The organism is Pseudovibrio exalbescens, assembly GCF_028737195.1.
In the GTDB taxonomy this organism is placed as follows: domain Bacteria; phylum Pseudomonadota; class Alphaproteobacteria; order Rhizobiales; family Stappiaceae; genus Pseudovibrio; species Pseudovibrio zosterae.
In genome coordinates, this window is sequence record NZ_JAQZAJ010000005.1 from 1 (window position 1) to 115,343 (window position 115,343).

A 115,343-nucleotide genomic window follows, 5' to 3' on the forward strand; every position below is an offset into this window, starting at 1 on the left:
CACCCAAAACCCAATGTGGAAACACAAAATCAAAACCAAAACACAACGAGCGCACACACTCCCACAACCGTCATGCCGGACAAGGCGAGCACAGACAGCGCACACATAACCCCTCCCACAAAACCGCTCTCCCCAGCCCAACCGCAACCGCCCTCACCTGGAGAGCCGCACATCTGGATCCCGGGTCAAGCCCGGGATGACAACCGAAAAAGGTGGCGGAGACTGAAGCAGAATGACAGGAGCCCTCAACGTGTCGCAGAGGGCGGGACAATCCCACAGACTGAACAAAGGATCATTTAAAACAGCCGTGCACGGCATCCGGAGCGCTATCAGAGATGGCGTGCGGCAGGTTCGACGGCGGCTGGGCAGCCGGCAGCAGGCGGGAGGCCGCTAGGCAGCGGGCCCGCGTTGAAGCAGTCGGCGCACGATGTAACAAGGCGGATTGCTAGCGAGAGCAAAGTAGGGCGAATGTCTGCAAGACAGCCGTGTAGAAAGCCGAACCGATCGGCCAAACCACCACCGTCATGCCGGACAAGGCGAGCGCAGCGAGACGCTGATCCGGTATCCAGCACAGAGCAACTGCGGAGCGGAGAAACCAAAGCCGCTGCCGGCAGCAACGAGGCCCAAACGGTATTGCTGCCCAAAAAATGGCTGGTAAGCGGACGTGCAGCACGCAATCCGCGGGCGGAAGATCGGCACGCAAACCGCCACCGCGAGACCGGGCAAATGCTCAGGCCCCAGCGCTAAGCCTCCAACCAACCACCGCCCTCTCTCGCCGAACCGCCCATCTGGATCCCGGGTCAAGCCCGGGATGACAGGCAAGCGCGTGGGGCGGAGGACCAATGGGAGGGTGAGGCGAAGGGAGCAGAGTAAGGCCCCCGACGTGCTAACGAAGAATGCCCCCAGCACTCGAACAAAGCGTCATTTAAAACAACCGCGCATGGCATTCGGCGGCCGATCATGGATGACGTGCAGCAGGTGGGAGGGAGCGGGGCAGCGGGCCGCATTCAAGCAGTCGCCGCACGATGTAACACGGCGGGCCGCAAGCGATAGCAAAGTGGGGCAGAGGACAGCAACACAGCCGTGTAGAAAGCCGAACCGCTCCCCCCCACCACCGTCATGCCGGACAAGGCGAGCGCAGCGAGACGCAGATCCGGTATCCAGCGCAAAACAAAAAGCAACTGCGGAGCGGAGAAACGAAGGCCGCCGGCTATGGCGACGTGGCCCAAACGGTATTGCTGCCCAGTCGGTCCGCGAACAGCGGACGCGCAGCACGCAATCCGCGGGCGGAAGATCAGCACGCAAACCGCCTCCGCGAGGCCGGGCAAATGACAAACCAGCAAGCGTAATGCCTCTAACCAACAACCGCCCCCTCCTGCCGAACCGCCCATCTGGATCCCGGGTCAAGCCCGGGATGACAGCCGAGGGAACAAGGCCGGGATGATCGCCGCGAGCGGGAGGCGGAGGGAGACGGGGCGGACGCAGAAGACGCAGAATAGTAAGAGGCAAAGCTGACCAAGAGGAGCGGCTCCCAAGGCTGGACAGAGCGTCATTTTAAACAGTCGCGCATGGCATTCGGCGGCCGATCACGGATGGCAGGCTGCAGGTTTGACGGCGGCTGGGCAGCCGGCCTGCGTTCAAGCAATAGGCGCTCGGGCGAACACCGCAGGTTGCCATTGAGGGGACAGAGCTGCTGAATGGAAAGCCTAACCGCTCAACCCACCCACAACCGTCATGCCGGACAAGGTGAGCGCAGCGAGACGCCGATCCGGTATCCAGCGCAAAATAAAAAGAAACTACGGACCAGAGAAGTGTGGCCGCTGGCGGGCGCATCACTGCCCAAAATATGCGGGACCAGCGGACACGCGGCACGCGACCCTGTCTGCGTGGGTCCGGAAAAGAGTAAAGTCAGCAAACGCTCAGCCAGCCAGCGATCCGCCTCCAAATAACAACCGCCCTCTCCTGCCGAGCCGCACAGCTGGATCCCGGGTCAAGCCCGGGATGAGAACCCAGAGCATGAGGCGGAGGACGTCGAATAAGAGGAGGCCTCGACGTGTCGCAGAGAGCGGGACAATCCCACAGACTGAACAAAGCGTCATTTTAAACAGCCGCGCATGGCATCCAGAGCGCTATCAGAGATGGCGAGCAGCAGGTGGGAGGGAGCGGGGCAGCGGGCCGCATTCAAGCAGTCGCCGCACGATGTAACACGGCGGATTGCTATTGAGGGGACAGAGGGGCAGAGCGGCGGAATGAAAAGCCGGGCCTGCAAGCCACCCCAACACCGTCATGCCGGACAAGGTGAGCGCAGCGAGACGCAGATCCGGTATCCAGCGCAAAACAAAAACATCTCTGCCAATCACGCCTCAAATTGGATTAGGAACGCGGAAAACAACTCGCACTCGTGAGATTAAGGGGGACAGCAAACTCTGGACTGCACCTAACGCCACCCTCACCGTGCGCAGGACGACAAGCATTCTGCAATTACAACGCAGCCGCGGGACGCGTCTACTTGTCCCCCTTTCAAGCCAAACCCATGGAAGGCTCGCCTTAGCCAAGCGCGAAAAACTTATCCCCCTCTCCTCCTCTCGCGGCAGGACAATGCAATAATGCAGAGGAGAGGAAAAGAGCCGCTGCCCGAACAAAAGATATCCCCTTGCCACGACCGCAACTGACCGCGAGTGTGCCGCACGCAAAACAGCATAACCTGCGGGAATAACCCATGCGTTCAATTTGCGTTGCTTTGCACGAAACGCGGATTTTAAGCATCAACGCACGCAAACACAGAAGCGCTCCTGCAAACCCCGACCACCAAACGCCCTCACCTGCCGAACCACACAACTGCATCCCGGGTCAAGTCCGGGATGACAACCGAGAGCATGTGGCGCAGGTGGAAGGACCAACGGGAGAGTAATGCGGAAGGAGCAGAGTAAGGCCCAATGTGCTAACGAAGAATGCCCCAGCACTTGAACAAAGCGTCATTTTATACAGCCGCACATGACATCCAACAGGCCACTCCGTGGGGTGTGCGGGCACTAAGCCTGCAGTCAACCAGACAGGCAGCGCGCGTTCAAGCAGTCGCCGCACGATGTAACACGGCGGGCCACAAGCGAGAGCAAAGTGGGGCAGAGCGCAGCAACGCAGCTGAATGGAAAGCCAAGCCGGCAACCACCGCCCCCACTCGCCGAACGCAGAACTGGATCCCGGGTCAAGCCCGGGATGACAGCCAATAGATGAAGCAGACGAAGAGCTAAACAGATATCCGATAAACCAAACCACAACCGTCATGCCGGACAAGGCGAGCGCAGCGAGACGCAGATCCGGTATCCCGCGCAAAACAAAAAGCATCTGCGGTGCCGGGATGACCGACGAGAGACGGGGCGGAGGCGGACGCAGAAGACGCAGAATAGTAAGAGGCAAAGCTGACCAAGAGCCGTGACTCAAAAGAGCTTAACAGAGCATCATTTAAAACAATCGCACATGACATCCGACAGGCCACTCAGTAGGGCGGGCAGGCAACACACCCTCAAACGGCGCGGGTCGGAACAAGAGTAAAGTCAGCAAACGCTCAGCCAGCAAAAGCTCTGCCTTCACCCAACCACCGCCCTCACCTGCCGAACCACACACAACTGGATCCCGGGTCAAGCCCGGGATGACAGCGCTGAGATAGGGCAGTGAGAGCAGAGGTTGGGATGACCAATGGGAGAGTAAGGCGAAAGGAGCAGAGTAAGGCCCCCGACGTGCTAACGCAGAATGCCCCCAGCACTTGAACAAAGCGTCATTTAAAACATACACACATGACATCCAACAGGCCACTCCGTGGGGTGTGCAGGCACTAAGCCTGCAGTCAGCCAGACAGGCAGCACGCGTTCAAGCAATCGGCGCACGATCTAACACGGCGGGCCGAAAGCGTGAGGACAGTGGGACAGAGGGCAGCAAGACAGCTGTGTGAGAAGCCGAGCCGGCAACCACCGCCCTCTCCTGTCGAACCACCTATCTGGATCCCGGGTCAAGGCCGGGATGATCGCCGAAAGATGGGGCGGTGAGAGCAGAGGTTGGGATGAACAATGGGAGAGTAAGACGGAAGGAACAGTGCTGAGCGTCTACTGCCCAAACGCTCAACCAGCCAGCGCTAAGACTCCAAACAACCACCGCCCTCTCCCGCCGAGCCAAACAGCTGGATCCCGAGTCAAGCCCAGAATGACAGGCAACAGGGAGGGGTGAGATGACCAACGTTGGAGAGTGAGGCGGAAACAGAGATTGGGATCACGGCCATAGGGCAGCACTTTCCAACCGCTCGCCAAAACACCTGCCCAATTCATAGCCCCACCGCTTACCAAACCGCTTACCAAACCGCTCGCCCAGCCGCCTCCCCAACTGTTCGTCCGACCACTTGCCCAACTACTCGCACAACTCCACGCCAACCGCTTGCCCAACTCCACGCCCAACTGCTCGCTCCCCCGCTCAGCCAACTGCACGCCAAACTACTCGCCCAACCGATTGCGCTGCTGTTTACCCAGCAAATGAACAGGCATGCTTCCTGCATTAGCGCCAGAAAGTTCATAGGGCAGTGATCAGAGGGACCCAAAAGACCCCAGAAGCCCAAGAAAAAACATCGGCGCTACGGAAAAAAAGCAGGGCGCGCCCCGCACAGCCAGCAGAGAGCGGCTTGGCCTTTGCAAAAGGCAAATGGCGCCCAACAGCCCGCAGAGGCTTTGATAAAAGAGAACAATTTGCCCTGAACGGCGGCAACGGCAACAGGCGCTGTGTGCGCCACAGGTGAACCCAGGTACTTCCGGGCACCGGCTCCATGGCAGGCACTTGGGATGTTTCGCGCGCATTGTTGCATCTTGCAAACATCCCCACGAGGCGTGCCTGACAAGGGAGCGTGACAGGAAACACGGTGAATAGAGATGGGCGAAGGCTTTCTCCCGACAAACAAGTAAACCCAAACAAAACCTTAGAGTACAGTTTCGAGAGTAACAGAATGGCTGATAACAACGAACAACTTAACGCCACTGAACAGGACCGAGACAACAAGAGCACGCAGGGATCGGTAGACAATGCCGGATCTGCTTACACCAATAGTGCTGTGACCGGCATTTTGGAAAGTGAGCAAGGCGTAAAGACTATCGGTATTGGTCCCCTAGTTGATTTTGACTATTACCGCAGCATCACAGAGCAAGGCGGAGAGGCGCACGAAAGCAGCCTTGGCGACAGGCCCAGCGCAGGCCAGATCATCATTGAGTTTGGCTATTTGCCGCCCTACTCCGCTGTCAACCTGGGCAGCTTGAACGAGAACGGCATCTGGATGGGCACCCTGGAAGAAGCGGCGGCGCTGGAATTGCAACTGCCCTCTGATTTTACAGGGTTTGTGGTTGGCTCAGTGCCACTGACCCATGAGGGGGACGTTTCCCGAGGCGTCTTTCACATGGAAGTTGGCAACCCCAGTACAGGAACGCTTGCTGCTTCGGCGGGTCAAGGAGCGGGTGCCGACGGTGCCGCAACCGTTTCCATGGCAGAGGCCCTCGGTCTTGTTGGAGAACAACTGACAGACCTTGAAAATGCAGAGAGCGTCTCCATTCGCCTGCAAGGCCTACCAGGTGAAACCAGCTCCAGCGATGGCGAGCAATATGCAGACGGAAGCTGGGTGTTTTCCGGCACAGGCGCGCAAGTTGCAGGCATGTCGCTCACATTCGGCGCGGGTTCACAGTTTGGGGCGTTCACATTTCAGATTACCAAGGCCTACGCCCATGGCTATGAGGCTTTCATTCCGCTTGAGGCGTTTGATCCTGTAGAGGGTGATGTGGTGGTGGGCGTGACCGCAGCCATGGACCTTTCCGGTTCCAAGCCGACCATAGCCTTGCAGGAGACCGATGCGGGCAACGCGCCGTTGCAGGTGCGGCTTTCGGACTATCTTGGCATGCGGGTGGAGGATGACGACGGGTCGGAATCCCTGATCACGGTGGAAGTGCGCCTGAGCGGTCTGCCCGATGGTGCCCGGTTTTCAACGGATGGGGGGACGAGTTTTTCAAGCGCGGCCATCTCCGGCGGGTCACTAAGCTACAAAGGCCCGGCGGAAGTCTTTGGCAAACTGGTTCTGGAAATTCCAGCGGACTATGCCAGCGCAGGTGCCATCAAGGGACTGTTCTCGGCCTATTCTGATGAATATGGCCGGGCAACGCAGGGCTTTGACATTCGTGTCAAGCCAGAGGCGGACATTGAGCTTTCCGCTGAGAACGTGACGGCAGCAGAAGCGGCCAGCGGTGGCACGACGGTGCAACTGGCGATCTCCGCAAACATTACCGATGCAGACGGCTCCGAAGGCCATGGCGACACCCCGAACACCGTGACCATTCTGTTTGACCGCCTGCCGGACGGGACCTCCGCCAACACCGGCACGCTGGACATGGGGGCACTGAAATGGACAGGATCGATCAACGAAGCCAAAGCGTTGGCGCTGACCTTCCCTGAAAACTATTCCACCACCGCCAAGCAGGTAACATTTGGCGACAACCTGATTATCAACGGCTCCTTTGAAGACACCTATGTGGAGGCTACCGGTTGGGGCTCTTTCGTGGGCGGAGACGGTGTGCCCGGCTGGACGGGCGAGCGGGTCGAGATTCAAAACACGCACTGGGGGCACGCGGCCTCCAACGGCCAGCAATGGATGGAGCTGGACGCGGAACGAGGGGTGGACTCCGTCCACCAAGACGTGAAAACCGAGGCAGGCACGCAATACCAGCTTTCGTTCGATGTATCGACGCGGTTTTACAACACCAGCACCTTTGATGTGAGCTGGAATGGCGAGGTGATCTCCACCGTTGTGCCGGAAGGGCGGCAATGGGAAACCATTACGCTGACCGTGGAAGGCACGGGCGGAATGGACCGGCTGACCTTTACAGAGCTTGCCTCACAAAACAGCGCGTTCGGAGCGTTCATCGACAATGTGAAGCTTTTTGAAGCGGTGGTGATGGAAGATGCGCCCATCGTGATGCGCACCACGGTGATGACGCCGGAAGGGGCAGAGCGCACCATTTCAACGCTGGAAGTCACCCCCACGCAGGACATCAAGATAGAGGCCAAAGACGCAGCCTACACCGAAGGAGATGCACCGCTGACGGTGATGGTTGGCGACCTTGTCTCGGTGAAGGTGACCGATGCGGATGGCTCGGAAGTACTGGAGAGCATTTCCGTCACGCTCAACGGCCTTCCAGAGGGCACTCAGGTGAGCGCAGGTACTTTGGCCCCAGATGGCAGCTTCAGCTGGACCGGCACACAGGTAGAATTTGCGGACCTGAGCCTGACATTGCCCAAGGATTTTTCAACGGCAAATCCCGCCGCAACACTCAGCGGCACGGCCTCTGCAATCTCCAACGAAGGCACAAGCAGTGTGACGCCGTTCAGCCTGACAGTGGCTGCAGAAGGAGACATTTCGGTTGGGCTGACAGATGCGGTGGATACCTCTGGCGGCTCCCCTGTTATTGCGCTTAGCGAAACGGACAGTGGCGCAGATGCCCTTCTGGTGCATCTGGGTGACTATTTCACCGCGCAAGCGACAGACACTGATGGCTCCGAAAGCCTTGCCACCATCGCCTTTGAGATCTTCGATCTGCCGGAAGGCACGCTGCTTTCCAAGGATGGCGGCGAGACGTTTTCCAGCGCAAACATGCTGGGCAACTCACTGAGCTACCATGGTGCGGCAAGCACACTGGCCAATCTGGTGTTGGCGCTGCCAGCGGATTATTCCAGCACAAACCCGTTGAGCGACATTCAGGGTGTTTTCACCGCGACCACAGATGAAGGCGGCGAGGAAAGCATCAGCTTTGGGGTGACTGTGGCCCATGAGGCGGACATTGAGCTGACTTCTGATGATGTGAGCGGGACGGAAGATGCCTCTGGCGCAGGCACCGCGGTAAAGCTGGGTATCTCAGCAGCGATTACGGACCGCGACGCATCTGAAGGTACGGCGGACACGCCGGATACGGTGACCATAACCTTTGATCGCTTGCCGGAAGGCACCACCGCAAACGGCGGCGCGCTGGATGTGGCTGGTCTGACGTGGACCGGCTCCGTGAACGAAGCCAACGCGCTGACCCTGACGTTTCCGGAACACTTTGCAAGCACACACCACTGGGAGGCGACCGGCGAGAACCTGATCGTCAACGGTTCTTTTGAGGCAGACAGTCTGGATGGACAAGTTTGGAAGGCGTTCAGCGCTGAGCAGAACCTGACGGGCTGGTCGGGTGGCGATATGGAGCTACAAAAGACCAGCTGGATCGGTACGGCCAGCGACGGCGAGCAATGGCTGGAGCTGGATGCAGAACGGGGTCTGGACAGCATCTCGCAGGAAGTGCAGACCGAAGAAGGCCAAGTCTACCTTCTGAGCTTTGACGTTTCCGCCAAGTTCCTCTGGACCAGCACTTTCGATGTGAGCTGGAACGATACGGTGATTTCAACGGTGGTGCCGGAAGGGCGCGACTGGGTGACAATCACCTTGCAAGTGGAAGGCACCGGCGGCCTGGATCGGCTGACGTTCTCGGAACTGGACACCCAGAACGATGCCCTCGGGGCGCTGTTGGACAACGTGCGGCTTACCAAGGCAGAGTTGATTGAAGATGGGCCGATCCGCTACACCACCACGGTAACGACCCCGGAAGGGCAAATGACAGCGGACGCAACGCTGACGGTGGAAGCGACCCAGGACATTTCCGTGGTGACAGAGGACGTGCGGCTTTCGGAGAGCGATGAGGCAATCCGCTTCACGCTTTCGGACCACGCGCGGGTTGCGGTGCTGGACAGCGACCTTTCCGAGAACATTACGCGGGTAGATGTGGAGCTTCACGGCCTGCCCGCAGGTTCGGTGCCCAGCGCCGGAGAGATTTCTGCTGAGGGTGTCTTCACATTCTCAGGGAGCCTTCACGACTATTTGGCCCTTGAGTTCACCCTACCCAAGGACTTTTCGACGGAAAATCCGGCAACACAAATTACGGGTAGCATCTGGGCCCAGTCCAATGAAGGGTCAAGCGCAACCCAGCCCATCAGCATTTTTGTGAGTGCGGAGGCAGACCTTGCCTTCGACTATACGCAGGCCATGGACACCTCTGGCGAGGATGCGCAAGTGATGCTTGCGGAAACAGACAGTGGCGGCGACGCGGTTTTGGTGACGCTTGCCGATTACTTTTCTGCCGCAGCAACAGATGCGGATGGCTCTGAAGCGCTCACCACGCTGACGCTGAATCTCACCGGTTTGCCTCACGGAACGCAGTTCTCCACCGACGGCGGGGCCACGTTTATGGAAGGTGTGGTTTCGGACGGCGCGGTGAATTACACAGGACCAGCAGCGACCCTTGCGGGTCTGGTATTGGCTCTGCCGCCGATTTCACCGCAAAGCGATGAGCTATCCGTCTTTGGTGATTTGACCATGCGCACGGATGAGGGCGGCGAGAAAACGCTGGCCTTCAAGATCGGCAATGATCGGATCATGGAGGACGCAACCGGAACAGAAGACGGAGATGGTCAGGGCGTTACCATTGACGTTGGCTTTTCGGCAAGTGCAGTACACCTTGGCCAATTGGGCGCGGACTGGAACGCGGAGGATGCGGTCACCATTACCTTTGACCGCTTGCCCGATGGCACCACCGCCAATGGCGGAACACTGGACCTTGGCGCGCTCACATGGACCGGCACCGTGAACGAGGCCAACGCCCTCGCCCTCACCTTCCCTGAAGACTATTCCACCACCAACCGGGGCGATATCTCCGGTGAGAACCTGATATTCAACGGCTCGTTCGAAACTGTTGATCTGGGCGGCAAGGTGTGGGGCTCCTTCGTGGATGGTGTTGGCGTAGCCGGCTGGAGCGGTGGCCGAATTGAGATCCAGAACACCGGGGTTGGCATCAACGCGACCGACGGCAACCAGTTCATGGAGCTGGATGCGGAACGGGAGGTGGACACGGTCTATCAGGACATTCAAACCGAGGCCGGTGGCACTTATCAGCTTACCTTTGATGTGGCAACGCGGGTGTGGGAATCCAGCGCCTTCGATGTGACGTGGAACGGCGAGACCATTGCCTCTGTGAACCCGCAATGGGGCAAGGGCTGGTCAACAATCAGCTTGCAGGTGGAAGGCACCGGCGGGCTGGACCGGTTGGCGTTTACAGAACATGCAGCGCTGAACAACGCCTTTGGCGCACTGATCGACAACGTGGAGCTTTATCGAACCGGGTTGGTCGAGAGCAAGCCCATCGCCCTTTCGACGGTGATTGAAGGGGCAGAAGGCCAGCTGGCCTTCGAAACATCGCTCTCGATTGAGCCGACCGTTGACATCAACATCGAGACCCGTGATTTCCACCTGACGGAAACGGACAGCGCGATCACCGTGAACCTTGCCGACAACATCGCCGTGATTGCAACGGACGCGGACGGCTCGGAACTGATCGAGAGCATCACCCTTGTGATGGAAGGCCTGCCGTCTGGTGCCGCGGTAAACATTGGCGAGATCGATGGCAGCGGCACTTTCCGCTTTACAGGTTCGCCAAGCGCGTTCGACACCATCGTGCTGACGCTCCCGGCTGACTATGCCACACAGTCGGACAAGGGGCCGCTGGTGGGTGAAGTCACCGCAACTTCCAACGAGGGCATCAGCACCGCAACGCCGTTCAAGCTGCGTGTTGACGTGGAAGGCGATGTTTCTCTTGGGTATGCGCAAGCGATGGAGACCTCAGGCGAGGTGGCGACCATTGCCCTTACAGAGACGGATCGCACCGGCGCGGGCCTTGAAATCAAGCTCGACGATTACTTCGACGGAGCGGCGACGGATCTTGATGGCTCGGAGAGCATTGAAACGATTGCGCTGGAGATGTCAGGGCTGCCGCAGAGCACCCAGATCTCCACCAATGGAGGCCAGTCTTTCGAGGCTGCGCCACTGACGGATGGCAAGCTCACTTACCTTGGCAACCACGCGTCCTTGAGCGAAGTGATCGTGAAGCTGCCTGCAGACTATTCCACCACCAACCCGGGTAGCGTGATCGACGGCCAGCTGACCATAACCACTGACGAAAACGGCATCGCCTCACTGCCGTTTGCTGTTACCGTGGCGCATGAGGTGGATATTGACCTTTCAGCACGAAACGTGACGGCATACGAGGACGCAAGTAGTGAAGGTGTTCTGGTTGACCTGAAGCTTTCGGCCAACATTACTGACCGTGACGGCTCGGAAGGGACGAACACCACTCCGGACACGGTAACCATCGCTTTTAATGGCCTGCCGGAAGGCACCACCGCCGACAGAGGTACACTGGACATCGAGACGGGCATCTGGACCGGCAGCGCGAAGCAGGCAAGTGACTTGCGCTTGAGGTTCCCGAAGGACCACAGCACGACAAGTGCGCCTGAGGGCCAGCCAGAGACACCCGTCACCTATGACGTGACGGTGGTGACCAGCGAGGGCACCAAAACCGCCAGTGGCCGTGTGACCATCCGCGCGCGCGAGGACATATCCTTGACGGCGCAGGATGAAACAGTGAGCGAAGACACCTTTAGCGCCATCCCTTTGAACCTCTCCGTCTCCGTTTCGGACAGCGATGGGTCTGAGGTACTGAACGAACCCGTCAGCATCCAGTTTTCCGGCTTGCCGCAAGGGGCCACGTTCAATGGCGGCCGCTACGATGCTCAGACTGGCCTGTGGCAAGGGACGGAAGCTGAACTGGAAGCTCTGGTGCTCGCTGGTGTACCGCAGCATTTTTCCGGAAAGGTCACCGGCACCTTGTCCGCCAACACCAACGAGGGCAGCGACACCACTGCCTTTACCGTGCGCGTGTTGCCGGTTGCCGAGCCAGAAATCGCGCTATCGGTTGTGGCGCACAGCTCCAGCGGCGATACCCAGATCGTCAAGGAAGGTGCTCCGTTTACGGTGCACATTGAAGCAAAGACCGCCGATACGGATGGCTCAGAAAGCCTCACAACCATCGTGCTGCAAAATGTGCCCGATGGCTGGCCAACCCTTTCCGGCGCAAATGCTGTAGACCTTTCGACCTTCACCACAGGCGCCGACGACATTCAGTCCGCAAGCTACAATGGGTCGACAGGTGCCCTGACCATTGCCCTGAAGGCGGGCGTTACCAACTGGGTCGGTGATCTGATCCTGACGCCAGACAGTGGACAGAGCCTCGACATCGCCTCGCTTACAGGCGGCGAACTGACCGCCACCGTAACCGCGGTGGATGTGGCCAGCGGCCTGCCCTCCTCTACCGCAACTGTCAGTGATGCCGTTGATGTTGACGTGGATGCGGTGGCGGGTGATCCGACGCTTACTGCGCAGGATGAGGTTCATAGTGAAGCATTGGAGGGCGCAGGAAGCTCAAAGTTGCGGATCACCAGCCTCAGCCTGTCGGACACGGATGGCTCTGAGCGCTATGGTCCGCTGATCCTGACCATTGCCACGGGTGAGAGTGGCAGCGATGAGTTGTCGGTTGCAAACGATGTGACCCTGTTCTCCTCCAAGTCTGCTGAGCACGGCACCATTACCCGTGGCCTCGCGGAACAGGGCAAGGCCGTTTATGTGGTAAGCCAGCCGGAGGGCGTGAGCAACGCAGACTATGAAGCGTTCGTGAAGAACCTCGGCATCACCTACCCTGAGCATCATAGCGGTGTGTTTGAGGTGACCGGTGTGCTTGAAGTCTTTGAGACGGTTCAAGCTAGCGACAACGAATATGACACCTCAGACAACACGGTGACCATCACCTTTGAAACCGAGATCACCGTGAACCCGGTTGCTCAGGCGAACCTGACCGTCACTCTGACCCCATCCGATGATGGCTTTGACACAACACCCCATAACGACCCGAACACGCCGGTTTCTGTGAGCGTTGGCGAAGACGTGCCAACCGTTGAAATTTACGAGGACCGCTCGATCAGCTTGGGTCTTGAAGCCTCAACGCCGGACCTTGATGGCTCCGAAGAGCTGACGAGCCTTGTGGTGAACAATCTGCCGAACCTTTGGTTTGCCTATGATGCAGAAGGGACTGTCGACCCAAGCTTGTTTGGTGCAGAAGCCAGCAAGATTTCCAGCGCGGTTTATGATGCGCAGACGGGCCAGCTAACCGTGACGTTCACCCCGGAAACAAAGAGTTTCGAGGGAAGCTTGCTTCTGACCCCGATTGCCCACGATGACCGGGATGTGGATGCAAGCGACAGCTTGCCAGGCCAAGACTCCTCCGGCTTCTTTGGCGACATAACCGTCGATCTGAATGTGACCGATGCGCGGGACATGCAGAATGCAACGGAAGCCACCACAACCGTTTCAGTTGGCGTTGATATTGACGTTGAAGCGGTTAATGACCTTTCCACCCTGCCTGATGCGTTTGTGGTGAGCGAAGCCACAGTGGATGCCGCAGGCGGTTGGGTGGACGTGCCGCTGTTCCCGACCAACCCGGATAGTGAGGGCAGTGAAACCATAGAAACCCTTGGGATCTATGGCATACCCAAGGGCGTGGTGGTGTTTTATCGCACCGAAGACGGTGAGTTGACGCCCGCAAAATTGATGGGTGTGGAGCCGAAGACCGGCATGACCAACTGGGCGCTTGAAAACGGCCAGTGGGAGAGCGCCGTGCTGCGCGGAATTCCGCAGCACTTCTCCGGCGTTTTGACGGCCAATGCCGAAACAGGAGAAGTGGAGCGCAGTGTTGATGGCACGACCACGATTACGGCCCGCGTTTTAACGCGCGAACTCAACGATAGGGAAACCGGGCAAACTGATACCGGTGAGCTGGTCATTCGCATTTCGCCCTCCATTGACGGCGGCAACCCGAATGAGACCCATCACCTCTTGGAGGATGTGGCGTATAACCCGTCGATTGACGGGAACCTGATCGACATACGGGATGGCTCGCCGGAAGAGTTGACAGGCGATGTGATCCTGACACTCGGCGAGGGTCTTCCCAACACAGTTGGACAGCAGGCACGGTTCTTCCTTGGCGACCCGGAAGCGGGTGGTATCGAGATTTTCGCTGATGGCAACGGGCAGTTGACTGTGGACTCTGCCGTGGTTGGCACCCTTCACATCCTGTCTCCCCGTGACAGCAACGAGGACTACACACTGGGCATTCAATATCAGGTGCGCGAAGCGACCGATCCCGACGGCCCGGTGAAGACGGAAACCGGCACCTTGACCATGAAGGTGAGCGGTGTTGCGGATACACCAACGGTGATTGTGCCGGATGCGGCCTATATCGGTACGGACGCGCAAGCCTTCACCCTGGACACCGTTGTGAATGGTGAAGATGGCGCGGCAGTGCGCCTTGGCGGCCTGATGACCGAAATGATGCCCGATGGCATCAACTACGATGGGTCGGAGAACCTTTACTTCATCATTTCCGGTGATGCGCTTTCTACCATGGCAACACGCACGGGAAGCATAACGGCCGCGCCATCCGTTTCCTTTGCGAACGGTGTGGACACGGGCGCTGGTGCCGTGATCGTGTCCGCCGCCGACATTGGCAACCTGAAGTTCATTCCGGTGAACGTGTCTGAGACAACGGATTACCAGTTCACCCTTTCTGCCATTGTGGTGGAGAACGATGAGCGCATTCCAACGGGCACCAATGTGGCAGACGCAGCGGCCCTGCAAGGCGTTGCCATTGCTCAGGCGGACTTTTATGTGCGCGTGGAAGAGAAAACCCCGCAAGGTGAAGGCGGCTCACCGCCGGAAATCACCCTTCCCGAGCCGCCGGACGTAACCATCTCTCCCCTTGTTGGCGTGGAAGATCAGGAAGCCTCCTTTACCATTACGCTGAACAACTATGACGGGGAGTTTGCCAAGATCCCGCAGCAGGGTTCCATTGAGATCACGGGAGTGCCGACGGGATCGGTGCTGCGCGCAGAGCCAGCGGATGCGCTTTCCTATAACCCGGTGACAGGTTCCTATTTCCTGAACCATGCGGTGGCGGATGCGCAGACCACCTACTTCATCACCTTCCCGAAGCACATGTCGAGCGCTGACACACCGGTTGATGGGCTGGACCAGCTCACAGTGACCTCCATGTCCATGGATGTGCGCTACGGGCTGGCAGAAGTGGTGGAACAGGTGACAACCGTTTACGTGGACCCGGTTGCCGATGCGCCGCGTGTGCGGGTTACCAGCCCCGGCGGCGGCGAAGACACCGCCATTCCGGTGTTCATCAATGTGGGCTTGGTGGACCCGGGCGAAACGCTGGCAGACACCATGCTGCTGTCTCTTTCTGCAAGCCAAGGTGTGTTGGCGGATGCGAGCGGCGAAGTGCTTGCGCCCATCTCTCAAGCTGGCGGAACTCTCACCTACGAGATCTCAAGTTCCGTTACCAGCCTGAAGCTGATCCCAACCCAGCATCTTCACGGGGACATCCCGATCAAGGTGACCGTCAGCTCAACGGAGCCCAATGGCTCCAGCGCGAGCACCACAAGCACCGTGACGGTGCCCGTGGAAGCCATTGCGGATGTGGGCCAGATTTCATTTGACCCCGGCCTGGAACAAGGCTCCGACAGCGGCGAAGAGCTGCCCGTGGTAACCGCGCTTGAAGACATGACGGCGCTCCTTGAAAGCGTGATTGAAACGGCAACGCCAGACACGGATGGATCGGAGATTTACACCATCACGCTCTCTGGCCTCCCCGATTTCATGAGCGTGAATGTGGGGGCGGACAATGGGCTTGATAGTGAAGGCTTGCGCAGCTTCACAATGTCGCCTGCCGAATATTCCCGACTGGAGATTGGGCTGAAGGACGCCAACGCCCGTCTGGATGGCGTTGTGTTGCCCGAACAGGTGCGGTTGACGCTGGAGGTAAACACGCTGGAGCTTTCCAACGGCGACACCAATGCAGGGACTGCGGACTTCCTGTTCAAGGTGACCCCGGATGCGGATGCGCCGACCCTTACTGTTGAAGATGCCGCCGGCCTTGAAGACACGGCGGTGGCACTGAACATTCTAGCCGAGGTGACCGACCCCGCCGAGGTGATCTCGCACTACACCATCTCTGGTGTGCCAGATGGCGCGCAGATCCTTGTTGATGGCACTGCGGTGGCCACAGGACCGGACACCGCAGAGATTGCGGCTGATGACATTGGTGCGGTGAGCTTCTTGCCGGCCAAAGACAGCGCGGCACCTGTCACGCTGACTGTCGTTGCGGTCTCTTCCGAGCCGACCGTTGCCGATCAGAGCGCGGACAATGCAACGGAAAGTTCTGAGGCCCAAAAACTGGCCATCACCATCACACCGCAAGCGGATGTGAGCGTTCATGTTGAAACTCAGGATACCGCCCAAACCGGCGAAGTGCTTCCGGTGACGCTGAACCTCAGCGCAACCATTACAGACATGGTGGGGCCATCCACCGAGACACTGGAGGAGGTGAGCCTCACCTTTGCCAACCTGCCCAAGGGGACGACCTTTAACGCGGGAACGCTCTCACCGGATGGTCGCAGTGTCACCATCGCACGCAGTGCCTATGGCAGCGAGGCCGCGTTTGTAGCAACGCTTGCGGGCCTTGTGGCCATGTTGCCTGCCGACTTCGACGGTGTACTTTCGGGCACGGCCACGGCCAAGACAACCGAGGGCACGGGTGATGGCACTGCGTTCTCCGTCAATGTGAATGCCCAGCCCGAGGCAACGGCACCTCTGACCCTGAACAAGGAAGGCGCAGCTCAGTTTACTTTGACTGAGGCTGAGCTGCTTACCAACATTGCGGACGCGGATTCCACGCAGCTCTCCGTTCTGGAGGTGGGGACGGAAGATGCGCAGGCGCAAGTGACAACCGGTGCCACACCCGGAACTTGGCTTGTAACCGTGGCCGATGGTTATGAGGGTTCCCTCACCCTCTCCTACACTGTGAGCGATGGGGAAGCGCAGCCTGCGACCTTGCAGACCACAGCCTTGGTAAGCGTTGACAATGAGAACGAGCTGACCCTGACCCAAACCGGAGAAACGGTTGAACTCGCAAGCGGCGAGACGGCCCAACTCATGGGTGATGTGACCGGCACCTCAGACACCCACGATGTGGCGTTGGGCAGCGATGCAAATGAGGCTGTGGTGTTCACAGATGCCCGCTCCTACGCCGACGTTGAGGGCTTTTTCATGATGGGCGGCCATGACATCGTGGATCTGACCCTTTCCTACAAGGGATACACTGTGGACCTGGGCACAGGCAATGACTTTGCCATTGGCTCGGAAGGCGCTGATGTTTTGATGGGAGGAAGCGGCAATGATCGACTAGACGGTGGGCTTGGCGCGGATACCCTGTTCGGCGGTGAAGGCGCGGACACCTTCGTGATTTCAAGCTTGAGCGCGGCCGACATGATTGCCGACTATTCAGGCGCAGAAGGCGATGTGGTGGACCTGACCGGCTTGTTTGAAGTGGCAACGGACGTGCAGGACTATGTCAACTACAACAGCCTGACCGGCGAGCTGAAGGTGGATGCGGACGGAGCGGAGAACGGCCAGAACTTCCAGCTTGCGGCAACGCTTGACGCCATCCCCACCAACCTGACTGTTCAGGTGGACGATGGCACAGACAGCGGGACGGTGACGATCTAACGCCCCTTGATGAAAGTGGTGGCTGCCCCTTCCCACTACCGCTTGGGATGGGGCAGCCACCTTCACACGCACCACGGGGCGTTGGGTGCGTTAGCTGTTGGCGTCCTTTTCCAGAGCGGCAACCACATCCGGATGCTCGGCGAGCCAACTGTCATGGAGCCACTTTTCCGTGCGACGACGACCCGGGATCGTGATCCAGTAAATGTCGCGCTCAAACACCATCACCTGCTCGTTGGGGCCGACAATCACCCAGAACCAAAGCTTGTCTGAAGTTGTGGCGCGCATCTTGACCTTCATGCCTGTCAGGGTGAGGGTTTTGCGTTCACCGTTTTCCATGACCGTGATGGTTTCATCATGTGGCGCGATCCAGTGCACCTTGTGAGCCTCCAGCAGCTCTGGGGCATGCTCGCGCAGAACTTCCATCGCAACGGCGTGGGCGGTTTCTTGATCCGGCAATTTGGCAGGCTGAGCCATTTCCTTGGTCATGCGCACATAGCCAAGCAGCTTGCCGTTTTCCGAAACCACTTGAGAGATGTGTTCTCCGCCGATGCCTGAGTTTTGGCCGTCAGTCCGCTCGGCGCGGGTGATGGTGGCTGGCACGCCATCTGCGGTGATGGCGGCTTCGCCAACAGTGCGGAAGTTTTCCGGCAGTTCGCCGTTGAGGAACAAGAGGGCAAGCAGAGTTGCGGTCTTCATATCAACGTTCTCCTGTAGCAGGTTGCAGGGAATGGGCTTTTGCGCGTCTTGAGACGGCTAGCGTCAGGATGAGGGCGGCAATCAAGAGCACGGCGGCGGGAAGCCCGAACAGAGCCGCAGTGCCGATGCCGGACAGGCTGAGTGCCAAGGGAGGGGCGACACTCGCCCCGACGAACAGGCAGAAGGTGTAAACCGACATGGCCAGACCGCGGTTGTGATCTGCTGCTGCACCGGCGATGGTGGCAATCAAGCCGGGGACGGCCAGTGCGACACCTGCGGAAATGATGGCGGATGCGGCAATCATTGCCCCAGGAATGACGGCAACGGCCAAACCGAGCGCGGCCACAACCATGCCAACCCGGCCGGTAACGGATGGTGTCCAGCGCTTGGACAGATAGGCAGCAAACAAGCTGAGCGCCAAGGGAGGCAAGCCCGCCAGGCGCACTGTCTGCGCGCTGATCCCACCGTCTTGCGCCAACAATACAGTCCCGACCTGGAAGGACACGAACCCGAGCAGAACGGTGAGCGCTGCCAGCCAGCTGGTTGAAACCATGGCATTTGCAAACATTTCCGAGAGGTGGCTGTGCGGCTTGCCTGCAGCGTTTGGCTTTGCGCGCTGATCACGTGGGACGACCATGAGGAGCGCTGCGGCCATGATCACATAGAGCGGCGATAGCATGAACATGATTGAGGTGGCGGTCTCAGAGATCCCTGCACCGAAAAACTGCGAGAGCGGCGCTGCAATCAAGAACGCAAAACTCATCAAGGAGATACCAAATGCACGCTTTTCCAACGGCAAGGCCTCGGCGATCACCGTGAGTGCTACCGGAGGAAAGCTGGCTGCAAGAAATCCTTGCACCACGCGCCCGGTGAGGAACTGGGAGATATCTGCGGACAGGCTGAGCAGGAAGGTGGCCAGCCCCACTGCCACGAGCCCTGCAACCAGAACAACACGCCGACCTAAACGGTCTGACAGAGGGCCAAACACCAGAAAGCCGCAGGCATAGGCAAAACCAAAAGCTGTACCCGCCCAACTTGCAGTTTGCGTTTCGGCCGAAAACTCGGCGGCAATGGCACTGATCATGGGAATGGTGAGATATAGTTGGCCCACCACGATGATGCCGGTCAGCATCAAAAGGGCCATCAGTAAGTTGGAACGGGTCATTTCTATACCTTACGTGAAGTGTAGATTTTAGGTAAAAATGAACACGCGCATTTCCGCGCGTGCCCAGAAGAAATCAGCTTTTTGTAGGCTTGGCCTCTTCGTAGAGGCGCTCCATGTGGCGGATGTTCCGGATCAGATCACTGCGAAAATTGGAGAGCTCGTCAATCTGATCGTCAACCTTCTTCAACTGCGCCTGCAGCATTTCAATGACGCGCTTCTTGCCGTCCAGCATGCCGTCTTCAGACTGGAAATACAGATCAATAACATCCGCGATTTCCTCAAGAGAGAGCCCGAGACGCTTCAAGGCTGCGATCTTTTCCAAGCGGAGCAGAGCCTCTTCCTCATACATCCGGTGGCTGCCGCCTTCGCGGGTCACCGGAAAGATGAGACCACGGTTCTCGTAGTAGTGAACCGTTCTGTGGCTTACACCTGCCCGCTTGGCGAGTTCGCCGATTTTCATGAGCTGAGTCGACATGCCTTCCCTTTCTAACGTAAGATGAAGATATGACTCCTCAGCTCGCTGTCAATAGGACCAATCAGATTTAGTGGTCAAAGGTCCGTATCGCTGCCCTGAAGCGGTTGGTTCAGATAGGTCAAACTCATCAAGGAAACGATGACCAACGTCAGATGAACGCCTTGAATAGCCCCCTGCTTCATCCAGTAGCCAAACCAGAGCCCACCGCACAAGAACACAAGCCACAGACCGAGGAACATCGAGAGCGCCAGGTTGACAGCGCGCAGGCAAGCTTCATCCCGCCCACCCTTCATGAACGCCCCGATCATGTTGACAGCGGCCCACCACAACGCGGCGGCTGTGAGGACCTGCCAACAGATCACAATCCAGAGAACCGCCTGAGCAGGAACGCCGTTCCATGCTCGCCATTCCAGCCCATTCCCGAAAATGGGATCCTCAATGAGCAAGCGCATGGACAGCATGTTATCAAGGTGAATGAGGTTGGTCCCTGTGTCCGTTATGTTATTCAAGACAGCGACGGTCATCCACGCGGCAAGGCCCGTAAGAAGAACGGCACGTGGCAGCAGTTGAGAACGCGTCCCAAACATTAAGCAACCTCCTTTGCAGGCCAATCGTTATCGATGAGTGTCCAATTGTGCTGACGGGCCAAGCGCTCGGACTCGGCGTTGCCGGTCAGCATCGCCCCGCTCCCAAGTAGTGAGATGAAGTCAGCATCCGATGGGTGGTCGCCAATGCCGAAGCACAACGCAGGATCCATGGCCCGCGCCGCCAGAAACTCGGTCACCGCTTCTTTTTTGCCATGACCGATCATGCAACGCCCTGCGATTTCACCGGTGTAATGCCCCGATTCAGACAAAAAGAGCTTCGTCGCCAAAACATGCTTCACCTCAAGGTGCTCAGCAAGCGCCTCCAGGAAGTCACAGGCCGAGCCGGACACGAACACGGGTTCAACCCCCTTGTGCCGCAAGGCCTCCAATTGCGCGATCGTGTTTCGAATGAAGAAACGCCGGTATCCGTCTTCTGCAATGCGGTCGCAAATATAGGAGCGCGCTGCAGCTGCAACTTCATTTCTGGGCAGCCCGGCAAGTCCCTTGTAAAAATGACGATTTACTTCCGCCCGCTCACGACCCAGCGACCGAAGTTGATGCAGCTGCTCGATCAAACCGCTTGCATCAAGGTCTTTAAACCTTTCTCCAAGAACATGGAGAATGGTGAACATGGTCTTTTCAACGACAATGGTTTCGTCAACATCGAAGAAAGCATAGCCCGCAGGCTGAGCTTCAGAATTCACTGGTGCTGCCGAAGTCATCCTGCTTTCCTCTGAGTCAAGCCTTCTTCAACAATGGTGAGCTCAGCGTCTTCAGCCCGGCGCATGACAGATTCAACCGCCTTGCAGGCCAACTTTTCTTCCTTCGGCTTCAAGGATGCGGCTTCGAAAATAGTGTACTCAACATAGGTGCTCGCAACGCGGCCCTGCTCTTGAAACAGCTCGATGTGCGCGGAGAAGCTGGTCCGATCGCTGCGCGGCTGCTCGATGTTCGTCACCGACTGGCGGATGACGGTTGGGATCGGGAAGGCGAACTGTTCAAAGCGCGTATCCAGACGATTGAAGACCACATAGCCCCCTTTTGGAACGCCCAGATGAGAATACTGAGTTTCGCCAACGGCGATGAACATCTGACGTGTAGCTTCAATCAGCAGCATGCCTTGCAGATGCAAGCCTGTCAGGTGGTCAGACATGATCTCGTTGCGATCATCCATGAGCATGTCTGCTTCAAAGACGTTTTCCTCTACCTTACGCGGCATGGAGATCAACTCGTTGACCGGGTCATGTTTGTGGCAGACAGAGCGCCCAGCCCGCAGGCCATCCTCTTCAAACACATGAACGTCTACACCGGTCGCTTGGCCCAACACCCGAATTACACGGGCATCTTCGTCGCGAACACCCTGACCAATAACAAATCCACCCTCAACACTCTTCTGAGCGAGACGCTCAATGGCGGCCTGTGCAGTGATGGCACCAGTCGCTTCCGCGAAATCTGTCAAACGATTCCCTACAATTAACTGCATGTCATTCTCCTTAGGTTGGGAGGTGAAAAATACAACCATACGTTAGGTGTAGATTATGACAGTTCATTATAGGTGTTTTTGCTACTTTAGATATACGTGGACGATGACATCGGCAGACTGTCCGGACTTGGCGCCACCAACAGGATACCAAATACCTTCAAATTTGAGGGCTTGTGCGGGCTTATGGCAACAAGGCCAACGTGACGGGGCAGAGGCCTCACAGCGCGCATCTGCAGCGCTCATTACCCAAAAGAATGAGTGGCTTAAGGACAAAACCATCCAGAATGTGGAAATCACACACACGAGAAGGATGACAAACAGACAATCCCGCAATGCCTCATGTCATGAGACGCGGGAAACATGTAACTTTTCAAGGGAGAAAAATGGTGCCCGGAGGCGGATTCGAACCACCGACACGCGGATTTTCAATCCGCTGCTCTACCAACTGAGCTATCCGGGCTTTTGCTGGCCGGCTAATGTCCGTGCCGCGAAAGTGAGCGTGTTATAGAAAGGGATTTCGGTTCTGTCCAGCACCTCTTGTCAGTTTTTCAACATTAAAGCTGAAGACGCGCTTTTTCCACACGTCTTGATGGCGACAAACAACCGGTTGCCGCTGCGTTTTTCGATTTACATCGATTTCACAGGAGGTTAGTTTGCGCCTTGTGCAGTCGTTAGAGTGCACCGGCAGCGGCACATCCCTCCCCTTTTTAGCTGATTTGATCAGCAACCCTTCCCCATACCCAATTTTTGAAAGGCGACCTTATGCAGGTTTCCAACGTGTTCCGTCGTGACGGATTTGAGTTCTCCGTTAAATCTGAAGGCACAGGCCCAAACCTTCTCGTGATTGGCAGCAGTGCTTATTATGACCGTGTGTTCTCAAGGTGTTTGCGCTCGACCTTCCGCCTGCACCTTGTCGACCACCGAGGCTTCGCGCCCTCCAGCCGCCCGGTGACACTGGAAGACGCCGCGCTTGAGGTGATCAGCGCGGACATTGACTGGCTGCGGGCAGAACTTGGGCTGGAACACACCTTTGTTCTTGGCCACTCCGGTCACGGCTATATGGCACTTGACTACGCCCGCCGCTATCCCGGCCCTGTGCAAGGGCTCGTTCTGGCTGGTCTTTCTCCAGACCTTGGCACGGCTCATCAGGCAGAAGCCGAAGCCAGGTTTGCCGCAGAAGCAAGTGAAGAGCGCAAAGCCCAGTTCGGCAAGGAAATTGCGCAGCTTGGTGCCATGATCGAGAACGACCCGGCGCGCAAGTTTGCTCACATTTGCTGCGCTTTGCAGGCGCGCCGATGGGCTGACCCCACTTATGATGAGAGCTGGCTGTGGGAGGGCTTGACCATGCACACCCCGCTTTTTGATGCGCTCTGGGGCGATGTCTTCGCCAATTTCGACATGGCTGACGCTGCGGGGCAGATCACATGCCCGGTTCTGCTGGTGATGGGCAAGAAGGACTTCAGCGTGGCACCCACGCGGTGCTGGGAACCCGTGTCAGACCACTTTGCCAACTTGACCATCAAGGAACTGGCTGAAAGTGGCCACACGCCCATGCTGGAACAGCCAGCGGAGTTTGATCAGCTACTTGCAGACTGGGCCCGTTCCACCAGCAGTTGAAGCTACTTGAGATAGTCGTGCAAGACACGGCCATAGGGCAAGGTGAGGTCTGTAATGAAGTGCAGACCTCCCACCACCTTTTTCACCGGCAAGCTGGCGAGCGGCGCATTGGCATGGTGAAAGAGCTGCAAACCGGCAGGGCCAGACCATGCGCCCTTCACCGTGATGTCGGCAACCTCATAGGCCACGAGCTGAGCAATGGCGAGCGAGCCATCAACATCCGGGATGATCTTCAGGTTTACCTGGGTTTTCTGCAGCTTCTTCAAGATCGCATCCGGGTGGCATTTGGTGCCATGCTCCACATCATAAAGCAGATGCTGATACTTGTAGCCCATGGTGCCAATGGCGATGGTGGTGCCATCAAACTCCAAATGACCGGTCAGCGTTGCCCCTTCGACGAACAATCTGGGATAGCCAAGTTTTTTCGGAAAACCCCAAATCTCGCGCCCGCCGTAAATGGGCGGTGAGCAGTCCAAGAACATCTGCTGAGTGAAGTTGACGGGATGATCGCCAAACCTGGCCGGGATAACCAACCCCGCCTCGGTGTAGTCACCAAACCCGGCGGAATCCGGCATACGGATGGTTTCGAACATCACCGTATTGGAGCCATCCGGCTCCAGCGGCTCTGGCAACGCCTCGCGAATGGCATCCGGATCGCTCTCGTAGATGATGGTCAGAAACTCGCGATTGATAAAGCGGTACGGCCCCTTGGGATAGGCGGGAGCCGCGATGGGCATGGAGGCTTGTTTCAGAATGTCTTCAGCGTTCATGAGCGCGCCCTCTTGCAATGTGGCCGGGGTTATGGCGCGCACACCTTACACGGCGGCCAGAAGAACCGGCTCCCTGCAATTTGGGAGCATCTTGAGGTTAGGTTGCTCAATCCTGAATGAGGCGGGAGAACCGGCAAGCGCGATGACGCCTCGCGCTCCGCTGGTCTGCCTACAAAAAAGGCGAGCCTGAGCCCGCCTTTTCTGGTTCATTTGAACATGCTTACTTCACCTGGGTGATGCGGCCGTCAGTGAAAGGCTTGTAGTCGCCGTTTGCTGCCAGATAGTCAGCAACAACGATTTCAAGACCTGGACCGTAGTCGTAGGCGTTCAGGCCATGCTCCGCGAAGACCTTGTAGCCATCACCGCCACCACGCATGTAGTTGTTGGTTGCAACGCCGTAGACCTTGTCCATGTCGAGCGCAGAACCGTCCGCCATCTCGATGGAGACAATGCGCTCACCAGCTGGCTTGGATGGATCGAAGCTGTACTTGATGCCAGCAACCTGCGGGAAGCGACCTGCGCCCTCTTCCAGTTTAGAGACGCCGTTTTCCAGCGCATCCTTGATGTAGGATCCTTTGAGCTGGAAGGTTGCCAGCGTGTTCTGGAACGGCAGAACGGTGAGAACTTCGCCCATGGTGACTTCGCCAGCGTCGATGGAGGCGCGCAGACCGCCACCGTTCTGAATGACGATTTCAACGCCCTGATCCTTCACACGGTCAAGGATCGCGTCGGCCACAAGGTTGCCCATTGAACATTCGCCGGCGCGGCAGGAGCCACGGTCGCCGTCGATGAGTTCGGAAGTAGAACCGATGACCTTGGACTTCAGCTCTTCAATAGGCGCTGCCAGCTCTTCAACGCGGGCCTGGAAGGTTTCATCCGGAGCAACAGAAGCATCGAGAAGGATTGGCTCACCTTCTGCCTTGATGACATTGCCTTCATCATCCCAAGTTACTTCGATTTCGCCAAGGAACTTGCCGTAGGCATATGCCTGAACGATTGGCACTTCAACGCCTTCCGGGTTCTTTACGAGAACCGGATAAGGGCCTTCTGCACGTTCCTGCGTGTTGGACAGAAGCGTGTGAGAGTGGCCACCCACGATGATGTCGATGCCCGGAACAGCCGCCGCAATCTGCTTGTCGCGGGTCAGGCCTTCGTGGGTGAGCGCGATGATCTTGTTGACGCCAGCGGCTTCAAGCGCTTCAACGGCACCCTTCAGGTAGTCTTCCGCCATGATGAAGCGTACGCCTTCACCCGGAGAAGAGGTCTCGCTGGTGTCTTCAGCCAGAGCAGAAACAATGCCGATTTTCTCACCGCCCTTTTCAAGGATCAGGATGCCTGGCACCTTGCCCTTGAGAAGCGGCTCGTTATTGACGTCAATGTTGCCCGACAGGACCGGGAAGTTTGCCGCATCGATGAACTTGGCCAGTGCTGCAGGACCATCGTCAAACTCGTGGTTACCCACTGCCATGGCATCAATGCTGAGGCCGTTCATGAACTCAACGGCTGCCTCACCCTTGTAGGTGGTGTAGAACAGTGAGCCTTGGAACTGGTCACCAGCGTCGAGCGTAACGAAGTTCTTGCCTTCGCCCTCAAGCGCGGTGCGGCGCTGATCAAGCATTGTCTTGATGCGCGCGATGCCACCGAAGCACTTGCCTTCGGCTTCGTCTTCAGCGCCGCAGGTTGAATCGTACTTATTGATCGATTCAATGCGCGAATGAAGATCGTTGAGGTGCAGGATGGACAGAGAATAATCTGCCAGCGCTGTGCCGGTCAGCCCAACCGTCAGTGCAAGAGCAGGTACGCCGCCCAAAAGAACTTTCTTAAGATTACGCATAAAAAACCCCCATCTACTTTACGGCCACGCAGGGTTTTGCGCCGAGGCAGTGCGTGGCTCTTAAAGATGCGGGGGTATCTTGTTGAAAGTTGATGAAGGGAACAAGACACGGTTACGTTGCAAAGCGCCTTGTCACCGCTTAAATCCGGTTAACCGACACACCAAAACGCATCCAGTGCGCATAGTGAGCGCGACTAGTGACGCAACTGAGGTGGTATATCCGATTCCAACTCATCAAGATCTGGCTCCTGCTCCACCGCGGGAATCGAATAACGATCCGACAACCATCGATTGAGATCCACCTTTTGGCATCGGGCCGAACAAAACGGCGCGAACTCTTCTTGAGCAGCCTTCTCACAGATGGGGCATTCTTTGGAAGTGTGTTTCGTTGCCATAACCCTCTCCTCAGATTGGCTCATTTGCTTCCGGTAGACAGGTTGTTTAACCTCTCAGCGAGTAAAGAGATAGGTCAAGCCGTCACGGTGCCCACAGAACGAAAGCTTAAGTGGGACAAACATGAAGACAAGTGCGGGACGACGCGGTTTTGAGGGGCCAGTACCGCGTAGGAGTTGGGAGTTGCCTATGACCTCTGAGATTTCCTGGATACTGACCAGTCGCGTAACCACGACCGACCCTTCAGCCTTTGAAGGGCTGATGCAAGAAATGTGTGGTGCCTACAAGGAGAACCTGCCCGGCACACTCGCCATGATCTGGTATCTGTCGGAAGATAGCCAAACATGCCAACTGTTTGTTACCGTCGATCGCAATGAGACCGCCCTGATTTACCACGAGCGCTTTCTGACCCACTTCAAAGCACGGTTCGAGGCTTTGATGATCCCTGAAGCCATGGTGGTTTATGGGGACGCGTCAACAGACTTGAAAGCCATGCTTTCAAGCTACGACGCAACCTATGTCAAAACGGTGGGTGGTTTTGTGCGTTAAGCGGGAACGCCTGCCTGCGCCCACGTGGCCTGCGTATCATAACCGTTGCCTTGCAGCAGGCTTGCCGTCTCATAAAGAGGCAAGCCAACGACGGATGAATAGGACCCGATGATGCGGGCCACAAAACCACCTGCATAGCCCTGAATGGCATAGCCACCTGCCTTGCCCCGCCACTCGCCGGAGGCCAGATAGTTTGCCATGTCCTGCTTGGACAGCCGCCGAAAACGCACGCGCGTTTCAACAAGCTTGGTGCGGTTCTTGCCCGCCGGGGTGTTGACGCACAACCCAGTGTAGACCCGGTGCACGCGGCCGGACAAAAGCGCCAGACAGGCAGATGCCTGTTCGGTGCTTTCCGGTTTTGGAAGAATGCGGCGCCCCACTGCCACGACAGTGTCTGAGCCGAGGATCAGAGAGTTTTTCTTTGCCTCGTCCCGCTCCACCATGATGCGGGCCGCAGTTGCCTTTTCACGGGCCAGACGCAACGCCAGAGCTCGGGGGCTCTCGCCCCGCTCCGGTGTCTCGTCAATATCGGCTGGAAGCAGGAAGTCCGGTTCAATGCCGATCTGTTGCAACAGCGCCAGACGACGGGGAGACCCGGATGCCAGAACGAGCGTTGGTTTGTCGCTCATGAATGCTCCTCAAAACCGATGGGTATGGGTATGGGTATGACCAAGGGCCATACGCAAACTACTACTTGTAACGATATGTGATTCGACCCTTGGTCAGGTCGTATGGTGTCATTTCTACGAGCACCTTGTCGCCCGCCAGAACACGGATGCGGTTCTTGCGCATACGGCCAGCAGTGTGAGCAATGATCTCGTGATCGTTTTCAAGCTTTACGCGGAAAGTCGCATTTGGAAGGAGTTCGGTCACAACGCCCGGAAACTCCAAGACTTCTTCTTTCGCCATTAGGATTCCTGATAGTTCTCTCGTAGTTGCGCGGAACCTAACGGATTAGTCACCGAAAGGGAACCGCAAACTCTGAATTGTTAGAGGTGGATTGCCGCAGTTTTACCCGGATTTCGCGGCGTTGTCACAGGTTGTTTTTACCAATATCCGCCGGAAGGCCTATTAATCCGCCTCAGCTTTCAAACTGCCGTAGGGCTAGCCTGACGGAGCAGGTTGCCAACCCAGCCTTTTCTTCAGCCTTAGTTGCAACGCATCGCGCACTTCGCGATAGGCGTTCATGATCTGCTCGCGGCTGCCGGTGACGATTGTCGGGTCAATCGTTGGCCAGTATTCGACCTCGACCGCCTGTGTGCGATGGGTATCGAGCGCCATATGGTGAGCTTCTGGTGCGAGCGTGATGATGAGATCGAACCCCTCCTCCGCCAAGTCTTCGAAGGTCTTGGGTTCGTGAAAGCTCATATCAATGCCCGCTTCGTCCATGACCGCATCCACGAACGGGTCTCGCTCGCCGGCAAAGACACCACAGGAGCGGACATAGACCTGTTTGGGAAACAGCATTTTGGTGAGCGCCTCAGCCATGGGCGAACGCACCGCATTCATACGGCATATGAAAAGGACCGCACTGGGCCGGATCTGCAATTCATGCTCCATGTGCTACCCCTTTGGATGCAGGGAGCACAACAGAGTGAAGAGGCGCCGGGAGGTCTGATGGTCAACATCAATTTTCCCGTCCAGCCGTTCCTTCAAAATGCCCGCACCTTCGTTATGGACACCACGACGGCCCATATCTATGGCTTCAATTTGGCTTGGTGACGCCGATCTGATCGCCTCATAATAGCTTTCGCAAATCATGAAGTAGTCGCGAACGATCTTCTTGAACGGCGTCAACGACAAGATGTGCGTCGTCAGCTCCTGCCCGTCCTCTGTTCGCACAATGAGGACGAGGCGGCGCTTTATCATGGCCAAATCCAAGCGATATGGCCCTTCTGGAGCCCCAATTGGCGAAAAGAAGTTCTCCTCGACAAGGTCGAAGATGGCTATTTTCCGCTCCCGCTCCACGTCTTTGCTGGCGCGCTGGATGGAATCGGGGTCCAGCACGACCTCGATGAGGCGCTGTGTCATCTGTTGACCGCCTCCATCGACCGTTGGCACCTGCTCTTCCATCAGTGTCTTACTCCAGTCAGGCAGGGCGAACTCTGCCTATCGATTCAATCTAATTGCCACTGAGCGAGCGTGAGCGCCCAGTCCTTCAGCTTCAGCAAGCTTGACAGCCGCCGGACCAATCTGAGCCAGATTATCCGGATTGCAACGAAGAATGGAACTCCGCTTGACAAATTCTAGCACGGATAGGCCCGATGAAAACTTGGCCGAACGTGCGGTTGGCAGCACGTGGTTTGAGCCCCCCACATAGTCGCCAATGGCTTCAGGTGTATACCGGCCCAAGAATACAGCGCCAGCGTTACGCATCAATGGCAGCAGTGCGTCTGGATCTTCAACCGAAAGCTCGAGGTGCTCCGGTGCGAACCGGTTTGAAAGTTCCATTGCCTTTTCAAGGTTTTCAACGCAGATGATTGCGCCAAAGTTCTTCCAGCTCTGACCGGCAACTTCTGCGCGCGGCAATGTCTCAAGCTGCTTTTCAACGGCAATCGCCACCTCATCAGCCAAGGTTTCACTGTCGGTGATGAGGATTGATTGAGCAACCGGATCATGCTCTGCCTGAGACAAGAGGTCCACTGCCACCCAATCCGGGTTGCAGTCCTTGTCAGCCACCACGAGGATTTCAGAGGGTCCGGCAATCATGTCGATACCGACGCGGCCGAACACCCGGCGCTTTGCAGCGGAAACAAAGGCATTCCCCGGACCAACAATCTTGTTCACCGGAGCAATTGTTTCGGTGCCATAGGCCAGCGCGCCCACGGCCTGCGCGCCGCCGATCCTGTAGATCTCCGTGACCCCAGCGAGCTTTGCGGCGGCCAGAACCAGCGGGTTCAGAACGCCATCAGGGCTTGGCACCACCATGACGATGCGCTCAACGCCTGCAACCTTTGCCGGCACCACATTCATGAGAACGGAAGAAGGATAGCTGGCAAGTCCGCCCGGCACATATACACCCACGGCCTCCACCGGCGTCCAGATGCTGCCCAGTTCTACGCCAATCGGGTCGATGTAGCTTGAGCTTTCCGGAAGCTGTTTTTCGTGATGCGAGCGGATGCGGTCGCAAGCAAGTTTCAGTGCATCAAAGGTTTCCTCGGGAACCTTGGCCACTGCTGCTTCAATTTCATCCGCTGTCACAACCAGCTCAGACATGCCTTTTGCAGGCAAGCGATCAAACTTGGCCGTGTACTCGAGCACGGCAGCATCACCACGCTCTTCAACATCCCGCAGGATATCGCGGACGATATGGTCAACATCCTCAGAAATTTCGCGCTTGCTCATGAGCAGGCGGTTGATCTCTTCTTCGAAATTCAGCGATGCTGAGGAGAGTTTAACGGCCACGATCTTATTCCCTAACTTCAGTTCCTGGCAGTGGCGCGGCTCAGTCCAGCTCGTGATGAGGGCGATTTTCAGTGCCCCAAGCTGCACCCAAGTCGGTCAACTGCGCTTCAATGCATTCCACCTTCGCTGCCATGACCGCACCGCCGGAGAACTCGAGAGTGAGACGCCCGGCCGGATCTTCATCCGGGTCAAATGTGATGGCAAGCAACGACAGAATGCCGTCCTTATTCTCTTGCTTTATATTGCGAACCTGCAGAGCTTCAACACGTGATAGTGCAAGAACGGATCTGCGGCGCTCATTTTTCTGTTGTTTTGCCGTGTCAGCATCCCAAGCGAAGCGGTTCATGGCAACGATAAGCCGCTTTTCTTTTGGCAGGTACTGAATGTCACCAACCTTCAGGACACTATCCTGGCACATCGCGGAAATTACAGTCAGGTCTTCACTGTCAAGCGCGAGAAGCTTCATTATCATACCCCGAGTCATGTGAAAGACGGCGATTCCGGAACTCCGATATCGCCGCCTCGCGTTCTACATGTACAGGTAACGTCAGAGCCCGCTGAAAACAATCGGGTGACTCTGTATTTTATGAATTAGCCGGAAACACGCTCGATCTGAGCACCACAGCGGGACAGTTTGTCCTCAAGACGCTCAAAACCGCGATCAAGGTGATAGACGCGGTTCACGGTTGTTTCGCCTTCAGCTGCAAGGCCCGCGATAACCAAAGAAACGGAAGCACGAAGGTCCGTTGCCATAACTTGAGCGCCGTGAAGCTGTTCCACGCCTTCAACAGTTGCCACCTGCCCGTCCAAATGAATATTGGCACCAAGGCGGGCCAGTTCCTGAACGTGCATGAAGCGGTTTTCGAAGATAGTTTCCGTGATGCGGCTGGTGCCCTTGGCGCGGGTCATGAGAGCCATGAACTGCGCCTGAAGGTCGGTCGGGAAGCCCGGGAACGGATCGGTGCGCATGTCGACAGGCTCAATGCCATCACCGTTTCGGTAAATGCGCAGGCCGTTTTCGACACTGGTGATTTCGGCCCCTGTCTGAACCAGCGTATCCAGAGCGCTTTGCAGAAGCTCCGCACGCGCACCTTCCAGAACCACATCACCGCCGGTCATGGCCACTGCCATGGCGTAGGTACCGGTTTCGATGCGGTCCGCCACGACCGGGTGTCGGTAAGCACCGAGCTTTTCGACGCCCTGAATGTGAATGGTGCCTGTACCAGCGCCTTCAATCTTCGCGCCCATGCCGATGAGGCAGTTCGCAAGATCTGCAACTTCTGGCTCGCGCGCGGCGTTTTCAATGACGGTCTCGCCCCTGGCCAAGGTTGCAGCCATCATGACTGTGTGGGTGGCCCCCACAGATACCTTTGGGAACACAACGCGGTTGCCAATGAGGCCGCCCGGGGCCCTGGCCACCACATAACCTTGATCAATGTCCATCTGGGCGCCAAGCGCCTTGAGGCCATCTATAAAGAAATCGACTGGGCGCGTGCCAATGGCACAGCCCCCCGGCAGGGAAACGCGCGCTTCGTGCATCCGGGCAAGCAAGGGGCCGATAACCCAGAAGCTGGCACGCATTTTAGAGACGAGCTCATAAGGCGCGGTGGTGTCTACAACATCGCTTGCGGACAAGTGCAAAGTCTGACCTCGCATTGAATCCTGACCGACCCGCTTGCCATCGACAGAATAGTCGACACCGTGGTTGGAGAGGATCTGCGTCAGCTGGGCCACATCGCGCAAGCGCGGAACGTTTTCCAGAGTCAGAGTTTCATCCGTCAGAAGGGATGCGATCATCAAAGGCAAAGCGGCATTCTTCGCGCCAGAAATTGGGATCACACCATTGAGCCGGTTGCCACCGACGATTTTAATTCTGTCCATTAATCAAATTACCCTAAAAGACCGCCCGAAACTCCGGAGGAGATATTATGGTCCTCTATAAGGATGGATATGGCCTTAACATGACGCCCCATCAGTGACGTGCTCGTCATGTGAACAACATAGCCCCCACCCAGCTATGATGATTTACCGGTTTTTCTAAGCCGGAAAACCGTTAGTTCTCGGAGGAACGCCCTGTCTTTTGAGCCTTCTTCCGTCGTTTCAAATTGTCTCGCAAAGCTGCAGCGAGGCGCTCAGCACGCGCATCCTTTTCGCTTTGCTTTTTCTCCAACCCATCCGGATCGGCGGTTTTTGGCTGTTTTTCCTCGTTCATGACGGTCTCACCTACACTAATGCCCTCTTGATGCCAAGCGTCCTTCAGTAAGCCAACGTATCATTCACCCATGAGATTTCCCCAGCCATGACAAATTCCACAGAATTGGAAATTTTAGCTCTTGCGCCCCCCCGGTCGTTATGGCAAAAGCCTCCTCGTTCCGGGGCGACACGGCCTCGCAACACAGAACAGACTGGAAAAACTCAGTAAGTTCAGTAGAATGGAAGGCTCTAAAGCCTTCAGATTAAGCTGCGGTAGCTCAGTGGTAGAGCACTCCCTTGGTAAGGGAGAGGCCGGGAGTTCAATCCTCCCTCGCAGCACCATTCTCCTCCCCCCTTTATCCCTCTTTGATTTTGGTTCGATCGCTGCGGCAGAAGTTGTCGTTGTTTTTGTCAATCATCCTGTCCGCAAGGCTCTATCGCAGCCGGTGGAGAGCAAGAGATGGACAGGCAACCTCACGTCACGCAACAGTCCCGTCATTGTGTTTGTCAGATGTAAGACACTCAGAGAGCAACCTGACCTTGCGCTGTGTTTCAAGTTGAAACAGGTGAATTGTTTTCAAATATACGTCTCTTGCTTGCAACTACTTTGCAATTCGCAAAACGCTACAGTTTAAGCGGGAGATACTACAAATCACACGCCAACAAACACTTTATTTTGCCGCATTCGAATCGATGAAATTAACAAGACATTAACCATGGTAATCCTCGTATTCCACAGTAATTCACGGCTTCAATACACGCAGGAGCAGAGCGCAGCGCGTGGTAACTAACCAAGAGTGAGTCCCTCCCGCTTGGTTAGTGTGACCATTGTTCCACTTCACGGCCTCTCCCGACGATCAGCGCCTTTTGTGAGTTTACAAGAAAAGGGCTGCTTGCCACCCTGAGCTTGCAATCGGGGCAAGCGACAGGAAATCCCCCCGCCCTGTCGAATTTCATGTAGCACCACCACCTGCCAATTTCAGGCATGTGGCCGTCTGCGCTTAGTGAGTAGCGGTCCCAGAATGGGACTTGCTGAGGAGAGTTCGAATGGAACAAGTAACGAGTGAGTACGAATACTCTCAGGACGACGGCTTTTCAGAAGCCGAACTGATGCTGTTGAAGTACCAACTGGAAGAAAATGACTTTGCAGAGCTGATCCGCCTTGCAACCAAGCTGCCCTCTGAAAAGTGGGCAGAGGCGAGAACCCAGCTTTCTGCGCTTTCAGCGAACTGATTTTTTCAGAAAGTATCGCTAATTACGCCGCCATCTCGCCCCCATAAGAGATGGCGGCGCGCTTTCTTAAGTCCCTCTCCAACCTGACGTCGAAGCCAAGCCAATTACGACCCGGCTGAGGGTTGAGGCTTCCAAGCTTTCTTATGGTTGCGTATCGCCCGCGGCGCCGGTCCGAAATAGCCTGCCGTCTTCACAAAATCTCTAGGCTGCAAAATGACCGACATGATGCGCTGATGAAGCGACTTGGCGGAGATCGGTTTGCACAACAGCTCGTGAACACCAAGCTTGCGCGCTTCGATGATGCGGCTGCGCTCGGTATGAGCAGTCACCATGATGATTGGAATGTAGGCGAACGGATTATCCGGCGTGCGGATCATGCGAACCATGTCCGGCCCATCAAGAATGGGCATGACCCAATCCAAAATCAGGATGTCCGGGTTCGCGCGCTCCATGGCTTCCAGGCCAGAGGCACCGTCTTCTGCTTCGACGATTTTGCGCGCACCAAAGCCCTGCAGCATGGTGCGCAGAATCGTTCTCATGTAGGCACTGTCTTCCACAACCAGAAACGACAGCGATGCCAGATCGATACTCAACGGCCTATTCCTTAGCTTACGCAGGGAGTTTAGCAGCGCTTTTTTAACAAACTCAATCTTGCGGGGAAATGACCCGTGGATGTTCTCCAGAATTTTGCTGGCGCCTTGAGGAATATCAGCTTTTTTATGCCAACGAGGGGCAAATTGTGGTAAGTGCGTAAGGCTAATCCGCATATCCACAGCGCACGGGCTTGCGGCAACTTGTCCTACGACAATTGCGTATGAAAGCACTAATAGTAGTTTAGCAATGCTCTAAAGTACCCGGTATCAGCAAGGAACAGAAAATGAATTACCAGAGTATCTTCGAAGAGGCGATCTCGTCCCTCAAGGAGGAAAAACGATATCGGGTATTCGCGGATCTGGAGCGCATCACGGGCAGACATCCACACGCAATCTGGCGCCGCAATGGCGAGAAACGCGAGATTGTTGTTTGGTGCTCCAACGACTATCTGGCGATGGGCCACCACCCAAAGGTGATCGAGGCCTCTGCCAATGCCATTCACACCATGGGCGCAGGTGCGGGCGGCACCCGCAACATTTCGGGCACAAACAACCCACTCGTTCAGCTTGAAGCAGAACTGGCAGACCTACACGGCAAAGAAAACGCCCTGGTCTTTACTTCTGGCTTTGTCTCAAACGAAGCGGCAATTTCAACGCTGGCCAAGCTGCTGCCTGATTGCCTCATCCTGTCTGATCAACTGAACCATGCTTCCATGATCGCCGGTGTACGCAATTCCGGTGCTCAAAAGAAGGTTTGGCGCCATAACGACGTGGAACATCTGGAAGATTTGCTGCGCGACGCCGGGAATGAGCGCGCGAAGCTGATCGTCTTTGAATCCGTTTACTCCATGGATGGTGACATCGCGCCGATCGAAAAGATCGCTGACCTGGCCGAAAAGTACAACGCCATGACCTACATTGATGAGGTTCACGCCGTTGGCATGTACGGTCCTCGTGGCGCTGGCATTTGCGAACGCGACGGCGTCATGGAACGCATGGACATCATCGAAGGAACGCTGGCAAAGGCATTTGGCGTGATGGGTGGCTACGTTGCAGGCAGCAATGCTGTTGTGGACGCGATCCGTTCCTACGCACCGGGCTTCATCTTCACCACTGCCCTGCCGCCAAGCCTGGCTGCAGCTGCCACCACATCCATTCGCCATCTGAAGCAGTCTTCCGTAGAGCGCGACGCGCAGCAGCGCCAGACGCAGGTGACAAAGGACAAGTTGAGTGCGGCTGGTCTGCCGGTCATGCATTCCGACACCCACATTGTGCCGATCCTCGTAGCTGATCCTGACCTTTGCAAGAAGGCCTCTGACATGCTGCTCGAAAAGCATGGCATCTACATTCAGCCGATCAACTACCCAACTGTTCCTCGGGGCACTGAGCGCTTGCGCATTACCCCCGGCCCTGCTCACACCGACGAGCTCATCAACAACCTCACTGAGGCTCTGGTTGATGTATGGAACGAACTGGGCATCTCCTTCAAGCAAAGCACCAATGTGGTTGACGAAGAACAGCCAACGGCAATTCTTCATCATGCGGCGGGTGGTTAAGCCCTTTGCATCAAGACAACAAAAAACCGGCCTTTGCGCCGGTTTTTTTGTGCCTGTAGTACGGATGTCTTGTTTCCTACTTCGGATCAGACCCCACGGTCGGGGCATGGCCATCGGGCAGATCCCCATCATCCAGAATGCGCCATTTGGCCCCTTCCAGATCATCATACTGACCGTTCTTCATGGACCACATGAAGGCTATGAGGCCAGAGCCACCAAGCACCAATGCAGCTGGGATCAGGTAGAGCAATACTTCCATTGGTTGTTAGTCCTCTTTCTCCGACTTGGACATGAACTGCAGGCGCACGGCATTCAGGGTCACTATAACCGAGGAACCTGCCATGGCCAACGCCGCCACCAATGGCGTTACATACCCAAGAACAGCTATTGGTACAGCAATCATGTTGTAAATCACGGACAGACCCAAATTCTCCTGCATGAGACGATGGGACTTGCGCGCAATATCAAGGGCGTTGGCCACTGGGCGCAGATCCTCGCCCAGGAACACCGCATCTGCTGCGGCCTGACTGACGTGTACGGCGGAAACTGGCGACATGGACACGTTTGCGGCCGCAAGAGCTGGCGCGTCATTGAGGCCATCACCCACCATCAACACGTTATGCCCTTCCGCCTTCAACGCTTCGATCCGGGCGATCTTGTCCTGTGGTTTCACTTCGGCTTGCCACGTATCGATGCCAAGCTGGCTGGCGATGTCGGCCACAGCATCCACGCGATCACCTGACAGCATCTCCAGCGTGTACCCCATGGCCTGCAGGCGCGTCACGGTCTCAACTGCGTCGCTGCGCAGGTACTGGCCAATTGCAAGCAAGGCAAAGGTCTCTTCTCCTTTGCGGAACGCAATCAGCGAACTGCCGGGGTTCTCTCTCCGCTTAGCCTCAACCATGTCCTGCGGGATGCGGCAGTAGGCAGGTGCGCCAAGCAACAGCTCTTGCCCCTCAAAGACAGCCCGCACACCTTTGCCCGTTTCCTCACTTGCTCCCGGGATTGGTTTCAGCTCGCCGGTCGCCTTGGCCAAAGCCTTGGACAAGGGATGCTTGGAACTGAGCGCCAAGCGGCCTGCGAGAGCAAGATCCTCTGCGCTCATGCCTCCAGCATCACCAAGAGCTGGTTCAGGCAGCGTCAAAGTGCCGGTCTTGTCGAAGACGATGGTTTTCACCGCTGCCAAGCGCTCGATCGCATCGCCTGAGTTCAAGAGCACGCGTGCGCGGAAGAACAGACCACTTGCCACAACCTGAACAACAGGAATGGCAAGTCCCAATGCGCAAGGACACGTGATGATCAGCACCGATATGGAAATGACCAGGGCATACTGCCAGTCTGCGCCGACGGCAAAGGTCCAGCCAAGGAATGTGGCCAGCGCAGCAAGATGCACAACAGGCGCGTAGAGCTGGGAAGCGCGATCGGCGATCTGTACGTAGGAAGAGCGCCCCTCAAGAGCGGTTTCCAAGAGGCGGTTGACCTCGTCCAGCAGAGTTCCCTTGGCAGACGCCGTGACCCCGAGAGTGAGCGTGCCATTGGCGTTCATGGTGCCTGCAAAAACCGCATCCCCAGCCTCCACTGGTTGCAGCTGGGTTTCTCCCGTCACAAGGCTCTGGTCAATCTCGCTTGTGCCTTCCAGGACCACGCCGTCAACGGAAACTCGCTCACCAGCCCGCACCAACACCTTGTCGCCGGGCTCCAGCTTTGACAGCGGCACATCCTTGGTGGAGCCGTCAGGTAACAACTTGGCGGCGCTCTCGGCCTTCAGCGTGGCGATATTCTCGGCAAAGGCGCGCGTCTTGCGGCGCATCATGTGATCGAGATAACGACCGGCCAACAGGAAGAACAGCAGCATTACCGCGCTGTCGAAATAGGCATGTTTGGCGGATTGAAAGGTTTGCACCACCGACAAGCCGGTGGCGAGCAGAACACCGATGGAAATCGGTACATCCATGTTCAAGCGGCGGCTTTTGATGGCGATGATCGCACTACGAAAAAACGGCCGCCCTGCATACACAACCGTTGGCAAGGCGATGAGAAAAGAGATCCAGTGAAAGAAGTCGCGCGTTTCAACGTCGATGTCGGAAGTGTTGCCAGACCAGACGGAAATGGACAAAAGCATGATGTTCATGGCAGCGAAGCCGGAGACTGCCAATGAACGCAAGAGCTCATTACCGATGCGATCGCCGCGGGCCTTCACCTGCGCAGGATCGAACGGGTACACCTTGTACCCCAGCATCTCCATGATTTTGACAAGCCGCGACGGCTCGTATGTGCTTTGATCCCAGTCTACGGAGAGGCGCTGACTGGACATGTTAACGCGGGCGTGTTTGACGCCCTCTTCCTTGGTCAGAGCGCGTTCAATCTCAAAAATGCAAGCGGCACACGTAATGCCATCGACGGCAAGCTCCATGTGAGCTGTGCCGTCGTCTTTCTGGGTGACAAAGGCCTCCCAGTCTTTGGTGTGAGCGTTCATGGCCGCCCTTACTGTTCTTTAAAGAAGACCTTGTTGCGCGAGCGGAAGACAGGTGTCTCGGCGCTTTCTGCACTGAAGGCTTCTACCACCACGGTCCAATTGCCGTGGCCAAGCTCGGCGATATTGCCAACATAGCGCCCAGCTTCCTGCTCCTGAAGGGTGAGTTCGGTGTCGGTGTTGGTGCTTGTTGGACGTTGGAACTTGACCGTGAATTCATCGCCGTAGACTGGCGCGCCATTCTTGTCCTGCGCCAGAACCAGGATCTGAACGGAGCCATCTGAAGCCTGCTTGATATCAGCTTCAACCTTCCAGGCTTTTGCCTTCATGGTTTCGGCCAGGGCGATTTCATCATTATAGCCCTGACTCACTTCGTAGGTGCTCTCGACTTCCAGCCCTGGGAAAGTGCCGATAGCCAAGTACATCATGATTGCATTGGCGGCGAAGATGACGCCGAAAAAGACAATAAAGCAAACGAGTACGAACCGGCCAGTGATCTGGCGTGGCTTCTTGGTTCCTTTGTTATCCATGGTCAGCGTCATTGCCTCACCTTTTGCAGAAATGGGGATGGGCTCTTTTAAGAGCCCTATTGTGTTGTGTGTTCCGCCGTACGGAAGAAGTCCGTAATCAAGACACTCTCGCCCGTCTCATTGTTTGTGAGAACGAAGTCCAGCGCACTTGAAACCGGCAGGGTTGCATTTGGTTCAGAGAACACAAGAGCACGAACCTGACGGGTACGGTCTGCACCAACCTCGAGAGTGATAGACCCATCTGAGTTGGTGTCTGCACCCACGACCTCAGCGCGGAAATTGCCGTCCTGACTGCGCACCATGAGCGTGAAGTCCTGAGCCGAACTTTCCTTGTTGAGCAATCTCAAAGTGTAGCCATTACGGACCACACCCTCGTTCTGCGTTACATAGAGCGGGTTACGGTCATGTACAACAGACAGGTCCATCATCTGGCGGTTGATCAACGTGTAGAGCATGATGCCTGCTGCAATCACGATGATGCCCACATAGATGATCGTACGAGGACGAACAAACCTGTAGATTGGGTCCAGACCCTGCTCACGGCGGTCCATATTGATGTCTGTATCATAGGCGATCAGACCGGTTGGCTTGCCGACCTTGGTCATGATGTTATCGCAGGCATCAATACACAGACCGCACTGGATGCACTCCAGCTGACTGCCCTTACGAATATCAACGCCGGTTGGACACACAGCCACACACTGGTGACAGTCAATACAATCACCGGCTGGCAAGCCTTCTTCCAGACGCTTCTTGTTTTCCTTCAGGTGACCACGTGGCTCACCGCGGTCGGCGCGGTAGGTCACGTTGAGTGCGTACTCATCGGTAAGAGCTGCCTGAATGCGCGGCCAAGGGCACATGTAGGTACAGACTTGCTCACGCATGTGACCGGCGAGCGAATAGGTCGTGAAGGTCAGGATCGCAATCCAACCATACACAATAAGGGAGGCCTGACCGGTCGCAAGTTCATAGACAAGAGTTGGTGCATCAGCAAAGTAGAGCACCCAGGCACCGCCGGTCCACCAGGCAATCAGCAGCCAGACGGTGTGTTTGCCGGTCTTGCGTGCGATCTTGGTGCCGGTCCATGGCTCCTTATCCAGATTGATGCGGTCACGGCGATCGCCTTCAAAGAAGCGCTCGACCTTCATGAACAAGTCTGTCCAAACGGTCTGCGGACACAAGTAGCCGCACCACACACGGCCAGCGACCGCATTCATTAGAAACAGAGCAACAGCAGCAATAACAAGAAGACCAGTGAGGTAGTAGACCTCTTGAGGCCAGATTTCGATAAAGAAAAAGTAGGCGCGGCGAGCTTCAAAATCGATCAATACCGCCTGATCAGGTGCCCCAGCACCCCGGTCCCAGCGGACAAATGGAAGAAAGTAATAAATGCCCAGTGTGACGAACAAGATCGCCCACTTAATAGTTCGAAACCGCCCTTTCACCGCTTGAGGATAAACCTTCTCAGCCGAGACAAACCAAGTGTCTTCATCTAGCTGAGCAGTGGGATCCGCGTTCGTTTTCATGGTCGTGCCCGTACCAAATTTATTATTTGAAGTGGCAGAACGGAGGCGCCGTTCAGGACGCCCCCGTTCCTCGTTTTCGGATAAGCTGTTACTGACCGCCGCCCAGAGAGTGAACGTAAACCGCCAGAGACTTAACTGTGGTCTCGCCGAGGCGGTCAATCCACGGAGGCATGACGCCGTGACGTGGGCTGTACACCTGTGCCTCGATGGCTTCTACAGAGTTGCCATAGAGGTAGTTCGGTGAGGTCAGGTTCGGCGCGCCCAGCTCAGGACTTCCCAAGCCTTCATCGCCATGACATGCTGCGCAGTTGTCGACGTAAACAGTTTCACCCAAAGCCAGATCAGCACCCTCTTCCGGGGTGGAACCAGCAAGGTTGGCTGCAACGTAGTTGGCAACTGCTGCGATTTCTTCCTTGTTCAGGATTTCATCGCGACCAAACGCCATCATCTCGCCAAAGCGTGTGTCTTCATGTTCAGAACGCACACCGTAAGAAATCGTCTGAGCGATATCGTCCATGGTGCCGCCCCAAATCCAGACGTCGTCCTGCAGGTTTGGATATCCCACAAAACCCGTAGCACCGGTGCCGTGACATGGCGCACAGTTGTCAGCAAATGCTGCGCTTCCGCTTGCCATGGCGAACTCCAGAAGCTCTGGTGTGCTGCGAATTTCGTCCAGCGAAGCTTCAAGAAGCTTGGATCCAGTTTCTGCGCGCTCTGCCATTGCCGTATCGAACTCACGGGTGGCGACTTCGCGCTGGCTGTAGCCAATTACACCTGCGGTGTAGGAGGAGACCAGCGGCCAAGATGGCATGACAATCCAGTAGCCAATCGACCATACAATCGAGGCGTAAAAGATGTAGAGCCACCACTTTGGCAGAGGGTTGTTCAGTTCTTTCAGGCCGTCCCACTCATGACCAGTGGTTTCAACGCCGGAAAGCTCATCGACTTCTTTTTTCAGCTCACCCATTAGTCGTCCTCCCGAAGCGGGATTTGAGCTGCATCGTCGAAGCGCTCCTTATTCCCCGGCCAAACGGCATAGATTACAACACCGGCGAAAATCGCCATGAAATACAGAAGGCCACCTGTCTGCGCGAAGTTGGCCAGAAGGTTATAGGTTGACTCCATGATGCCTCCTTAACGCAGGTTCGCGTTGTTGTCGTAGAGTTCGAAGTCTACGAGAGTGCCGAGCATCTGCAGATAGGCAATCAACGCGTCCATTTCGGTGATCTGAGAAGGATCACCGTCAAATGAACGTGCCAATGCACCTGGGTAGCGCTCCTCGAAGCCATCGATGTCACCGCGCTCTGGATCCGCCTGTGCAATCAGGTCCGCTCGTGCGTACTTGATCTGATCTTCAGTGTACGGCACGCCATACATTGCATTCAGCTCAAGGTGATCCTGAATGTCACGGGTGTTCAACTTGTTCTCAGCCAGGAATGGGTAGCCAGGCATGATGGAAGTTGGAGACACGGACCGCGGGTTGATCAGGTGGTCGCGCTGCCATTCGTCAGAGTACTTGCCACCGACACGAGCGAGATCCGGACCGGTACGCTTGGAGCCCCACTGGAACGGACGGTCATACATGGACTCCGCTGCCAGAGAATACATGCCGTAACGCTCCAGCTCATCGCGCAATGGGCGGATCTGCTGTGAGTGACAGGTATAGCACCCTTCACGCACATAGATGTTGCGACCAGCAAGCTCCAGAGGGGTGTAAGGACGCATCCCCTCCGTCTTCTCGATGGTGCTCTTGAGGTAGTAAAGTGGAACGATTTCCACCAGACCGCCGATGGACACCATGACCACGATGCCAATGGTGAGGATCAGCGAGTTCTTTTCGAATATTTCGTGTTTTTTCCAAGCAGACATTAGCTGTTCCCCTGATTACTCGGCTGCTGCCAGACGGCCATCTGGCTGTGCGGCAACGGCTTCTGCGCTCTCACCATGGCGTGCAGTCATGTAGAGGTTGTAGACCATGATAAGTGCACCAAGGAGGAACAGACCGCCGCCCAGAGCACGCATCACATAGAATGGGTGCATGGCGTCCACGGTTTCGATGAAGGAGTATTCAAGGAAGCCGAGGCTGTCGTATGCGCGCCACATCAGGCCCTGCATGATGCCGGATACCCACATCGCACAGATGTACAGAACGATACCGAGGGTAGACACCCAGAAGTGCCAGTCCACCAGTCTGAGGGAGTAAACGTCCTTCTTGTTGTAGAGCCACGGAATGAGGCAGTACAACGCGCCGAAGGAAATGTAACCAACCCAGCCCAGTGCGCCAGCATGTACGTGACCGATGGTCCAGTCTGTGTAGTGAGACAAAGAGTTCACTGCACGGATGGACATGACCGGACCTTCGAAGGTGGACATGCCGTAGAACGCTACGGACACAACCATCATGCGCAGTACAGGGTCGGTACGTAGCTTGTCCCATGCGCCGGAAAGCGTCATCAGACCGTTGATCATGCCACCCCAAGAAGGCATCCAGAGGATAATGGAGAAGGTCATGCCAAGGGTAGATGCCCACTGTGGCAGGGAGGTGTAGTGCAGGTGGTGTGGACCTGCCCAGATGTAGATGAAGATCAGTGCCCAGAAGTGCACGATAGACAGGCGGTAAGAGTATACCGGACGGTCAGCGCGCTTCGGGATGAAGTAGTACATGATGGCCAGGAAGCCTGCGGTCAGGAAGAAGCCCACCGCGTTGTGACCGTACCACCATTGCACCATCGCATCCTGCACACCAGCCCAGACGATGTAGGACTTGGAGGAGTACATTGAGATCGGCAGCGCCATGTTGTTGAACACATGGAGAACCGCGATCGTTACGATGAATGCGAGGTAGAACCAGTTGGCCACGTAGATGTGCGGCTCTTTACGCTTCCAAAGCGTACCGAGGAACAGCAGCAGATAGAACACCCACACAACGGTGAGAAGGTAATCTGCATACCACTCTGGCTCAGCATACTCTTTGCCATGGGTGACACCGAGGAGATAACCGGTACCAGCCACGACAATGAACAGGTTGTAACCCAGAACCACAAACCAAGGCAAAATGCGACCAGGCATTCTTGCGCGGCAGGTACGCTGCACCACATACATGGAGGTAGCAAGGAGTACGTTACCACCGAACGCAAAAATCACTGCAGAGGTGTGCAGTGGACGCATGCGACCGAAGTGGGTCCATGGGAGATCAAGATTGAGTGCCGGGTAAGCCAGCTGGAGAGCGATGATCAGGCCTACGAGGAAGCCTGCGATACCCCAGAAAACTGATGCCCACGCAGCGAATTCGACCGGCGCCATGTTGTAGTTTGGCTTACCGTCGACCTCCTGCGGGATCGGCATGGTGTCGCCATCGAAATAGCGACGGAAGATGAAGAAGGTGCCGACTGCTGCCGCAAGCGAAATCAAGCTGGCGTGGAACGCCAACACTTGGTCAAAGGTCTTTCCTGCGATGATCAAACACAGGAAGGCTGTTGCAGCGAGAAGAAGAGCAAATCCCCCCTCCTCTAGCGACAGGTATCTGGCTCTTCGTTCTGACATATTGCTAGCCCCATCCACTGTGACAAAACTTAGATTTGGAATCTCTCGGTATATTTAGTTACCGCGCCATACGACGCCCTTGATCGAAGTCAAAAACCCCGGGGCGCCCTAAGATAAAATTGCTCTAAATCGAAATATTTTTGAGGTCTAGAGGCTATAAGGGGAAAACCCTAAACTTTAGTCTTAGGCCCTAATACCAGTCGGGTCGCAAATGGCAAAACGAACAGCATCCCGATGTAGCGAAGAATCTGGTGCGTTGCGACGAAGGCCGGGTCTAGATTGAGTACGAACGCAAGCAGCGTCATCACCTCCAGCCCCCCCGGCGAATAGGCCAGCACAAGCTGCCCAAAGGACAAATCCAGAAAGTAAGACGCGACAGCAGATACGGCGACACAGACTGCAAAAACGATCATAAACGAGCCAATGGAAACCCGTAGCCAGCTCATAACCTGAGCCGGAGAGGTGGACCCAAAACGAGCCCCGATCATGGCCCCGAAGAACATGAAGACCGGCACCTCAACCCATGAGGGCAAATGAACCGGAACTGTCGCCGTGACGTTGAGCGCTGAGCTGACAATAAAGGCGCCGGTGAGCAGACCTGCGGGTATACCAATTCGGTCGGCAATTAGAGCCATTGGGACGCATGCAGCAACAAGGATGAGCATTTGAAAGGGCGTTGAGTATGGCACCGATGCCACAACCGCTCCCGTAACTGGCTCTGAGGTGGAAACCAACAGACTTGGCAGAAATGCGAGCAAAACAAACAACCGGAACACCTGCACGGTCATTATGCGCGGCAAATCGGAGTTCCGCTCTTCTGCCAACACCGCGACCAGCCCCAGAGTGCCGGGAATCGACGAAAAGTAAGCGGCGTCCTTGCGCCAGTGGCACAACTTGCTCAGAAACTGGTAGGCAGCAAAGACCATCAGCCCCATGGTTGGCCCGATGAGCAAAATTGTGATCGGCCATGAACCAACACGCTCAAATGCCTCCGGGGTCACACCCGCTCCCATGGATATGCCAAGAACGACCATGGCGACCTTTTTCAGTAGCTCCGGAAACTCCAGCGGAACACTGAGAAAGGCGGCAGCCGCGACGGCGATCATTCCCCCTGAAAGATAAGGGGCAGGCAGACCGAGAAGGTCGAAAAAAGCACCGCCCAAACCGGCGATGACAAGGGCGTTGAACGTCTTTGTTGCAGTGCCAAAATGAACGCCATCAAACAGCTTCATAAAACCTCCGATTTTTGTGAATATTGAAAGGATTTTGCGCTGCGGCGCCAGAGAGTGTTCCCCGCCAGCAAAAATCGCGAGTCACACGGGATGAGAGAGGTTCTAATCTACGAAATTTCGGGGAGCTTGATAAGGATCAAAGTTATTGAAACGGTTCTGCGTATTTTACCGATATGACTTCGCTCGAATTACGTTACGCAACGCAAAGCGTTCCTCGTTACACCTCATATCCAACCGCTCCTCACTTTTCTGAGGCCGTTTCCGGCGCAGATTACGAGGGCTGGCTTGCAGCCATACCAGAGGACACACCCCTCTCGCTGTATCTGCATGTGCCGTTTTGCCGTGAGATGTGCCACTATTGTGGCTGTAACACGAAAGCCACAAAGCAAGATGAGCCGGTGGTCGCTTTTACGAAGACACTTCGAAAAGAAATCTCAATTGTGCTGCAGAAGCTAGGAAGCAAACGCCCTGTTCAACACATTCACTGGGGTGGTGGCACGCCGAGCCTTTTGCCGCGAGAAGCGTTCTTGGCGACATTCGAGCTGCTGAAGTCCGGCTTCGAATTTCTGCCAGATCTTGAACATGCCATTGAACTGGACCCGCGCACCGTCACTCCCTACCTTGCTGAGACACTAACGATGGCCGGCGTGAACCGCGCCTCCCTTGGTGTGCAGGATTTTGACCTGACCGTTCAGGAGAGTATCGGCCGGGTTCAGTCATTCGAGTGCGTCGAAGAAGCCTGTAAGGCCCTGCGGGGTGCTGGCATCAGCGAGATCAACTTTGATCTCATGTACGGGCTTCCGCATCAAACATCCGAGACCATTCTCAGAACCGTGGACCTGACCAAACAGCTAGCACCGGGCCGCATTGCCCTGTTTGGCTATGCTCATGTGCCATGGTTCAAGAAACACCAAAAGCTGATAAGCGAAGATGCTCTTCCAAAAACACAGGAGCGTATCGAGCTTTCAGATATCGCAAGAGATGCGCTTATCGCTGCAGGATACACCGCGATTGGGCTGGACCATTTCGCGCTGCCAGAAGACAGCATGGCCGTCGCCTTGAATGACGGAACGCTAAAGCGGAACTTCCAGGGCTACACGACCGACAAGGCCGAAACCCTGCTCGGCTTTGGACCCAGCTCCATTGGCTTCCTGCCAAAGGGCTATGTCCAGAACATACATGAGACCCGCGAATGGACCCGTCAGGTTGAAGATGGCGCACTGCCAATCAAGAAAGGGATTGCCGTCGACGCGGACGATCTATGCCGGGCTCACATCATTGAACGGCTGATGACCGCCTACGAGGTGGACATCGCAGAGGCTGCAGAACGGTTCGGGCTGAACCTCAACGGCTTTGCTGAAAGCTTTGCGCAGCTTCAACCGTTGCAAGCCGATGGACTGGTGTCCATTGATGGAAGTTTGGTGAAGGTGACCCAAGTGGGCGAGCGCTACGTTCGGGTAGTGGCAGCGGCATTTGACGCTTATCTGCACGCCAACGCTGCGCGGCATTCTGTGGCCGTGTGATCCGGCCACTTTGCTTTGCGGGGAGCCTTTTCCGCTCGGTCCTTAGTGCATTCCGGTAAGCTGGCAAATGCCGCAGACGTTCTGGATCTGGATGCTGTCCTGCTTTTCTACCTTGATCAGACCCTTACGCTTCAGCTGCGAGATGACGCGGCTCACCGTTTCAATTGTCAGGCCGAGATAGTCAGCGATTTCCTGGCGTGTCATGGAAAGAACAACGGACCGCGCATCAGGCACATCGGGGTTTGCGGGGCCTGAGCAGTTTGCGCCACCGCGATCCGGCACAAGGCTCATCAGAAACGTCGCAACGCGCTCCATGGCAGACTTGCGGCCCAACAACACGGTGTGATCGTGCAGGTGCTCCATCTGGGAAAGCAGGCATCGATTGACGTAGTGCTGAAGCAGCGGTGACGTTGCCACCTCACGGGTTTCGTAAACCTGAAGCTCTACGGCGGTGAGCGCCTCTGCGGTGCAGTCGAATGTGTCGTGATTGGTGAAGCCCAGCATGTCGCCAGCGCGCAGGACATAAACCACCTGTCGGCGGCCATCCGGCAGCAGCTTGTAGAGCATCATCACGCCTTCCAGCACTTCGTAAATGCGGTCTGCGCGGTCGCCCTCGTAAAACAGGACTTCGTGTGAACCCAAGCGATGTTTGCGACCTGAGCCGCTCTTGGAGCCACTCTCACGGTGCATGTCATTATCGATGTCAGTCAAGGAAGTAGCACCATCCGCCGCACAAGACCCAGCGTACAAAACCCGTTCCATTTTCCCTCCTCGCACCTGAACTCTCAGGTGCATAATGCACTCCGAAAGCAACATCCAAGATATACCTTATCTCGAAAAGCCTTCGAAATACAGAGCATCGACACCCGTCAATATCGACGCTCTGTTGTTACGAGCATGAATTGCAGAAGTACGCGGCTCTTGGCAACGTCAAAATCCGCAAGACCACTTAACTTGGAGATTTTTGGGAAGTTTTTTTGATGTGGCGCAAAGCTTTGCCCGCTAAAATCAAACCGGAATAAATTGCAATAAGCTCTTTTCTTCCAATGGCTTACGTACAATTTTCGGCACAAAACCATCAATAAAAATTTGATCTAGATCTCTCCGCGGCAAGCCAGTCATTGCGACAATTTGCGGCGGCCCACCTTCTGCGGATAACTTGCGAATGATGTCGCGACCCGCCATTCCTGGCAGGGCAAGATCGACAAAGACAATATCGGATTGCTTGGGGCGCGAGGCCTCAAAAAAAGATTCGCCATCAATGTATGTTTTGGTGTTCAGTCCCAGTTCCTCAAAGAGGCAGCTGATCGCATCCCGGACTGAAGCATCATCTTCGATGACGTAGATCACTGATTACACCAAGTCTTTCTTTACGGAAGCGCCACCGGTTTATACAGAATACAGCGCTTAGTCGTAGTTTAGGCTCTACGCCTTTATATACAACACAGACAATGGTGTAGTGCGTAATTACCCACTCAAGGGTGATCACGCACTTTTATTTGACAGATTCTAAGTAAATGTACGTCAGTATTACTGCGCAGGCGGCTCGCCGGTCAGTACAATACGAACGAGATCTGCCGCATTACGCGCACCAAGCTTTTCCATGATGCGAGCGCGGTGAACTTCCACCGTACGCGGAGAAATCTTGAGATTGCGGCCAGCTTCCTTGTTGGAAGAACCTGCAGTGATCTCTGTCAACACCTGACGTTCACGAGGCGTGAGATTTTCAGCGCCCGGGAAATTGAACTGGCCATGTGCGCCAGCGCGGGTCACAGAAGAGATCGCCTCACGCACGCGAGAGATGATTGCATCAACATCGAATGGCTTTTCGATGAAGTCATATGCGCCATACTTGATCGCCTCCACGGCCATTGGGATATCGCCCTGACCGGAGATGATGAAGATTGGTGCTTCAAATTTTTCAGCGTTCAGCGTTTTCAGGATATCGATACCTGAACGTCCAGGCATATGCACATCGAGCAGTACGCAGTTTGGTACAGTCGTTTCAACGGCACTCAGAAATTCTTCTGCGTTTGCATAAGCCCCGACCTCGAAGCCTTCGGTTTCGAAGAGCAACGAAAGCGCGTCACGAACCGCGGGATCGTCGTCAACGATATGGATCACAGACGGTGCAGACGTCATCACTTTGGTCCTTCAGTTCTCTTGTCTTTGTTTGTGCCACCAAATCAAGAAGAGTGGCACTGGTTACTTTGACGGAAGCCGAAGAACGAAAGTGGCACCCTTGCCCTCTTCCTTCGGCTCTACAAACAAATCCCCACCGTGGTTCTGCGCTATACTGCGAGAAATCGCAAGTCCTACACCCAAACCGCGCCGCTTTGTCCCAGAAAATGCTTTGAATAGCCCATCAATTGCTTCCGGACTGAGACCTGGACCCGTATCGGTTACACGAATGAAGACGTTGTCTTCAGAAAGCTCGACGTCGATGAGGACACGCTTGACCGGTGACTTGGCAACGGCCTGAGCCGCGTTTCTGATCAAGTTCACCAGGATCTGCTGGACCTGTACGCCGTCAATGTTCGCCTTATATGAGTAATCATCAAAGGTTGACGTAATTTCAACATCTTCAACATCGATGCCGACGCTCACCAGTTCGATGCACTCATCAACCACTGTTGCAAGCGTTTCATCTTTGCGGCGCAAGTCTTGCTTTTCGACGAAGTTGCGCATGCGCTGGATGATCTTGCTGGCACGCTCCGCTTCAACGACCGTTTTTTCCATCAGCTTGACGAGCTGAGCGTCCGGATTTTCCGCAGTGCGGGCACGCCGGGCAGCGGTCTGCAAGTAGAGCATGATTGCCGTGAGCGGCTGATTGACCTCGTGCGCGATGGCAGCGCCCATTTCATCGAGCGCGTTAACACGGGTCATCTTGACGAGATTTGCCTGCAATTCTGTCAGACGGGCTTCAATCTCCTTGCGGGAGCGCAGGTCGCGAACAATCCCGATAAATTGGTGATCGTCAGCCGTTTTTGCCTCGCCGATGGACAGATCAAGCGGGATTGGCGTCCCATCCTTGTGCTGGCCCATTACCTCACGCCCGATACCAATGATACGGCGCTCGCCGGTATCCAGATATCGCTGCATGTAGCTGTGGTGCGCGTGTGCGTCCTTGGCCCCCATCAGGATGCTCACGTTTTGCCCGACGGCCTCATCGCTTGAGTAGCCGAACATTTTCTCGCAAGCCTTATTGAAGAGCAGGATCTTACCGGCCTTATCGGTCACAACAATGCCGTCTGCGGCCGTGTCGAGTACGCTATCTAGACGCGCACTTGAATCCATGATGTGGTTCCTTGGTACATACTGCGTCCTTTGACTTACGCCAAAGGTGGATGGGTATTTTGACTAGGTGCTACCGTATGCAGACTCTCCGGTCAATCACCTATCCAGCGACATAATAGTCTTGATGCATCGTTTAACTGCCCTATATCGCGGGCGAAACATAACCGAAAGAACGGTTTCCCGCCCGGCCCGAAGGCTGTACCGGGAGCCAACCCAACCCCTGTTTCACGGAGGATTGCGAAAGCAGTTTCACGAGAGTCAGCCAAGCCATCTATCGAGAAAAACAAATAAAACGCCCCGTCAGGCATAGAGAGGTTTAGCCGCGAGTGTTTCACAAAACGCTCGGTCAGGAGCGCGCGACCCCTTTGCGCCTTCTCCACCTGAAATTGCAGAAACTCATCCCCGTTCTGTAATGCGGCAACTGCCGCGCGCTGCATAAATGCCGCAGTGCCAGAAGTGGAATATTGGACAAGGTTTTCCACTATTTGGCCCATCCCCTTAGGGCAGGAAAGCCACCCGATTCGCCATCCTGTCATGGCCCAGTTTTTCGAAAACGTGTTCACATAGAGAATTGGGTCATCATCCTGAGCCACATCGTAGAAAGATGGCGCACGTTTTTCCTCGCCGAATACGAACCGGCCATAGACCTCATCGGCTATGATCCAAAGGTTGTTCTTCAGAGCGAATTCACGGAGTTCGGCGAGGGTTTCGCGGGTAGCAACCCAGCCAGTCGGGTTGCAAGGAGAGTTGATGAACAGGGCCTTGGTTTTTGAGGTAACCGACGCCTGGAGAAGCTCCATATCGAGCTCCCACCGCCCCTCAGAAAACTGCATTGGGACAAAGACAGGATGCGCTCCTGCTATCCCGGCACAGGCAGCCAAATTTGGCCAAACAGGGCTTGGAACGAGAATCTCTTCCCCTGCGGATACAGTTGCTTGGAGCGCAATGAGGATTGCATGCATACCTGACCCGGTGACGAAAAAGCGATCAGACGAGAAAGGCCGCCCGTACACGTTTTCATGGTAGTTCGCCAGAGCCTCTCGCAACTCTGGAAGGCCACGCTGATAGGTATAAAAGGTCTCGCCATCCCGAAGGGATTTGTAGGCTGCCTCGCAAATGAAATCCGGTGTTGGAAGCTCTCCTTCACCCACCCAAAGAGGAATGAGATTTTCCTGCTCCCTCCCTGCATTGACGAGCTCGACAATGCCACTTTCTGGCGCACTGAGCGCCTGCGAACGCAACGTTCCCAGCACCCCCTCAATTCCTTGCATGCGATGCATCCCCCCGTATCAAACGGCCGTGTTTTTTCCGGCTCACAGACTAACCCATTCGTCAAGGAACGGAAGAGCCCTCATTAGGGGCAAGACTTAGTTTATTGCGTTATTCTCAACATTTAGAACGCAAATGCTCCAGTATTTGTACAGCGTAGAATTGCAAGGCCCACACACGCTCAATGCCGGGGTTTGGGCGGCTCTCGCTTGGGTTGTGCGCACGACGATGTTGGAGAGACAATAAATGCCTCCAAGGCGTAGGCATCGCTGCGCCAGCGAAACTCATCGTGCATCTGACTCAAGTGAACGCGCATGCTGTTGAGCAAAGTGAGTTCATCATGACCGCCGAGCTTGCAGTGGATGGGTAGATTTTCGAAGAACTCTGAGAACCGACCTGCCGGAATATCCTGAACAGGGCGCGCATTGACCATTGCAGCCGTACGAAGACGATAGCGCGTGTTCAACGTCATCTTGCGCCACTCCTCACAGGGCATGGCAGTCATGTCGCCATAGCTCTGCATTATGGTATTTGCGCATTTCCCCAAAAAGCCTGCAATTTCCTGCGGCGGATGCTTGCTCTTTCGGCGCAAAGAGTTCAGCGCCATTTCGCTAACATAGTCCAATGCAATGGCGTAGTTGGACCACCGTGCCTTTTCCAAGGCATAAAGGAATGCTCTGTCCTCCGACAAAACCGGCCAGTGCCGCCCCGCTCGGTATCGGGTGTATTCCAGCACAGACTTCTGCACTAGAAATGCCGCCCTGTGATCGAGATAGACCGACACAGCCCTCGGGTCACTAATGTCCCGATTTGAACGTAAAAACAAAAGGATACGTTGCCAAAGCTTCGGTTTTTCTATTTTAATTGGACTGGAATCACGAAAATCCCGGTGAGCGAGCTTTTTGATTTCTTCTTTGTTATTGCTCAAGTCCGGCCTCCACAAACTTATCATGTGCGTGGTTATGCGCTCGAGTTCTCTTTATATGGCAAGACTCTTGCCTTTCCATGAAGTTCGGTCAACTGTGATTTTCGAAAAGCCTAAAAATAACCCATTAAAGACGCGGGGTAACTATGCTTCAGGGCTGGGTGGTCGTGCTTGTGGCACTGGCCTACATACTGCTCCTCTTTCTCGTCGCCAGCTATGGAGACAGAGCAGCAAGGCTCAAGGGTTTTTCGGGTGCAGGCCGACCGCTGATCTATGCATTATCCCTGTCAGTCTACTGCACTTCCTGGACCTTTTTCGGCTCCGTCGGGCTGGCGACACGGAGCGGCATCGAGTTTCTGGGCATCTATATTGGCCCGATCCTGATGTTCTTTTTGGGCTACCCGCTTTTACGGCGCATTATCCATCTTGCCAAAAGTGAGCGCATTACCTCGGTAGCGGACTTCATTGCGGCCCGATACGGCAAGAGCCAGATGGTCGCCGCCATGGTGACGTTGATCGCCGTCATCGGCATGACGCCTTACATCGCCCTGCAACTGAAAGCACTGTCCCTTTCGGTCAGCACCATTGTGCAGAACCCGATCATGGCCACCTCGGTAGCACCGGAATACGTGTTCGGTGACGAGACCCTCCTGATTGCCATCTTCATGGCGGTGTTCACCTGGCTTTTCGGCACCCGCCACACCGATGCCACCGAGCATCAGGAAGGCCTCATGCTGGCCATTGCCATGGAGGCGATGGTAAAGCTGATTGCCTTCCTTGCGGTCGGCATCTGGGCCACATTCGTGCTGTTTGACGGGCCGGGCGAACTGCTGGCAAAGGCCAGCGAAGAAGGGGTGAAAAGCGCCCTGATCTTTGACAGCGCAAACCTCAGCAACTTGCTGATCCTGACCATGTTGAGCCTGTTCGCCATCGTCTTGTTGCCGCGCCAGTTCCACGTGACGGTGACTGAAAACAACAGTCCCGACGAGCTGCGCCGCGCTTCCTGGCTGTTTCCAAGCTATCTGATTGCAATCAACCTGTTTGTGATCCCCATTGCGCTGGCCGGCATGGCTCTCTTTTCGTCTGGCGTTAATCCGGACATGTTCGTGCTTGCACTGCCCCGCACTTTTGATGCGCCTCTGCTTACCCTCGTGGTTTTCGTGGGCGGGCTTTCTGCCGCAACTGCCATGGTGATCGTTACAACGGTGGCGCTCTCCATCATGGTCTCAAATGACCTTGTGATGCCTCTTATTCTGCGGCGCCGGACAGAAGATGAAATCATCGCCTCTTCCGGTGAGGACATGAGCCAGCTGATCTTGAACATTCGGCGAATGTCGATCTTCATCATCATACTGGGGGGCTACATCTACTACAGGGTTGCAGGCGATAGCGCAGCCCTTGCCTCAATTGGCCTGCTGTCGTTTGCGGCGATTGCCCAATTCGCGCCCTCGTTCTTTGGCGGACTGATCTGGCGCCGGGCAACGGCGCGGGGTGCCAAAGCCGCCATGATGGGCGGTTTCTTCCTGTGGTTCTATACGCTGCTGCTGCCGGTGTTCGCCAAGGAAGGCATTTTGAATCCCGAACTGCTGGAAACAGGCCTTTTCGGCATTGCGGCCCTGCGCCCTGAAGCGCTGTTTTTCACGGACATCTCTGATCCCTTCATCCACGGCGTGTTGTGGAGCTTGGGTTTCAACATCTTCTGCTACGTAGCGTTTTCACTGAGCCGCCAGCCAACGTCCATCGAGCGGTTGCAGGCAAATGTTTTCGTTCCAGCGGAGATCCACACCCCTCCTGCTCTCAGGCTCTGGCGCACCGCGATTACGACCGGCGATCTTCAGGCCACCATCGCGCGGTACATTGGTGAGGAACGCACCCAGCGCTCGTTTGATACCTATGCCCGCGACAACGGCATTGAGCTGAACGAGTATCAGGAGGCAGACGCCCGTCTCATTCGTTTTTCCGAACAGCTGCTTGCAAGCGCCATCGGCTCGGCTTCCGCCCGCCTCGTGCTTTCCCTGCTCTTCAAGCGCCGAGATCCGAACACCAAAGGCACCATAAAGCTTCTGGACGATGCCACCGAAGCCATCCAATACAACCGCGACCTGCTACAGGTGGCGCTTGACCAAGTGCGACAGGGCCTTGCGGTGTTTGACCGCGACCTGCATCTCATTTTTTGGAATCGCAACTTCCGCGAGATCCTGTCCCTGCCCATCGAATTCGGTCAGGTGGGGGTGCCGCTGGAGCGTATTCTGACATACAGCGCGGAACGAGGAGAGTTTGGCGACGGTGTGGTGGCCGACCTTGTCAGCGATCGTCTAAGCAACTTCATCGGCGCTCAAGACACCTATCAGGAACGCATGATGATGTCCGGCAACGTGCTGGAAGTGCGCACCAGTCCGATGCCTAATGGCGGATTGGTGATCACCTACAGCGACATCACAGAGCGCGTGATGGCGGAAGATGCGCTTGCTCACGCAAACGAGACGCTAGAGCGGCGCGTGCGCCAGCGAACAGCAGAGCTCACAAGCGTTAATGACGAACTCATGGAGGCCCGGCAAAAGGCTGAGTTGGCAAACCAGGACAAAACACGGTTTCTGGCTGCGGCGGGGCACGACATCTTGCAACCACTTAATGCGGCAAAGCTCTACTCCTCAGCGCTGAGCGACAAGTTTGCCACCCAGAACAATCCCAACAGTGATCTGGTGCGCAATGTTGAAGCCTCTCTTGAATCGGTAGAGGAAATCATCGGCACCGTCCTTGAGATCTCTCGGCTCGATACGGCAACGTTCCAACCTGAGTTCTCGGTGTTCCGTTTGGACGACATTCTGAAACCGCTGGAGACCCAATTTCGGCCGATTGCAGAGGAGAAAGGATTGCGCCTTAAGGTCATGCCAACGGACCTTACCTTGCATTCCGACAGGCGCCTGATGCGACGCCTGCTGCAAAACCTCATCTCCAACGCCATCAAGTACACTGAAACCGGTGGGGTATTGGTCGCCACCCGAAAACGAAAGCCTTCACTTGGAATTGTGGAGGTGTTTGACACGGGGCTAGGCATCCCCGAAGAACAACAGAAAGCCGTATTCAAGGAGTTCCAACGGCTCGACTCGGGCGCACGTATCGCCTCTGGACTAGGTCTTGGCCTCTCCATCGTAGAGCGCATCAGCCGCGTTCTCGATCACAAGGTCTCGCTTACTTCTAAGGTTGGTAAGGGGACCCGTTTTTCGGTCCAGTTCAAGGCTGCTGGCAACCTGCCGAAGGTGGCGGCTTCACCTGCAGCCAGCAAAACTGCAGGTCAGCTGGATGGACTGGTGGTACTGGCCATCGACAATGAGCCGAAAATCCTTGAGGGCATGACCACCCTCCTCAACACGTGGAACTGTACTGTCATCGGCGCTGAAAGCGGGATAGCCGCTGCCAAGAACGTTCACAAGACCGGCAAACTGCCAGACATCATCCTTGCGGACTATCATCTTGATGAGGGAACCGGCATTGAAGCCATTGGCCAGTTGCGGTGGAAGTTTGGCAATGACCTTCCGGCCATTTTGATCACGGCTGACCGCAGCAAAGACGTACGCGGTGAGGCGGAGGAGAAAAACATCCTGATCCTCAACAAGCCACTGAAGCCAGCAGCACTTCGGGCCCATCTTGCAAGGCGCAAGTCCGAGCTGGATGAAGCGGCTCAGGAAACCGTCTGAAACATACACGCCAAGACGAAAAAGGCTCCGAACCAGCAGGTCCGGAGCCTATTGTTTCAAGTCCTGTGCGCCACGACGGCTGATCAGGCCAGAGCGTTCGCCATCTGCTGCCACTGGCCAGCTTCAATCTTAGCGGCGGCAATGACAGCCTGCGTCCGGCTCTCAACACCGAGCTTCTGCAAAATTGCAGATACGTGGGCCTTAACGGTTGCTTCCGACACGGACAGCTCATAGGCGATCTGCTTGTTCAGAAGCCCTTGACTTAGCATCATCAACACACGCACCTGCTGCGGCGTGAGGCTCGCCAAGCGCCTTGCCATTTTTGAGGCTTCGTCTTCCACGCTCAAGTCAATATCCGGCGGCGTCCAAACACCCCCAGCCATGACCGTGGAAACAGCCTCCTGAATAACGTCTACCCCAAGGGACTTCGGAATGAAGCCCGATGCGCCAAACTCAATACAGCTGCGGATGGTTGCAGGATCTTCTGTGGCAGATACCACCAACACCGGGACGCCTACATATTGAGCGCGAAGATACATAAGGCCTGAGAACCCTCTCATGCCGGGCATCGTCAAGTCCAGAAACACCAGATCCACGTCCTCCTCGCGGTCCAGCGTTTGGGTAACCTCTTCAAGGCTGCCAACTTCGATAATTGATGCGCCAGTGAAGAGCTTTTCGATTGTCTGTCGCATTGCCCCGCGGAAAAGCGGGTGATCATCTGCGATGACGAAGTTCTGCTTTTCGGTTTGCACGCCGTGCTCCTTCATAGCTTAGCTTGCACGACCTCTTTCAGACGTCAGGTCTCCCTAGTCTCAGGTCCAGCAAACACGGACGTTGCCCTCCTCAACATTTTGAGTAAGTGCAACTGACGTTCCTCCTCGTGCTGCGGTTGCTGCGCCGCAACACCCTTCCCTATAAGTAATAGGGCATTACCAACGAAAGTAGCAAGCAATAAGTCAATAATTTTCACTTAGAATTGCATAAGGCAACCACTAATGCACATGGAAACAATTGATTTCAATTTATGTACTTTCAAATGAAACTCATATAATCCGAAAATTTCCAATAGAAGATAATCTGTTCTGTTTGGTAAACATCCCAAATCGTTGAGATTTAGATCTTTGAAAATCGCCCCTCCTCAGCCGAAGACTTAGCTCATCAAAGCCGAGTGACACATCTGAGGTAGCGCTTTTATTGTCTGGATACGCGACTTTGCGTCAGATGTGAATATTCGCAAAAAATCAACATCTTAACAATCTTGAAGCGACTACTACCCCACTCACACGAATATCAACTTTTAGTTGTGTATTTTAAGCATAGTCCGAGCCGAGTTGTCTCAACGACTCTATTCACAGCAACTCACGGGATAAGAACTACTTTGATTTCAAGTGCTCGCAACCATGTGAAGTGGATTTTTACATCAATCAAAAAATCCAATTGCGTTTTTCACCCCTACTAGGGTTATGATTGGATGTTACCGTAACGTCACTGTGGAGCACACAATGAACAACGACGGACATACAGCAGCAATGACTGTTGCACGCACTTGCATATTGTATTCGACCGGCACCCTCCTCATCATGGCCGGACTGAGTTTCGATCCAGCAGTGTCTTTCAAGTATGGCGCGCTCTTGACCTTCCTCCTTGCTGGCTTTTTGTTGATCAAAGGAACTGAAACCACAACGCAGACACAGCACTCAGATGCAACGGTTCCATCTTCCAGCCAATTGACCAGCCGCGACGTAGAGGATAACCAAAACCCCGAAACCGAGGCGCTGACCGCCGCCTATCTTAAAGGTTGCCAAGTCACTCTCATTTCAGCCCTTCTGTTGTGGCTGGTTTCTATCTGCCTGGCGGGGATGAACTAGTCCCGTCAGGTGGGAAGGTACGACTATTTCATTTAGTTTTTGCGGAGCGTTGCGCATGGGCTCATTCATGTTTCCAGCCATCCAGCCCTTTAACAGTGGCTATTTGAATGTGAGCCCTCTTCATCGGATCTATTTCGAGGAGTCAGGCAACCCCGAGGGAAAACCGGTTGTTATTCTTCATGGTGGACCGGGAGGCGGTTCAAGCCCGGCGATGCGCCGTTTCCACGATCCCCGGCACTATCGCATCGTGATCTTTGATCAGCGCGGCTGCGGCCGTTCCACGCCCTATGCGGAGCTGCGTGAAAACACCACGTGGGACCTCGTCGCTGACATCGAACGTTTGCGGCTTCATCTTGGTGTTGAAAATTGGCAGGTTTTTGGAGGGTCTTGGGGCTCAACGCTCGCGCTTGCCTATGCCCAAACCCACCCCGGTCGGGTTGCGGAACTCATACTACGCGGCATCTTCTTGCTGCGCCGGCAAGAGGTAGAGTGGTTTTATCAAAAGGGAGCCAGCGCGTTGTTCCCGGACTACTTCGCAGCCTACCGTGATTATATCCCAGAGGAGGAGCGGGCCGACCTCGTTGCGGCCTATTACAAGCGCCTGACCGGGGATGACAGAGATGAGCGCCGGGAAGCAGCGCGCCGTTGGGCTCAGTGGGAAGGCAGCACGCTCTCCCTAATGCCAAACCCTAGCCGCATTGACCAGTTCGGCGAAGAGAGGATGGCAATCGCCTTTGCCCGGATTGAATGCCATTTCTTCCAGCATCGAGGCTTTTTTGAGGTAGATGGCCAGCTCCTGAGAGATATCGATCGCATCCGCCATATCCCCGGAAGTATCATTCAGGGGCGCTACGACGTGGTAACGCCGGTGGAAGCCGCATGGGATCTGCACCAAGCCTGGCCAGAAGCCGACTTTACTATCGTGGATGACGCGGGTCACACAATGAGCGAGCCCGGTCTGACCGAAGCTCTGATCGCGGCGACGGAAAAATACAAATCCTGCTACGTCCCAGCACAGCGCGCTCACTCTGCTTCTTAGCGGTATTTATAGGGGCGCATCGGCGATATGGGTCCCTTGATAAACAAAGGTTAGCGAACGCCGGTGCGGCGGTCTGCGATATTCTGCCACGTAGATGCCTTGCCAAGTGCCCAAATCCAACTGGCCTACAAGAACAGGGATTTGCAGCTGCACGCCAGTCATCACACTCTTGATGTGGGCGGGCATGTCATCAGGCCCTTCGATGGTGTGCCTCCACGGACCATTTTCCGGCGCAAGACGATCCATAGCGGTTTTAAGGTCGAACAGCACATCAGGATCAGCGTTTTCCTGAATGGTAAGCCCAGCAGATGTGTGACGCATGAAAATGGTCAGCAATCCATCACGAACACCAACTTGCCCCAACCAATCAGAGACTTCCTGACTTATATCATAGAAGCCGATGCCATCAGTTTGTACCAGCAAACGACCCATGCTTTGGCGAAGCGGTGCTTCGGCACTATCCAGTGTCCAGACCTCAGTTGAGGCAACGTTACCCTTCCAACTTCGCATGGGTTTACTAACCTTTCTCACGTAGTCTTCACGTTTGAAGCAACAAAATGGCAGCGTCGGCACACTACAGCCCACAAGTGCTTTTGCCTAGTTAAGGGACCAGTCATGACATTCTCATTTCCTCACATTTCGATCTCCACAGAACTTGAGGAAGAGGCCCGTCAATTCAATGCAGCTTTGGAAGCGCAAATGACAGCCCTCCCCGATCAGTGGAGCTTTCCACCGAGTGTGTCGCGGGAGCGCCGCCTTCAAGGACTGGGAGCTTTTCCCGCGCCACAAATGAGCCCGACAGCCATCATGCTGAGCATCAACGGCCCCAAGGCACCGATACCGCTGCGCCTGTTCAAGGCCCCATCAGGAAACCCTCAGGGCGTCTTGCTGCATATCCACGGCGGCGGCTTCGTATTTGGATCGTGTGCTCACCAAGACCCGTACCTTGAAGCCCTCGCCGCCAGCGCCGACATTGACATCGTGTCAGTCGAGTACCGGCTGGCACCGGAGTACCCTTTCCCTGCGGGCCTGGAGGACTGCGAGGCTGCGGCCCTATGGATTACAGGGGAAGGTGCGAAACAGCACCAATGGCAAAAAATACTCATCGGCGGTGAAAGTGCTGGGGCAAATCTCGCGCTCGCCACCATGATCCGACTTCGCGACAGCCACAAAAAGGCGCCGTTCGAGGGGGCAATCCTGTCAGCTGGTTTCTATGATCTCAACTTGACGCCGAGTGCTCGAAACTGGGGCACTCGTCCATTACTTCTGAATACTAGAGACCTTGAGCTATTTGCCAAACACTACGTTCTGAGAGGACCGGATAAAACCCACCCGGAAGTTTCACCTTTGTATGCAGAACTCCATGACTTACCACCTACGATTGTAACTGTAGGCACAGAAGATCCTTTACTTGATGATAGTCTTTTCCTGGCGGCGCGATTACAGGCCACAAACTGCGAAGTTCACGTGGAAATCTATCCAAACGGATGTCACGTGTTTCAAAGTTTTGATCTCGGACTTGCCAAACTTAGCGGGGAAAGTATAGATACATTTATAAAGGACCGGCTTGGTCCACGGCGCTGACCGCCTACATATAAAGAAAATTGTCTATTTGCCGGATTTCTGGCCAAATCTATTCAAAAGGATAAGCAATGCCTGCCCTTGAAACACTATTGTCTTTCGTGAACACATGGGAGTGCGATGAGAACGACCATCTTAATGTTCAGTTTTACTTTGCAAAGTTTGAAGAGGCAGATCGTCAGTTCCGCTTGTTGACAGGTTTCAGTGATGCTGTTGCCGGTCCGCGTCGGGTACGCCATGTGCGCTACCACGCTGAATTGCGCTCAGCGGTTCCAATCAAGATCCGGTCGTACATTGCTTTCGACGGCCCGCATATGCTCAGTGTTGTCCACGAGATGATCGAGACATCCACCAACGAAATCTCAGCAACGGCCATTGATGGCTACACGCCGAACCAAAGCGCCGCCAAACAGCTCCGCACCCGGTTCAAGGATGTTGAGGACACCATGAACGCCAAGGCGAATCCAAGGGGTGTGTCGCCTTCACCGTTCGTCGGCAAGCCCACAATTGATGACCTAACATCCAACGGCTCCACCGTGACATGCCGCGGCACCGTTCTGTCTCGCGATGTAACTCCAGAGGGCAAAGCGGATGATGGCTTTGCCATTGGCCTGATCAGTGATGCAGTGAGCCATGCTTGGGAACGCACGCCCATGAAAACGTCTTGGCTTGATGAGAACTACTATGGCCGTATTGCCATGGAGCAGAAGTTGACCTGGATCAGCCCATTGAAAACTGGTGACGCTGTTGTGGTGCTTTCCAGCTTCACCGGTGTGCAGAACAACGTGTTCAGTCTGCGCCATCACATTTATGAGTCACGCACCAACCGACTTGCTGCGGTTTGCGACATGGTCGCGCTGACGATGGATCTTGAGAAGCGCAGTATTGTGCCGATCGAGAACGATGTGCGAGAGAAGATCCTGTCTCTTCAAGCAAGTTGATCCAAAGATACCTACCGAATGTAAAGAGGCCGCAGAGAAGTTCCGCGGCCTTTACTTTGCCAAGGCTGGAACACCCAAACTACTCGCTTGAAGGCTCCTGAGGCGCAGGATTATCAAAATCCTGGCGCAGGCCTTCCACCATATTGAAGAAGCGGCGCATCGCTTTCTCTGTAAAGTCAAGCGCCTGATCCAGCTTTTCCTCTTCATCAGGACCAAACCAGCCGTTCGATGAGGTGGTGGTTTCCTTCTCTTTCAAGACCGGCTTTATACCCTTGGCATCTGCAATGGTCGCAAGCTCGCGCAGTTTGGTGCTGATGTCGGCAAGGTCTTCGCGCAACTGCCTGTTCTCCGCTTCCAGAACCGCGATTTCCGCCTCATAGGCCAACACGGCATCTGCTGACGGTGTACACACCAACTTGCCCTGCCGTTCCTCGCAGAACGATATCGTACCGTCCGATTGGTCGAGGCGCATGACACCCGTGGCCGTCTCGGTTAGCACAAAGCGCGCGTCGCGAGCCTGAGCTGTTACCTCTTCTGCGCTAACGCCAAAGGAAACTCCCGCACTGGCAGCAAGCAGCGCTATCGCGATCAGGGATGTGAGTGGCTTTGCCATAGTCTCTCTTCAGTGTGTTCAACCGCATCTGTCAGAAATGCATGTTTGCATCCAACTACCTTAGGTCAGTTTAAGGTCCATTGAAGATTCTACAAAGGACTATAGGGTGCACGCGAAGACCGGAGTGCATCCTCAAGTAGATCCAACCGATCTTGGCCCCAGAAAGGCTCGCCTTTCAGAACATAAGCCGGTGACCCTACTACTCCCATTGATATTGCAAGTTTTTTGTTCTCTTCGAAAGCCTCCAAGATGTGGGGATCACGCGTCTTCTCCATGACCTCCTCCGCCTTGAGGCCCATCTGCAAGAGAATGTCGGATACAACTTGCTCGTCCCCAATATCCTTGTCTTCCGCCCATATTGCCTGAAACACCCTTAGGGAAAATTGCCCCACTGGCCCATCGGTTTCCTGCAAAACAACCGCCGCCAGATCAGATGGCAAAGGATTGGTAGGAAAGAAAGCTGGTTTGAAATTGAGCGCAACCTGACGCTTCTCCTTCCAGCGCTGTAGCTCGATCCAGCGGTAGGCCTGACGTGCTGGGTGGCGCTGACCAAGTGGCAAACCTCCGGTTTGCTCAAAGACCTGACCAAGCGCGACAGGACGAAAGTGAACTTTCACTTGGTATTGCTTCGTCAAACGAAGAAAATCCTGATGCCCGAGATAGGCCCAAGGCGACATATGGGTATAGAAGTAATCGATTTGCTCAGACATGGTTCCTCCGGATTCAAGCGCTGCCGCCACATTGGTGCCCCAAGGGAATCCGCTTAGCAACAGTTTTAGACTACTAGAGGCCCAATCGGCGTTTTAACACTGTCAAATTATCGGGATCAGCGTCGGGTAGAAACTCCTCAAGCTGCAAGTCAGAAAGCTCAATTCCTGCTTTGCGGCGCGGGGCAGCGTGACCATCGCTAAAGCTAAGCTGAAAGACCATCTGCGTTTCAGGCAACTGCTCCAGCTCCCGCAATGGGCCAAACCGCGCCAATGTATGCTCCTTGAAGACCCTGGCAACAATCCGCCATGCCTCTGGTCTCTCAGAAAGCAGCGCCTTACCAATTGGAAGCAGCGACCCGCCAGCCGCGTCGCTGGGAACGCCAAACGACAACAGAACCGGGCCGGGTCTGGTCAGCCCCTTGGCGAATTCCGCATGCATGACTTGCGCACGCACTTGTTGGCTCGGGCGTTTCAACAGGTAGCAAGGCAGCCCTGCCTCCCTGTCCAATGGCACCAGTGTAATGGCTTCAGTGTCCGCAGATCTCCAGAAAGCCTCAATTGCGTCCGCCCCCAAGCCAACAGCTGTCACGTAGCCTAGCGCCTCAGGGGAAGAGCCCGAAAGCCCCAGAGGCACGAACGACCACCTGCACTGTTGTGTGTTTGAGCCAAGCGCCCTTTCAATCTCTTTTGCAGGCAGCAGCCGGTTCTTGTTCCGACAGCACAAAATTCCTTCATAGGCACCAGATGCCAATGAGTTTGGCAACTCGACCTTCCCAGGAGGTTTGATCAGGTTGCCTTCAAGGTCATGAAACTCCGTGTTCTCTGCGCGAAGCACGATACATCTCATCCCTCTCGGCTGGCCTTTATAGGCATAGCGAGCAAGATCCAGCCTTCCGATGTCCTCAGCTTCCAGCGGCTGCCAGGCAACCCCGTGAACCTTAGGCACGCTGCCAGTCGTTATTGGCTGCTCGGCCTCACCGTTTAACCAGCGCATTAAGGAGACGGGAGGGTGCGGGTGTTGCCGCCATACTTGCGAAATGGCCTCAGCACTCTGATTTGAATGCTCGGAAAGCGCCTGCCAGATAAACACAGGCGGCAAGACTGGAAGCTTTGTCCCTCGCAGCAAGCGCAGCAACATGGGCCGTCCAGCGCGCGGCATTTCATCCAGTAAAGATGCAAGCAGATTTATCTGTTCGCTTTTGTCAGTTTGCTGCCAACTCTGGATTACGGCAGATAGCCCGGGCGCATTATCCCCCGAGACGCCGTCGCCCGGCCACATCAGCGCCAGCGTTTCAGCCAGATCTCCGGAGAATTTGTAGGAAAGCTCAAAGAGTTCCGGTTCGAACGTCCGTTCTGCAAGCAACTTTACGGCACGTGGCGGCAAACTTGGCTTTAGTTTCCAAGTGCCAGCCAACAGCGCCAACGCATGGGCGGCGTCGAGGGAGGAGGAATGGGAGAGAAAGTCCTTGAGATAGGCACTCTGCCGCGCTTCGCTTGTCTCCAAACCGAGCGCTTCACAAAGCTCTGCAAATGCCCTCAAGGCCTCCCCCTCATTGGCCTAGCACCTTTGGTCAGGCCGGCTCATTCACGATGTTCATGATGCGCCATGCATCATCGATCTGGATAACCGTGTAATGGCAAGTGAAGTCAAAAACAGCCTCACCGTCATCATCTTCCTGCTGCCAGTCCAGCGTTACATGTGCTGTGGTACCAGAGATGTGGGTGGAAATGACTTCGTACGTGGACTGGGTAACCCCATTTTCCCGATGCACTTCCAACAGCGCATCGATGTTCTCCGTCAGCTCTTCAATGTCTGCGAAGACATGCCCTTGATCCATTTGCCAGACAACACATGGAAAAGCGAAGCAATCTACAATGGCTGCAGCATCATAGTCGTCATAACCGTCTGCGTATCTGTCAAACAGCTCGGACAGCTGCAGTTCTACATCGCTCTCATCACTCATTAATCACGCCCTGTGATTTACATGTTTAGCGGGCTCTGCAACCTTGTTGCGCTGCCCTGAAAAAATAAAAACAGCATTTGAGGTCGAATGTCATCAGGTCTCTTTGTTATTCCCTGCCAAATATTCATCAGCAGGTGCTAAAGCATGTCCAATCCCTCACAATTCACAGTGGATGCGCTGAAAGCCGCCTTCAGTGCCTGCTTTGACCCATGGGTCACGAGGACCGTTTCAGCCTTGGTATCGCGAATGGTTCGCAACAAATCACTCCAATCGGCGTGATCAGAGATTACCAGCGGCAGATGCGCTTTTCCTCTGCCTCGCCCCTTTTTGGTGTGCATCCAACCAGATGCAAAGACAGAGCGATGGTCACCGAATTGTTCTTCAAAGCCCATGGAAAGGCTTCCCGGCGGCACCACAGCAACGCCATTGAACTCCTTTGTCGCAACCTCTGGCAGGCGTCGGAGCGCCCCCATTGGCACACCGAGCCGTTCATAGAGCAGGCAAACGCCCCAGACGCTGGGATGCACCATGACCTCCTGATGATGCCCTTGTTCGCGCAAAAGCGCGATCATCTGCTGCGCTTTGCCTAAGGAGTAAGCCATGATTACGTGAGCTGTGTTGGGGAAGAGGCTTAGGGACCGCATCAGCTTGCCGATTTCCTCTTCCGCTGGAGGCAAGTTGAATAGCGGCAGCGCGAAAGTCGCCTCGGTAATGAAGCAGTTGCAAGGCACTGGCTCAAAGGCAAGGCAAGTCGGGTCAGGTGCGCGCTTATAATCCCCTGAAACCACGACACGGTAACCATTGTAGGTGATCGAGACCTGCGCCGAACCGAGCACGTGACCGGCAGGATGCAATGACACCAGCGCATCGCCAATACGCAAGGTCTCACCCAGCGCCACGCTTTGGAAGTGTTTGGCGCAGTTCTTTCCGGATCGAACCTTCATGATCTCGATGGTTTCAAAGGTGGCCAACACATGCTCATGCCCTGAACGGGCATGGTCAGCATGACCATGAGTGATGATAGCCCGCTCAACACGGGCGTGCGGGTCCACATAAAAGTCACCTGGAATGCAGTAGAGACCCGCCTTGCGGTTCTCCAAAATACTCCTGATTGGATCCCAGAAGGATGCAACCGACACGTCCACTCTCCTCAGATTGCTTCAAGAAAGGGTCGTAGCATGAAACTTTGCGCCCTACTATAAGTCGTGGCGAGTCATCAGGCAGGAGAGCGGCCGCGTGCTACCGGAAAAATTTGAGAGTTGGTTCCAGTCCCGCCGATGGCATGTGCGCCCCCATCAGCTTGATCTGCTTGAGAAGGCCAAGCTCGGAAAATCAGCTCTTCTCATTGCGCCAACCGGCGCAGGCAAGACGCTGGCAGGTTTTCTGCCCTCCCTGATCGAACTGAGTTCCGACTGCGACCGCGAGACAGCGCCGCCAAGGGGTGTTCATACACTCTACATTTCGCCATTGAAGGCGTTGGCCACGGACATCAAGCGCAATCTGGAAGTCCCGATCTCCGAGATGAAGCTTCCAATCAGGATGGAAACACGGACCGGGGATACTCCTGCGCACAAAAGGCAACGTCAGAAACGACAGCCGCCCGATATTCTCCTGACCACCCCAGAACAGATTTCCCTTCTTCTGGCGGACAAAACCAGCGCCAGCTTGTTTCGGGATCTTAAGACGATCGTGCTCGATGAACTGCACGAATTGGTCACCTCCAAACGCGGTGATCTGTTGGCGCTCGGGCTGGCGAGATTGCGAACCATCGCGCCGGACTTGCGCTGTATCGGCTTATCCGCAACGGTGGCAGAGCCGGATGATCTTCGGGCTTTCTTGATGCCCCAAGGCCTTGATGCCGAAACGCCCAACCTTGCCGATCTGGTGCTGGCCAAAACGGGGGTCACACCTAACATCTCAATACTGGAAACTCAGCAGCGGCTGCCGTGGGCGGGTCATTCCGCTCACTACGCTCTAGGTGAAATCTATCAGGAAATACGGGACCATCAGACTACATTGGTTTTTGTGAACACCCGTTCTCAGGCAGAGGTGCTGTTTCAGGAGCTGTGGCGGATCAATGAGGACACCCTGCCCATCGCCCTGCACCATGGCTCATTGGATGTGGGACAGCGCCGACGCGTGGAAGAGGCCATGGCGCGCGGGGAGCTGAAAGCGGTGGTCTGCACCTCCTCTCTCGATCTGGGCATCGACTGGGGTGACATCGATCTTGTAATCAACGTAGGCGCCCCGAAGGGCGCCAGTCGGCTGGCTCAGCGCATTGGCCGCGCCAATCACCGCATGGATGAGCCATCCAAGGCCATATTGGTGCCCGCCAACCGTTTCGAGGTGTTGGAGTGTCAAGCAGCGCTAGCGGCGTCCACGGCAGGCGAGCAAGACACACCGCCCCTGCGCCATGGCGGGCTTGATGTCCTTGCCCAGCACATCATGGGTATGGCCTGCGCAGAACCGTTTGACGCAGACGAGCTTTATGCGGAAGTCAAGACTTGCCACACCTTCAGAACCTTGACCCGAGAGCTGTTTGATCAAGCCTTGAACTTCGTGGCCACGGGAGGCTATGCGCTCAAAGTCTACGACCGCTTTGCCCGGCTTCGACAAACCAAAGAAGGCAAGTACCGCGTTTCACACCCCAAAATTGCGCAGGGGTACCGGCTTAATGTGGGCACCATCGTCGCTGATGCCATGCTCAAGGTCCGTCTTGTGAAGCCGCAAAGTGCGCGCCGCAACAAGCCGCTTGGACGCGGCGGCCGCATGCTGGGTGAGGTTGAGGAATGGTTCATTGACCAGCTCACCCATGGAGACACCTTCATATTCGGCGGCGAAGTGCTGCGTTTTGAGGGCTTGAACGAAAATGAAGCCTACGTTTCGAGGGCGACCTCGAGTGACCCCATGATCCCCTCCTACCAAGGGGGGAAGTTCCCGCTCTCCACCTATCTGGCAGAGCGGGTACGCACGATGCTTTCGCATCCGGATGATTGGCACAAACTGCCCGACCAGGTCGCGGAATGGCTCGAACTGCAAAAACTGAAGTCAAAGTTGCCCAATAAGGATCGCCTGCTGGTAGAGACTTTTCCGCGCAACAACAAATCCTACATGGTCTGTTATCCATTTGAAGGCCGCCTTGCCCATCAGACCCTCGGCATGCTGCTGACCCGGCGCCTGGACCGGGCCGGGCTCCACCCGCTTGGCTTTGTGGCTTCGGACTATGCTCTGGCCTTGTGGTCGCTAAAGGACATGGGATCGGCCATCGAGACCGGGCGTCTGGACCTGAACCAGTTGTTTGACGCAGACATGCTGGGCGATGACCTTGACGCTTGGCTGTCGGAATCAAGCCTGATGAAGCGCACGTTCCGGACCTGTGCGGTTATCGCCGGATTGATAGAACGCCGCTTCCCCGGGCAAGAGAAAACGGGACGGCAGGTCACCATAAGCTCCGATTTGATTTACGATGTCCTGCGCAGCCATGAACCTGATCACCTGCTGCTGAAGGCAACTTGGGCAGATGCTGCCACAGGTCTTTTGGATATCTCGCGCCTGTCAGCTTTTCTCACTCGAATTCAGGGAAGAATCGATCCTATCCTTCTTCAACGGGTTTCTCCACTCGCGGTGCCGGTTCTGCTTGAGATCGGTCGCGAACCAATTTATGGCGAAACCAACGAAGCCTTGCTGGCTTCTGCTGCAGATGACCTTGCTCTGGAGGCAATGGAGTGATTACTGCCCGCGCGCTGAACACAAAACGCATGACCGTTCCCGTGTGCCATGATTTGGCGATCGGTAACGAAATTGTTGGCATGCATGACAGCGGAGCGCTGTGGTGGCCCGATCAAAGTGCACTCATCATCTCCGACTTGCACATGGAAAAAGGCTCGTCCTTCGCCCGACGGGGCGTGATGCTGCCTCCTTACGATACGGGCGAAACTCTGGAACGCCTTGCAGCCTTGGTGGAAGTGTTCCGGCCACGCCGCATCATCGCTCTGGGTGACAGCTTCCATGATGCAGATGGTGCCGACCGCCTGCCGCGCTCCTATCGCGCGATGCTCTCCATGATCCAGCTTGGGCGTGAGTGGGTCTGGATTTCCGGCAACCACGATCCTGTCATTCCGCAGAGTGTTGGCGGGGATCGCTGTGACGAGCTTACAATGGGCACCCTCACTTTCCGCCACGAGCCGACAGAAGGCCCAATCACAGGGGAAGTGTGTGGTCACCTGCATCCGGTGGCAAAGGTTAGACGCCTCGGTCGCAGCATTCGCAGGCCCTGCTTTGCGACCAACGGCAATCGCCTCATCATGCCTTCTTTCGGTGCGCTCACTGGTGGCTTGAACGTGATGGACGAAGCTTGGAAGCCCGTTTTTGAGGGCAAGAGATTTTCCGTGTTCATGCTGGGCTCTGGTCGCCTGTTCCCATTCACAGCCAGCAAGTTGATTGCGGATTAGGCTGGTTCGGGCATGCCCGTAGCGGGGCGCTCTTCAAGCACTACGCCTTTAGAAAACTGTCAGTCCTTCCGGAAGATGACGCCTGCAAGCCATCCCGTGAACAAGGCGAGGATGACGGCAATGACGCCGTAAAGGGCCGGGTTCTCATTTGCCAGATCGAAGGTAAACTGCTCAAACCCCTTCTTGGCCACAGTCAGTTCCTGATGCCCTTCGGACAGCACCACGCCCCCATTATAAAGAAACGTGGTTACCTTGAACTCGCCCACGGGCACATTGGCCGGAATCGGGATGCTCGTTGCAAACAAAGTGGGGCTTAAAAGCTTGATGGTGTCTGGACGCTCGGCATAAAGGCCAAGATCAACGCGCTCCTGCAAGAAAGCTTTTCTGAACGCCCGGCGATCTTCCGCCGAACTCAGGCGCACACCAAAAGGCGCAAGCGGCAAGTTCACCAAGCCTGTCCGCTGGTCTTCAAGCGTATCATCCTCGGTTATTTCCTGAAGCGGGCGCGTTGAATGTACCGCGTAGAATGACGGTACATTGGTGTAGGTCTTGGAATGGGCGTTGATCCAGAGACCAAAGATGCGTTCCTTGCGCCAGGTCGTTACCCGCTCAGGCGGCCCCTCAACGACAACAACAATGTCATAGGGGCCAGAACGAGGAACGGTGGCAGCATCGCGCGTGATTTCGCCAAAGACAGTGATGTCGGTGCCGGTAAAGTTGGAGGTGATGTTCACCTCCTCAGACGACAGAGCGGACACAAGCGTTTCAGCCTGAGACTGCATTGGCGCGGCAAACGCCAGACCAAAACCAACCACACAGGAGATGAGGAGCTGCTTCATCATTGTGGCAGCCTCATATCGATGGTGACCGAGTACAGGTCACTTGGCTCCACAATCAGGTTGAAGGCAAAGCGCAGGCCGACAGACAGCACCAGCAGGGCCAGCATCAAGCGCAGATGCTCGCCACGAATACCCTGGCCGATTTGCGCCCCGAACTGAGCACCTATAACACTTCCCACCATGAGAGTAAGCGCCAGCACAACATCAACGGTCTGCGTGTTGATGGAGTGCAGTATTGTCGCCACGGCCATGGTCACAAGGATCTGCAACAGCGAGGTGCCGATCACCACGTTGGTTGGGACGCGCAGTAGATAGATCAGCGCTGGCACCATCATGAAGCCGCCACCAAGGCCCAAGATCGAACCTAGAAAGCCAATGGTACTGCCGATGACGAAAATCGGAATGACGCTCACATAAATCTTCGAGCGGCGGAACCGCATTTTGAAGGGCAATCCGTGAACCCAATTGTGCTGTCCAGGGCGGCGGAGTTCAGCCTGCCCACCGGTACGCTTGCGGGAGATGGCTTTCATGGACTCCACAAGCATCAAGATGCCGATGGCTCCAAGAAACGTCACATAAGCGAGCGAGATCACCAGATCGAGCTGCCCGAGTTCCTGCAACACACCAAAGAGCCAGACACCTATGAAGGAGCCCACAATACCAGCGCAAAGCAGCACGAAAGCCAGCTTGAAGTCGATCGCGTTGCGCCGGATATAGGCAAGCACACCAGAAGAGGATGAGGCCACAGTTTGGGTCGTAACCGTTGCAACGGCCACTGCTGGCGGGATGCCCGAAAAGATGAGCAAGGGGGTGAGCAGAAAGCCGCCACCAATGCCGAACAGGCCAGAGAGAAAGCCCACGGCCCCGCCCATGCCAAAGATCATGAACATATTGATCGGAATTTCGGCAATGGGTAGGTAGATCTGCAAGGCGTCACCAGGCCGGTTGAACCGATTACATCGGATGCGCGTCGAAAGTTGTGGGTTTAATGCTTGAGAGCGTTTCTCGTGTCAACGCGAGTCTTAGCAGATAAGCGCTTATAGACCGTTTAAATCGACTGCGCCTTCAACGCATTCAATAGTTCGCCGTCAACAACGCCCGTTGGCTTAAGTCCCGAGCGGCGCTGAAAGTCTTTGATTGCCAGCAAGGTGCGCGGTCCCATGCGTCCATCTACGGACCCAAGATCGTACCCAAGTCCCTGCAACCGCTCCTGAACCTGTCGAATCTGGCCGGGGATATTGAAGGAAATTGGGGTGGCCGGACTCATGGTCCAAGATGGCTTCTTCTCCACCTCATTGGCCAGCGGGTCAGCCTTCTTGCGCGCATAGCGATCAACGGAGTCGCGGGCCGCAGCCAGATCTTCATCTGACAGCATGTTGGCGATCTCATCGCGCTTTTGGGCAGCGCCCTGATCACCTTGCTGCGCGGCGATTGCAAACCACTTGTAGCTTTCTTTCAGATCCTGTGGGGTGCCAAGACCTCGTGCAGTCAAGATGCCCAGGTTGAAGACGCTATCTGCTACACCGTAGTCAGCCGCCATGCGGAACCAACGGATTGCCTCAATGAAGTCCGGCTCACCCGTGACGCCTTCCGCATAAAGCACGGCAAGGTTATGCATCGCTTTGATGTTGCCCTGCGCAGCAGCAAGGGAATACCAATCCCGTGCCTTTTCAAGATCACGCTCCACACCACGACCGCGCTCATAGAGCATGCCAAGACGATACTGTGCGGGGGCGAGCCCTTGAGCGGCGGCTCTGCGGTACCATGATGCAGCTTGATCCAAATCCGCGGTAACGACTTCGCCTTCCGTGAAGCGTACAGCCACTTCAAACTGTGCTGCAGCGTCGCCATTGGCAGCAGCTTGGCGCAGTGCCAAAGAGCCAACCGCTTCCGGAGGCATGGCGCCTGCAGGTTCGGCTTGCTTTGGTGCTGTTTCCTGAGCGGCTGGGGCGGTCGTGGAGACCTGCGGACGCGGCGCATTGTCAACGCTCAACTTCTCAGCCATTGCGGAAGTTGGCTGAGCGAACGGCTCATTGTTCAACTGCTTTGAATCTGGCTTGGGTGCAGTGATTGTGCCCACATCACCCATATCTCCAAAGATCACATCCTTGGGCAATTCCGTCGGCTGCGAGGGCGGCCTATCTACTTCCGCCACCACTACTTCGCCCTGCTCTGAAGTCGGCTCGGCAAACTCGTTGCGCGCTTCAACTTCTTCCTGAACTCTTTCAGTCTGCGCTGTGAGTGTAGCGTCATCGCTGCCGGACAAGAGGCCCGAGTTGAACACCTGGAAAGCACCAAGGGTCAGCACGACAGCCGCAACGGCCAAAACAACGGCGCGGCGTCGACTGTTGTTGCCCTGTTCGTTGTCCTGTTCTGCAGCTGGCTTCTTATCTGGATTGCGACTGTACAGCTTGAACAAGCCTTTGCGCTTGTCTTCTTCCGCCTGAGGCTGATCGACAATCAGTTCCTCTGTCAGTTCCACCGCCTCATCAAAGGCCGCATCTGAGGCAGGATTGGTTGAAGCATGCGGTGCGTGTGCGCTCTGGGACTTAAGATGGTCCGGCACTTCAACGCTTGGCTGTTCGTTGTGGCTTTGCAGATAGTCTCTGAGGCGACGCGCGCGATCCGGCATTGCGGACTTGCGCTTCGGCTGCACACCGCCTGCTGCTTCCTCAGCCCTCACCTCATCCGCCGCCGCCTGCGCTGCACGGCGTGCTGCTGCAATAAAGTCGGCTGTCTTGTCACGAGTTCGGCTTAGCTCGACACCCTGCTCGGGTTGCTCTGCGTTGCTGTGACGGTGACGCTTTGTAAATGCGGAAAGCACACCGCGTGCATGATTGTCGCCGACAAGCTTCTGATGTTCTTTGCCGATTGGTGTCGCACCCACTTTCGTGCGCGCTTCATCAAGCGCAGAAATGCGATCCGCAATAGTAGACAGCGTGTGCTTCACTTCATCCAGTGAATGATCTGCATCCCGCTCTCCACGGGAGAGCAAGCTCTGCAAATCATTGCGAAGCTCGGAAATCGCATCTTCAATTGGCTTGGTAGAAGGCGCTTGGCCAACGCCCATTTTGCGGGTCGCCGCCTCTACTGCCTCATGCGCTGCCATTTGCACGGTGCGCAGCATCTCTTCCTTGTTGCCAGAGATCTGCGCGTCCATGCGGGCAATGGCGCTTTCTATGTCTTCAGCCGCAAGCATGCGGTCCGATGTCTGATCCAGCTTCATCGCCAGAACGGAAATCTGGTCTTCGATCTGACTGAGCTGCGCATCGTCCATGAGGGCCGACGGCTGAGAAATGCTTGCAGCCAGTGCCTGAACTTGCGCTTCAATATCTTCCGGCGTGGCCAGGGTTGCGATTTGCTGGCGAAGCGCGTGCACCTCTTCGCGTAGCTCAAACACAGAATGGTCTGTTTCACCGCTGGCTGAACGCGTTTCCACCAAGCGCGTCAAATCCACGACTTGCTGCTCAAGCCGGGTCAACAGGGCATTGTCGAGATCCGAAGCTCCCTCATTCGCGGGAAGGTTCGCCACGCGATCTTCCAGCGTGTTCACATGGCTCGCCAGGTCATCGATACGGCTTTCAATCCGCTCAAAGGCCTGTTCAAATCCATTGGGCGCACGTTGCTCTGCTTCAATACCTTCCAGCTTGTCCGTGATGGATTGCAGGCGTTGCTCCACGCGGTCGAGCTGGGCAGTCGTATCTGGCCCGCGCTGGTCTTCCGAGAGCAGCGATGTAATGGTTTCGAGACGCGTTTGAAGCTGATCATATGCCCCCGCCTCTGGCAGACGGGTTTCAACATGCGTCAAGCGGGCTTGTATGTCCCGCTGTATCTCGCTGAAATGCTCAAGCTCATCCATACGCGCGATCAGGAACCGGATGCGCTGATCCACTTCCATGATGGTACGCCCAGAGTCCAGCGTGTCGACAACGGCCCGCAAATTGCGAATATCGCCCCGTAAAGCGTCTACGCCTTCACTTCCTGACTGGCGCAGTACGTATTCCAGACGATCACCCATCGCCGTCAGACGGTCGTCAAGCGCTTCGAGTTGATCAACGCGGGGCAGTTGCTGCAAGTACCCCTCAAGATCATGCAGGCGGCCAACAAGGCTGTCCAGAATGGTTGGGTCCACATTCTGCCGTGACAGCTCGTCAAGCCGCTGGACTGTTTCCCTGTAGCCTGTTTCCAGCGCCTTCAGAGAGGCCTCCGTCTCACCGCGAGACAGGGCCGCCTTCATGGAGGCAATCTCACGGCGCAGCTCGGACAGCATTTCGCCGTGGTCTTCGTTGTGGCGGAGGCGATCGACAATTTCAGAGAGCTGTTGACGTTGAGCGCCATTTCGGATGGCGACATCATCGCGCAACTGGCTCATTTCGCGGCCCACATGGGCGCGCAACTCATCTACCCTCGGATCGGCAGGCGGCGGCAAATCGGAAATCTGCCGCATCAGTTGGTCGTAGTGCCCTTTGATCAGGTTTTGCAGATCATCGCGGCGTGGATTTTGAAAAGAAGCTGAATGACGTTCAGCATTTCGTTTTTCTCCACGATCCACATCCCAGTCTTGAGAACGAGGCTCGAATTGCGTCTGATGCATTGGACGGGCCTGCGCAGGCCGGTTGGCAGCCGATTGCGCATCGCCTGTGAGGGAGTTCAAACGCGCATCCAGACGGTCTAGTGCGTCTAAAACGGAAGAAACGCGCTTGGCACGAGAAGCATCGCTGCCTGTAGATGCGGATTCTTTTGGGTGGTGTGCAGGTGCCTTGCGCGCAGCCGCACCGACGGGGTCCCTGCCCGCACTTTCAAAACCTGCCGGCAACAATTCATTGAGCGCATCGGCCACATCGCCTATCTGCGCTTCGATCCGCTCCAAGGGGTCAGGAGCATCAATTTCTCCTGTGCCAAAATGGTCTTCAGGTGCTTCGAAAACGTTTGCTTCAGCGTTAATTTTGTCAAGATAACGGTTATCTGGGTGCAATTTTGAAGCTAATTTGCTGCGATTTTTTTGCGTTTTTTCGGCAAGCAAAGAGGCATAGATTTTCTGCGCCGAAATACCCGTATTGCGGGTACCAGCGGTATCCATCTCCGAATCTGGAGTGAAATGTCCACTCGTCTTCCAGGACATGCGCTCTTGCCTCGTAAATCGCCCCAGAATCTCGAGAGCGTCGCGGCGGTTCCCCTAAATCGCAAACACCACACGAATCAGCACTCTCATGAAACCGGGCTTCCATGACTTCTGTGCCAAACTTTTACTTGTTAGGGTAAATAGGCAGTTAATAGATGCGGTTCTGGCTGGATAAAGGCCATAATACTGCCATTTTCACTGAATTTTTTTTAATAACGCATAGGCTGCACCTTTACAGCGCCCCTAAGTTCCGTGCAGTACATTTTTACCCCTGACTTAACGGTTACCACACCGAAAAAGACTGGCAGATTACGTAAGGGACAGACTATCCCAGAAGTCAGTTGACGCACAGTCACCACGGAAGGCGCTCTTAAAGGCGCTGTCATTACCGGGTCCGGACCAAGCGTCATGGCAACAGGGTCTAAGAGGGCTCGGCGATTAAAGGACGGGTGAATGCAATGAGCGAAGCGCTACAGATCAACGATACGTTTGTTCAGGCCGTGACTGGCGACACCGATGACCTTACCAAGTCACAGTTTACGATTGGCGAACTCGCCAAGGAATTTGATATCACGCTGCGGACGCTACGGTTCTATGAGGACAAGGGTCTAATCAACCCACGTCGTGAGGGAATGAACCGAATTTACAACCGTCGGGATCGGGCAAGACTGAAGCTGGTGCTTATGGGCAAGCGCGTTGGCTTCTCCCTGACGGAAATCCGGGATCTTCTGGATCTCTACGACCTGCGCGACGGTCAAGTGACCCAGTTGCGCGTGGCACTGGAGCGTTTCAACGCTCAAATCGCTGTACTTGAAGAACAGCGACGCAACATCGACCAAGCTACGGATGAGCTGCAGAGGACGGTGGACATCGTGTCTGGCCTGCTTAAGCAGAAGGAAGCAGAGCCAGCCTAACCACCTAGGGCAAATGTGATCGCGCCGGCGCTAATAATCGGGGCAGCGCCAAGTCATACGCGGGGGTTTCTGCGGGGGAGCCACTGTGACGCGGATTGCGATTGCGAGCACCGGGCGAGCATCATGGGGGTGATGCTCGCCCGGCAGCTTGTTTGAACGACTGAAATTTTACACAGGCCTCTTTCTTCAGATGGAAGCCTTCCTTCCAAACCAAATTCTTCTCTTTTTTGCTAAAATTGCGATCGGCTGCAGCTGCCAGTTTCAGTGCTGAGCATGAGGCGTCGACATGCATTCCGCATACTCTCTCATATATTTCAGCACCTTACCTTGAAGGGCCATCAAAACACCTGTGGCCTCAACATATTTGAGTGCGCATTCAAGGTGTTCGAGCCTTCTCTCCACGGGCCCCTCCCCAGCTGCCATACAAATTGAGACTTTCGGCGCATTTTTAAATTTTCGGCGGGTTTCCGCCAAAACTGAGCCAGAAGTTCGGGTTGTCGCTTACAGGGTTGAGACGTATATCTGTTGTCAGATCACGTTGACGATAACGTCAACTAAGTACCATAAGGGTCTGTGTGGGAAGGAACAAGGTATGCCAAGCTATAGCGCTCCTGTAGAAGACACCCTATTTTTGTTGAATGATGTGCTGGGTTATCAGAACTACAGCCATCTTCCACGCTTCTCAGAAGCTACTCCAGATGTTGTCGAAGCAATCCTTAAAGAAGGTGCCAAGTTCTGCGAAGAACGGATGCAGCCCCTGAACCAGTCAGGCGACCAAGAGGGCTGTAGGCGTCACGAAGATGGTACCGTGACGACGCCAAAAGGCTTCAAGGAACTGTATGACGCTTTCGGAGAAGCAGGCTGGGGTTCCCTTGCCATTCCAGAGCAGTACGGCGGTCAGAACCTTCCTGCCAGCCTTGCAGTGATCCTGAACGAATACATGTGCTCTTCCAACATGGCGTTCGCCATGTATCCAGGCTTGACACAGGGTGCTATCGCTGCCCTGTTGGAGCACGCTTCCGATGAGCTGAAGGACCGCTACGTGCCGAAGATGACCACCGGCGAGTGGAGCGGCACCATGAACTTGACCGAGCCGCATTGCGGTACGGACCTTGGCATGCTGCGCACCAAGGCAGTGCCACAGCCAGACGGCAGCTACAAGATCACCGGAACCAAGATCTTCATCTCTGCAGGTGAGCACGATCTTTCTGAAAACATCATTCACCTGGTTCTCGCTCGCATCGAAGGTGCGCCTGCCGGAACGAAGGGCATCTCCCTGTTCCTCGTTCCCAAGAAGCGCCTTGATGAAAACGACAATCCAGCCGAAGACAACGGCGTAAGCTGCGGCTCCATTGAAGAAAAAATGGGCATTCACGGCAACGCCACATGCGTCATGAACTATGATGACGCCACGGGCTGGCTCGTTGGTGAAGAGAACAAGGGTCTGCGTGCGATGTTCGTGATGATGAACGAAGCACGTCTCGGCGTGGCCATTCAGGGCGTCTCCCAGTCTGAAGTGGCCTATCAAAACGCTGTGGCCTATGCAAAGGACCGCATCCAGGGTCGCTCCCTCACAGGCCCTAAGGCTCCGGACAAAGCCGCAGACCCGATCATTGTTCACCCAGACGTTCGCCGCGTATTGATGACCATTCGCGCTTTCAACGAGGCCGCGCGTGCTCTTTACATCTACACCGCGATCAAGGGCGACGTTTCCCACGTCTCCAGTGACGAGGCTGAGCGTCAGGCCGCTGATGACTTCATGGGTCTGCTGACCCCGGTCCTGAAGGGCGTATTCACTGACAAGGGCTTTGACTACGCAGTCATGGCGCAGCAGATGTTCGGTGGCCACGGCTACATCACTGAATGGGGCATGGAACAGTTCGTGCGTGATGCACGTATCGCCATGATCTATGAGGGGGCGAACGGCATTCAGGCACTTGACCTTGTAGGCCGCAAGCTGCCAGCGAACGGCGGTCGTGCAATTCAGGCCTTCTTCAAGGAAGTTGGTGGCTTCCTGAAGGAAAACAGCGACAACGAGGAGCTGAAAGGCTTCACCAAGCCGCTGAAGAAGGGTCTGGACGATCTGCAAGGCGCAACCATGTGGCTCATGCAGAATGGCATGGCAAACCCTGACAATGCGGGCGCGGCTTCCACTGACTACATGCACATGTTCGGTCTGGTCGCCATGGGCTACATGTGGGGCAAGATCGCCGTTGTCGCACAGCAAAAACTGGCAGATGGCGCGGGCGATCAGGAAGAAATGCTAAAGAACAAGCTGACGCTTGGCACCTTCTACATGGAGCGCCTGATGCCTGAGACAGGTGCACAGCTTGCTCGCCTCTCCACAGGTGCGGCAACCATGATGAGCCTGGCAGAAGAGGCATTCTAAGGGTGATTTAAAGAACCGGCGAGAGAGGGTTGCCCTCCCTCGCCTGTTTGGTGTTCGAACTAGGCCCTGACTGGAGACCGTGAATGACTGCAGGTTCCGTAGTACGCCGGTTTTATGCCCGAGCAACCTTTGTGTTGTGCAAGGCACTGGCGAAGCTCGGCAAACTTGGCATTCCAGGTCATTTGCGACACCGATCAGTGGATCAAGCTTCAATCATCATCGGCGAGTGGTCGTTCATCTCTCGCCTCAACCATTTGTTTCCCACTATCAATCATTGGCCGCATACCTTGCAAAGCTCGGACGGAGGGCACACGCGCTGTGCGCTGGTGCACGAGAAATGCTCGCCGGGTATGGCCTTATAATTTTCAGCTGCGGAGGAGATCATGGCTGACGCCTTTATTTACGATCATGTGAGAACCCCACGAGGGCGCGGCAAGAAGGATGGATCGCTGCATGAAGTAGCGCCTGTTCGCCTTGCAGCTTCCACGTTGGAAGCTATTCGCGACCGCAATGGCCTCGACACCAAGCTGGTGGACGATGTCGTTCTGGGGTGCGTTGATCCAGTTGGTGAGGCTGGCGGCGACATCGCCCGCGCAGCAACTTTCACTGCCGATTACGACCGCTCTGTTCCAGGCATGCAGATCAACCGTTTCTGCGCTTCCGGTCTGGACGCGGTCAACATGGCATCTGCTCAGGTCATGTCTGGTCAGCACCAGATGGTGATTGCAGGCGGCGTTGAAAGCATGAGCCGCATTGGCCTTGGTGCATCTGGTGGCGCATGGCCAGTAGACCCGCAGGTGGCGGTTCCTTCCTACTTCATGCCACAGGGTGTATCAGCAGACCTGATCGCCACGAAGTACGGCTTCACACGCGACGATGCTGATGCTTATGCTATCCAGTCCCAGAAGCGCGCTCAGACCGCTTGGGATGAAGGTCGCTTCGAAAAATCCGTCATTCCTGTGAAGGACATCAACGGCCTGACCATTCTGGCACGTGATGAGCACATGCGCCCAGAGACCGACATGCAGTCTTTGGCGAGCCTGAACCCATCCTTCGAAATGATGGGCACCATGGGCGGCTTCGATGCAGTTGGCATTCAGGCGCATCCAGAGCTGGAAAATGTTACTCATATCCACCACGCTGGTAATTCCTCCGGCATCGTGGATGGTGCAGCTGCTGTTCTGATCGGTTCACGCCGCGCAGGCCGGTCCGCTGGAATGACCCCGCGCGCACGCATCAAGGCGTTTGCGAACATCGGTTCTGAGCCAGCTCTGATGCTGACCGGTCCAGTGGATGTGACCAACAAGCTTTTGAAGAATGCGAAGATGGAATGGTCTGACATTGACCTCATCGAAATCAACGAAGCGTTCTCTTCCGTTGTTCTGCGCTACATGCAGGCGTTCGATCTGGATCCAGAAACGGTGAATGTGAACGGCGGCGCAATTGCCATGGGTCACCCACTGGGCGCAACCGGCGCAATGATCCTTGGCACCGTTCTGGACGAGTTGGAACGTCGCGACCTGAACACCGCGCTGGTCACCCTTTGCATCGGCGCAGGTATGGGCACAGCAACAATCATTGAACGCGTTTAAAGGGGGGAACCGATGACCTACAAAAACTTTACCCTTGAGACCGACGAGAACGGTTTTGCCCTTCTGACATGGGACTCTCCCGGCAAGACCATGAATGTGTTCGATCAATCCGTGATCGAAGAGTTGGACAAGGTCGTTGATGCGGTTGCAGCAGATGACGCCATCAAGGGCGTTGTTGTGACCTCCGGCAAGGCTGGCTTCTCCGCCGGTGCTGACCTGACCATGCTGGAAGGCATGCTGGGCGAGTACAAGAAGCTGAAGGAAGAGGACGAAGAAAAGGCCGCTCAGCTGCTCTTTGACAAGTCCCGCCACCTTTCTTTGGTGTTCCGCAAGCTTGAGACCTGCGGCAAGCCTTGGGTTGCTGCGATCAACGGCGTTTGCATGGGCGGCGCCACAGAACTTGCGCTGGCCTGTCACAAGCGCATCGCAGTAGAGTCCGATGCCTTCAAGATGGCCCTGCCGGAAGTAAAGGTTGGCCTGTTCCCGGGCGCTGGTGGCACCCAGCGTGTCATGCGCATGGTTACCGACCTGCAGGGAGGCATGCAGTTCCTGCTTCAGGGGCGCACGCTCGACGCAAAGAAGGCCAAGAGCCTTAAGCTCATCGACGAAGTTGCTCCTGCAAAGAAGCTGGTTGAGGCTGCCAAAAAGGCCCTCGCTGACGGCGTAGACCCGGTTCAGCCATGGGACAAGAAGGGCTTCAAGCTGCCAAGCGGCCGCATCTACTCTCCAGGCGGCATGCAGTTCTGGCCAGCAGCCAACGCGATCTATCGCAAGGAAACCTTCGACAACTACCCAGGCCCACGCGGCTTGATGCACTCCGTTGTTGAGGGCCTCATGGTGCCAATGGATCTGGGCCTGAAGATTGAGAGCCGTTACTTTGCGAACGTGCTTCAGTCCAAGGAAGCTGGTGCAATGATCCGCTCCCTGTTTGTCTCCATGCAGGAGCTGAACAAGGGTGCACGCCGTCCAGCTGACCAGAAAGAGAACAAGATCAAGAAGGTCGGTGTTCTCGGTGCGGGCTTCATGGGCGCTGGTATCGCTTATGTTACTGCCAAGGCAGGCATCAAGGTTGTTCTGATCGACCGTGATCAGGCCGCGGCTGACAAGGGCAAGGCCTACTCTGAAGGTCTGATGGACAAAGCCATCAAGCGCGGCAAGTCCACGGATGCAGATAAGGAAAAGCTTCTGGACCTCATTGAGGCGACCACTGACTATGACGGTCTGGCCGACTGTGATCTGGTGATCGAGGCTGTGTTTGAGGACCGTGAGATCAAGCGCGAGGTGACCGAGAAAGCAGAAGCGGTCATGAAGACCCGTGCGATCTACGCCTCCAACACCTCCACCCTGCCTATTACGTCCCTTGCTCAAGCTTCTTCTCGTCCGAAGAACTTCATCGGCATTCACTTCTTCTCCCCAGTGGACAAGATGATGCTGGTGGAAGTGATCATGGGCAAGAAGACCGGCGACAAGGCACTGGCCATGGCTCTGGATTACATCCGCGCCATCAAGAAGACCCCGATTGTCGTCAACGATAGCCGTGGCTTCTACACCTCCCGTGTTGTGATGACCTACGTCCGCGAAGGCATCCTGATGCTTGGCGACGGTGTGCCAGCAGCGATGATTGAAAACGCTGGCCGCATGGCCGGCATGCCGGTTGGTCCTTTGGCTCTGGCCGATGAAGTGGCGCTTGACCTTGCCCACCGCATCACCAGCGCAACCCGCAAGGACATGGGCGACAAGTACGTTGTCTCCAAGCTGGATGACATCCTGGAAGAGATGGTTGTTAAGCGCGAGCGCTTTGGCCGCAAGAACGCCAAGGGCTTCTATGACTACGATGGCCGCAACAAGTCGCTGTGGAAGGGCATTGAGGAAGTAACAGGCCCATCCAAACCAGCGGAAGAGTTCGACATTGAAGAACTGAAGCAGCGCCTTCTGGCCATGCAGGCTTTGGAAACCGTTCGTGTTTTCGAAGAAAAGTGTCTTACAGACGTGCGTGAAGCCGATGTGGGCTCCATTCTGGGCTTTGGCTTTGCCCCTTACACTGGTGGCACCCTGTCCTACGTTGATGGCATGGGTACAGCTGAGTTCCTTGAGGTCTGCAAGAAGTTCACTCGCAAGTGGGGTGATCGTTTCAAGCCAAACCGCTTGCTGCGTGAAATGGCCAAGGAAAATGAGCTGTTCTACGAAAAGTTCGCGCCTCAAGAGGCTGAGCAGATTGCAGAAGCAGCCGAGTAAGGCTTTCCATTGCAAACATGAGTTTGAGGGGCGGTTTACCGCCCCTTTTTCTTTGTGCAATCTGGAGCCTACACACACTTTGCAGTTCCGTGATGGATGCAATTGCGTTAGGACTGCCTATATCACTGGGAACGCCCCTAAGTTGGAGAGTGACGCATGCAGAATGAGAAGCTGACACGTTTTCTTGGTGGATCACCGGGCCGTGTGGCGCTGCGTCTTGTGTTTTTGTCCTTCGTGGTTGGCATTGTCCTGTCCGCGTTGAACATATCTCCGCTGGATATTTACTACGGCATCCAGGACTTCTTCCTGCGCATCTGGAACATGGGTTTTGATGTGCTCGGACAGCTCGGTTCGTACTTGCTCATTGGTGCCGTTGTCGTGATACCGATCTGGTTCATCTCCCGCCTGCTGCAATCCGGCAAGAGCTAGGTTTTTTCAAGCAAATCCGGAAGCAACGCGGTGGACGATGGTGTGGCGCCGTGCAAGGACAGGAATGTCTTGGGAGTACCCGCCGCCCAGCACGCAAGCGAGTGGCAGCCCGCGACCACGCACTGAAGCCATCACCCGCGCATCTCTCTCATAAAGGCCTGCATCGGTGAGCGCCAAGCGTCCAAGTCGGTCATCCATGTGCGGGTCAACGCCTGCGTTGTAGAACACGATGTCTGGATCAAAAGTGCGCAGCATAGCCTCCAACACCTCATCCAGCGCTTCCAGATAGGGGCCGTCCTCCATATTGTCCGGCAGCGGAATATCCAGATCGGAGGGCACCTTGCGAACTGGATAGTTCTTCTCGCTGTGCATGGAAAACGTGAAAACGGATGGGTCCTCACGGAAAATCTCCGCCGTCCCGTCGCCCTGATGAACGTCCAGATCAACCACAAGGGCCCGCCTGATCAACCCCTCGGCTTGCAGCGCCCGCACAGCAACGGCCACGTCGTTGAAAACGCAAAAGCCTGCGCCATGCAGCCGCCGTGCGTGGTGGGAGCCGCCAGCCGTGTTGCATGCAATGCCGTGCCGCAGGGCCAACCGTCCCGTCTCGATGGAGCCGCCAGTCGCGCATTGGCCCCGAAACCCCACAGAATGGGTCATGGGAAAGCCAATCTCCCGCGCAACCTTGTCTGGCACGGTGGCGGAAAGCACTTGATCCACATAGGTCTCGTCATGAGCCCCAATGAGCTGCTCTCGCGTTGCAGGAGCAGGCTCGACAAATCCGCCGGGCAGCACAATGCCATCTGCCAGAAGCGTATCGGCAACACCCTTGAACTTGAGCATGGGAAACCGATGGTTGCTCGGAATATCTGCGGTAAAGGCGGGGTGATGAACGACAGGCAACTTCATAGGCCCAAGCTAGTGTATTTTGCCGCGATTGCCAGTACCGACCCCATGAAAGCATCTGTTGTCTTTGGCAGGATAGCCTAGTAAGACCTGCGGGTGTTTCTTCGCATCCTCAGGATGAGCTTTCCATGTCACAGTCTTTTGCGGTCACCAACCGCCTGTTCCTGTCCATTTCCATACCCATGACGCTGGCGTACATCTCAACGCCGCTTCTGGGCTTGGTGGATACTGCGGTGATTGGCCAAATCGACGATGCGGCGCTGCTTGGCGGCCTCGCGGTAGGGTCGGTGATCTTTGACATCGTGTTCGTGACCTTCAACTTCCTGCGCTCAGGCACAACAGGCCTTGCAGCACAGGCGTTGGGAGCTGGCAATGCGCTGGAGATCAAGGCTGTTCTGTTCCGGGCCGTCCTGCTCGGTCTTGCTTGCGGGCTCATCCTGTTTGCCGTTCACCCCCCGATTGTCAGTGTGGGCCTCAGCCTGATGGGCGGTTCTGATGAGGTGCAGGCAGCCGCAAGCGCCTACTTCTCGATCCGCATCCTCGCCGCTCCTCTAACCCTGGCCAACTACGCGGTTCTGGGCTGGTTCCTTGGCCTCGGCAAGGCAAAGACTGGCCTCTTCATTCAAACCCTACTGAATGGCCTCAACATCATTCTCAGCGTTTGGTTTGTCCTGGGGCTGGACTGGGGCATCACCGGGGTCGCGGCAGCCACGGCGATCAGTGAACTCATCACGTTCTTCGTCGGCGGTGCCTTGGCCTATGCAAACATGAAAGGTACGCGGCAGCCCAGTTGGAGCGACGTGCTGGAACGCCACAAGCTGGTTGCCATGATGGCGCTGAACCGGGACATCATGATCCGCTCATTTACGCTCTTGTTCGCCTTTGCTTTCTTCATGGCTCGCAGTGCCGATCAAGGCGACACCATTCTCGCGGCCAACGCGGTTCTGGAGAAGTTTCTTCTCATTGCAGGCTACTTTCTGGATGGCAATGCAACCGCCGCAGAACAGATCGCAGGTCGGGCCGTGGGCGCGCGCCATCGCCCCGCCTTCAAACGCGCTGTCAAGCTTTCTCTCCTGTGGGGCTTCGGTCTTGGCGGGGCCGCAACGCTGATCTTCTTTGGCGTCGGCCCGTACATCGTAGACTTCCTGACCGTCAACGAAGCCGTGCGCAGTGTTTCAAGGGATTACCTGTTCTGGGCGTGCCTTGGCCCATTGGTCGGCACCCTTGCCTATCAGATGGATGGCGTCTTCATTGGTGCGACCTGGTCCAAGGACATGCGGAACATGATGCTGATTTCGCTCGCCGTATTCCTTGCCAGCTACTACGCCCTGTTCCCGGTTCTGGGGAACCACGGGCTGTGGCTTGCCATGCTGATCTTTCTCGGGGCACGGGGTATCAGTCTGCTGATCATGTGCGGTATCCGTGAAGAAAAGCAGTTTGCCGTGGTACCTGCTCACCCCTGAGAACAGGTACCAACGGCTTGCACTATTCACTCAAGCTGAGATCGGCCCAGGCATCCACGTTTGATCCTACCGCTTGCTGAAGGTTGGTCAGCCCTTCCTTCTCGATCTGCTGCAGGAGGAAGCGGTTGATGTCCTTGATCACGTCTGGTCCCTTGAACACCATAGAGGTGTAAAGCTGCAGAAGGTTGGCCCCTGCGGTGATCTTGGTCCACGCTGCCGGCCCGCCATCGATACCACCAACACCAATGATCGGCAGGTCAGGCCCTACAAGACGGCGCATCTTGGCCAGCGCAATGGTGGACTTACGGAACAGCGGCTTGCCCGACAGCCCGCCGGCTTCACCCGCCAGCTTGGCGTCTTTCAGTCGCGGCCGATCAACAGTGGTATTGGACACAATCAGCCCGTCAATTTTCAGGACCAGCACCTCCTCCGCAATGTCCTTGAGTTGCGCGTCCCCCATATCGGGTGCGATCTTCAAGAACACAGGGACCCGGCGGCCCATTTTTTCGGCCTCCTCATCGCGTGCTGTCAGCGATCGCTTCAACAGGTCGGACAGAGCATCACGTTCTTGAAGGGCTCGCAGGCCCGGTGTGTTGGGCGAAGAAATGTTCACGGTAAAGTAGGATGCGATATCAGCGAAGCGGTGGACGCCCGCCGCATAGTCTGCCGCCTTGTCCTCGGTGGTTTTGTTGGCACCGATGTTGATGCCGACCACACCGCCGTTGCGGGCACGCCTCTTCAGACGGTTGTAGACCACTTCATGGCCGTCGTTGTTGAAGCCGTAGCGATTGATCACGGCCTCATCAGCGGTCAGGCGGAAGTTGCGCGGCTTCGGGTTTCCCTCTTGCGGCACGGGGGTCACCGTTCCTGCCTCGGCAAAACCAAAACCCATTTTCAAGAGCGCATCCGGCACCTCACCGTTCTTGTCAAAACCTGCGGCCATGCCCAGCGGATTGGCAAAAAAAAGGTCGCCTAACTGGAAAGAAAGGCGACCATCAGAAACAGGGGAACACGGCATCGACAACCCGGTCTTCAAGAGCCGGATTGTGGCCTCGTGAGCAGCCTCTGGCTCCAACATGTGAAGCGATTTGAGGCCAATCTTGTTTGCGATCCTGATAAAGCCCATTACACGTCCTCCGGAAACTGATGAGTGCCTTCGACAAGCGGCAGCGGCTTCACCCAAACCACGGCATCCATCTGCATTGGGGCATAAAGGTGGGGAAACAAAGCGCCACCTCGTGAGGGTTCCCACTTCAGGTGTTCTTCAGGCAACCTGTCACTCTCAATTGCGATAAGCAGAAGATCGTCTTTGTTTTTGAAGTGTTTCGCCGCCGTTTCCTTAACGGTGTCAGCGGTCGAGTAGTGAATAAACCCGTCTTCCAGGTCGATAGGCGCGCCAACGAACACGCCGGCATCTTCGGCTGCGTGCCAAAGATCCTTCTCAGCGATCTTGTAAATCAGAGACATTCAGGGGATTACCTTTTCAGCGGAGTGACAACCTCAACTGAAAGCAGTGTCATACGGCTGGTTTTGCCGGATTGCAAGGGGCAGAGTGGCAAAATGTGCGTCCTTGCCTTGCGGCATGCAACCTAAGATAACGAAAGCCATTGTAATTCTTGGCAGGGAGACGAGCTCATGTTCACACACAGCGACCTTTGGTTCGCTCTGGATGAAATCGCAGCGCGCAATGGGCTGACGCCTTCCGGGCTGGCGCGCCTTGCCGGGCTCGACTCGACGGCGCTCAACAAGTCAAAGCGCGTTGCCGCTGAGGGCCGTCTGCGCTGGCCCTCAACAGAATCCCTTGCGAAAATTCTTGAGGTCACAAACACCAGCTTGGAAGATTTTTGCCGACTCGCAGCAGGGAAGCGCTCGCGAAACCCGAAAACCTCACCGGTGACAGCGGCCCGCTTCACAACACTCCAAGCATTGCGGGATAAGATGCCCCCAAATCTGGAGAGTTTTGACACTGCGGAAGATTGGGAATACATCGCCTTTCCTGTGCCTCACGCAAACAATGTCTTTGTGCTTGAAGTTTCTGGTAATAGTCTTGAGCCATATTACCAAGATGGTGAGATGCTGGTTGTATCGCCAGATGCGCCGCTCCGCAGAGGAGACCGTGTTCTGTTTGCCCGAAAAAGCGGGTTCATAGGCGCGCGGCGTCTCCTGCGAAAAACCCTCACCTCCTATGAATTTCAGGGACTTGTGGCGGGCGATGGGCCGCTTATCGTCCCGGAAGACGACCTGAACTGGGTTTTGCGCATTGTCTGGGTCAGCCAATAGCTGCAGCATCCCGGAAGCCACAACCTTATGGCGACTGTAACCGGAGGAAGTTGAGATGAAGGGCGCTTTTCCATTCGCATTGAGTGTGTTTGGAATTGGCTTGCTCGCCTGTATTGCCCTCCTCGCCGTTGATGAAGTGGAGGAACCGAAGGAACAGGCCGCCATCGTCTACAAGCCTTCTTCGCTTCCAGAGCCAGACCCCACGCCAGAAGAGCTGGCGCAAGCACAGGCGGTACAAAACCCCAACAACCTGCGCGCAATCACCGGAAACGGCATCACGCCCCCTCCCCCGGTTACAGGGCCCCTGAAGCGCATTGCAGCAGCCGAGAAGCCGGTAGAGGAAGTGGAGATCCCCGAGGAGATGACCATCTTCCGGCCCGTGATCGAGGATGGGGCCACGTTTCTTTTCAAGAACAACCGGTACAGGCTGCGCTACGTGAAGCCATTGGCGGTGGATGAGACCTGCGAAAGCTGGCTCGGCGGCACCTGGCCTTGCGGAATGCGTGCCCGCACCGCTTTACGAGCTTTTCTGCTTCAGGTGGCCATGACGTGCCGCGACTTCGAACAGGCTGAAAGTGGGCCTATCGCGGCCACCTGCAATCGTGGTCCAATCGATGTGGCCCATTGGATCGTTCAGAACGGTTGGGCGCATGTTACTGACGACGCGCCACTGGACCTGAAAATGAAAGCCAAAGCCGCAGAGCAAGAACGAAAAGGCATATGGCAAACGGAGCGCAAGACGCTGGATCTGGTTGAGGCAGAATTGCAACCTGAGCTTGGCGACGACATCAATTCGCCACGAGAGGGTACCATTCTGATTGAAACGTCCCCGCCCATCTTGTGGGTCCCGTCGGAGACTGAGCCTGCCGATATGCCACTTTCAGAATAGGACCGCGTTTGAGTACATCCCCATTGAGAGCTGTCACCAAGGAGACGAGTTTTCTGGTTGGCGCCTTCACCGTTGGCATCTTCTACACCTACCCTGAGGCCCTGCTGGGCGCAGGTGCCCCGGTGCCAGTGTTGGCGCTGAGCTTTCTTTGGATTTTCGGTGCCATGCTGTGGGGCGCGTTCGGCGTTGTGCGCCATGCGGATTGTCTGGCGGTGCGGCTCGGCGAGCCCTATGGGACGCTGATCCTGACCCTTTCTGTTATTGGCATCGAAGTCTCGCTGATCATATCGATCATGCTCACGGGCTCGGCCAATGCGACACTGGCAAGGGACACCATGCTGGCCGTGCTCAACATTGTGCTGAATGGCATGGTTGGCTTGTCGCTGCTGCTCGGCGGGCTGCGCCACGGAGAGCAACCCTTCAACACACAAGGGGCCCGCAGCTACCTTGCCGTGCTCATTCCTCTTGCGACGTTTTCCATGATCCTGCCGCGCTACACCACTTCGACCAGTGACCCTTCGCTGTCTCCGGTGCAGCAGATCACCTTCGCGCTGATTATTGTCATGCTGTACGCCGTGTTTCTCGCCATTCAAAGCAAGCGACACAAGTCGTTCTTCCAGCAGCCCTCCTCACACCCCGGCATTGCGCTCTCCTTCCTTCTGGAAGGTAAAAAAGAAGGCCTGGAGCCGGATACGATGAGCGATCATCACGACGACGAGCATGGCAACTTGGAGATCCATTCCACTCCCTATCATGCGGCTTTGTTGCTGCTGACCATGCTTCCGATTGTGCTGCTTTCCAAGAAGCTGGCCGTCCTTGTTGATTTCGGCATTGACGAGATGGCCTTGCCTGTCGCCTTGGGCGGTGTGCTGGTCGCGCTTCTGGTGCTGACGCCCGAAGGCTTGAGCAGCTTCAAAGCGGCGCTGAACAACAAGGTCCAGCGCTCCATCAACATTTGCCTTGGCTCGGCACTAGCAACCATTGGCCTGACCGTGCCAGCGGTGCTGTTGGTGGCTGGCTTCCTGGACATTCACGTGGTGCTTGGCCTCAAGTCCACCGACATGGTGCTGTTGATCCTGACGCTTGCGCTCAGCCTCAACACCTTCAGCGGCACCCGCACCAACATGCTACAGGGCGCGGTTCATCTTGTGCTGTTCGTGGTGTACTTCGTTCTGATCTTCCAGCCTTAAAACGGAAGGTGCCAAGGCTTCTTCCACCACGTGGTCAGCCCAGTCCTTGTTGCCCCGCTCAGAGGCATGAACGCCATCCTCGCAAAAGTGCACCCGGCCAATGCCCGGCATACTGGAAACCCACTGCCCACCCCGTTCTTCACAGAGAGTGCGTCCGATCTTGTTGATCATCGGACGTCTGAGGCCAAGCACATAAGCAAGGCCGGGCGTAAGCGCCGGAACACCGTGTGGAGACATGAGGCAGGACCAGAAGATCTTTGCGCCGGGGTACTTGGCTTTAAGCGCATAGATCAGCTCGCCAAACCCTTTTTTCCACTTGGTGCCGGAATGGAAGTTCTTCAGGTCATTGAAGCCGACGCTAACATAGATGTGGGTGTAATCGGTGGCTGGAAGGTGCGGCACGACCACATCGCAGAGCTGATTGGCTGTGGCGCTGTTAAAACCCGCCGCGCGCCATTCCACGGCCCGCCCGGTTTGACGCGCCAGCGACTGGGCAAGCTGATAGGACAGACCGTTTTCAAGCGTGCCAATGCCAACACCGGCAACAGATGAATCCCCCAGTACCAGAAGGCGTAGTGGTGCTCCTGCGCCCTCAAAACGGCCTTCATAGGGACCGGTGCCAGGACGCAGACGCGGGGTTTTTAGCCGTGTGCGGATGCCTTCAACTGCGTATAGCGGGAACAAGGCCCATGAAAGCAAACTACTTAGACTCATAAAAAAGCCCCCTCTTGGTCAGAGGGGGCAATTCATCACGCTCCGAGCTCTCCTGCAAGTGCTTTTGCAATCAGAGCTCGTGTCTCATCAATGCCGTAGAGGGCCACAAAAGACCCAAAACGCGGCCCCTTCTCCTGCCCCAGAAGTACTTGATAAATCGCAGAAAAGAAGTTCTGTGCAACCCCTGGGCGACCATCTGGACCTGGCTTTTCGACGTTCTGGTAACGCTCGATATTGCGACCAATGTCGTAAATTGCATTCTGAATATCGGCACCGTCCGTGTCCTTGTCCAGACCGGCCAAAACCGCATCCAACTGCTGGAGCATTTCCGTTTCAACTTCATCAGCCGGCTTAAATTGTTTGTTCGGCTTTACAAAGTCGTCGTAGTAGCGGATCGCATAACCCACCAGCTGATTGAGGATCGGGTGGGTTTGAGCACTGGTGCCCGGTGCGTAGCGAGAAATGAACGCCCACAGCACATCCGAGTTTTCCGCGTTTGATGCTGAGACCAGGTTCAGCAGCATGGCGAAAGAAATCGGCACTTCCTCTTGTGGCGGCTGACCGTTGTGAACATACCAGACCGGGTTCATGAGCTTTTGCTCAGGCTTCATGGTGGGGTATTTGTTCAAGAACGTGCAGTACTCGTCGACCGCCTTTGGGATCACGTCGAAGTAGAGCTTCTTGGCAGTCTTTGGCTTTTGATAGTTGAACAGCGACAGGCTCTCGTTGGACGCATATGTCAGCCATTCTTCCATGGTCAGGCCATTCCCCTTGGACTTGGAGATCTTCTGGCCTTTTTCGTCGAGGAAAAGCTCGTAGTTGAAGCCCTCTGGCGCGGGCTTGCCCAGCGCACGGCAAATCTTGGAGGACAGGTTCACACTGTCGATCAAGTCCTTGCCTGCCATTTCGTAGTCCACGCCGAGAGCGTACCAACGCAGCGCCCAGTCGGCCTTCCACTGGCACTTTACGTGACCACCTGTGACTGGCACCTCAATGCGTTCGCTGGTCTCCGGGTCAATGTAGGTAACAGTGCCCTTTTCCACGTTGCGGTCGACCATTGGCACCTGCAGCACAATACCAGTGCGCGGGCAAATCGGCAGGAACGGAGAATAGGTGGCCTGACGCTCCTCACCAAGCGTTGGCAGAATGATCGCCATCACGTCGTCATAGACTTCGAGCATGCGCAGCAGCGCCGCATCCAGCTTGCCCGAGGTGTAGTAGTCGGTAGATGAGGCAAACTCATAGTCAAAGCCGAAACGGTCGAGGAAAGCCATCAGTTTGGCGTTGTTGGACTGGGCAAAGCCCTCATACTCGCCGAACGGATCTGGTACGCGTGTCAACGGCTTGCCAAGGCTTTCGGCAAGCAGCTCCTGGTTTGGAACGTTGGTCGGCACCTTGCGGAAACCGTCCATATCGTCGGAGAAGCAGATGAGCTTGGTCTCGATCTTGTCTTCAGTCAGCAAACGGAACGCGGTGCGCACCATGGAGGTACGCGCCACTTCGCCGAAGGTGCCCATGTGCGGCAGACCGGAAGGACCATAGCCCGTCTCAAACAAGACGGGCCTCGGTTTGCCCTCTTTTTCGAGACGTTTGACCAGTTTGCGCGCTTCTTCGAAAGGCCAGGCTTTAGATACCTTGGCGGCCTCTATAAATTCAGGACTGAGGTCGAGCTGCGGCAAACGTTGATTGGTCATGGCTTTAAACCATCTAACTTTCATACTTGAGTGGAAAAAACTAAGCCTGTCCGCGAGAACTAACTGCGACAGGCTGCCGGAACTTAAGTAAAACAAGGGGCTCCGTCAATGACCGTTCGGTGACAATAGCAGTGCTCCCTTGCATCTATGTGGTTTTACCCCTAATCCTGCAGAATGAGTGAGCATGATGCTTCGGGTTTAAGCATCGACCCTTTCTAGAGACGAGAGAAACATGAATAAGCTACTGAGTGTTCAAGAAGCACTGGTCCATATTATGGTCATGACCGCCGCCGCTGATAGCAGCATGACAGATTCCGAGCTGCGGACGATTGGTGAAGTGGTCCAATTCATGCCTGTTTTCAGAGGGTTCGACGAGACGGAGCTGGTGCGCATCAGTGGTGAATGTGGCGAACGCATGAGCGCTGAAAACGGTCTGGGCGACACGCTGGACCTGATCGCACAGTCCCTGCCCTCAAAGCTCTATGACACAGGCTACGCGGTTGCTGTAGAAGTTGCCGCAGCGGACCTGCGCCTTCAGCAGGAAGAGCTACGCATGCTGCAGCTGTTCCGTGACCGCTTCAATCTGGACAAGCTCACGGTTGCGGCCATCGAGCGCGGCGCACAGGCGCGCTACCGCACCGAGTAAGTTTCATAGGGCTATTGGAATGGTAAGGCGGCTCTTTGGGCCGCCTTTTTTGTTTGTTTCTCAGGCAATAGAATCAAAAGGCACAGGTTCCCGAACCTCAAGGCAATGCATGAGTGCTTTCCTGACGGCGTTTGAACTTGGGAAAGGCTTGGTTTCAAAGCCTTGCTGTTCGCGCATGCGCTCAAACGCGAGCACCTTGGGCAGCCACAACAGCTCACATACATGCAGCATGTCGTCGTTTACCCGGCCACCAGATGATTTGTAGCCTTCAAGGAACTGATTGTAGGCGTTCGTATCAGCCACCAGATGGCCCTCCGCGTTCAATCGGGTCCAATGGCGCATCTTGACCAGATCCAATTCGGGAGGGGCAATCATCGCATTGTCCCAGTCGATCACCTTGAGGCCCTCTTCGGTATCCAGCCAGTTCAGGGGATGGTAATCGTTGTGGGCAAGCACAAAGCGTTCAGGCGTTTTGAGATGCGGGAGAACAGCATCCTTTACTCGAGCGGCCTCCAAATCAACACCGGTGAGCTTTTCCAGCTGCTCCAGTTGCACGCCCACCCAGTCTTCCGGGGCACGCCATTCTTCGTCCAAGCGCCGCTTGAAGCGGGAAAACTCAACCCGGTGAATACTGGCGAGCGTCTTGCCCGCGCGGGTGTAAATGTCGTGAGCCTTCTCCCGCCGATCATTCAGCCATTCATGCAAAACAAATGCATGCGGTACCATGGTTCGGGCGAAGTCGAAGAAAACGGTCTCCGGCATGATGGGGTGACGTTCCCCCATGCCGATGGGCATTGAAGAAAGCCGTGCCACATGCCGATCCAGCTCTTCTTCGAGGTCATGTTCTGGCTCTTCACTCAAGGTCAGGAGCGCTGCAACCAGTGGATCTTTTGGAAACCCGGTCTCGTAACCAAACAGCTGCTCATTGGCACGCACGCGAATGCAGTAGCTACGCGCATAGTGATCGAGCCTGTAAATGTGATTGATCGCCCCTTTGAAGCTTGGAACGGACGTTTTGTCCCGCAACAGCTCGTAGGCGGCGTTGTAAACCGCTTTGCTTGCCCGCATGAATGCCCCGGCGTTTGGGACCCGCCTTGAGGCGAGTCACAGCACGCTAAATTGTTGTTGGAGGAACCTGGCGCTGCACCCACCCGCAGGCCAAGCATCTCCCTTAATTCAGGGTACGCACTTGATCAGGCAGATCCAAGGAGAAAGCGGGGATCTCAACATCAAACCGCTCACCTGAGAGCGTTTCCATCTGGTAATCCCCAGACATGATGCCCGAGGGTGTCCCAAGCGGACAACCAGAGGTGTACTGGAAGCTACCACCCGGTTCTATAACGGGTTCTTCCCCAACGACACCAGCGCCGCGCACCTCTTGCAGGTGGCCGGTCTCGTCGATGATTTTCCAATGGCGCGCACGCAGGCAAACGGTGCGATCGCTGAAATTCTCTATTGCGACCTTATAGGCCCAAAAATACTGATCTTCTTCCGGTCGAGACTCCTCTGAAAGATAGTAGGGCTCGACAGTAACCTGTATGTCTCGGGTGATGGAGCGATACATCACAAGTTTCCTTTAGTTATACGGCCTAGAGGTAGCCTTTTATTGTTCCATTTTAATGCAGCACCGGCGTGGCGGACAAGCCCAAGCTAGCCTAGTGAAAATGTTCACTGAACTATGGTGGACACCTCGTTTCCATAGATGGGTCAAAGCCCTCGGCGTTCAAAGCCTCTCGCCACAACACAATACCCAGAGCTCCCCTAAAAGTTCTGGGCTTTGGCCGTGCAGCGGCCCTTGTCCGGCGATCGACGACACCGTGCCGCGCCCTACCCCTCCAACAGCGCTTTCACCAGGAAAATGCGCGCGATGGCAGAGATAAAGCACACGCAGGCAAAGCCCCAGGCGATGTAAACAAACAACGATGGGAAAAGGCAAAATGCGATAAAGACCGCAATGGTTTCGAGCCCTTCGGCCAAGCCACCCAGATAGTAGAATGACTTGATGCCTTGCGCCCGCGTGTTCATGCCGCGCTTTGCCGCCAGTGTCGCGAAGGCAAGGAACGTGGCGCCGTTCAGATAGAAGCTCAGCAGCAGAACAGCACCGGCCACAGCATTGCCCACCGGATCATAAACCACGAAGGCAAACGGAATGGCACCATAGAAAATGAAGTCGAACACGATATCGAGGAAGCCGCCAAGATCGGTTTTTTCGGTCGCGCGCGCCACCGCTCCGTCAAGGCCATCGGCCAATCGGTTGATGATGATCGCAACCAGCGCCGCCTCGAACTGTCCAAGAGCAATACAGAGCGCCGCTACGCCAGCGAACAACAGGCCGATGACCGAAACGGTATTGGCACTCAAGCCCGCATTGGCAATCATCTTGCCAAGTCGGTTCAGTGGTGGGTCAATGTATCGGCGCGCAGTGGCATCAAGCATCAGGCTCTCCCTGAGTATTTATATACTACAGGGAATAGTAGGCCTTAAGCCAAATGGCTAGAGCACTCCGACACATTATCCAGTCAAGTCTGATTGAGGACGTCCGCTCAGGTCTTTTCCGAGCTTTGGTTTCTCAGCTCTGCCACTTCGCGCCGCAAGGCCCGCACTTCCTGAAGCACCAGCTCTGTTTCCGAATGGATCAGCTGGCGATCCTTTTCAGCGCTTGCGTCGTGCTCCTGCTGCATGGCCGAAACCATGATACCAATGAACAGGTTAAGCACCGTAAACGCAGTACACAGGATGAACGGCAGGAAGAAGAGCCACGCGCTTGGGTAAACCTCCATAACCGGACGAACAATGCCCATGCTCCAGCTTTCCAGCGTCATCACCTGAAACAGCGTATAGGCGGAGGCGGCGATCGAGCCAAACCAGTCCGGGAATGAGGCACCGTAAAGCTTGGTGGCCATCACTGAGAACACATAGAACACCAGCGTCATCAGGAGGACCACAGACCCCATGCCCGGAAGCGCGGCCATCAGGCCGCCAATTACCTTGCGCAGCGAAGGCACCACCGAAATGAGGCGGAGCACACGCAAGATACGCAGAGCACGAAGCACACTTGCAGGACCCGTTGCTGGCACCAAGGCAATGCCGATGATGAAGGTATCAAACAGGTTCCACGCGCCGGTGAAGAAGCGTGGCCCATAGGCGAAGATGCGCAGGGTCAGTTCCACCACGAAAATGGCAAGGATGGTCCTGTCCATGGCGATCAGCACGGGACCAAACGCGTCCATCGCTGTCTGACTGGTTTCCAGACCCAATGTGACTGCATTGATCAGAATAAGCGTGACAATGGTGTATTCCCAACGCTTGCCCTCAATGAGAGCACGAAGCCTCGCCCGCATCATGTTCAACCTGATTTGATTCAAACTGAGGGTAACCTATGAATTACTACGAGTAGATCAAGGCCTGTTTCGACCGGTTTGTTCGCAATCCCTGAGTAATTTTGTGCATCTTGCCATCAGCGCGCGCAAACGGGCCGAAAAGCCTTGCCAGCTTCGCCAAGGACAACTGGTTATCAACCTCTCCCTATTTCAAGCGCCTTGACACCTGCAGGTTCCTTGCTGATAAGAGCAACAAGCGCGCGGGTGTAGCTCAATGGTAGAGCAGTAGCTTCCCAAGCTAACGACGAGGGTTCGATTCCCTTCACCCGCTCCATTTCCGCTAGATTAACACTAGTAAACTTTCCCACACCGCTCTTCGAGATTTCTGGTAGGCTGCTCCACCTTCCGCAACGGAATGAGGCTACCTCATGAGACTTCTTGTCGTCGCACTCCTTGCCTTCAGCCTGGAAATGGCACAGGCCCAAGCTTACACCGGCACCATCACCACCAAGGTGAATTTTCGAGAGGGGCCGGGAACGAACTTCCAATCCATGGGCACACTTGATGCCGGCACAAATGTCGAGATCACCGAATGTGATGAGAGTGGCTCATGGTGCGCCGTTTCCATATCTGGTCAGTCCGGATTTGTAAGTGGCGAGTACATCAGTGTCTCGGAAGAAGAAGGCGGCTGGCCACGCACCTTTCAGGCCGAGGACGGTGCGGTCATCGTGCTGTACCAGCCTCAAATCACGGAGTGGGCCAACTTCACCACTCTGAAAGCGATGGTGGCTACCGAATATCGCCCAGCCGCCAATGAAGCTCCGGTTTTTGGCGTCATAAATCTGGAGGGCAAGACCTTTGCCAATGAGGACAGCGACGAGGTGTTCCTTCAAGGCATCAAGGTAACCGGCCTTGATTTTTCCGTCCTCTCCAAGGATCAGCTGAGCAAACTCAATCTTGAGGTCGGCAAGCTGATCCCGGTCGATACCATCACCTTGTCCAAGCAGCGCATCGCCGCCTCGCTTGCCAATTCCCAGCAGATGCAGAACGTGGAAGGGTTGCAGGCCGAAGCGCCGCCCATCTTTCACAGCACACAGGATGCCGTTCTGCTTCAAACCGATGGCGAACCCATTGAAGCGCCTGTTCAAGGGGTGGATGAGCTTCTTTTCATCGTGAATACCAACTGGGACCTGTTCAAGCTGAATGAAACCGGTACCTACTACCTGCGAGATGAGGAGGCTTGGCTTTCTTCGGACAAGCTGGATGGCACCTGGATAGACGCGAGGCAGCTGCCCGAGGTTTTTTCCAAGCTGCCGGATGACGAGAACTGGCAGAACGCGAAGGCTGCTTTTCCCAACAAGGGATTGGAGGGCGCTGCAGTGCCCGTTGTATTCTACAGCGACCGACCAGCAGAACTGTTGCTCTTCGAAGGTGAACCAACCTTGGAGGATGTCGGCACGACGGAACTGCAATGGGCTTCCAACTCAACCAGTGACGTGTTCTTCCACAAGACGGAGAAGAACTGGTACACCTTGCTTTCAGGTCGCTGGTTCCGCGCCCAAAGCCTTGATGGGCCTTGGACATTTGCCACACCGGACTTGCCACAGGACTTTCAGTTCATCCCTGAGGATGCCCCTTACTACTCTGTGCGTGCGTCCGTTCCGGGTACTTCGGAAAGTGCGGAGGCAAGGCTCCTTGCCAGTATTCCAACCACCGCCCGTGTGGAAGTGGGGTCCATTCAGCCAGAGGTCAGCTACGCGGGAGATCCCGATTTCCAGCCCATTGACGGCACCTCCCTGTCCTACGCCGTGAATACGAGCAGTCAGGTGATTCAAGTAGGCACCGCCTATTATGTGGTGCAAGACGGCGTGTGGTTTACTGGCCCCAGCGCTAACGGACCGTGGGAAGTGGCGACTTCCGTGCCCGATGAGATCTACGAGATCCCGCCCAGCTCCCCAGTTTACAACACCACCTACGTGCGGGTCTACGAGAGCGAACCGGCCAGCGACACCTCAGCTGGTGCCGTGTGGTTTGGCTTCACCATGGGTTACCTTTGGAGCTATCTGGCATGGGACACCTATGTCTATGGCAATGGGTATTGGTATCCGCCCTACTACCGGCCATGGCGACCGGGGTACTATCCGCCCTATTTCCCTCGCCCTGTCACTTTCGGCTCCGGGATCTACTACAACCCGGCGCGCGGCGTTTTTGGCCGATATGGCTATGCCTATGGCCCCAACCGGGGCATCGCGGTGGGCCGGGTGTATAACCCTTCTACGGGCCGTTACATTCGCGGCGGCTATGCCTCAGGCCCGCGTGGCGCTGCGGGCTTCATCTCCGTTACCAACCCCATCACCGGCAACAAGGCCTTCGTGGGCGGAGGCAGAAACATCTACGGCAGTTGGAACACCGGCGGTGTGAAGCTTGGCAGTGAGTGGGCGCGGGCCAATCCGGCAGACCGCTTGCGGGACGGGGCCGGTCCGGGGCGTTGGAACCGTGCGTCGAAGGAAGGTCTTGTTGAACGCGGTCGCCGTGGAGAGATCTTTGCCGGACAGGATGGCAAGGTCTACCGCAACATGGAGGGCAAATGGCAGCAGTTTGACCGCGGCAACTGGGAAGGTATAGACGGCCCAGCAGCAGAACGGCTTGACCGGGATCGCCTGGAAACCGTGGCCGCAGGCGCAGCAGGTGCTGCAATTGGAGCCGGAGCTGTTCAAGGCCTTAAAGGAACAGGTGCGGGGCAAACGGTTCGGGATCGCGCCGCAGCCTCTGGTGCGGGGCAAACAGTCCGAGATCGTGCCGCAGCCTCCGGCGCTGGGCAAACAGTCCGGGATCGCGCCGCAGGCTCTGGCGCTGGACAGACCATCAAGGACCGTGCCCAGCAACGCCCTGACGGCGTTCAACGCCCGGCAGCCCGGCCGGACCAACCACGCGCTGAACGTCCCGCTGCCAGACCCCAAACACGGGAGGCGGTAAAACAGAGGAAGCCCGCTGCCGTTCAGCGCCCCGCAGCACGAAAAGCCCCTACCCACTTGCGCAAGGACCAAAGAGCACGGCAAGTTGGGAACAAACGGGTTCATAAAAGCCGCGAGGCTCGCAAGCCTGCGAAACGGCAGGCCAGACCACAAGCGCGCAAGGCAAGCCACCGTTCAAGAGGAGGTGGCGGAAAAAGGCGGAGATAATGAGTGCAGACAAGACCGATCTTTTGCGATTTGTCGAAGCTCAAGAGAAAGTATGGCCCACGGTCGTCAGCGAACTGACCCTGGGCAAAAAAGCAAGTCACTGGATGTGGTTCATTTTCCCCCAGCTAAGGGAACTGGGGCGTTCAGGCACAGCCCACTTCTATGGCATCGAAGACCTTGAGGAAGCCAAGGCTTATCTGGCTCACCCAGTGCTTGGTCCGCGCTTGACCGAGGCCATGGCGTTGATGTTGAGCCACCCGGATGTGAGCGCGGAGGCGGTGCTTGGCCCCATTGACGCCAAGAAGCTGAGATCCAGCGCCACGCTGTTTGCTTTGGCGAGCCAGAATGCAGCTCCCTTCGCTCAAGTGCTGGACGTGTTTTATGACGGCGTGCGCTGCGATCTGACAACATCCCTCCTTTCTGAAGCCTAGTCGCCCAGCGCAGAACTTTTACAAAGCGGCCTTACGTCACCCAGCAGCACGAGGGGAAACCCGTAAACTTGGTTGCAAATGGCAGACTTTCACACGCCAAGCTTGACCCGAATGATCCCTGCGCAGTAGGTGAAACGATAAACCTAACTGACCCATCGACCCATTTTGGAGATAATCATGCACGCAACCACCAAGGCGCTGCTTGACGCACGGGCGCACAAAACCCCAGTTCCCCTATCAAAGTTTGCAGAGTTGACGCCATCGCGGGACGGCGCGCTTGCTGTTCAACGCGAGGTCGCCGCTGACCTCGGCGAAGTTGGCGCATGGAAGGTTGCGGTCACGCCGGACGGGGAAGCGCTGTTTGCCCCCATCTTCGCGCCAACCATCAAGGAAGACGGCGCGGTGTTTTCTGAAGGAAGCGAGAAGCCGATTGGCGTTGAGATTGAACTGGCGTTCCGTCTTTGCCAGGATCTGCCCGAGCTTCCGGAAAAGGACGAGGACCTCATCGCCGCCATTGATGGCCTTTACGCGGTGATTGAGCTGATCGATAGCCGTCTTGAAGACATGAACCAGGCTTCACTGGATTTGAAACTGGCGGACTACCTTTCCAACGCGGGCTTCATTGTCGGCGAAAAGATCGAAACATGGGATCCATACGCGCTGACCACTGTCGATCTCAAGCTTGTCGTCAACGATGAAACCGTCATCGATGGCAGCGTTACCAATGTACTTGGCGCACCACTCGACTTGCTGAAGGGCGCGGTGAAAGCGGCGGGCGATCACTGCGGTGGTTTCAAGGCGGGTCAGTATGTCACGACAGGCTCTCTGTCGGGCTGCGTCTTTTATCCTGCTGGCTCCAAGGTCACTGCAAAGTACCCTGCGCTCAAGGCCGCCGTCAGCGCAACGCTTTGAAGAAAAATGAAAAAGGCGCGCCCAGCGGACGCGCCTTTCTGCCTCCTCTGCCGTCTCTTAGTTCTCCTTGAACGCTCTTGACATGCTGTCACGAAGCGGACGGGTGAGGTAATCGAAGAAGGTACGCTCTTTCGTCGTAATATGGACCTCGGCAGGCATGCCGGGTAACGGCGTGAAGTCTGCCATCTCGGCCCGCATACCCTCCATATGGGATTTGTCGAGCTTCACACGCGCCAGATAGATGTCACCCACCTGACCGATTTCGTCCGTTGGCTTGGAATCCGGCGAGACGTAGATCACTTCGCCGTACATGGTGGGCGTCGTGCGCTGGTTCAGGGCCGTCAACCGAATGGTCGCTTGCTGGCCCACATGCACCGTATCGATGTCCTGCGGGCGGATGCGAACTTCCAACAGCATCTCGCTGTCCAGCGGCACAATTTCAAGGATGTTCTTGCCGCTCTCAATCACCCCGCCGGAGGTGTGGTAGTAAAGATTGCCGATCACCCCAGCATTGGGGGCCAAAATGTTGACGCGGTTGAGCACGTCCTTTGCGGCCCGGATTTGCTCCTGCACATCATCAATCTGCGCTTCAATGTCTTGCAACTGGACGGTCGCCTTTTGGCGGGTGATGGACTTTACCCGCAAGATCTCTTCCTGCGTTCGGGCGATGCGCTCGTTAATATCCCCGATCTCCCCCAGCAGGCGGCCGATATCGCCCTTCAAGTTGGCCTGCGCCCGCTGAATTGCGAGGATTTCCGGCTTGCGGATCAGGTTCTTCTTCATGAGTTCACGCTTGTCTGCCAGCTCCGCCTCAAGGTACTCAAGCTGAAGCCGGGCAGATTCCTGCTGTGCCTCGTTGCCTCTGATGCGCTGATGCAAACTGTCGATGCTGTGCTCCAGAATGGCCGTCTCGCTTTGCAATTGTCCCATGTCCACTGCAAAGGCCGCCTTCTGACTGTTGATGATTTCCACCACATCCGGATCCTGACGGCGGTTCAAAAGCTCCTGAGGAAAGACAATTGCCTCTTTGCCCGAGATCAACGCGTTGAGCCGGGCTTCAATGGCCTGAAAGCGGCTGAGCCGCAGTTCCAGACGGCGCAGGTTGGCAAGGGGCGCAGTCTTGTCGAGGCGCACCAGCGTCTGCCCCTTCTCAACCACATCGCCCTCTTGAACCAAGATGTCTTGAATGATGCCTCCTTCCAGATGCTGCACCATCTTGTTCTGGCCGGTCACCACAAAGCTGCCTTTGGAGATGGTTGCACCCGCTATCGGAGCCATGCTGCCCCACACACCAAAGCCAGCCACCAGCAAAATGAGGAGCGCAAAGCCGATGAAGGCCGGGACCCCGATTTTGTGGGGCACATCGTGGTGCCACTGTTGAAGATCGGTAGGGACGAGCGTCATGACTGTTTCCTGTTATCGTTTCTTCTTGAGTGGTTTCAGTCTTGTGCCATCACTCGGATGGCGGCTCGATGGACCCTTCTGGACCATTTTGCGGACCCTTCTGGTCCGGCAGTCTGCGCGCACGCTGCTTTGCGGCGGAAAGCTGCTCGCTCACTTCATCACGTGGGCCTTGCAGCTGAACGCTGCCGTTCTTCAGCACCATGATGCGATCCACGCTGCGCAAAAGCGACGGACGCTGGGTAATCACGACGATGGAGATGCCTTCTTGTTTGGCCCGCCCCATGGCACGGGCCAGCGCCTGTTCGCCGATGGGATCAAGGTTGGAGTTGGGCTCATCCAACACCACCAGCCTTGGGCTGCCATAGAAGGCACGCGCCAGACCAATTCGCTGCTTTTGCCCGCCCGATAGGGGAGCGCCATCCATGGATATCATCGTCTCATAGCCCTGATGAAAGCCTGAGATCATGTCGTGCACGTCAGCGAGTTCCGCCGCCCGGAAGATCTGCGCATCGGTCGCATCATCACGCATTCGGGCGATGTTTGCTTTGATGGTGGACGGAAACAGCTGCACGTCCTGCGGCAGATAGCCAATGCTTTCGCCGAGCTGGCGCGGGTCCCAGTTGCGAAGGTCCATGCGGTCGAGGCGAATATTGCCCGCCGTTGGCGTGATGGACCCCACCAACATCTTGGCGAGCGTGGATTTACCAGCACCGGAGTTGCCGATGATTGCAAGGCTCTCGCCCGGATCAAGCGCAAAGGAGATACCGTTCAAAATCACCTTTTTACTTGGCTTTGGCACGTACAGGATGCGCTCCACATCAAGGCGACCTTTTGGATCAGGCAAGCGCAGTCGGTCCACGTTGAGCGGCGAGCTGTTCAAGAGGTTACGAATCCGGGAGTAGGCCGAGCGCGCCTGGATCATGTTCTTCCAGCCTTCAATCGCCCCTTCAATGGGTGCCAGCGCACGGGAGGCGATGATAGAACCTGCGATCACCATTCCGCCGGTCACCTCATTTTCCAGTGCGAGGAAGGCCCCCCACCCCAGCATGCCAACCTGTGTAGCGAGGCGAACCAGCTTGGAGATGCCGGACATCACCACGTTGCGGTCCTGACCGCTGACCTGCGCCTTCAGGGATTCAGCTGTGTCCTTGCCCCACATCATCACGCTTTCCGGCACCATACCCATGGCATTGATGACCTGCGAGTTGCGTGACATGGCATCGGCCTGAAGGTTTGCGCGGGAAGCAAAGGCATTGGCACGGCTGAAGGGAACTACAGTCAAGCGTTGGTTGATCAGCGCCACAATGAACAGAAGACCGATAGCGCCGGAGACGATCATGCCCAGGTGGGGGTGGATCATGAAGACGGCCAGCAGGAAGACCGGGGCGATGGGCACATCGAAGATCGTGAGCAGAGTGGAACCGGTAATGAAGTTCCGGATCATCTGCAAATCACCCAACGCCTGAAACTCGCGGTTGGACCCATCAATGGATGCTTTGGCCGCCGCATTCATCACCGGGCCGCCAAGGCGGGTTTCCAGATGCACGGCCGTGCGCATCAAGATGAACCGCCGGATCATGTCGAGCATAACGTGGAAAGTCAGGGCGCCCATCACGATCACCGTCAGCATCATCAAGGTATCAGTGCTGCGCGAGGTCAAAACTCGGTCTGAAATCTGGAACAGATAGATGGGAATGGACAGAACCAACAGGTTCACAAACAAGGAGAAAACGAAGACAATCATGAGGTTCTTGCGGCACACGGCCAACCCGTCTGCCATGATCTTGCGGAAATTGGGCGCTCCGCCACGCACCTGCAAGGGGGAGCCGTTGTCGCCACCGCCGCCGCCGCCACCTGGTCCGCCGCCGCCATCCGTCGGGGGTTTGCCACCACCTCCCGTGCTTGGCTCCTTGACCGGGGTTTTGTCATGGACAGTCGTTTTGGTGTTCACAGCTCCATCAATGGTCTGGCCATCTGTTTTGCCGTGCTCACGGGCCTCTTCCGGTGCCTTGCCTGTCTCTGGCTGTTGTTCGCCTGCTTGCGCAGGATCCGCGGCCGCAGGCTCTTCTGCGGCTTTGTTATCGGAGGGATCAAGTGACGCTTCGGTCTGGTTATGATCCTTGGCCTTGCCGTCTTGGCTCTGCTGCTTGTCCCAAAGATAGACCAGCTTGCCGCTCACAGTTCCGTCGCTCGGAGGCTGGGGTGGGCCCTGCCAGTCCTCCGCAATATTCTTGTTGTTTTTTGAAACCATACTAAGCCAAAACCGATGCGAGCATGTCGTCACTGGAAGCGTCTGGTTTGACGATTTCAGCATCACTACCCGTTACGGTTTCCTCCTTGGATCCTTCGACAGCGAACACGACCACTTCAGATGCCAGCGCATCCATCGCTTCTTCGTTTTCCAGATCTTCTGGAAGCAGGTTGGCCTGCATGAGGAAGCTTTCCTCGTAGTGGTCGCCTTCAAGCATTTTCAGCTCGGAGGCGCTGTCATATTCAATGATGCTCGCCGTGTTGATTGTAGTGTTGCCCCCCAAGGACACCGTCACATCGGTATCCACTGAGGTAGACGAGGCCACTGCCACGGCGTCGGCGTCTTCTATGATGTTGGTCTGAAAGATCGCCTTCGTGTCATAGTAGTTTCCGGTGACGTACAGCACGCTGAATATGCCGCCGCCATTGCCAGCGAACATGCTGGTCAGCAATGGGTCCAGTTCGGTCTCACCGGCCTGGATCAGACTGCTCAGCTCAGCTGCGTTCTCTGTCATGAAATCAAAGGCAATAGGTGTGCCAGCATCACCAATGCTGGCGCTGTTGATCAGCGTATTGCCACTTGTTGAAGACGAAATACCATCATCGTCAAATGCTTGCCCCATGCCCTGCATGTAATCCGCATCGTAAATGATGTTCTTCTGATAGATGTAACTTGTCTCATAATAGTCCCCACCAACGATAATGAGATCGTAATTGGTGGAAAGTTCCAGATATGAAGCAGAGTTTTGCGCGTAGTTGTTGCCCACTACAATCGACATCTGATCGGTGATCTCAAGCTGCCCAACAACATCGTTGTCAATGATGTGGTTGATTTGAGTAAACCGCAGCGCGTCATAGTAGTCGCCATAAGCGTAATCAATGGTCCAGAGCGCGTTTGAAGCCCCTGCCCCAACTTCAAGAATGGGCGCTTCTGCTGGCGCTGGAGCCTCCACCACGTCGTCAAACCGCGCGAAATTGTCCATGGTGTTTGTATTGGACGCACTGCTGGTGGTCCCTGCGCTCACCATGGATGAAACGGTGGTCTGCTGTTGCGCTAAACTGGAGATGAACTGTTCGGATGACTGGTCTTGCACATTCCAGTACGTGTCTGGCACCATATCGCCATCATGCAGGATGTTGATCTGGGCAATCACATTGATGTCGTAGTAGTCGCCATGGATCATCGCAGAGCCATAGGTCTCCGGTCCGTCCACGATCGAGGCGGTGTTGATTGCCGTATTGCCCCCCACTTCAAGCGTACCGACGTCCGCTTCGGGATCGACCTTACCGTCAATCGGGTTCGGCGACTGGGTTCTCAGATACAACGACAGGTCCAGCTCGAATGAGGCCTCACCCTCCTCGCCATTGTGGCTGTAGACGGTCACCGTATCGCCGGGCTGTGGGCCTTCTGGCACTTCGCCATTTTCGATGGCTTCCTGCATCTCTTCCATTTCGAGACGCCGCTCTTCCAATAGAGCTTCATATTCTTCCTGACTGAGCACACCGTAGGAGGCGACGGCCGTAAGCGAGATCTGGGTGGTCAGGGTCGTCGCGAGCTGCGCAGCCATGTCATTGGGGCCCATGCCCGAAACATCGCTGACACTGGCTACATTCCAGAAGGCTTCAACCACAAACTGCCCAGAAGCAGCAGATGCGCTGTTGTAATAGGACAGGCCAACGTCGAACTCTCCGTTCAGCAGAATGTCATCGTCCCAGAGGTAGTGAAGTTGCGTGATTACACCCGCAACACCGCCGTTTTCGCCATATGTATAGAGTGCTGGCGTGAACACTTCCCCATTGATGCGCACAGTGAATGAGCTGCCAAAGCCACCCGTTGATGAGGTCGTTTCAACTTCCTGAGCTGGAAGGGCGCGTTCAGAGATATTGAAGAAACGGTTTGGATAAATATCCGGGCGCTCCAGATCGCTCAGGTTTGACGACGGCAACTTGATGTCTTTCAAATCAATGCCGAACTCACCATCTTGCACTCGTCCCAAATATAGTTCGCGAGCTGCCCACCCCAAGTCGGGCCCTGCCAGCTCCACTTCCATATCCTCGTAGAAGTTTTTCCAAAAGCCAAAGTCTTCTGGAATTTTCCACTCGCCTGTAAACCTTTGCAAAATTTCAGAGACGCCTGGACTATACATGCTGCATCCTCCACAGCCCGCCTCTTGGACTTGGTCAAGTATTGATCAAGTTGTAAGAGACGGAGTTAAGGGAGACGAGGCGGGCCCTCGCTTTGGAGCAAGAACCCGCCTCGGTTGTGAGCGTAGCTAGAACTTAGGCGCCATCTTCGCCAGTATCGTTGTCGTAGTTGTTACCACCAACAACGGTTGCATCAACGAGGTTGTACTGCAGGTTCGCACCCATCACGATGTCCTGATTGAATGCTTCCATGTCTGCAGACTTGTCAGCGGACGCTTCAGCAGTACCAGCAACGGAACCGTCATCTTTGTTACCGGAACCCCAATCGCCATCTGCGTTGTCAGCATCGATACCGTCTTCGGTCCGTGCGCGACCACCAGACTGCGTCACATCAGCGTCATAGCTTGCGTCATTGGAGACGGTTGGGCTTGACAGACGATCGTTGTCCACCAAGTCGCCGATCTGCGCGATGTTGAAGGCAGCGTCGTTACCAGCACCGTCGGCGTAAACATTGACGTCATCGCCAGGATTATAATCGACCGAGCTGTTGTTCTGGGCTGCGAGGATCGGAGCGTTCACATCATCATCAATGTCGATGAAGTCATTATCTTCCGGACGCATCCAGTCTTCTGGCAGAAGATCCTGAATGGTGATGTCGATGTCGTTACCGTTCTCGACTTTGTTGTCAACGTCGGTCTTGACGTCAGTATCAACGTCAGTCTTATTTGCGGCTAGGGCACCGGATTCAGAGGATTGAGCCTGACCTTGGTCCTGACCCTGGCCCTGATCCTGTCCTTGGCCTTGATCCTGTCCTTGGCCCTGAGCTTGTCCCTGACCTTGGTCCTGACCCTGACCCTGTTCGTTCTTGTTTTCGCTTTCTACCTTGTTGTCGACGTCGTTATCGTTTTGGTTGCTCTGGAGCGAAGCTTCATCGATTTCCACGTCGTCAAACTTCACATCTACATCGAAATCAGCATCTTCAACTTTGATGTCATCGAACAAAATATTGGTATTGCTGTTGTTACGACCCAAAACCATGGTCTTCTCCACTTTTTGTGGAGTGATCAAGAACGCACCGTCTTCTTCGCGTGTGCTTAACTCTCGTCACTCTTCTTATGTTGTGGGGCTTTCAAGTACTCACCCCGGCTCAGACACAGCTCTACCGTTCTTGGAAATGACCAAGCCGTCTTCGAAATTTTGTGAAGGTCGGACAGCGCGATGTTTTTCTTCTTTTACGCGCCTAACGGTTCGTTGTGTCTCTCGTTAACCTCGCGACTTCTTTTGTCAGCCGAAGCTGGTTGGTCCGTTGGTTACCGGCTCAGTAAAACGCTCACCTTCCGTTAAGTCAACGTAAAATTCGATTATATTTTTACGTTAGCGTAATACGAAGTTTTAACTACAAAAACATGGTTAACATGTAAGATTTTAGTGAGTTTAATCACGTAAGGCCCTCACAAGTCCTAGGAGATTTTTGTGATTTAACAGGAACTCCAGCTGCGCCAAGACGATTGACAGAGCGTGATATATGAAATTCGAAGTAAAAAAGCTCAGGAGAGGCCGCGATCAAGTGACAAGCGCCAAGCAGCGATGACTCTGGGGTCGTAATTCAGCAGTTCAACTTCGTTTGACGGCGAAAATACATCAAATATCTCGTAGGAATCCAGCACGCTTTCTTCGTTTTCTACTTCCGGCTGCTCCACATCAAAGTACAACGAAAACACTTCTGGGTCGGCCAACACTTCACAAAAGCGCGCGCCCATTTCCCACCCTTTCAAGAAAGCCTCTGACTGCCTTACGCTTTCCTGGCTCATCAAATCGCCGATGGCTGGATCATCTATGCCGGTAATCTCCTGCCACACCTTTACCTGCAGCACCCCGACAAGATCCACATCCTGGGTGTGTCCTTCGACCCGGGCCATGCCGTCAATGACATGTCCGAGGAAGCCGATGGCAAAAGGGCGATAGAACAACGCTGGATTTGAGCCATACCGGTTCCTGGCTTCTGCCATGAAGGGCCGCAGCCTCTTGGCAATCCGCTTGACGGGGGCATGGAGCGACTGCCCCATTCGAAGCTTGCTGGACAGGCTGCGAAGAAAAGACCGAACACCACCCATCCCTCTCCCCTCGCGAAGTCACAGGAAAACTATTTGATGAAGCAATCAAGGTGCCTCACTTTAGATGGAAATGGCTTTTGCCGTAACACAGACAAAAGTGGGCTTAAATATAATGACAAAACTGCCCCCAACACCCGACTTCGCTTCCATTGAGGCCGCAGCCGACCAGACCTCGGAGCAAAGGACACGCTTTCTGGCACAAATTGGCACCCTGAATTTCAGTTGGTCCAACAATGAGAGCCTGTTTGTTTATGTGATGATGCTTTTGCTGGGCATCGATCAAAAATCAGCCGCCATCATTTTCTTTACGCTCAACACCTCCCGTGCGCGCCTTGATTTGGTGGCCCGTCTCAGCAAGGCGAACCTGCGCAATGAGGAGGTTCGCAAGGAACTCACTTCGCTGATCCGCAAGTTTGAAAAGGTCACTCGGATCCGCAACGAACTGAACCACTGCATGTTTACCTTGAGCGACCAAGGAGCCATTACCCACACCCATTCCATGCGCATTACGGAGACAAAGGATCAGGTCTTTCTTGGGCGTGTGCGCCCCGTCAACGCCAAGCGCTTTCAGGAGATTGACGAGACAATCGCCAACCTCAAGAGCTTCAATCGCGACTTTTGGAGCTTTCTTCCAAAGCTGGAGAAGGCCATGACCTCTCCAGCGCCTCAAGCTTGAGAAGGCGCATCAGTTTGGTTCCCGTCCGTTTTGATGTGTCCATGGCTTGTCTTGCGCCAGTGGTGTGGACGCCACCAAAACTCAATGGCCGCCTTGTAACAGGCCCAGCTGCCCAACAACCAATAGGCGGGGATGGTGAGCATCTCGAACAAAGTTGGATTGAGCCCCCGATAGTTGGCCCCACGCCATATGCTGAGGATTGATCCCCCAAGGCTGATGAGAAAACTGGCAATCCCTAACGTACCCAAGAAAACCAATATGGCGGAGCTGATGCCGTCTCGTGCCACCATGAAGCCGACATAGCACGCCGCCACGATTGTCCAAGGTGCCACCAACAGGCAAAACAGCCCGCCGACCAGCCAAAGGTAGAAAACCGCAGCGCTTTTTACCCCCAACTCCTGCCAGAGACGCCACGGATCACGCAGATGCACCACGGCGGTCTGCATCCAGCCCTTGTGCCAGCGCGTGCGTTGGGCCACCCAGGCCTTCACCGTTAGCGGGGCCTCTTCGCGGGTGGTGCTGCTCAACGTTTTCACCTGATACCCCTTGCGAGCCAGCCGCACGCCAAGGTCTGCATCCTCCGTCACATTGAAGGGGTCCCATCCGCCGACATCCTTCAAGGCAGCAACCCGAAAGTGGTTCGACGTTCCCCCCAATGGCAACAGGACACCGCGGCGGGAAAACCAAGGCAGGATCACATCGAACAGTGCAGCATATTCGAATGCAAACTGGCGAAGCAGCCACCCCTTTTGAGCATGGTCAATGAACAAGGAGGCTTGCAGACAGGCTGTTGTGTCCGGGGCTTGGGCAAAGGCGGCGGCAGCACGCTTGAGCTGGTCGGCGTCCGGCCGGTCCTCTGCATCAAAAACCGTGATGAGGTCGCCTCGGGCAAGCTGCAACCCCACGCCCAGCGCCCTTGGCTTGGTGCGCGGGCGGCCATCTGGCAGTGCGATGACCTTCATGTGCGGTTCGATCAGCTTGTTCAGTCTGGTCCGGGTTTTGGTGTCGTCTTGCTCGGTCAAGAACAGAATCTCGAGCCGGTTCTTGGGATAGTCCAACCGTGACATGGACCGCACAAGCTGTTCGCAGACGGCATCCTCATCGTAGAGCGGCACCAGAACCGTATAGCGTGGCAGGTCGAAGAGCGGGCCAATCGGCACGGAAGGCTCCTCATCCGCGCCCAACAACTTGTGCTCCTGTGCGGCACTCAGGCGTATGACCCCCAACGCGATTGCCAGCAGCTTCACAAACAGCGAGAGAACTCCCAGAAGGCGCCAGAAGGTAAAGAAGGCGACGATGGGGATTAACCCGGTGAAGGAGAACAAGGTCTTTTGCCCTGACGAGAGGCGCTTTTGCGCTGAATATTCTTCACCCGCCTCCACCAGCGCCGCCGTGCTGTGGCCGGTGTACACAAGGCGGCGCAGCTCAGAGGGCGTGACAACGACCATTCGGTAGCGCTTGCCCAGTTCTCCTGAGGCCACCCGAGCCAGCACGTCAACCTGAGCGCCGATGGGCGCAGCGGCAAGAACAAGGCGCTTATTCGCATCTCTGGCAGGCACCAACAGCAGCCCCTCAATCCGCCTTGGGCGTTCGCTGAACAGCGCATCGCACGCCACCCCCAGGGCGCCGGTTTGCGCAAACCGCAGGTTCAACTTGCCCGCCAGAACGAAGTAATAATGCGAGGTGGAGAGTTTGGCCTGCTCTGTCAGCACCAGACTGAGCGGCTTGCCCAGCAACTTCATCTGCCGAAGCCCCTCCAACATATCGATGTCGGTCACATTGCATTGCCGCAAAATGGCCAGCTCCAGCGCAGACACGCTGAGATACCGTTGCGGCGTGGACTGTGCCGGTCGGGCCTTGGGCATCATGGCAACCAGGGACATGTCGGCCTCACCGCTCATGAAATGCCCGCGCTTGGTCAATGAGTTTTCAAGTCCCTCAGCCTGTCGGGAGGACTTAACAAACAGGCTTCGTAAAAACAGTGCATTGGATAGCTTTCGCTTGCCGCCGTTCACCAGTTTTTCTGATCTTTCCCATATGCTGGCATTCACCTAGTATCTCCTTCAGTGTGGAGCCAAGGGACTTGTTGGTAAGAATGACAGCGCGCCGTAGCTTTAAATTGATAATTGTATCACTGTGTTTTTTATATTCCCTGATTGTGATGCCCTCTTTTGCAGTGTCCCAAACTCTCCCGGGTGAAAAGTTGGAGGCACCGCGTCTTCCGTCTTTTGTGGAACCGCAAAGCCTGTTTTCCAGCAATGCAAAAAAGCCGGACAAGATCTCCTTCATGGCATCGGATGATTTTCCGCCGTTTGCCTTCCGCGACAGTTCCGGTCGGCTGGTCGGCTACAATGTGGATCTGGCCCGTGCCATCTGCGAGGCGCTGGAAATTCCATGCAGCCTGACCGTGAAGCAGTTTTCGCAGATGATCCCGGCTCTCGAGAGCAAAGAGGGGGACGCTGTCATTGCCGGAGTTTCCATCACACCGGATACCCTGCAAAAGGTAGCCTTCTCTGAAGTTTACATGCGCTTTCCCGCACGTTTTGTCATGGCAAAGGACAAAGCCATTGCCCCGCTGCCCAATACGCTAGAGGGCAAGACGGTCGCGGTAGAGGCAGGTTCAAGCTATGAAGCGTACATTGAGCGGTTCTTTCCGCTGACCATTTTGAAAGCCTTCCCAACCACAGAACGCGCCCGTCAGGCCCTTGTGCGCGGCGATGCTGATGCGCATTTCGGCGACAGCATGCGCTTGTCATTTTGGCTTGAAAGCGAGGCCTCGGCCAATTGCTGCCGTTTTGCCGGGGATGCGTGGCTCGACCCGGATTACTTCGGGCAAGGCATGGCCATCGCGGTGCGCAAGGAAGATGAGGTGCTTCTGAGCTCCATCAATCTCGCGCTTGCCCGTCTTCAGGAAGATGGCCGGCTGGATGAGCTTTACCTGCGTTACTTCCCGCGCAGCTTCTTCTAGGTGTTGCCGGAGGCCGGGGCTTCCTTGTCTGGATCTGCCTCCGGCTTTTCCCGGCGCAAGTAAGCGGCAAATGGCAGCCACAAAGACCAGCCAAGGCGGCGTGGCTCTGGCCCGCCATATTGCGTCAACCCAATTTCAAGGCCCAACTGCCCCTTCTTTGGTTCGTGGGTGTATGTGCCAAACAGGTAGTCCCAGAACGGAAAGTTGAAGCCGTAATTGCTGTCGGTTTCGCCTCGGATCTTGGAGTGGTGGATCCGGTGCATGTCCGGTGTCACGATGATCTTGCGCAGGATACGGTCTGCCCGAAGGGGCAGCTTGATGTTGGCGTGGTTGAACATGGCCGCCGCATTCAGCACCACCTCAAACACCACCACAGCAACCACAGGCGCACCGAGCAGCACAACCAAAAGCGCCTTCCACACCATGGAAACAGCGATTTCTAGCGGGTGGAAACGCAGCGCCGTGGTTACATCGAAATGCGGGTCCGCATGATGAACCTTGTGCATGTGCCACAGAAACGGGATCTTGTGGCTCGCCCAGTGTTCGAGCCAGATGAAGAAGTCCAGGGCGACAAAGCAGATGATCCCGGCGATTACCGGATCTACCGGCACCACGTTGAACAGGCCCCAGCCCATTTCTTCTGCCCAAAGCGCACTGCCAACCGCCGCCACTGGCATGACAAAGCGGAGCATCGCGGAGTTCACCACGGACATGCCCAGATTTGTAACCCAGCGGCGTTTGCGGTCCTGAGGTTCTTCCCGGCGCGGGATGGCGAGTTCAATGAGCACCAGAAGTGCAAACACCCCCAGAAAGATGCCGAGCCGAATTGCGCCCTCATTGATCATTGTCTGCTGCTCCCGATTTGTCTGCCGTACCCTGTCATCTCTCAATTCCATAGAAATTGGTGCCGGGTTTTACAATTCACATATGGTCAATTTAAATTTTTCGGCTACAACGCGAACATGACTGAAATTCTCTGGACACGGCCTGAAGGCCCTTCTCATGCAACCTTCGTGTTTGCCCACGGTGCGGGCGCTGGCATGGACTCCAACTTCATGGAGCGCTTTGCGACAGCTGCTGCCGCCAATGGCCTGAGTGTTGCGCGGTTTGAATTTGACTACATGGCCAAGCGCCGGGTCACTGGCAAGAAGGCTCCGCCTCCTCGTGCGGACAAGCTGGTTGGCGAATACCAACGCGCGGTGCAAATGGTGGCCGAGCAGAGCGAAGGCGCCATTCTGATCGGCGGCAAGTCCATGGGCTGCCGTGTTGCGGCCATGTTGGCGGGTAGTGGCTCGGTGCCAAAGCGTGTTACAGGCATCGTCTGTTTGGGTTACCCGTTCCACCCCAGCGGAAAGCCGGAACCGGAAAACTGGCGTCTTCAGCCTCTTCAGGAGGCCAAGCGCCCGGTCCTCGTGCTTCAAGGCGATCGTGACCAGTTTGGCTCACAGAGCGAGCTTGCAGAAGTCACCCTGCCAGAGCACGTGAGCCTGACCTACCTTGAAGACGGCAACCACGACCTTGCTCCGCGCGGTGCGTCTCCTGCCACATGGGACGGCAACATCAAGCAGGCCGCCGAGGCTGCGGCAACCTTTGCCCTGAGCCTGACACCAGCTTGAGGCTCCGCCCGTTTTATCATGTGACAAAGCCCGGAGTGATCCGGGCTTTTTGCTTATGTACTCACAAGGCTGTGCGCATCTACCGGATGCAGCCGAAGCCGGGGCACGGCGTTGTGCAGGCGTCGAATTTCAAGCCACCCAATTACACAGCAGCGCAGCCAACCTACTCTGCCGGTTCCACATGACCATCAGAGCCCTGCCCACCCCGCAGCGACAGGAAGCTGGAAACATCGTTCCCGATGCCGATCAGCGCCGGTACAATCACCAACACCAGCAATGTGGAGGCGGCAAGGCCAAACACCACCGTAATTGCCATGGGCATGAGGAACTGCGCCTGAACGCTGGTTTCGAACAGCAGCGGTGACAACCCGCCAATGGTGGTGCAAGAGGTCAGGATGATGGCACGCAGGCGGTCCATGGACGCCCCCACGGCCGCATCCTCCAGCGAATTTCCAAGCGAAAGTCGGTCTTCAAATCGGGCAACCAGAATGATCGAGTTGTTCACTAGGATCCCTGCCATCCCGAGAAGCCCGATGATCGACAGGATCGTCAGTTTGAAGCCGAGGAGATAGTGACCAACGATGGCTCCCACGATGCCGAAGGGAATGATGGACATGACTGCAAGCGGCCTCGTGTAGCTGGCAAAGACCGCTGCCAGAATGAGATAGATGATGGCGACGGCCAGAACGGCTCCAAGCATCAGGTCGGAGAATGCGGCACTTTGCTCTTTCGCCCTGCCATCAAACGTGTAGTCGATGTTGTAGAGGTCTTGCAGGTTCGGCAGAGTGCTTTCTTCCAGTTTGCTGGAAATCTCGGCGCGGCTGGTCACATCCGGGTCCACATCCGCCACCACACTCACGGTGATTTTGCCGTCGCGGCGCAAGATCAGAGAGTACCCCTGCTTGTCCCGCAAAGACACGACTTCTGTCATGGGCACGAACTCGCCATCCGGAGAGCGCAGATAAAGATCCCGCAACCCGGCCAGTCCCTCGCCGTTGTTGGTCTGGCGCACCTTGACCGTGATTTCTTCATCGCCCTCTGCAAAGCGACGGGGTATGGCGCCTTCAATTGCATAGCGCACCTGACGGGCAGCGCTTTCCACCGTGAAGCCCAGCGCCCTGCCCCGGTCGGTGAGCGCCAGCACCAGCTCCGGCTTGCCATAGGGCAGATCGTCCTCAACCCCGGTCACGCCCGGGAACCCAGAGAGCGCGACCTGCAAGATGTCCGCTGCTTCTTTCAGGTTTGCCAACGAGGTGCCCGTCAGCCGAATGTCGAGATCCTTGCCGGGAGGCCCGCCACGTGTTTGCTGAATGGCAATGCGGGACAACTCTGGCTTCTGTGGGATCGCCTTGCGCCATGCAGTGACGATCGTCGGTGTGCGCACGTCCCGCACCTCTGAGGAGGTCAGCTGCACATTCAGCCGTGCCACGTTGTCGCCGCGGTTGTTGCCGCTTTGGCCTAGGGTCGTGAAAGTCGCTTCGATCAGTGAGTTCGGGTCGCCCCCAGACAGGTCTGACGCCACTTCGTAAAGCGCGTCTTCAATAAGTCCGATGTTCTCACGGGCTTTCTGCTCCGAAATGCCGGAGTGGAAGGTGATGCTTGCCCGAATATTCTCGGACTCCGGAGAGGGGAAGAAGGTGAAGCCCACACGCCCCCCCTGCATCATGCCTACCGACAGGATCAGCGTGGAAATGGCCACGGCAACTGTGATGTAGCGGTACTTGAAGGTTG

The 115,343-nt window shown here is 55.9% G+C and carries 90 protein-coding genes and 3 tRNA genes (1 of these 93 running past the window's edge); 32 read left to right on the forward strand and 61 right to left on the reverse strand.

Features of this window, described 5'->3' with window-relative positions; all coding sequences use genetic code 11:
- The first annotated feature begins 4,984 nt into the window (after nucleotides 1–4,984).
- Nucleotides 4,985–17,560, forward strand: a complete 12,576-nt coding sequence (locus tag PUV47_RS14170) for a DUF642 domain-containing protein (RefSeq protein ID WP_274219235.1) — start codon at nucleotides 4,985–4,987, stop codon at nucleotides 17,558–17,560.
- A 90-nt stretch (nucleotides 17,561–17,650) separates the two neighbouring features.
- Here PUV47_RS14170 and PUV47_RS14175 read toward each other — a convergent pair whose 3' ends face one another.
- The 7 genes from PUV47_RS14175 to PUV47_RS14205 form a co-directional block, all read right to left on the reverse strand.
- Nucleotides 17,651–18,256, reverse strand: a complete 606-nt coding sequence (locus PUV47_RS14175; RefSeq protein ID WP_274219236.1) for a hypothetical protein — start codon at nucleotides 18,254–18,256, stop codon at nucleotides 17,651–17,653.
- Nucleotide 18,257: 1 nt separating this feature from the next.
- Nucleotides 18,258–19,421, reverse strand: coding sequence for an MFS transporter (locus PUV47_RS14180; protein WP_274219237.1), 1,164 nt, complete (start codon nucleotides 19,419–19,421; stop codon nucleotides 18,258–18,260).
- Between the two features lie 73 nt (nucleotides 19,422–19,494).
- Nucleotides 19,495–19,896: a MerR family transcriptional regulator gene (locus tag PUV47_RS14185; RefSeq protein WP_274219238.1), complete on the reverse strand. Its 402-nt coding sequence runs from the start codon at nucleotides 19,894–19,896 to the stop codon at nucleotides 19,495–19,497.
- Between the two features lie 74 nt (nucleotides 19,897–19,970).
- Nucleotides 19,971–20,483 carry a DUF2165 family protein gene (locus PUV47_RS14190; protein WP_274219239.1) on the reverse strand — a complete coding sequence of 171 codons (513 nt, stop codon included), beginning with the start codon at nucleotides 20,481–20,483 and terminating at the stop codon, nucleotides 19,971–19,973.
- Complete coding sequence (locus tag PUV47_RS14195) at nucleotides 20,483–21,205, reverse strand: HAD family hydrolase (protein ID WP_274219240.1); 723 nt, start codon at nucleotides 21,203–21,205, stop codon at nucleotides 20,483–20,485. The genes PUV47_RS14190 and PUV47_RS14195 overlap by 1 nt, the downstream gene beginning before the upstream one ends.
- Nucleotides 21,202–21,966, reverse strand: coding sequence for an AfsA-related hotdog domain-containing protein (locus PUV47_RS14200; RefSeq protein ID WP_274219241.1), 765 nt, complete (start codon nucleotides 21,964–21,966; stop codon nucleotides 21,202–21,204). Before PUV47_RS14200 ends, PUV47_RS14195 begins: the two co-directional genes overlap by 4 nt.
- Before the next feature lie 384 nt (nucleotides 21,967–22,350).
- A tRNA-Phe gene (locus PUV47_RS14205) sits at nucleotides 22,351–22,426 on the reverse strand.
- Between the two features lie 302 nt (nucleotides 22,427–22,728).
- On the opposite strand from PUV47_RS14205, the gene PUV47_RS14210 reads away from it, so the two are divergent.
- Nucleotides 22,729–23,583, forward strand: a complete 855-nt coding sequence (locus tag PUV47_RS14210) for an alpha/beta fold hydrolase (RefSeq protein WP_274219242.1) — start codon at nucleotides 22,729–22,731, stop codon at nucleotides 23,581–23,583.
- A gap of 2 nt (nucleotides 23,584–23,585) precedes the next feature.
- Here the strand turns inward: PUV47_RS14210 and PUV47_RS14215 are convergent, their stop codons facing one another.
- The 3 genes from PUV47_RS14215 to yacG form a co-directional block, all read right to left on the reverse strand.
- A complete protein-coding gene (locus tag PUV47_RS14215; RefSeq protein WP_274219243.1) occupies nucleotides 23,586–24,353 on the reverse strand; it encodes an acetoacetate decarboxylase in 768 nt (255 codons plus the stop codon).
- A 220-nt stretch (nucleotides 24,354–24,573) separates the two neighbouring features.
- On the reverse strand, nucleotides 24,574–26,187 hold the full coding sequence (locus PUV47_RS14220; RefSeq protein WP_274219244.1) for a bifunctional metallophosphatase/5'-nucleotidase: 1,614 nt from the start codon (nucleotides 26,185–26,187) through the stop codon (nucleotides 24,574–24,576).
- A gap of 194 nt (nucleotides 26,188–26,381) precedes the next feature.
- On the reverse strand, nucleotides 26,382–26,606 hold the full coding sequence (gene yacG, locus PUV47_RS14225; RefSeq protein WP_319623394.1) for a DNA gyrase inhibitor YacG: 225 nt from the start codon (nucleotides 26,604–26,606) through the stop codon (nucleotides 26,382–26,384).
- Nucleotides 26,607–26,769: 163 nt separating this feature from the next.
- On the opposite strand from yacG, the gene PUV47_RS14230 reads away from it, so the two are divergent.
- Complete coding sequence (locus PUV47_RS14230) at nucleotides 26,770–27,129, forward strand: hypothetical protein (protein WP_274219246.1); 360 nt, start codon at nucleotides 26,770–26,772, stop codon at nucleotides 27,127–27,129.
- Here the strand turns inward: PUV47_RS14230 and PUV47_RS14235 are convergent.
- The 8 genes from PUV47_RS14235 to PUV47_RS14270 form a co-directional block, all read right to left on the reverse strand.
- Nucleotides 27,126–27,758: a Maf-like protein gene (locus PUV47_RS14235; RefSeq protein WP_274219247.1), complete on the reverse strand. Its 633-nt coding sequence runs from the start codon at nucleotides 27,756–27,758 to the stop codon at nucleotides 27,126–27,128. The genes PUV47_RS14230 and PUV47_RS14235 overlap by 4 nt on opposite strands.
- Before the next feature lie 61 nt (nucleotides 27,759–27,819).
- Nucleotides 27,820–28,038 (reverse strand): translation initiation factor IF-1, encoded by a 219-nt coding sequence (gene infA, locus PUV47_RS14240; RefSeq protein WP_028482718.1) that lies wholly within the window; start codon nucleotides 28,036–28,038, stop codon nucleotides 27,820–27,822.
- A 195-nt stretch (nucleotides 28,039–28,233) separates the two neighbouring features.
- A complete protein-coding gene (locus PUV47_RS14245; protein ID WP_274219248.1) occupies nucleotides 28,234–28,689 on the reverse strand; it encodes a low molecular weight phosphatase family protein in 456 nt (151 codons plus the stop codon).
- 3 nt (nucleotides 28,690–28,692) lie between these two features.
- Nucleotides 28,693–29,202 carry a UPF0262 family protein gene (locus tag PUV47_RS14250; RefSeq protein ID WP_274219249.1) on the reverse strand — a complete coding sequence of 170 codons (510 nt, stop codon included), beginning with the start codon at nucleotides 29,200–29,202 and terminating at the stop codon, nucleotides 28,693–28,695.
- A 36-nt stretch (nucleotides 29,203–29,238) separates the two neighbouring features.
- Nucleotides 29,239–30,534: a histidinol dehydrogenase gene (hisD, locus tag PUV47_RS14255; RefSeq protein WP_274219250.1), complete on the reverse strand. Its 1,296-nt coding sequence runs from the start codon at nucleotides 30,532–30,534 to the stop codon at nucleotides 29,239–29,241.
- 40 nt (nucleotides 30,535–30,574) lie between these two features.
- Complete coding sequence (locus PUV47_RS14260) at nucleotides 30,575–31,000, reverse strand: DUF2948 family protein (protein WP_274219251.1); 426 nt, start codon at nucleotides 30,998–31,000, stop codon at nucleotides 30,575–30,577.
- A 125-nt stretch (nucleotides 31,001–31,125) separates the two neighbouring features.
- Complete coding sequence (murA, locus tag PUV47_RS14265; protein WP_274219252.1) at nucleotides 31,126–32,415, reverse strand: UDP-N-acetylglucosamine 1-carboxyvinyltransferase; 1,290 nt, start codon at nucleotides 32,413–32,415, stop codon at nucleotides 31,126–31,128.
- A gap of 172 nt (nucleotides 32,416–32,587) precedes the next feature.
- Nucleotides 32,588–32,746, reverse strand: a complete 159-nt coding sequence (locus tag PUV47_RS14270) for a hypothetical protein (protein ID WP_274219253.1) — start codon at nucleotides 32,744–32,746, stop codon at nucleotides 32,588–32,590.
- 248 nt (nucleotides 32,747–32,994) lie between these two features.
- Between PUV47_RS14270 and PUV47_RS14275 the strand changes: the two genes are divergently transcribed.
- Both PUV47_RS14275 and PUV47_RS14280 read left to right on the forward strand, forming a co-directional pair.
- A tRNA-Thr gene (locus tag PUV47_RS14275) sits at nucleotides 32,995–33,069 on the forward strand.
- A 705-nt stretch (nucleotides 33,070–33,774) separates the two neighbouring features.
- Entirely contained in the window at nucleotides 33,775–33,960 is a 186-nt protein-coding gene (locus PUV47_RS14280; RefSeq protein WP_274219254.1) for a hypothetical protein, read from the forward strand.
- 104 nt (nucleotides 33,961–34,064) lie between these two features.
- Here the strand turns inward: PUV47_RS14280 and PUV47_RS14285 are convergent, their stop codons facing one another.
- Complete coding sequence (locus PUV47_RS14285) at nucleotides 34,065–34,553, reverse strand: response regulator (protein ID WP_274219255.1); 489 nt, start codon at nucleotides 34,551–34,553, stop codon at nucleotides 34,065–34,067.
- 284 nt (nucleotides 34,554–34,837) lie between these two features.
- On the opposite strand from PUV47_RS14285, the gene hemA reads away from it, so the two are divergent.
- Complete coding sequence (gene hemA / locus PUV47_RS14290; protein ID WP_274219256.1) at nucleotides 34,838–36,109, forward strand: 5-aminolevulinate synthase; 1,272 nt, start codon at nucleotides 34,838–34,840, stop codon at nucleotides 36,107–36,109.
- 76 nt (nucleotides 36,110–36,185) lie between these two features.
- Here the strand turns inward: hemA and ccoS are convergent, their stop codons facing one another.
- The 9 genes from ccoS to PUV47_RS14335 form a co-directional block, all read right to left on the reverse strand.
- Complete coding sequence (gene ccoS / locus PUV47_RS14295; RefSeq protein ID WP_274219257.1) at nucleotides 36,186–36,368, reverse strand: cbb3-type cytochrome oxidase assembly protein CcoS; 183 nt, start codon at nucleotides 36,366–36,368, stop codon at nucleotides 36,186–36,188.
- Nucleotides 36,369–36,374: 6 nt separating this feature from the next.
- Nucleotides 36,375–38,585, reverse strand: coding sequence for a cation-translocating P-type ATPase (locus PUV47_RS14300; protein ID WP_274219258.1), 2,211 nt, complete (start codon nucleotides 38,583–38,585; stop codon nucleotides 36,375–36,377).
- A gap of 8 nt (nucleotides 38,586–38,593) precedes the next feature.
- Nucleotides 38,594–39,124 (reverse strand): FixH family protein, encoded by a 531-nt coding sequence (locus PUV47_RS14305; RefSeq protein ID WP_274219259.1) that lies wholly within the window; start codon nucleotides 39,122–39,124, stop codon nucleotides 38,594–38,596.
- A 44-nt stretch (nucleotides 39,125–39,168) separates the two neighbouring features.
- On the reverse strand, nucleotides 39,169–40,638 hold the full coding sequence (gene ccoG, locus PUV47_RS14310) for a cytochrome c oxidase accessory protein CcoG (protein WP_274219260.1): 1,470 nt from the start codon (nucleotides 40,636–40,638) through the stop codon (nucleotides 39,169–39,171).
- Between the two features lie 88 nt (nucleotides 40,639–40,726).
- The gene (gene ccoP, locus PUV47_RS14315; protein ID WP_274219261.1) at nucleotides 40,727–41,605 is read right to left on the reverse strand and encodes a cytochrome-c oxidase, cbb3-type subunit III; all 879 of its coding nucleotides are present in this window, start codon (nucleotides 41,603–41,605) and stop codon (nucleotides 40,727–40,729) included.
- Nucleotides 41,605–41,763, reverse strand: coding sequence for a cbb3-type cytochrome oxidase subunit 3 (locus PUV47_RS14320; RefSeq protein WP_274219262.1), 159 nt, complete (start codon nucleotides 41,761–41,763; stop codon nucleotides 41,605–41,607). The genes ccoP and PUV47_RS14320 overlap by 1 nt, the downstream gene beginning before the upstream one ends.
- A gap of 9 nt (nucleotides 41,764–41,772) precedes the next feature.
- A complete protein-coding gene (gene ccoO / locus PUV47_RS14325; protein ID WP_274219263.1) occupies nucleotides 41,773–42,507 on the reverse strand; it encodes a cytochrome-c oxidase, cbb3-type subunit II in 735 nt (244 codons plus the stop codon).
- Between the two features lie 15 nt (nucleotides 42,508–42,522).
- Nucleotides 42,523–44,181, reverse strand: coding sequence for a cytochrome-c oxidase, cbb3-type subunit I (gene ccoN / locus PUV47_RS14330; RefSeq protein WP_274219264.1), 1,659 nt, complete (start codon nucleotides 44,179–44,181; stop codon nucleotides 42,523–42,525).
- A gap of 170 nt (nucleotides 44,182–44,351) precedes the next feature.
- Entirely contained in the window at nucleotides 44,352–45,413 is a 1,062-nt protein-coding gene (locus PUV47_RS14335) for an AbrB family transcriptional regulator (protein ID WP_274219265.1), read from the reverse strand.
- A 173-nt stretch (nucleotides 45,414–45,586) separates the two neighbouring features.
- On the opposite strand from PUV47_RS14335, the gene hemN reads away from it, so the two are divergent.
- Nucleotides 45,587–46,936 carry an oxygen-independent coproporphyrinogen III oxidase gene (gene hemN, locus PUV47_RS14340; RefSeq protein ID WP_274219266.1) on the forward strand — a complete coding sequence of 450 codons (1,350 nt, stop codon included), beginning with the start codon at nucleotides 45,587–45,589 and terminating at the stop codon, nucleotides 46,934–46,936.
- Nucleotides 46,937–46,978: 42 nt separating this feature from the next.
- On the opposite strand, the gene PUV47_RS14345 is transcribed toward hemN, so the two are convergent.
- From PUV47_RS14345 to PUV47_RS14370, 6 genes are all read right to left on the reverse strand, one after another.
- Complete coding sequence (locus tag PUV47_RS14345) at nucleotides 46,979–47,698, reverse strand: Crp/Fnr family transcriptional regulator (RefSeq protein WP_274219267.1); 720 nt, start codon at nucleotides 47,696–47,698, stop codon at nucleotides 46,979–46,981.
- 246 nt (nucleotides 47,699–47,944) lie between these two features.
- Nucleotides 47,945–48,286 carry a response regulator gene (locus PUV47_RS14350; RefSeq protein WP_274219268.1) on the reverse strand — a complete coding sequence of 114 codons (342 nt, stop codon included), beginning with the start codon at nucleotides 48,284–48,286 and terminating at the stop codon, nucleotides 47,945–47,947.
- 180 nt (nucleotides 48,287–48,466) lie between these two features.
- Nucleotides 48,467–49,078 (reverse strand): response regulator transcription factor, encoded by a 612-nt coding sequence (locus PUV47_RS14355; RefSeq protein ID WP_274219269.1) that lies wholly within the window; start codon nucleotides 49,076–49,078, stop codon nucleotides 48,467–48,469.
- 63 nt (nucleotides 49,079–49,141) lie between these two features.
- Nucleotides 49,142–50,233, reverse strand: coding sequence for a two-component system sensor histidine kinase NtrB (locus PUV47_RS14360; RefSeq protein WP_274219270.1), 1,092 nt, complete (start codon nucleotides 50,231–50,233; stop codon nucleotides 49,142–49,144).
- 92 nt (nucleotides 50,234–50,325) lie between these two features.
- On the reverse strand, nucleotides 50,326–51,513 hold the full coding sequence (locus tag PUV47_RS14365) for a pyridoxal phosphate-dependent aminotransferase (protein WP_337994505.1): 1,188 nt from the start codon (nucleotides 51,511–51,513) through the stop codon (nucleotides 50,326–50,328).
- 170 nt (nucleotides 51,514–51,683) lie between these two features.
- Nucleotides 51,684–52,430, reverse strand: coding sequence for a hypothetical protein (locus PUV47_RS14370; RefSeq protein WP_274219272.1), 747 nt, complete (start codon nucleotides 52,428–52,430; stop codon nucleotides 51,684–51,686).
- Between the two features lie 143 nt (nucleotides 52,431–52,573).
- On the opposite strand from PUV47_RS14370, the gene PUV47_RS14375 reads away from it, so the two are divergent.
- On the forward strand, nucleotides 52,574–56,125 hold the full coding sequence (locus PUV47_RS14375) for a PAS domain-containing hybrid sensor histidine kinase/response regulator (protein ID WP_274219273.1): 3,552 nt from the start codon (nucleotides 52,574–52,576) through the stop codon (nucleotides 56,123–56,125).
- Nucleotides 56,126–56,208: 83 nt separating this feature from the next.
- Here PUV47_RS14375 and PUV47_RS14380 read toward each other — a convergent pair whose 3' ends face one another.
- Nucleotides 56,209–56,892 carry a response regulator gene (locus PUV47_RS14380; protein ID WP_413697790.1) on the reverse strand — a complete coding sequence of 228 codons (684 nt, stop codon included), beginning with the start codon at nucleotides 56,890–56,892 and terminating at the stop codon, nucleotides 56,209–56,211.
- Nucleotides 56,893–57,627: 735 nt separating this feature from the next.
- Here PUV47_RS14380 and PUV47_RS14385 point away from each other — a divergent pair.
- Together PUV47_RS14385 and pip are read left to right on the forward strand one after the other, a co-directional pair.
- Complete coding sequence (locus PUV47_RS14385) at nucleotides 57,628–57,993, forward strand: hypothetical protein (protein WP_274219275.1); 366 nt, start codon at nucleotides 57,628–57,630, stop codon at nucleotides 57,991–57,993.
- Between the two features lie 55 nt (nucleotides 57,994–58,048).
- Nucleotides 58,049–59,032 carry a prolyl aminopeptidase gene (pip, locus tag PUV47_RS14390; RefSeq protein WP_274219276.1) on the forward strand — a complete coding sequence of 328 codons (984 nt, stop codon included), beginning with the start codon at nucleotides 58,049–58,051 and terminating at the stop codon, nucleotides 59,030–59,032.
- 6 nt (nucleotides 59,033–59,038) lie between these two features.
- Here pip and PUV47_RS14395 read toward each other — a convergent pair whose 3' ends face one another.
- Nucleotides 59,039–59,542, reverse strand: coding sequence for a secondary thiamine-phosphate synthase enzyme YjbQ (locus PUV47_RS14395; protein WP_413697789.1), 504 nt, complete (start codon nucleotides 59,540–59,542; stop codon nucleotides 59,039–59,041).
- A 105-nt stretch (nucleotides 59,543–59,647) separates the two neighbouring features.
- Here PUV47_RS14395 and PUV47_RS14400 point away from each other — a divergent pair, with 105 nt between their 5' ends.
- Together PUV47_RS14400 and PUV47_RS14405 are read left to right on the forward strand one after the other, a co-directional pair.
- Nucleotides 59,648–60,616 carry an alpha/beta hydrolase gene (locus tag PUV47_RS14400; RefSeq protein WP_274219277.1) on the forward strand — a complete coding sequence of 323 codons (969 nt, stop codon included), beginning with the start codon at nucleotides 59,648–59,650 and terminating at the stop codon, nucleotides 60,614–60,616.
- A gap of 68 nt (nucleotides 60,617–60,684) precedes the next feature.
- Nucleotides 60,685–61,554 carry a thioesterase family protein gene (locus PUV47_RS14405; RefSeq protein WP_274219278.1) on the forward strand — a complete coding sequence of 290 codons (870 nt, stop codon included), beginning with the start codon at nucleotides 60,685–60,687 and terminating at the stop codon, nucleotides 61,552–61,554.
- A 79-nt stretch (nucleotides 61,555–61,633) separates the two neighbouring features.
- On the opposite strand, the gene PUV47_RS14410 is transcribed toward PUV47_RS14405, so the two are convergent.
- From PUV47_RS14410 to PUV47_RS14430, 5 genes are all read right to left on the reverse strand, one after another.
- The gene (locus PUV47_RS14410) at nucleotides 61,634–62,167 is read right to left on the reverse strand and encodes a hypothetical protein (RefSeq protein ID WP_274219279.1); all 534 of its coding nucleotides are present in this window, start codon (nucleotides 62,165–62,167) and stop codon (nucleotides 61,634–61,636) included.
- Nucleotides 62,168–62,256: 89 nt separating this feature from the next.
- On the reverse strand, nucleotides 62,257–62,877 hold the full coding sequence (locus tag PUV47_RS14415) for a 2-hydroxychromene-2-carboxylate isomerase (protein ID WP_274219280.1): 621 nt from the start codon (nucleotides 62,875–62,877) through the stop codon (nucleotides 62,257–62,259).
- Between the two features lie 73 nt (nucleotides 62,878–62,950).
- Nucleotides 62,951–64,417: a hypothetical protein gene (locus tag PUV47_RS14420; protein ID WP_274219281.1), complete on the reverse strand. Its 1,467-nt coding sequence runs from the start codon at nucleotides 64,415–64,417 to the stop codon at nucleotides 62,951–62,953.
- Between the two features lie 31 nt (nucleotides 64,418–64,448).
- Nucleotides 64,449–64,841 (reverse strand): DUF4440 domain-containing protein, encoded by a 393-nt coding sequence (locus PUV47_RS14425; protein ID WP_274219282.1) that lies wholly within the window; start codon nucleotides 64,839–64,841, stop codon nucleotides 64,449–64,451.
- A 137-nt stretch (nucleotides 64,842–64,978) separates the two neighbouring features.
- Nucleotides 64,979–65,980: a ligase-associated DNA damage response exonuclease gene (locus PUV47_RS14430; protein WP_274219283.1), complete on the reverse strand. Its 1,002-nt coding sequence runs from the start codon at nucleotides 65,978–65,980 to the stop codon at nucleotides 64,979–64,981.
- Between the two features lie 76 nt (nucleotides 65,981–66,056).
- Here PUV47_RS14430 and PUV47_RS14435 point away from each other — a divergent pair, with 76 nt between their 5' ends.
- The gene (locus tag PUV47_RS14435; RefSeq protein WP_425313780.1) at nucleotides 66,057–68,570 is read left to right on the forward strand and encodes a ligase-associated DNA damage response DEXH box helicase; all 2,514 of its coding nucleotides are present in this window, start codon (nucleotides 66,057–66,059) and stop codon (nucleotides 68,568–68,570) included.
- 29 nt (nucleotides 68,571–68,599) lie between these two features.
- The gene (pdeM, locus tag PUV47_RS14440) at nucleotides 68,600–69,292 is read left to right on the forward strand and encodes a ligase-associated DNA damage response endonuclease PdeM (RefSeq protein ID WP_413697793.1); all 693 of its coding nucleotides are present in this window, start codon (nucleotides 68,600–68,602) and stop codon (nucleotides 69,290–69,292) included.
- 59 nt (nucleotides 69,293–69,351) lie between these two features.
- On the opposite strand, the gene PUV47_RS14445 is transcribed toward pdeM, so the two are convergent.
- The 3 genes from PUV47_RS14445 to PUV47_RS14455 all read right to left on the reverse strand — a co-directional run bounded on the left by PUV47_RS14445 (nucleotide 69,352) and on the right by PUV47_RS14455 (nucleotide 75,253).
- On the reverse strand, nucleotides 69,352–70,134 hold the full coding sequence (locus PUV47_RS14445) for a TIGR02186 family protein (protein ID WP_274219286.1): 783 nt from the start codon (nucleotides 70,132–70,134) through the stop codon (nucleotides 69,352–69,354).
- Complete coding sequence (locus tag PUV47_RS14450; RefSeq protein ID WP_274219287.1) at nucleotides 70,131–71,060, reverse strand: sulfite exporter TauE/SafE family protein; 930 nt, start codon at nucleotides 71,058–71,060, stop codon at nucleotides 70,131–70,133. Before PUV47_RS14450 ends, PUV47_RS14445 begins: the two co-directional genes overlap by 4 nt.
- 119 nt (nucleotides 71,061–71,179) lie before the next feature.
- Entirely contained in the window at nucleotides 71,180–75,253 is a 4,074-nt protein-coding gene (locus tag PUV47_RS14455; RefSeq protein WP_274219289.1) for a peptidoglycan-binding protein, read from the reverse strand.
- A gap of 458 nt (nucleotides 75,254–75,711) precedes the next feature.
- On the opposite strand from PUV47_RS14455, the gene PUV47_RS14460 reads away from it, so the two are divergent.
- From PUV47_RS14460 to PUV47_RS14485, 6 genes are all read left to right on the forward strand, one after another.
- Nucleotides 75,712–76,167 (forward strand): MerR family transcriptional regulator, encoded by a 456-nt coding sequence (locus tag PUV47_RS14460; RefSeq protein WP_274219290.1) that lies wholly within the window; start codon nucleotides 75,712–75,714, stop codon nucleotides 76,165–76,167.
- 592 nt (nucleotides 76,168–76,759) lie between these two features.
- Nucleotides 76,760–78,556 (forward strand): acyl-CoA dehydrogenase C-terminal domain-containing protein, encoded by a 1,797-nt coding sequence (locus tag PUV47_RS14465; RefSeq protein ID WP_274219291.1) that lies wholly within the window; start codon nucleotides 76,760–76,762, stop codon nucleotides 78,554–78,556.
- A gap of 83 nt (nucleotides 78,557–78,639) precedes the next feature.
- Entirely contained in the window at nucleotides 78,640–78,918 is a 279-nt protein-coding gene (locus PUV47_RS14470) for a hypothetical protein (protein ID WP_274219292.1), read from the forward strand.
- A gap of 21 nt (nucleotides 78,919–78,939) precedes the next feature.
- Nucleotides 78,940–80,148: an acetyl-CoA C-acetyltransferase gene (locus PUV47_RS14475; RefSeq protein ID WP_274219293.1), complete on the forward strand. Its 1,209-nt coding sequence runs from the start codon at nucleotides 78,940–78,942 to the stop codon at nucleotides 80,146–80,148.
- Nucleotides 80,149–80,160: 12 nt separating this feature from the next.
- Nucleotides 80,161–82,383, forward strand: coding sequence for a 3-hydroxyacyl-CoA dehydrogenase NAD-binding domain-containing protein (locus tag PUV47_RS14480; protein ID WP_274219294.1), 2,223 nt, complete (start codon nucleotides 80,161–80,163; stop codon nucleotides 82,381–82,383).
- Nucleotides 82,384–82,539: 156 nt separating this feature from the next.
- A complete protein-coding gene (locus PUV47_RS14485) occupies nucleotides 82,540–82,812 on the forward strand; it encodes a DUF6460 domain-containing protein (protein WP_274219295.1) in 273 nt (90 codons plus the stop codon).
- A gap of 6 nt (nucleotides 82,813–82,818) precedes the next feature.
- On the opposite strand, the gene PUV47_RS14490 is transcribed toward PUV47_RS14485, so the two are convergent.
- Entirely contained in the window at nucleotides 82,819–83,721 is a 903-nt protein-coding gene (locus PUV47_RS14490; protein ID WP_274219296.1) for a histone deacetylase family protein, read from the reverse strand.
- A 125-nt stretch (nucleotides 83,722–83,846) separates the two neighbouring features.
- Between PUV47_RS14490 and PUV47_RS14495 the strand changes: the two genes are divergently transcribed.
- A complete protein-coding gene (locus PUV47_RS14495) occupies nucleotides 83,847–85,181 on the forward strand; it encodes an MATE family efflux transporter (RefSeq protein WP_274219297.1) in 1,335 nt (444 codons plus the stop codon).
- 22 nt (nucleotides 85,182–85,203) lie between these two features.
- On the opposite strand, the gene PUV47_RS14500 is transcribed toward PUV47_RS14495, so the two are convergent.
- Both PUV47_RS14500 and PUV47_RS14505 read right to left on the reverse strand, forming a co-directional pair.
- Nucleotides 85,204–86,307 carry a quinone-dependent dihydroorotate dehydrogenase gene (locus PUV47_RS14500; protein ID WP_274219298.1) on the reverse strand — a complete coding sequence of 368 codons (1,104 nt, stop codon included), beginning with the start codon at nucleotides 86,305–86,307 and terminating at the stop codon, nucleotides 85,204–85,206.
- On the reverse strand, nucleotides 86,307–86,648 hold the full coding sequence (locus tag PUV47_RS14505) for a DUF952 domain-containing protein (protein WP_274219299.1): 342 nt from the start codon (nucleotides 86,646–86,648) through the stop codon (nucleotides 86,307–86,309). The genes PUV47_RS14500 and PUV47_RS14505 overlap by 1 nt, the downstream gene beginning before the upstream one ends.
- 168 nt (nucleotides 86,649–86,816) lie before the next feature.
- Between PUV47_RS14505 and PUV47_RS14510 the strand changes: the two genes are divergently transcribed.
- The 3 genes from PUV47_RS14510 to PUV47_RS14520 are packed head-to-tail and all read left to right on the forward strand — an operon-like array spanning nucleotide 86,817 to nucleotide 89,540.
- Nucleotides 86,817–87,461, forward strand: a complete 645-nt coding sequence (locus PUV47_RS14510) for a S24 family peptidase (protein ID WP_274219300.1) — start codon at nucleotides 86,817–86,819, stop codon at nucleotides 87,459–87,461.
- Nucleotides 87,462–87,516: 55 nt separating this feature from the next.
- Nucleotides 87,517–88,350 (forward strand): thermonuclease family protein, encoded by an 834-nt coding sequence (locus tag PUV47_RS14515; RefSeq protein WP_274219301.1) that lies wholly within the window; start codon nucleotides 87,517–87,519, stop codon nucleotides 88,348–88,350.
- Between the two features lie 8 nt (nucleotides 88,351–88,358).
- Entirely contained in the window at nucleotides 88,359–89,540 is a 1,182-nt protein-coding gene (locus PUV47_RS14520; RefSeq protein ID WP_274219302.1) for a calcium:proton antiporter, read from the forward strand.
- On the opposite strand, the gene PUV47_RS14525 is transcribed toward PUV47_RS14520, so the two are convergent.
- Both PUV47_RS14525 and PUV47_RS14530 read right to left on the reverse strand, forming a co-directional pair.
- A complete protein-coding gene (locus PUV47_RS14525; RefSeq protein ID WP_274219303.1) occupies nucleotides 89,478–90,254 on the reverse strand; it encodes an SGNH/GDSL hydrolase family protein in 777 nt (258 codons plus the stop codon). The two genes, PUV47_RS14520 and PUV47_RS14525, sit on opposite strands and share 63 nt — an antisense overlap.
- Nucleotides 90,255–90,289: 35 nt before the next feature.
- On the reverse strand, nucleotides 90,290–91,948 hold the full coding sequence (locus PUV47_RS14530; protein ID WP_274219304.1) for a lysine--tRNA ligase: 1,659 nt from the start codon (nucleotides 91,946–91,948) through the stop codon (nucleotides 90,290–90,292).
- Between the two features lie 232 nt (nucleotides 91,949–92,180).
- Between PUV47_RS14530 and PUV47_RS14535 the strand changes: the two genes are divergently transcribed.
- Nucleotides 92,181–92,594, forward strand: a complete 414-nt coding sequence (locus tag PUV47_RS14535; RefSeq protein WP_274219305.1) for a tellurite resistance TerB family protein — start codon at nucleotides 92,181–92,183, stop codon at nucleotides 92,592–92,594.
- A gap of 60 nt (nucleotides 92,595–92,654) precedes the next feature.
- Here the strand turns inward: PUV47_RS14535 and PUV47_RS14540 are convergent, their stop codons facing one another.
- The 4 genes from PUV47_RS14540 to PUV47_RS14555 all read right to left on the reverse strand — a co-directional run bounded on the left by PUV47_RS14540 (nucleotide 92,655) and on the right by PUV47_RS14555 (nucleotide 95,935).
- Nucleotides 92,655–93,662 (reverse strand): phosphotransferase family protein, encoded by a 1,008-nt coding sequence (locus tag PUV47_RS14540; RefSeq protein ID WP_274219306.1) that lies wholly within the window; start codon nucleotides 93,660–93,662, stop codon nucleotides 92,655–92,657.
- Nucleotides 93,663–93,765: 103 nt separating this feature from the next.
- Complete coding sequence (gene apaG / locus PUV47_RS14545) at nucleotides 93,766–94,158, reverse strand: Co2+/Mg2+ efflux protein ApaG (RefSeq protein WP_274219307.1); 393 nt, start codon at nucleotides 94,156–94,158, stop codon at nucleotides 93,766–93,768.
- A gap of 263 nt (nucleotides 94,159–94,421) precedes the next feature.
- Complete coding sequence (locus PUV47_RS14550) at nucleotides 94,422–95,030, reverse strand: CDP-alcohol phosphatidyltransferase family protein (protein ID WP_274219308.1); 609 nt, start codon at nucleotides 95,028–95,030, stop codon at nucleotides 94,422–94,424.
- Between the two features lie 107 nt (nucleotides 95,031–95,137).
- The gene (locus PUV47_RS14555; RefSeq protein ID WP_274219579.1) at nucleotides 95,138–95,935 is read right to left on the reverse strand and encodes an ion transporter; all 798 of its coding nucleotides are present in this window, start codon (nucleotides 95,933–95,935) and stop codon (nucleotides 95,138–95,140) included.
- A 239-nt stretch (nucleotides 95,936–96,174) separates the two neighbouring features.
- On the opposite strand from PUV47_RS14555, the gene PUV47_RS14560 reads away from it, so the two are divergent.
- The 4 genes from PUV47_RS14560 to PUV47_RS14575 all read left to right on the forward strand — a co-directional run bounded on the left by PUV47_RS14560 (nucleotide 96,175) and on the right by PUV47_RS14575 (nucleotide 100,439).
- Nucleotides 96,175–96,248, forward strand: a tRNA-Gly gene (locus PUV47_RS14560).
- Nucleotides 96,249–96,342: 94 nt separating this feature from the next.
- Nucleotides 96,343–99,096 (forward strand): SH3 domain-containing protein, encoded by a 2,754-nt coding sequence (locus PUV47_RS14565; protein ID WP_274219309.1) that lies wholly within the window; start codon nucleotides 96,343–96,345, stop codon nucleotides 99,094–99,096.
- Entirely contained in the window at nucleotides 99,096–99,527 is a 432-nt protein-coding gene (locus PUV47_RS14570; RefSeq protein ID WP_274219310.1) for a DUF1810 domain-containing protein, read from the forward strand. The genes PUV47_RS14565 and PUV47_RS14570 overlap by 1 nt, the downstream gene beginning before the upstream one ends.
- Nucleotides 99,528–99,704: 177 nt before the next feature.
- Nucleotides 99,705–100,439 (forward strand): fumarylacetoacetate hydrolase family protein, encoded by a 735-nt coding sequence (locus tag PUV47_RS14575; protein WP_274219311.1) that lies wholly within the window; start codon nucleotides 99,705–99,707, stop codon nucleotides 100,437–100,439.
- A 57-nt stretch (nucleotides 100,440–100,496) separates the two neighbouring features.
- On the opposite strand, the gene PUV47_RS14580 is transcribed toward PUV47_RS14575, so the two are convergent.
- From PUV47_RS14580 to PUV47_RS14600, 5 genes are all read right to left on the reverse strand, one after another.
- Entirely contained in the window at nucleotides 100,497–101,843 is a 1,347-nt protein-coding gene (locus PUV47_RS14580) for an HlyD family type I secretion periplasmic adaptor subunit (RefSeq protein ID WP_274219312.1), read from the reverse strand.
- Nucleotides 101,844–101,892: 49 nt separating this feature from the next.
- A complete protein-coding gene (locus PUV47_RS14585; RefSeq protein ID WP_274219313.1) occupies nucleotides 101,893–104,094 on the reverse strand; it encodes a type I secretion system permease/ATPase in 2,202 nt (733 codons plus the stop codon).
- Between the two features lies 1 nt (nucleotide 104,095).
- Nucleotides 104,096–106,240 carry a hypothetical protein gene (locus tag PUV47_RS14590; protein WP_274219314.1) on the reverse strand — a complete coding sequence of 715 codons (2,145 nt, stop codon included), beginning with the start codon at nucleotides 106,238–106,240 and terminating at the stop codon, nucleotides 104,096–104,098.
- 133 nt (nucleotides 106,241–106,373) lie between these two features.
- The gene (locus tag PUV47_RS14595) at nucleotides 106,374–107,276 is read right to left on the reverse strand and encodes a hypothetical protein (RefSeq protein ID WP_274219315.1); all 903 of its coding nucleotides are present in this window, start codon (nucleotides 107,274–107,276) and stop codon (nucleotides 106,374–106,376) included.
- A gap of 509 nt (nucleotides 107,277–107,785) precedes the next feature.
- Nucleotides 107,786–108,352: a hypothetical protein gene (locus tag PUV47_RS14600; RefSeq protein WP_274219316.1), complete on the reverse strand. Its 567-nt coding sequence runs from the start codon at nucleotides 108,350–108,352 to the stop codon at nucleotides 107,786–107,788.
- 112 nt (nucleotides 108,353–108,464) lie between these two features.
- Between PUV47_RS14600 and PUV47_RS14605 the strand changes: the two genes are divergently transcribed.
- Nucleotides 108,465–109,028 (forward strand): hypothetical protein, encoded by a 564-nt coding sequence (locus tag PUV47_RS14605; RefSeq protein WP_274219317.1) that lies wholly within the window; start codon nucleotides 108,465–108,467, stop codon nucleotides 109,026–109,028.
- Here PUV47_RS14605 and PUV47_RS14610 read toward each other — a convergent pair.
- A complete protein-coding gene (locus tag PUV47_RS14610; protein WP_274219318.1) occupies nucleotides 109,019–111,079 on the reverse strand; it encodes a glycosyltransferase in 2,061 nt (686 codons plus the stop codon). The two genes, PUV47_RS14605 and PUV47_RS14610, sit on opposite strands and share 10 nt — an antisense overlap.
- Before the next feature lie 125 nt (nucleotides 111,080–111,204).
- Between PUV47_RS14610 and PUV47_RS14615 the strand changes: the two genes are divergently transcribed.
- Nucleotides 111,205–111,996 (forward strand): transporter substrate-binding domain-containing protein, encoded by a 792-nt coding sequence (locus PUV47_RS14615; protein ID WP_274219319.1) that lies wholly within the window; start codon nucleotides 111,205–111,207, stop codon nucleotides 111,994–111,996.
- Here the strand turns inward: PUV47_RS14615 and PUV47_RS14620 are convergent.
- Nucleotides 111,993–112,841, reverse strand: coding sequence for a sterol desaturase family protein (locus PUV47_RS14620; protein WP_274219320.1), 849 nt, complete (start codon nucleotides 112,839–112,841; stop codon nucleotides 111,993–111,995). The two genes, PUV47_RS14615 and PUV47_RS14620, sit on opposite strands and share 4 nt — an antisense overlap.
- 117 nt (nucleotides 112,842–112,958) lie before the next feature.
- Here PUV47_RS14620 and PUV47_RS14625 point away from each other — a divergent pair, with 117 nt between their 5' ends.
- Entirely contained in the window at nucleotides 112,959–113,612 is a 654-nt protein-coding gene (locus PUV47_RS14625) for an alpha/beta family hydrolase (protein ID WP_274219321.1), read from the forward strand.
- A 163-nt stretch (nucleotides 113,613–113,775) separates the two neighbouring features.
- Here the strand turns inward: PUV47_RS14625 and PUV47_RS14630 are convergent, their stop codons facing one another.
- Nucleotides 113,776–115,343 carry the 3' portion of an efflux RND transporter permease subunit gene (locus tag PUV47_RS14630; RefSeq protein WP_274219322.1) on the reverse strand. It continues 1,819 nt past the right edge of the window, so only the last 1,568 of its 3,387 coding nucleotides appear in the window; its start codon lies off the right edge, out of view — the gene reads right to left on this strand; it ends in the stop codon at nucleotides 113,776–113,778.

Excerpts from the sequence above, each read along its gene's own strand:
- PUV47_RS14465 (WP_274219291.1), top strand. The coding sequence starts at position 76,760 with ATGCCAAGCTATAGCGCTCCTGTAGAAGACACCCTATTTTTGTTGAAT.
- PUV47_RS14215 (WP_274219243.1), bottom strand. The coding sequence starts at position 24,353 with ATGAACGCTGAAGACATTCTGAAACAAGCCTCCATGCCCATCGCGGCT.
- PUV47_RS14185 (WP_274219238.1), bottom strand. The coding sequence starts at position 19,896 with ATGTCGACTCAGCTCATGAAAATCGGCGAACTCGCCAAGCGGGCAGGT.
- ccoG (WP_274219260.1), bottom strand. The coding sequence starts at position 40,638 with ATGAAAACGAACGCGGATCCCACTGCTCAGCTAGATGAAGACACTTGG.
- PUV47_RS14280 (WP_274219254.1), top strand. The coding sequence starts at position 33,775 with ATGGAACAAGTAACGAGTGAGTACGAATACTCTCAGGACGACGGCTTT.
- PUV47_RS14445 (WP_274219286.1), bottom strand. The coding sequence starts at position 70,134 with ATGATGAAGCAGCTCCTCATCTCCTGTGTGGTTGGTTTTGGTCTGGCG.
- PUV47_RS14505 (WP_274219299.1), bottom strand. The coding sequence starts at position 86,648 with ATGTCTCTGATTTACAAGATCGCTGAGAAGGATCTTTGGCACGCAGCC.
- PUV47_RS14620 (WP_274219320.1), bottom strand. The coding sequence starts at position 112,841 with ATGATCAATGAGGGCGCAATTCGGCTCGGCATCTTTCTGGGGGTGTTT.
- PUV47_RS14490 (WP_274219296.1), bottom strand. The coding sequence starts at position 83,721 with ATGAAGTTGCCTGTCGTTCATCACCCCGCCTTTACCGCAGATATTCCG.
- PUV47_RS14400 (WP_274219277.1), top strand. The coding sequence starts at position 59,648 with ATGACATTCTCATTTCCTCACATTTCGATCTCCACAGAACTTGAGGAA.
- PUV47_RS14500 (WP_274219298.1), bottom strand. The coding sequence starts at position 86,307 with ATGGGCTTTATCAGGATCGCAAACAAGATTGGCCTCAAATCGCTTCAC.
- yacG (WP_319623394.1), bottom strand. The coding sequence starts at position 26,606 with ATGAGCCAATCTGAGGAGAGGGTTATGGCAACGAAACACACTTCCAAA.
- PUV47_RS14600 (WP_274219316.1), bottom strand. The coding sequence starts at position 108,352 with ATGGGTGGTGTTCGGTCTTTTCTTCGCAGCCTGTCCAGCAAGCTTCGA.
- PUV47_RS14385 (WP_274219275.1), top strand. The coding sequence starts at position 57,628 with ATGAACAACGACGGACATACAGCAGCAATGACTGTTGCACGCACTTGC.
- PUV47_RS14555 (WP_274219579.1), bottom strand. The coding sequence starts at position 95,935 with ATGCGGGCGAGGCTTCGTGCTCTCATTGAGGGCAAGCGTTGGGAATAC.
- PUV47_RS14605 (WP_274219317.1), top strand. The coding sequence starts at position 108,465 with ATGACAAAACTGCCCCCAACACCCGACTTCGCTTCCATTGAGGCCGCA.
- pdeM (WP_413697793.1), top strand. The coding sequence starts at position 68,600 with ATGACCGTTCCCGTGTGCCATGATTTGGCGATCGGTAACGAAATTGTT.
- PUV47_RS14475 (WP_274219293.1), top strand. The coding sequence starts at position 78,940 with ATGGCTGACGCCTTTATTTACGATCATGTGAGAACCCCACGAGGGCGC.
- PUV47_RS14395 (WP_413697789.1), bottom strand. The coding sequence starts at position 59,542 with ATGCGAAGTTGGAAGGGTAACGTTGCCTCAACTGAGGTCTGGACACTG.
- PUV47_RS14210 (WP_274219242.1), top strand. The coding sequence starts at position 22,729 with ATGCAGGTTTCCAACGTGTTCCGTCGTGACGGATTTGAGTTCTCCGTT.
- PUV47_RS14565 (WP_274219309.1), top strand. The coding sequence starts at position 96,343 with ATGAGACTTCTTGTCGTCGCACTCCTTGCCTTCAGCCTGGAAATGGCA.
- ccoS (WP_274219257.1), bottom strand. The coding sequence starts at position 36,368 with ATGGAAGTATTGCTCTACCTGATCCCAGCTGCATTGGTGCTTGGTGGC.
- PUV47_RS14595 (WP_274219315.1), bottom strand. The coding sequence starts at position 107,276 with ATGGTTTTGGGTCGTAACAACAGCAATACCAATATTTTGTTCGATGAC.
- ccoN (WP_274219264.1), bottom strand. The coding sequence starts at position 44,181 with ATGTCAGAACGAAGAGCCAGATACCTGTCGCTAGAGGAGGGGGGATTT.
- infA (WP_028482718.1), bottom strand. The coding sequence starts at position 28,038 with ATGGCGAAAGAAGAAGTCTTGGAGTTTCCGGGCGTTGTGACCGAACTC.
- PUV47_RS14575 (WP_274219311.1), top strand. The coding sequence starts at position 99,705 with ATGCACGCAACCACCAAGGCGCTGCTTGACGCACGGGCGCACAAAACC.
- PUV47_RS14515 (WP_274219301.1), top strand. The coding sequence starts at position 87,517 with ATGAAGGGCGCTTTTCCATTCGCATTGAGTGTGTTTGGAATTGGCTTG.
- ccoP (WP_274219261.1), bottom strand. The coding sequence starts at position 41,605 with ATGGGTGAGCTGAAAAAAGAAGTCGATGAGCTTTCCGGCGTTGAAACC.
- PUV47_RS14170 (WP_274219235.1), top strand. The coding sequence starts at position 4,985 with ATGGCTGATAACAACGAACAACTTAACGCCACTGAACAGGACCGAGAC.
- PUV47_RS14360 (WP_274219270.1), bottom strand. The coding sequence starts at position 50,233 with ATGGATTCAAGTGCGCGTCTAGATAGCGTACTCGACACGGCCGCAGAC.
- hemN (WP_274219266.1), top strand. The coding sequence starts at position 45,587 with ATGACTTCGCTCGAATTACGTTACGCAACGCAAAGCGTTCCTCGTTAC.
- PUV47_RS14530 (WP_274219304.1), bottom strand. The coding sequence starts at position 91,948 with ATGACCAATCAACGTTTGCCGCAGCTCGACCTCAGTCCTGAATTTATA.
- PUV47_RS14470 (WP_274219292.1), top strand. The coding sequence starts at position 78,640 with ATGACTGCAGGTTCCGTAGTACGCCGGTTTTATGCCCGAGCAACCTTT.
- PUV47_RS14345 (WP_274219267.1), bottom strand. The coding sequence starts at position 47,698 with ATGGAACGGGTTTTGTACGCTGGGTCTTGTGCGGCGGATGGTGCTACT.
- PUV47_RS14455 (WP_274219289.1), bottom strand. The coding sequence starts at position 75,253 with ATGTCCTGGAAGACGAGTGGACATTTCACTCCAGATTCGGAGATGGAT.
- PUV47_RS14550 (WP_274219308.1), bottom strand. The coding sequence starts at position 95,030 with ATGCTTGATGCCACTGCGCGCCGATACATTGACCCACCACTGAACCGA.
- PUV47_RS14320 (WP_274219262.1), bottom strand. The coding sequence starts at position 41,763 with ATGGAGTCAACCTATAACCTTCTGGCCAACTTCGCGCAGACAGGTGGC.
- PUV47_RS14380 (WP_413697790.1), bottom strand. The coding sequence starts at position 56,892 with ATGAAGGAGCACGGCGTGCAAACCGAAAAGCAGAACTTCGTCATCGCA.
- PUV47_RS14190 (WP_274219239.1), bottom strand. The coding sequence starts at position 20,483 with ATGTTTGGGACGCGTTCTCAACTGCTGCCACGTGCCGTTCTTCTTACG.
- PUV47_RS14410 (WP_274219279.1), bottom strand. The coding sequence starts at position 62,167 with ATGGCAAAGCCACTCACATCCCTGATCGCGATAGCGCTGCTTGCTGCC.
- PUV47_RS14590 (WP_274219314.1), bottom strand. The coding sequence starts at position 106,240 with ATGTATAGTCCAGGCGTCTCTGAAATTTTGCAAAGGTTTACAGGCGAG.
- PUV47_RS14335 (WP_274219265.1), bottom strand. The coding sequence starts at position 45,413 with ATGAAGCTGTTTGATGGCGTTCATTTTGGCACTGCAACAAAGACGTTC.
- PUV47_RS14585 (WP_274219313.1), bottom strand. The coding sequence starts at position 104,094 with ATGGTTTCAAAAAACAACAAGAATATTGCGGAGGACTGGCAGGGCCCA.
- PUV47_RS14540 (WP_274219306.1), bottom strand. The coding sequence starts at position 93,662 with ATGCGGGCAAGCAAAGCGGTTTACAACGCCGCCTACGAGCTGTTGCGG.
- PUV47_RS14375 (WP_274219273.1), top strand. The coding sequence starts at position 52,574 with ATGCTTCAGGGCTGGGTGGTCGTGCTTGTGGCACTGGCCTACATACTG.
- PUV47_RS14235 (WP_274219247.1), bottom strand. The coding sequence starts at position 27,758 with ATGAGCGACAAACCAACGCTCGTTCTGGCATCCGGGTCTCCCCGTCGT.
- PUV47_RS14580 (WP_274219312.1), bottom strand. The coding sequence starts at position 101,843 with ATGACGCTCGTCCCTACCGATCTTCAACAGTGGCACCACGATGTGCCC.
- PUV47_RS14480 (WP_274219294.1), top strand. The coding sequence starts at position 80,161 with ATGACCTACAAAAACTTTACCCTTGAGACCGACGAGAACGGTTTTGCC.
- PUV47_RS14180 (WP_274219237.1), bottom strand. The coding sequence starts at position 19,421 with ATGACCCGTTCCAACTTACTGATGGCCCTTTTGATGCTGACCGGCATC.
- PUV47_RS14200 (WP_274219241.1), bottom strand. The coding sequence starts at position 21,966 with ATGCAGTTAATTGTAGGGAATCGTTTGACAGATTTCGCGGAAGCGACT.
- PUV47_RS14495 (WP_274219297.1), top strand. The coding sequence starts at position 83,847 with ATGTCACAGTCTTTTGCGGTCACCAACCGCCTGTTCCTGTCCATTTCC.
- PUV47_RS14175 (WP_274219236.1), bottom strand. The coding sequence starts at position 18,256 with ATGAAGACCGCAACTCTGCTTGCCCTCTTGTTCCTCAACGGCGAACTG.
- PUV47_RS14415 (WP_274219280.1), bottom strand. The coding sequence starts at position 62,877 with ATGTCTGAGCAAATCGATTACTTCTATACCCATATGTCGCCTTGGGCC.
- PUV47_RS14535 (WP_274219305.1), top strand. The coding sequence starts at position 92,181 with ATGAATAAGCTACTGAGTGTTCAAGAAGCACTGGTCCATATTATGGTC.
- pip (WP_274219276.1), top strand. The coding sequence starts at position 58,049 with ATGGGCTCATTCATGTTTCCAGCCATCCAGCCCTTTAACAGTGGCTAT.
- PUV47_RS14425 (WP_274219282.1), bottom strand. The coding sequence starts at position 64,841 with ATGAGTGATGAGAGCGATGTAGAACTGCAGCTGTCCGAGCTGTTTGAC.
- ccoO (WP_274219263.1), bottom strand. The coding sequence starts at position 42,507 with ATGTCTGCTTGGAAAAAACACGAAATATTCGAAAAGAACTCGCTGATC.
- PUV47_RS14485 (WP_274219295.1), top strand. The coding sequence starts at position 82,540 with ATGCAGAATGAGAAGCTGACACGTTTTCTTGGTGGATCACCGGGCCGT.
- PUV47_RS14220 (WP_274219244.1), bottom strand. The coding sequence starts at position 26,187 with ATGCGTAATCTTAAGAAAGTTCTTTTGGGCGGCGTACCTGCTCTTGCA.
- PUV47_RS14230 (WP_274219246.1), top strand. The coding sequence starts at position 26,770 with ATGACCTCTGAGATTTCCTGGATACTGACCAGTCGCGTAACCACGACC.
- PUV47_RS14270 (WP_274219253.1), bottom strand. The coding sequence starts at position 32,746 with ATGAACGAGGAAAAACAGCCAAAAACCGCCGATCCGGATGGGTTGGAG.
- PUV47_RS14625 (WP_274219321.1), top strand. The coding sequence starts at position 112,959 with ATGACTGAAATTCTCTGGACACGGCCTGAAGGCCCTTCTCATGCAACC.
- PUV47_RS14355 (WP_274219269.1), bottom strand. The coding sequence starts at position 49,078 with ATGACGTCTGCACCGTCTGTGATCCATATCGTTGACGACGATCCCGCG.
- PUV47_RS14250 (WP_274219249.1), bottom strand. The coding sequence starts at position 29,202 with ATGGAAGAGCAGGTGCCAACGGTCGATGGAGGCGGTCAACAGATGACA.
- hemA (WP_274219256.1), top strand. The coding sequence starts at position 34,838 with ATGAATTACCAGAGTATCTTCGAAGAGGCGATCTCGTCCCTCAAGGAG.
- PUV47_RS14525 (WP_274219303.1), bottom strand. The coding sequence starts at position 90,254 with ATGAGTCTAAGTAGTTTGCTTTCATGGGCCTTGTTCCCGCTATACGCA.
- PUV47_RS14300 (WP_274219258.1), bottom strand. The coding sequence starts at position 38,585 with ATGAACGCTCACACCAAAGACTGGGAGGCCTTTGTCACCCAGAAAGAC.
- PUV47_RS14405 (WP_274219278.1), top strand. The coding sequence starts at position 60,685 with ATGCCTGCCCTTGAAACACTATTGTCTTTCGTGAACACATGGGAGTGC.
- PUV47_RS14460 (WP_274219290.1), top strand. The coding sequence starts at position 75,712 with ATGAGCGAAGCGCTACAGATCAACGATACGTTTGTTCAGGCCGTGACT.
- PUV47_RS14365 (WP_337994505.1), bottom strand. The coding sequence starts at position 51,513 with ATGCATCGCATGCAAGGAATTGAGGGGGTGCTGGGAACGTTGCGTTCG.
- PUV47_RS14510 (WP_274219300.1), top strand. The coding sequence starts at position 86,817 with ATGTTCACACACAGCGACCTTTGGTTCGCTCTGGATGAAATCGCAGCG.
- murA (WP_274219252.1), bottom strand. The coding sequence starts at position 32,415 with ATGGACAGAATTAAAATCGTCGGTGGCAACCGGCTCAATGGTGTGATC.
- PUV47_RS14570 (WP_274219310.1), top strand. The coding sequence starts at position 99,096 with ATGAGTGCAGACAAGACCGATCTTTTGCGATTTGTCGAAGCTCAAGAG.
- PUV47_RS14245 (WP_274219248.1), bottom strand. The coding sequence starts at position 28,689 with ATGGAGCATGAATTGCAGATCCGGCCCAGTGCGGTCCTTTTCATATGC.
- apaG (WP_274219307.1), bottom strand. The coding sequence starts at position 94,158 with ATGTATCGCTCCATCACCCGAGACATACAGGTTACTGTCGAGCCCTAC.
- PUV47_RS14195 (WP_274219240.1), bottom strand. The coding sequence starts at position 21,205 with ATGACTTCGGCAGCACCAGTGAATTCTGAAGCTCAGCCTGCGGGCTAT.
- PUV47_RS14305 (WP_274219259.1), bottom strand. The coding sequence starts at position 39,124 with ATGACGCTGACCATGGATAACAAAGGAACCAAGAAGCCACGCCAGATC.
- PUV47_RS14260 (WP_274219251.1), bottom strand. The coding sequence starts at position 31,000 with ATGAAGCTTCTCGCGCTTGACAGTGAAGACCTGACTGTAATTTCCGCG.